A 112376-nucleotide genomic window follows, 5' to 3' on the forward strand; every position below is an offset into this window, starting at 1 on the left:
CCGGTTCTGGCATTCGCAGGCATCGGGCATCCGGAGAAGTTTTTTCGGACCCTGCGCCAGCAGGGCGCGCGCCTGCTTCGGGCCGAGGCACTGGATGATCACCAGCCTCTGACACCCGCCCTGATGACCCGTCTGGAAAACGAAGCCCGCTTGCTGGGCGCACAGATGGTCACAACCGAAAAAGACGCCGTGCGCCTGCCGCCCGCATTTCGTAGCAAGGTTATCACCCTGCCTGTCCGTCTCCAGGTGGACCAATTCGATCTGGTCCGGGACATGGTGCTTAAAGCGGCCCCATCGCCCTGATTAGTTATCCTCGCCCAGCTTCGGCGAAGGGCGGGTCAGGGCAAGCTCGGCATCGGAAAACACAAATGGCGTGCGCACGCCCGGCACACCGTCCAGTTCAATCTGCATTCCACGCGCAATGACCTGTGGGTCCGCCATCACCTCGTCCATCGTATTGATTGGACCGGCGGGAACGCCCCCGGCTTCGCAGGCTGCCAGCAGCTCAGCCTTGTTGCGCTGCGCCGTTGCGCCATTCAGAAGGGCGATCAGAACCCGACGGTTGGCCAGCCTGTCCTTGTTGTGCAGAAAATCCGGCGCGGTGGCCAGTTCTGCCAGCCCCAGGATTTGGCACAGGCTTTGGTACTGGCGGTCATTGCCGGTGGCGATGACGATATGGCCGTCGGCACAGTCGAACACCTGGTACGGAACCAGGTTGGGGTGCGCGTTGCCCATCCGCAAAGGCGCAACACCGGTTGTCAGGTAGTTCAGCGCCTGATTGGCGGTAACAGCCACGGCGACATCCAGCAGCGCCATGTCCACATGTTGCCCACGGCCTGTTGTCTGGCGCTGATACAGAGCGGCCAGTACGCCCGCGACTGCATATACCCCTGTGAACACGTCCGTTGTCGCAACGCCCGCCTTTTGCGGCTGCCCGTCCGCCTCACCGGTAATGGACATCAGTCCGGACATGCCCTGAATGATGAAATCATACCCGGCCCGCTTGGCGTAGGGACCGGTCTGACCGAACCCGGTGATCGAGCAATAGACCAGACGCGAATTGATCTGTTTCACGCTGTCATAGTCCAGCCCGTATTTCTTCAGGCCGCCGACTTTGAAGTTTTCGATCAGGACGTCTGCATCCGCAATCAGCGCGCGCACCTTTTCCTGACCCTCGGGGGTTCTGAAATCCGCCGTGACAGACGCCTTGCCCCGATTGGTCGCGTGAAAATACGCCGCCGATACATCGTCATCCCGCGTTACAAAGGGTGGTCCCCAAGCGCGGGTATCATCCCCGTCCGGAGATTCGACCTTGATGACCTCGGCCCCAAGGTCCGCAAAGGTCTGACCGGCCCAGGGGCCGGCCAGAACTCGTGCCAGTTCGACAACCTTCAGACCGGCCAGCGGGGCCGCCATCAGTTGCCCAACTCGTCTTCGATCAGTTGTTTGAACTCTTCGTAAGACTGGTTTGAGACCTTTTTGCCGTTAACGACAAATGACGGTGTCGCGGTGATGCCGTCGCGCTCGGCGTTTTCCTGATACCAGGCCACCAGCGTCTGTGCGCGCGTTCCGTCCTGCAGGCAGGCCTCAAGCTCATCGTTGCCGATACCGGCCAGACGACCGATCTTGCGCAGCTCGTCAACGATTTCGGCGGGACCACCCGCGCGGGACCAATCGGACTGGCCTTCATAGATCAGATCCGTGATGCCAAAGAACTTTTCCGGTCCGCCGCAACGGGACACCAGCGACGCCCACAGACCGTAGCGATCAAAATAAACCTCGCGGTAGATGAACTTCACCTTGCCTGTGTCGATGAATTCCTTTTTCAGCTGCTTGTACGGCCCCGTGTGAAAATTCGCGCAATGCGGACAGGTGTAGGACGCATATTCGATGATCTCGACCGGAGCATCTGCGGCCCCCTGCACCATCTCGACAATGGTCGAGGTGTCCAGGTCGGCTTCCTGCGCCTCGGCGCTGCTGATCAGCGGGTTGGCGGGGGTGGAATTTGACAGCGACAGCCAATAGCCGCCAGCGGCAACGGCGACCGCCGCGCAGATTACGGTTGCAATACGGCTCATTCTCAGCCCTTTCTCAGCGTTTTTGTCTGGATAAAACGTTGCGGCCCAGGCGTTCAAGGGCCGCGCGCAAATCACCATCATTTACGTCACGCGACACTTTGTCTGCCTCGGCAGCGATTTCGGGTTTGATTTCGGGTTTCACCGGTTTCGGCTTGTGGTCGAAACTGGCCTGCCCCTCGGCAAATCCTGTCGGCGCGGTCTGCGTGATGCGCACGCGACTGATCGCGTTATAGCCATAAACCGCATTCACCTTGCCGCGCAGCTGTTCTTTCTGCATTTCCAGCATCGGTGCCTGCGGGCCGGTGGTCAGCAGGGTCAGCGTCGCGCCTATCCCCCCTTTGCCATACCCAACCTTGACGGGCCGCGCGATGGCCGCAATATCCTGCCCCACGATCTCGGCCCAGTGGGTCAGTAGACGCGATACGGCAAACCCCCGGCTTTCACCGGCCTGACGGATCTGATTGTTCAGCAATGTTGCGGTCCGTTTGAACCCGCGGGTGGTCGAACGTCTCGGTCGCATCTGGTTTCCAACTCCTGCGCGGCTATTGTAATGGGCAGAACAACGGGCGCCAGCGAAACCCGACAGGGAGAGGCATAAAACTTGCGTGACATCACTGAATTTAACGTCTGCACGGCGTTGCTGGATTGGTACGACCGTCATGCACGCGAAATGCCGTGGCGTGTCGGCCCCGCAAACCGGGCTGCCGGGGTCCGTCCCGATCCCTATCATGTCTGGCTGTCCGAGGTGATGTTGCAACAGACCACCGTTGCCGCCGTGCGGGACTATTTCCTGCGCTTCACCGCGCGCTGGCCGACCGTTGGCGCCTTGGCAGCGGCGCCTGACGATCAGGTCATGGGGGAATGGGCCGGGCTGGGTTACTACGCCCGCGCCCGCAACCTGCTGAAATGCGCGCGCATCGTGACTGATGTGCATGCAGGCCAGTTCCCCGACACATATGACGGCCTGTTGAAACTGCCGGGTATCGGTCCCTATACCGCTGCGGCCATTTCTTCCATCGCCTTCGACCGCCCTGAAACGGTTCTGGACGGCAACGTCGAACGGGTCATGTCCCGGCTTTACGACATTCACGATCCTCTGCCCGGATCGAAACCACAGTTGAAGGACAAGGCGGCAGGCCTGACCCCGTTGGAACGGCCCGGCGATCATGCTCAGGCGGTCATGGATCTTGGCGCGACGATCTGCACCCCGAAATCTCCGGCCTGTGGCATTTGCCCCCTGCGCGCGCCCTGCCAGTCCCGCCTAGCGGGCACGCAGGCGGAATTGCCCCGGAAAACTGCCAAAAAGCCGAAACCCACTCGGTTCGGGCATGTCTATATCGCCCAGCGCGTGGATGGTGCGATGCTGCTGGAACGCCGACCGGACAAGGGATTGCTGGGGGGGATGCTGGGCTGGCCAGGTTCGGACTGGTCCGACACGCCGATCGAATCGCCACCTTTTGCGGGAAACTGGCAGGTCCTACCAGCGGAAGTGCGCCACACGTTCACCCATTTCCATCTGGTGCTGCGCATCTGGGCGGCGCCCCTGCCTGAAAACACGGCCCCGGCGGGGTTGACCATCATTGAAAAACACGCATTCCGACCCGGTGACCTGCCGACCGTCATGCGCAAGGCTTATGATCTGTGGCGCGACCATTGAGCCGTTGAATCACAGTTCAATGCCCGGCTAGTGTCGGGCCACACTTGCGGAGCCCGACCATGATCGCACAAGACACCCTGTCACGCTGGCAATCGGCCCTGCCCTTTTGGCTTTCTATCCTTCTGATCCCCGTGATCTGGGTAACGGCCGTTCTGGGCGGCGCATGGGTTCTGCTGGTTCCGTTGTCGACATGGTGGACCTTTGCCCTGCTCGACCGTTTGACGGGGATGGAGCTTGAAAATGGCGACCCGGATACGCCCGATTCCATGCTTGGCTGGTATATCTGGCTGACTAAAATCTGGGTCCCGCTGCAGTTCCTGACATTGTTCGGCCTGATCTGGTACGCCACGCACACGGACCACCTGAGCGTGGCTGCGAAGATCGGCCTTTTCTTCGGCATGGGTGTGCTCTCGGGCACAATCGGGATCAATTACAGCCATGAACTGATGCATCAGAAAGGCCGGCTTGAGCGCTGGCTGGGAGACATCCTGCTGTCCATGGTTCTGTATTCCCACTTCCGCTCTGAACATCTGCTGGTGCATCACCGCTACGTGGGCACGCCACGCGATCCGGTCACCGCGCGTTACAACGAAGGGTTTCACCGGTTTTATCCCCGTGTCCTGCGCGAATGTCTTGTCTCGGCGTTCCGTGCGGAAAAGGCCAAACTCGGCCGCAAGGACCGGCCCTGGACCGATCGGTCAAATCCGTTCTGGCGGTATTGGGCCCTGCAAGGAGGGATGCTGCTGCTGGCGGTTGCACTGGGCGGTTGGTCCGGACTGGGCCTGTTCCTGCTGCAGGCCGGAGTCGCGGTCTGGCAGCTTGAACTGGTGAACTACGTGGAACATTACGGTCTGACCCGGAAACATCTGGGCGACGGAAAATACGAACACGTCCACCCGCACCATTCGTGGAACGCATCGCAAAAGGCATCGAACTGGCTGCTGATCAACCTGCAACGCCATTCGGACCATCATTACAAGCCGAACCGCCGCTTCCCACTTCTGCAACACCATTCCGAGGACACCGCCCCCCAACTGCCACACGGCTATCCGGTCATGACCATTGCCGCGATGATCCCGCCTTTCTGGCGGCAAGTGATGAACCCGCGGGTTCGCGCATGGCGGCGTCAATATTACCCCGATATCACGGACTGGGGGCCCTACAACAAGGCGCAGAACCCGATGCCCAAAGCCTGACCGCAGCGCGCCCCGGCGTGCTGCCCGGCCCAACGATTTAGATTGCATCTGCGATGCAGGATAAATCGGCGGGAGCGTTTGCTGCTCAAAGTACCCAGACATCCACGGGCGTCTCAACACCGCGCACGGCCTGGTTTTCCCGTTTTGTGAACCCATCCAGAGATGAGAGCTGGTTTTCCTGCTTCGCCTGCCTGAACACTGCGTCACTCAGGACAACCCGCGCGCCCAGGGTTCGGGTCGTCGCCTCAAGTTTCGCCGCCACATTGACTGCGTCTCCGATCACCGCGAATTCCAGCCGGTTCGCCCCGATATCTCCCAGCACCACCGAACCATAGTGAACGCCGATCCCCACATGGATCTCGGGCTCACCCGCGCGCCGCCGTTCCAGATTCCATCTATCAATCACACCCACCATGTCGCGGGCGCAGGCCACCGCGTTGCTAGCGTCCAATGATGTGGGCACCGGGGTACCAAACGTGGCCATCAACCCGTCCCCAAGGTACTTGTCCAGCGTTCCGTGATGCCGAAACACCTCGGTCTCCATGCGCGCGTGAAACCCGCGCAGAACTTCGATCACCTCGTAAGGATCACGACCGGCCGCAAACTTGGTGAACCCGACAATGTCGATGAACAGGACAGCGATGTTTTCCTTACGGATTTGCTTGAGCGGTTCGTCATTCTGGCTCAACTCGTCGACTACATTTGGCGAGAAATACCGCGACAGATTGGCCCGCTCGCGCACAAGCCCCGCATTGCTCAGCAGCAGCCGGTTGAGACGCCGCATCGATACGCCAAGGGTCACTGCGACCATCAGAAAGACAATCACCTCCTGTACGCGCTGCGACACCATGAAGCTGTTGGGATCAAGCAGTTCAGCCACATCCGGATACCCTTTCAGGGCTTCTGCCACCCGCTCACTGATGCCTGGAATGGGCGTTGCCACCCACCAGGCGATGATCCAGCCGACTGTCCACATGGCCGCCGTCCAGGTGCCCAGCGCAACAACGGTACGCCAGGAATAGGCAAGCGTACCCGCAGCCAGAATAATGAAGAAATACTGGAAGTTATCGAACCGGTACTGCATGGCCAATGGTCGGACATCGTCGCTGAACGGGTTTGGGATGATCATCCCCAGGGTCATGATCATCAGATCAACAAAGATCAGCAACAGTTCGATTCGCGATTGCCCGACCCGTCCTGCGCGCCGGATCAGCCAGCCATTTGCGCAAATCAGCAGCAGGATGAAATGGTAGTACAAAACCTCAGGGTGCGGGTTCAGAAAGATCAGCAGAACTCCCGTCAATCCCATCGCGATCCACCGCGCGCGTACAGCCAGTTCCAGCCCCTCGCGCTTGTGCTGTTCCATCGCTGCCAGAGTATACTTGTTGTCCAGATCGTAACTGTCCGGTTTCGTGAAGAAAAATCGGTCAAATCGGGATGTGCTGGCCGTGGTGTCCGTCATGGTTGCTGCTCCGTTGTTGCACGGCTGGAAACCGGAATTGTTGCCATCCAAGCATCGTGCGGCGCAAAACAAAAGACCCCGCCGAAAACGGCGGGGCAAGGCTTAGTGCCTTGTGTCAGGCCACAGGCACCGGCGGTATTGGTAAATTCAGTTGTGCATCTCGGCCCGAATCTGCTGGCGCAGCACGTCGATCGGCACCGTCTTGCCGTCGCGCTTGAAGCACCAGTAGGTCCAGCCGTTGCAGGACGGCGCATTTTCCAGATGTGCACCGACCTGATGAATCGAGCCTTTGACGCTCTGGCCCACCAGCGTTCCGTCCGCACGAACCTTGGCCTTGTGGCGCTGGTTCATCGAATACAGCTCCTCGCCCGGGCGCAGCATACCGCGTTCGACCAGCTGGCCGAACGGCACACGAGGCTCGGCGCGTTTGCTGGCGCTGACCTCCAGCGCTTCACGGTCAAACTTGCGCACTTTGGCAATGCGTTTCTCGGCAACCTTGCGATAGCTTTCTTCGCGCTCGATCCCGATGAACTCGCGGCCCAGCATCTTGGCGACAGCTCCGGTCGTGCCGGTGCCAAAGAACGGGTCCAGAATGACATCGCCGGGATTGGTCGAGCCGATCAGAACGCGGTGCAGCAGCGATTCCGGTTTCTGCGTCGGATGCGCCTTGTCGCCGTTTTCATCCTTCAGGCGTTCATGCCCGGTGCAGATCGGCAGCACCCAATCGCTGCGCATCTGCACGCCTTCGTTCAGGGCCTTCAGCGCCTCGTAGTTGAACGTGTATTTCGCGCCTTCGCGCTTGGATGCCCAGATCATCGTCTCGTGTGCGTTGGTGAACCGCTTGCCCCGGAAATTCGGCATCGGGTTGGATTTGCGCCACACGACGTCATTCAGAATCCAGTACCCGGCATCCTGAAGGGCGGATCCCACGCGGAAGATGTTGTGGTAAGAGCCGATCACCCAGATCGCGCCATTCGGCTTCAGTAGGCGATGCGCCGCCTTCAGCCAGTCCCGCGTGAACTGGTCATAGGCACCAAAGCTGGAGAACTGATCCCAATGATCGTCGACAGCATCCACCTGGCTGTTGTCAGGGCGGTGAAGCTGGCCTTTCAGTTGCAGGTTATATGGCGGGTCTGCAAAGATCAGGTCCACCGACGTCTCAGGCAGACTGTTCATCACATCGATGCAGTCGCCGGATAGAATCGTGTTAATAGGGAGCGCCGCCGCGCCCTTTGTCTTGATTGTGGTCATTTCACTGCCTCGGTTCCACGGCGCTTTTGCGCTCATTTGGTTGAGACAAGGATGAGTCAAAGACGATTCGCCGTCAATTTCTTTTTTGAATCAGCGACTTACGATTTACTCTTGATACAAGATATTGTGGACCGGTTTAAACGAACGTCTATGATGTGGGGTGACACCAAGATTTCGCAGCGCGTCGCGGTGCTGTTTTGTCGGATATCCGGCGTTTGCCTCCCACCCATAGCCGGGATGCTGTTGCGCCAAATCCACCATCACCCGATCGCGCCAGTTTTTCGCGATGATCGAGGCCGCCGCAATCGACAGCGATCGGGCGTCCCCCTTGACCACCGCCTGGGACGGCAGTTTCAGCCCGCGCGGAATCATGTTGCCGTCGATCAGCAGAAAATCCGGGGCCGGGTCCAAAGCCTGAACCGCGCGCGTCATGGCCAGATGCGAGGCACGCAATATGTTGAGTTCATCTATTTCCGGCACCGAAGCCTCGCCCAACGCGATTTCGGCCCGTTCGCGCAGCGCAACGTCCAGCGCTTGGCGGCGCTTTGCGGTCAGTTTTTTGGAATCGTTCAGACCTTCGGGGATATCATCGGGGTTCAGGATGACCGCAGCGGCAACCACAGGTCCGGCCAGCGGGCCGCGCCCGACTTCGTCAACGCCGGCAACCCTGATATGCCCCCGCGCCAGAAGCGCCTGTTCCAGATCGAAATTCGGTTGTGTCATACGTCCGGCAAAGCGCTTTTCGGCCAATACCGCAAGAAAAAAGAGAGGGCAGCCTGCGCCACCCTCTCCTGCACGGCGCTTCTGTGGCGCCGCTCCTGCTCGAAACCCGTTACTGGTGAACCACACGGTATCCTTGCTGGCGCAGGCATGCGGGTTCGTATGCCCGCTTGACCTTTTTGCCATCCCAGAAACCAACTTCGCACTGGCGGGGCAGGCTATCGGAATATCGGTAATGCTTGCCGAGGCATTTCGGCGTCAGCAGGGGGCGCTTGTTCGAATACGACTTGAAGGTGCGCAGGCACCGCTGCGGCAGGTCATATCGTGCCAGCCGCTGCGGCCGCGGGCGCACCGGGTAGTGATCGACGACAGGGGGCTGGTAGACCGGCGCGTGCTGCCGTGTTGCCTGATCCGCGCGCCTTTCCTTGTTGTAGTAGTGAACACCTGCCCCAATCAGGGCCAGCGCCGCCAATCCGCCCAGCAGATCCCTGGTGTCGGCTGCGCGCGCCTGTGACACGGAAATGCCGGTTATCGTGATGGCGGTCGCAACGATCAGCGCAATGAATTTCCTGTGCATTATACCTGTCCTTTGTCTTTTTGCGGGCGGCCTGCTCACGGCCGGGAACTTGATGACCAGAACCTGGGGCCGACCATGCCGGACAAGCAATAACGGGCGGTTGTTATCCGATATCAGCGTCGCAAACCCCTTGAGATATTGAATATCCGGCCACCTCATGCGCAGGATGCGGCCTATGAAACAGATCCTCTCTTCTCTGGCCTTCATGGCCCTGATATCGCTGGGACCCACTGCGGCGGCAGCCCAATGTTATGCGGATTACAAGGCCAAACAGGACAACCCCCTGCGGCTGCATTACGGCGTCATGCAGGTTGCAGCCTGCGACAAGGGACAGGCCAAATCCGAGGTCGCCCAACGCCTCGGTGCTTCGGGCTGGACCTTGCTGAACGTCATATCCGTATTCGGACCCGAAGGATTGGATCAAAGGAAGGCAAATGCCGGAAAATTCTTTCTCCGTTTCTGAGGCCCGGCGATCCGGTACGCGGCTAGTTGGCGCGGGCATTACCGCGATTGTCCTGATTCTGGTTACGGCAGCCGTCTTCCTGTTCTGGACCCTGCCAGATGCAAACGCCTTCAACGCCCGTGTCGAGCGCCTGTTCATCGAGTCCGACCTGACTTCGCAAACCGAGATTCGCCTGTTGGAGATTCTGGCCCAATCCGGCACGGCATTTGCCGACACGCTGTCCAGCTACCGGATGGTGATCTTTGTCCTTTTGGTCTTTGCCAGCGCGATGCTGATCTCGGCCCTGGTGTTTCTGGTGATGCTCGTGCTGCTGAACCGGCGCATGGCGCAGATCGAACGGACGGGCATTCAGGTGACGTCGCTGCTGATCAGCCGCGAGGAAAACACCGTCTATCTCAACAACATGGATTTCAAACTGACCCCGGCGGCGATGGAAACCCTGTCGGTTCTGGCCGAGTCCCGGCTGGATGACGAGGTTCTGTCCGGCGCTCAGATCGAAGCGATGATTTCGGGCAGGGATGCCGCCGACTGCGACGAGGCCGCCGGTGCCACCCGGATCAAGCGGCTGCGTGATGCATTGGGCAATCAGATGGTCAGCGAATTGCTGGTCAAGAATATTGCCAAAAAGGGCTATATGCTTTCGATCGAAAAAGACGTCATTCAGATGGTCTGATCCGCAGGCATTGCCGCGCACAATTCTGCAAATCATCGTTAACGCCCTTGGAAAACCGGCGGTGAAGGCCCATCCTATAAAGACCTGCGCCAGCGGAGGTTGATGATGAACATCCACGCCACACCTGAAACCAAAGGATATGGAATCTCGGTCGAACGGCTGAAGGGGCGGATTGCGATATACCGCGATCAGATCCTTCTGGCGGAAAGCGCAAACGCCAAGGTCATGTATGAAACACGCCTTGCGCCGACGATCTACATACCCCGCGAGGATGTCTGCGTTGATCTGAGCGATGAAACCGAATTACAGACCTTCTGCCCGTTCAAAGGCACCGCGACTTATCATGATGTGATTCTGGCTGGCGAGCGCCTGGGAAATTCCGTCTGGGCGTATGAGGACGCCCTGCCCGAAAGCGCCGCCATACAAGGTCACATCGGGTTCATGCGCAATGCGTATACCGATCTGGACCTAGGGGAAAACACGCTTCGCGAACCGCAGGATGGCAACATCAGCGGCCCTCTGATCGATTGGCTGATGCGCGGCGCATCAGAGAACGAAACACCCGAAGCCTTTACCAAAGCCCTCGCGGAAAAGATGCTGGACCATGGCATTCACATTCAGCGCCTCAGCATTCTGGCCTGGTCCCTGCACCCGCTGATCGCGGGAAAACACTACATCTGGGAAAAAGGCGCGGCCGAGATTTCGACCAACGTCCCGACCTATGAAATTCACGATCACCCCGCCTATATCAACAGCCCGTTGCGCCACGTCTCAAACGGGCTGGGCGGGGTACGTCAGCGGCTGAACGACGATAACCCCCATAACAGCTTTCCGATCATGGAAGACCTGCGCGCAAAAGGCGCCACCGATTATGTTGCCATGCCGCTGCGCTTTTCGGACGGGCGCACCAATGTGCTGACCCTGACCTGCGATCACCCGGATGGGTTCACCACCGAAAACCTTGGGCTGGTCTTTGAATGCTCAGCCGTAATCGCGCGGTTTTACGAGGTGTTCATGCAGCGCGAAAACGCGCAGGTACTGCTGGAAACCTATGTCGGCAAACGCACGGGCGCACGGGTTCTGGGCGGCGAGATCCGACGCGGCGACGGCGATGAAATCGATGCCGCAATCATGTTCTGCGACCTTCGCAATTCTACCAGCCTTGAAGAGAAACTGGGCCGGTCAGCCTATATCAACCTGCTCAACGATTTCTTCGAAACGGTTTCGGGGATCGTGCACGAAAACGGTGGCGAGGTTCTGAAATTCATCGGCGATGCGGTTCTTGCGGTGTTTCCGGCAGGCGACGATGCCGCCGCCGCCCGCACCAATGCGCAGCGTTCGGCCATCGGGATCGTGGAAAAACTGGCCACCCTGCGCGGGGAGGGCTCGGATGCGCATTGCGACTGCTCGATCGGGTTGGCCTATGGCCGGGTGACGTATGGCAATGTCGGCTCTCGCGAGCGGCTGGATTTCACCGTCATCGGTCAGGCCGCCAATATAGCGGCCCGGCTTGGTGAATACGGGAAGTCGGCAAACCACAGGATCGTCGTGTCAAAGGACATTGAACCCGCCTGTTCGAACGCCGTTCCCCTGGGAGAGGTCAGGCTGCACAATGTATCGCAGCCCATAATCTCATTTGCTCTCAAAACGGCTGCGGACGCGGTGCTGGACGGCTGACATACGATGAGCTTGAGGGCGCGCCAGACTTATGCGTTTTTTGGGCATGACACGCCGCCTGCTTCAAGGGACTAACGCCATCATCTGCGCCACTGCAACCGCCGCATTGCAACCGATTGCAAGTTTCGTGCAAAGGTGCATAGTGCTACTATGAAATTACTTCCTAGCCTCCCCCCAATCCACAGACACCAATCATGAGTGTCACGCTCAAAGATGTTGCAGCCCTTGCCGGCGTCTCGCGCTCGGCGGTCTCGCGCACGTTTACCGAGGGCGCGTCGGTTTCGGCCAAGACCCGCAGCAAGGTCGAAAAAGCCGCGCAGGAACTGGGGTACAGCCCCAACGCGCTTGCATCCTCTCTGACGACAGGGCGGACCAAGCTGATCGGGCTGATTTCCAACAACTTTCACAACCCGATTTTCCTTGAAGTGTTCGACCAGTTCACCCGCGCCCTGCAGGAACGTGGGCTGCGCCCGCTGATTGTCAATCTGACGGACGAAACGGAGCCCGCGAATTCGGTCAGGATGCTGCGGCAGTATTCGGTTGATGCGGTGATTGTCGCCTCATCCACTCTGCCGCCGAGCTTTGCCAAGGCGTTTCACGATGCAGGCGTCCCTGTTGTGCATACGTTCGGTCGGTCTGCCACCTCGCCCGAAGTTCACGTCGTGGGGATCGACAACGTGGAATGCGGGCGCATGGCCGCGCGCGAGTTGATGGCACGCGGCTACAAGCGTGTCGGATATCTGGGTGGCCCCAAGGATGCGACTTCGGCCATGGACCGGTATCGCGGGTTTATGGAAGAGGTCGAAAAATACACCGACCTGGAAGTGTCCCATTCTTTCGCCGACAACTATTCGTTTGAAGCCGGGCGCGCCGAGATGTTGCGACTCCTGGAAGGGGCTCCGGCTGATGGGTATTTCTGCGGCGATGACATCCTTTCGATCGGGGCGTTGTCCGCCCTGTCGGATCACAGGCTGAAGCCGGGCATCGATATCGGCATCATCGGTCTGAACGATATGGAAATGTCGCGCTGGGAAAGCGTGAATCTGACGACCATTCACCAGCCGATCAAGCAGATCATCACCTCGTCCGTCGATCTGGTCGAGGAGATGTTGAAGGACCCCGCCCGGTATCCCGAAGCACGTATCTTCCCCTGCCGGGTGATTGAGCGGGGCACGTTGCGGCCCCGCTCATAATCAGCGGAACATCGGTGGACGGGCGTCTTTCCAGACGCCATCTTCTTTCGACGAAGCGACCGCGGCATGAACCGCCGCGATCGAGCGGACGCCGTCCGACGGCGTCGGCAGACCGTCGCGCAGCTCACCCCGGATGGCATCGGCCAGATCGCAATAGATGTTGGCCACGGCCAGTGGGAAACCCTCGGGGTGGGCGATGGCAACGCGTGACAGACGCTGAGTCTCTTCATGCAGACCGCCCTCGCCTTTTTCGATGATCTGGGTTCTGCCGCCCACGGGTGTATAGATCAGCTGGTTGGGCTGTTCCGAGGTCCAGCGCAACCCACCGGTTTCGCCAAACACCTGAATGTCGAACCCGTGCTGACGTCCGATGGCCACGGACGATGTCCAGAGCCGTCCAACCGTGCCTTTCTGCGTCCGGAAATTGATCATCGCATCGTCTTCAAGCACGCGGCTCGTAATGGTCGAGGCCAGATCGGCCGAGAGCTTTTCGACCTCGTCGTCGCAGATGAAGCTGGCCATGTGCAGGGCGTGAATGCCGCAATCAGCGAACTGGCCCGAAACGCCCGCCATCGCCGGGTCATAACGCCAGCGCACACGGGGGTTGTCGGCATCCGTGGCGTCGCCGTGATGTCCGTGACTGAAATTGGTCACCACCAGCCGCACATTGCCGATCTCGCCCGCCCGCACCATCGCTCGGGCCTGGCGCACCATCGGATAGGCGGAATAACAGTAGTTCACGGCGCAGATCTTGCCCGAGGCCTGCGCTATGCGGACGATCTCTTCGCCTTCTTCGACGGTCATGGTCATGGGCTTTTCGCACAGCACGTTGAACCCGGCCTCAAGAAAGGCTTTCGCGATCTCGAAATGCGTCGCATTGGGGGTGGCGATCGTGACCAGATCGATGCGGTCGGGGCGGTCCTTTTCGCCCGCCAGCATGTCCTGCCAGCCGCCATAGGCGCGATCGGCAGCAATGCCCAGACGCTGTGCATATTCACGACCCACATCGGGGCGGTGATCCAGCGCACCTGCCGCAAATTCAAACTGCCCGTCCGCCAAAGCGCCCAGACGGTGCGCGGGTCCGATCTGGCTGCCTTCGCCACCGCCAATCATGCCCCATTTCAGCTTTGCCATGGTTTTTCTCTCTGTAAAAACTTGGTGTATTTGCGATCAGAAATCGCGGATCTCTGTCCATTGCCGCTGCTCCGACGATGCCAGCGCAGCCGCCAGCACGCGGTTGACCTCATGCCCGTCGCGGAAAGTTGGCCAGATCGGCTCGCCAGTGTCGATGGCCTGCAGGAAGTCCTTGGCCTCGATGATGATCTGGTCCTGATAACCGGTGCCGTGACCCGGGCCCTGACAAAAAGGTTCATAGTCGGGGTGTGCGGGGCCTGTCAGGATTTTGGTAAATCCGCGATGCGCCTCGGGACCTTCACGGCGATAGAACCAAAGGGCGTTTTGGTCTTCCTGATCGAACCGAAGCGCGCCCTTGGTGCCCGAAATCTCATATGCGTAGCCCATCTTACGCCCGGTTGAGATGCGGCTGACATAGATATTGCCCATCGCGCCATTTGCGAACCGGCACATGATCTGGGCGTGGTCATCATTGGTGACTTTGCCGCCCGGGCGGTTTTCGTGGACGGTTTCAACCTCGGCCATCACCTCGGCAATCGGTCCCATCAAGGCAAGCGCGCCGTTGACCATATGGGGCGCAAGATCGCCAATGGTTCCGTTGGCCATGCCCGTCGTGCGCCACGTGGCCGGAGCGTCAGGATCGGCATAAAAGTCCTCGGTATGTTCGCCCCTGAACCAGGTGACATCACCCAATTCTCCGTCAGCAATCAGTTTCCGTGCAAATTGTGTCGCGGGCGTGCGGACATAGTTGAACCCGACCATGTTCGCGACACCGGCCGCTTCGGCTGCGGCAACCATTGCCTCGCCATCCTCCATCGATGCGCCCAGGGGTTTTTCGCACAGTACCGGCTTGCTCAGGGTAAAGGCCGCCTCGGCAATCTGGCGGTGGGTTTCCTGCGGCGAGGCGATGACCACGGCCTCGATCTCTGGATCGTTGACCAGCGCCCGCCAATCACCGGTCGCGCGCTTGAATCCATAGGCCGCCCGATACCGTTCTGCGCTTTCGGGGCTTGAGGCACAGATCATCTCGAGACGCGGACGCAGCGCGGTGTTGAACACCGCGCCCACCGCCGCCATGGCAACGGAATGGGCCTTGCCCATATAGCCGCCACCAACAATTCCAATTCCGATTTCAGGCATCTGTCACGGCTCCGAACATATCATTTGCAACCGGTTGCAAAATCAGTATCGTGTGAATCGATTCAACGCAAGGTCCAAACTTTGCCGACCCCATTTTGCCGGAGGACATGAATTGAGCGCTTTGATAGATGGTATCAAAGGAAACCGGTTTGCCGTTTTCGGGCGCGCAGGCATGGATTTGTTCGCGGACCCGATCGGTGTCAAAAGCGAGGATGCCGATACCTTCCACGCCGATCTGGGTGGCTCGTCCGCCAACATCTGTGCCGGCCTGGTCAAGCTGGGCAGCCGAGCATCGCTGGTCACGTCGGTTTCGGACGACGCCGTTGCGCGGTTTTGCCTGAACCGGTTGCGGCACTACGGCGTGGATACATCCTACATCCGCGTGATCGGCGGTGAATACCGCATGTCCATGGCGATCTATGAAAGCACGACCGAGAACTTTCAGAACGTGATCTATCGCAACGGCGCGGTCGATTTCCAGGTCACGGAAGAGGATGTGGACAAGGTTGACTACGGTGCCTTCTCAGCCGTCCTTTCCGCTGGAACGGTATTTGCTTCGGAACCCTCACGAAGCGCCACGTTCCGCGCCTTCGAGAACGCGCGCAACGCAGGGCTGCCAGTGATTTTCGACATCGACTATCGCCCCTATAGCTGGCCTTCGCCCGAAGTTGCCGCCGACGTCCTGTCCCGGGCAGGCGAGGCGAGCGACCTGATCGTGGGCAATGACGAAGAATTCGGGTTCATGGCGGGTGGCATCGACAAGGGGTTTGCCAAGGCCCGTGAACTGGCCGCAAAACCGGGCCGCGTCGTGATTTACAAGATGGGCGAAAAAGGTGCCGTGACCCTTGCTGACGGTCAGGAGATCACGACCGGAATCTACCCTGTCGATGCGATCAAGCCCGTCGGCGCCGGCGACAGTTTCATGGCCGGTCTGCTGGCCTCGATTGCGGCGGGGTATTCGCTGGAAGATGCCGTGATGCGTGGCTCGGCCTGTGCCTCGATTGTGGTGTCGCAACCCGGTTGCGCCCCCGCCATGCCGACGACGCCGGAACTGAACGCTTTTTTGGCCGCGCATCCCGGCCCCACCTCATAGGAGTTTGATATGCATATCGCGCCTTATGACAACCGGAACAACCCGATCGTCGACGCGGACGATCCGACCGTCCCGCTGAACTATTTCAACATCGTCAAGCTGAAGAAGGGCGAGGCGTTCGAATATCAGGTGCCCGGCTATGAGACCTGCATCGTGCCCGCCACCGGCAGTGTCGATGTCGATGTCGAAGGGGTTCAGTTCCCCCGGCTGGGCAACCGGGGCGAGGATGTCTGGGACGGCGAGCCGGAAGGTGTCTATGTGCCGGTGGGCGCAAAGGCGCAGATGGTCTGCGTGTCGGACGAGACCGAGGTGTTTGTTGCGGGTGCAAAATACGACAAGGTTCTGGATCCGTTCGATGTGCGCCAGCATGACCTTGTGCAATACGGCAGCGACGACACCAAAACGCACCGCAAGATCAAGCACATCCTCGGCCAGAAACAGCATGACAAGGTTGGTCGCCTGCTGGTCAGCGAGTTGTTCACCGTCGGTCAGGGCGGATGGTCGGGCTTCCCCAGCCACAAACACGACACCAATCGCTTTCCGGACGAATCCCGGCATGACGAGACCTACAATTTCCGTTTCAAACCCAACTGGGGGTCTGGCCTGCAAATGCTGCAGCGCGAAGACAACGAACCCGGCGATGCCTATCATATTGTCGACGGATCCACGATCTGCATCGACAACGGCTATCATCCCTGCTGCGTACTGCCTGGATATGAGATGTACTATTTCACCATCCTCGGCGGCCTCAGCCAGCGCTCGCTGGTGCAGTATTTCCAGCCGACACATGCCTACCAGATTGAGACGATTCCGGGCATCAAAGACATGATCGCGAAATTCAAATGACCCTTGTTACGCTTTCCGAAGTTCTGAGGCCCGCCTATGAACAGGGCTATGCCGTGGGGGGCCTTGTCACGCTGGGCTGGGAAGACATGCGCGCCTATGTAGCCGCGGCCGAGGCGGAAAACGCGCCGGTGATCCTGCAGGCGGGCCCCAGCTGCCGCGAGCACACGCCGTTGCCGATTCTTGGCAAGATGTTCCGGCATCTGGCCGAAAACGCCTCGGTTCCTGTCGTCGCGCATCTGGACCATGGCTACACGTTCGAGGAGTGCAAGATAGCGCTGGATAGCGGCTTTACCTCGTTGATGTTCGATGGGTCGCGCAAGCCGCTGCAGCAAAATATTGATGAAACGGCGGCGATTGCCGAAATGGCCCATGCGGCAGGGATTTCCTGCGAGGGCGAGATTGGTTTTGTCGGCTATTCGGGGGGCGAGGGATCAAACGGAACCGATCCGGAAGAAGCTGCAAAATTCGCCCGCGAAAGCGGTGTGGATGCGATGGCGATCTCGGTCGGAAATGTCCATTTGCAGGAAAACAAGGAAGGTGGTCTGGACGAGGACCGCATCGCGCGGATCGACGCGATGACAGACGTGCCATTGGTGATTCATGGCGGCTCCGGCGTACCGGTGGAACAGCGCAGTCGGCTGGCGCGCGACAGCTCGATCTGCAAATTCAACATCGGAACCGAGCTGCGCATGGCCTTTGGCGCCGCATTGCGCGACGCGGTCAACCGCGACCCCAACCGGTTCGATCGTGTTACCATTTTGAAAGAGACGCACGATCCGGTCGAAGCCGCCGCCCGTACGGTGATCCGCGCATTCGGCGCCCCACCGCAGCGATAATCGTCAGACCGTGAATGCCGCCCGGAACGCGGCCAGCGCAGTTTCGGGATCCTCCAGCGCGTAGGCTTCCATGCCCACCGGTCCCCGGTACTCGAGATCATATAGTGCACGCGCGACCGAGGCGTAGTTGACCTCGCCCGTTCCGGGCTCACACCGGCCGGGATTGTCGGCCACTTGAATCTCACCGATCCAGGGCAGGCATTTGTCGCACCAGCGGATCAGGTCGCCTTCGCCGATCTGCGTGTGATAGAGATCCAGATTGATGCGCAGCTGAGGGCGGTCAACGGACGACACCAGGGCCAGAACGTCTTCGGTCGATCCGAACGGACAACCGGGATGGTCCAGTTGGTTGAGGTTTTCCAGCGTGAAGACCACGCCTTCCTCCTCGGCCAGATCACAAATGCGGTTCAGCGTATCGCGCGCCTTCAGCCACATCTGGCCGGTCACGACCTCATGCTGCCAGATTGGTATTCCGTTTTCGCCCAGACCCGTTCCGTGCAAATTCAGGCGTTGTACACCCAGCCGCTTGCCGACCTGCGCCGACTCGCGTGCGGTCTTCAGCAACATCTCGGCGCCTTCTTCGTCGGCCAGTCGTCCTTCGACATAGCCGTCCATGATGGTGAATTCCGCGCCGGTGGCTTCAAGCTTTGGTATGTCCAGATCAGGCCAGCTCCAAAGGCCCACGCCGAACCCCATTTCCTTCAGCCGCGCCGCCCGCCAGTGCAGAGGTTTATCCAGCCAGAGCATCTCGGCGCAGGCCGCAAGTTGAAACGGATGGGACATGCTAGCTCTCCTAGAAAGTGCAGATCAGATCGAGCCGCCTTCGACCATGAAATTGCCAGCGCTGCACATCGCGGCATCGTCAGAGGCCAGAAACAGAACCATGCGGGCCACGTAGACGGGATCGATCGGGTCGGGCAGACATTGCCGGTCAACCTGTTTTGCCAGCGCTTCGGGCGTCACCCACAGGTCTTTCTGCCGGTCCGTCATGATCCAGCCGGGCACAACGGTGTTGACGCGAATCCGGTGGTCTCCAAGCTCGCGCGCCATGGTTCGGGTCAGGCCGTGAACGGCGGATTTTGCCGTGGCGTAGGCGGGGAAACCGGCCCCGGCCTCCCACCAGGAATTCGAGCCGAGATTGATGATTGAGCCGCCGCCTTTTGCAATCATGCCCGGGGCAACAGACTGAATGGCAAAGAACATGTGGCGAAGGTTGATCGCCATACGTTCATCCCAATACTCGGCCGTCACTTCGCGCCAGTCGTGGCGGTCATCATGGGCGGCATTGTTGACCAGTACATCGGCAGCACCCAATTCGTCGGCCAGTTCTCCGATTGCCGTCTGCAGGGCTTCGATATCGCGCAGATCGCATGGGGCAAAGGCGTGCTCGCCGTCCAGATCGGCCAGCAAGGCGAGCCCGGCATCCGCGTTGATGTCCAGAAACCCTACCTTCGCACCCTGTGCGGCAAAGGCCCGCACGGTTTCGGCCCCGATGCCGCCAGCGCCGCCTGTGACGAAGACGGTTTTGCCTGCAAGGCTGAGGTAACTGGCAAAGCTATCGGTCAACCGTCCCGCTCCATGATCCATTCAACTTCGGGGGCCGGAACAAAGCGCCACTTTCGCAGCGGTCCGGCCATGACATTCAGGTAATACATCTCAAAACCATATGGCGCACCGCAAGGGTGATGTCCGCGCGGGACGGTCACAACATCGCCATCCGAGACAGCCATCGTCTCATCCAGCTGCCCGTCATCGGTATAGACCCTTTGAATGCCAAATCCATTGGCGGGGTTCAGGCGGTGGTAATAGGTTTCCTCAAGATAGGTGATGCGCGGATAGTCATCCTCGTCATGGCGATGGCTGGGATAGCTGGACCAGTGCCCGTTCGGCGTGAACACTTCAGTTACCAGCAGGCTGTCTGCGTAGTCTTCATTCTCCATCGCGATGTTGTTGATGTAGCGTGTGTTCACACCCTTGCCCCGTTCGGTCAGGGTAATCCCATCGGGGCCGATGCGGCGGGCCTGATGTCCGCCCCTGCCCGGGGCCGAGCATACGGCGATGACGCAATCGGTTTCGGCGACGGCCTCCCACTCGGTTCCGTTTGGCAGGTAGAGGCAATGGGGCGGGGTTTTCTCAAAAACACTCATCCGGTCGCCCAGAACGCCCCAGTCCTGCTCCGCTCCACTGATCTGTGCCTTGCCTTCAACCATCACCAGAATGACCTCGCGGTCGCCGGTTGCCTCGGCTGCCCGGTCGCCCGCTTTCAGATGGTAAAGCCCGAAACCGACATAGCTCCACCCGGCACTTGCAGGCGTGATATCGTGCACCTTGCCCCGGGTTCCGAACGGCTTTTTCAGCAGGTCTGCCATGTGTTTTCTCCTTATTGGGCGGGCCTTAACGGCCCGCCAGTGTCTTAAATTCAGGCAGCTTGCCTTGTTTGCAGGGCTGCGTAAGCCTCGGACAGTTGCGCTTCGGTCCATCCCTCGGACACAGCCCGACGCAGGATGTCGGCCTGACTTTCGGGCGCGTTGCCACCGATGGGCGGATCGGTGTCCAGATTGGTTGGAAACGGATACCCCTCGGCCGTAGCGGCAATAGCTGCGTCCAACTCTGCCGTGCTGAGTTCACCGCGTTGTCTCAGTGCAATCAGCGCCGGAAACACAGCCTGAGACATGGAACGCCGGTCAATCGCCTCCATCGCGCGGCCAAAGGCGGATGAAATCTGCAGCAGGTTCGCCATCCGGTGAATATCCGCGCTGCTGTTTTCCCCTGCGGCATGAAACAGGGCCGGGTTGAAGAACACCGCATCCCCTTTTTCCAAAGGCAACTGAATACAGTTTTCCTCGAAATGCGCCCGATGCGCCGCGTCATGAAAGGCCAGATAGCCCGGCGGATAAAGCTGCGAGAACGGCAGCAGTTTGGTCGGGCCGCTTTCGACCGGCATGTCGCAATGGGCAACCGCCCCCTGCAAGGTCAAAGATGCGGTAACCAGATGGGCGTGCGCCGGATAGCGCGCGGCCGTGTCGGCGCTCTGGAACCCCAGATGGTAATCGCGGTGCGCCTGCTGGGCCTTTCCACCGGGACGTACCTGATTGATCTGGGCCGTGACCTGATAGTTCGGCCCCAACCACGCCTCACAAGCGGCGGCGATGACCGCATTTCCGAAATAAAGCGCAAAGCCTTCAGGGTCACGTAGGCACTGCTTTTGCAGCGCGTTCCAGACCCGGTCATTGGCGCCCGATGCGGCGAAGTGATCGCCCTCACCGGCGCCGCTTTGGCGTTCTTCCGCGATGATACGATGGAAGACATCGCTGGCCCGGTCGATCACGGACGTGTCCGCGAAGGCACCTTTCAGGGCAATCACGCCCGCCGATTTGTCCAGAACGCGACCCCATTCTGCCAACAGCGCCTTGCGCTGATCCGCTTGTTCCAGCGCAGGGCGCAAGGCCCGCATGTCGTAGATTGGAACGTTCTTCTCGACCGACGCGGCATGTGGCACCGCGCCAGCGTCGAGGTTCTGAGAGGTCAGCACCTTGAATTCATCCAGATCACAGGATTCCCGGTCGAAATAACCGACAAAACCAAGGTCCCGATCTACCATGACGTTCTCCTTTCTCATGGCCAAGGTGTTGCCCAATTGGGCGGATGTTACGCGACGATCTCCAATCCGGCCTGACCACAAACCTCGACGATGTGGTCGTAACCTTTCTTGGAGTATTCATAGGGCGGCGCTTTGGCCGGGTCCTGCTCGGCCTCGACCACGATCCAGCCGTCGTAATCCATCGCTTTCAGCGCATTGGACACGGCCTGAAAGTCGATGCAGCCATCGCCCGGAACCGTGAACGCGCCGGCAATCACTGCATCCAGAAAGCTGCGGTTGTTCTCGCGCACGTCCTGCACGACCGCCGGACGGATGTCCTTGAAATGGACATGGTGCACCCGGTCGCCCCAGCGGCTCAGGGTGGCCAGAACGTCCCCACCGCCAAACAGCAGGTGGCCGGTGTCGAAACATAGCTTTACCTCTGGGCCCGACCCTTCCATCAGCCAGTTCACATCATCTTCGGTTTCGATGATCGTGCCCATGTGGTGGTGGTAGGCCATCGGCATACCCTGATCCGCCATCCATTTCGCCAGCTCGGTGATCTTGGCGGCATAGGCCAAGACCTCGTCCCTGGACAGTTTCGGGCGGTTGTTGACCGGGGTGCCGATCTGACCCTGCACGGTGTTCGAGCATTCGGCATAGACGATGCACGGACTTTTCAGAGCCACGAATTGCTCGACCTGCTCGCGCACGGCCTCACGCTCTGTCGCGAAATCGTTGACCAGCGACGCGCCCGAGCACCAGCCACCGCATAGCGCGATATCATTGCCTTCCAGATAGGCGCGCAGCCCGTCAGTGTCGCCGGGCATCCGCTGGCCGCGTTCGACACCGGTGTAACCGATATCACGCGACTCCTTCAGCGCCTGCTCCATTGTATAGGCGGCGGTCAGATCCGGCAGGTCATCATTTTGCCAGGCGATCGGAGAGATCCCGATTTTCACGCTCATTTCGTGTTTCTTTCCTTGATGGCGGCTTCATAGGCCGCGCGCTTTTCATTCACTTCAGGGCGGATGCTGACCTCGGGAACCGCCACTTCCCACCAAGTGCCGCCATATTCGGTCGAGGGGTACGGATCGGTGTCGATCACCACCACGTAAGGCCCTGTGACCTCGCCACGTTTGGCAAGCGCATCTTCCAGTTCGGCAATGCTGCTGACCTTGACCGATGTCGCCCCCATCGCCGCCGCATGGGCTGCAAAATCAATGGCCGAGGGGTTCTCATGCACCGCATGATCCAGCAGGTTGTTAAACTCAGCCCCACCCGTACCCATCTGAAGACGGTTGATGCAGCCAAAGCCGCGGTTGTCGGTAATGACCACGGTGAAAGAGACACCCATCATCGCCGCCGTCGCCATTTCCGAGTTCGCCATCATATAGGTGCCGTCACCCGTGAAGCAGATCACGTCCCGATCGGGCTGGGCCATCTTGATGCCCATCGCCCCCGCGATCTCGTACCCCATGCAGCTGAAGCCGTATTCCATGTGATATGCACCGGGGCGCGGGGCTTTCCACAGCTTGTGCAACTCACCCGGCATGGTGCCCGCCGCGCACATGACCACTGTATCGTCATGCGCGGCGCGCTGAACCGCGCCCACCACCTGCATGTCCGTGGGCAGGGCATTGCCGTCGCCGGGCGCGTCGGTCAGTTTGTCGACCTTGCCGAACCATTCCGCCTTCAGCGTGTCAGCCACGGGATCCGCGCGGTAGCCCTGAAGAGCGACGCCCAACTCCTCCAACCCGACACGCGCATCAGATTGCAGGGGCATCGCGCCATGTTTCTCGGCGTCATAGGCAGCGATGTTCAGGCAGACCATCTCGCGTTCGGGGTTCGAGAACAGACCCCACGAGCCGGTAGTGAAATCCTGCAAACGCGTACCGATGCCCAAGACCAGATCGGCTTCGGCGCAGATATCATTGGCGGGTTGCCCGCCGGTCACACCAATGGGGCCCAGATTCAGCGGATGATCCCAGGCCAGCGCAGATTTGCCCGCCTGCGTCTCGGCAATCGGAATGTTGTGCGTTTCGACAAAGCTTTGCAGCGCATCGGTCGCGCCTGAATAGTGCACCCCGCCACCGGCAACGATGACCGGACGTTTTGCCGCCCTGATCGCGGCCACGGCGCGGGCCAGTTCACCCTCATCCGGGCGGATGCGGCGTTGATGCCAGACACGGGGTTCAAAGAAACTTTCGGGATAGTCGTAGGCCTCGGCCTGCACGTCCTGACAGAAGGCCAGCGTTACCGGCCCGCAATCGGCGGGGTCGGTCATGGTGCGGAAGGCGCGCGGCAGCGCCGTGAGCAGGTGCTCGGGGCGGGAAATACGGTCGAAATAGCGGCTGACCGGTTTGAAGCAGTCATTGGCGCTGACGGTACCGTCTCCGAAATCCTCGATCTGCTGCAGAACCGGATCGGGACCGCGCGTGGCGAACACGTCGCCGGGCAGCAGCAGAACCGGCAGCCGGTTCACATGGGCCAGCGCCGCTGCCGTCACCATGTTGGTGGCGCCGGGACCAATTGACGAGGTCACGGCCATGGCACGCGAGCGGCGCATCTGTTTGGAATATGCAATGGCCGCATGCGCCATGGTCTGCTCGTTATGACCGCGATAGGTTGGCAGGCTGTCCCTTACACCATGCAAAGCCTCGCCCAGACCGGCCACGTTGCCGTGACCGAAAATCGCCCAGACACCGGCGATGAAAGGCTCTCCGCCCTCGTTCATCTGTGCCCCCAGATAGCGCACCAGAGCTTGCGCGGCGGTCAGTCGGATTGTCTTGCTCATCTTGATCCCTTTCAACACATGCCGCTGCGGGCAATCTGTCGGGTTTCGCATTTTTGAAGGTTTCAGGCGCATGAACCGGCCTGATCAGGGTGCGGCCGTCTGGTGCCACGGGGTTTGGATGGCCCACCCGTTGCGGCGGAACATCCTGTAGTTCGTCGCTCAGACGGTCCCGCCGAGCGATCCTTCGAGTTGGGCCATCTCCTGACCGCCTGCCATCAGGTCCTGCAACTGTTCCGGCGTAATCTCGCCGCGCTTTGCCGTTCCCAGTGTCTTGCCGCGGTTCAGCACGGTAAAGCGGTCGCCCACCGCCAGCGCGTGGCGCACGTTGTGGCTGATGAACACAACGCCGACGCCCTGGCTGCGCACCTTGTCGATGGTGGCCAGCACGTTCGAGGTCTGGCGCACACCAAGCGCCGAAGTCGGTTCGTCCAGGATCAGAATCTTGGCACCGAAATAGACCGCGCGGGCGATGGCAACGGTCTGACGCTCGCCCCCGGACAGGGTGCCCACGGCCTGATCCGGCCCACGCAGGTTGATGCCCATCTTGCGCATCTCTTCCATGCAAACATCGTTTGCCTGATCGACGTCGAACCGCTTGAGCAGACCTTTGCCCTTGGTAGGCTCACGGCCCATGAAGAAATTGCGCGTCACGCTCATCAGCGGGATCATCGCCAAGTCCTGGAACACGGTCGCAATGCCCGCCTCCATCGCATCGCGCGGCGTGTCGAAATGCAGGGGCCGACCTTCGAAAAAGATCTCGCCCTTGGTGGGTTTGTGCACGCCGGACATGGTCTTGATGAAGGTGGATTTACCCGCACCGTTGTCGCCCAGCAGACAGTGGCATTCCCCGGGCTTGACGTCAAAGCTGACGCCGGCAAGGGCGATGATATTGCCAAAGTGCTTTTCGATATTTTTCATTTCCACGATCGGGGCGGCATCGGTCGCGTCGCCGTGGTGAAACTTGGTGTCTTCGGTCATATCAGCGCTCCCCGGTTACGCGTTTACGGATCGCGTTGTTGAACAGAACGGCGATCAGCAGCATGGCGCCCAGGAAGACCTGAAACCAGTCCTGATCGAAGTCGGTATAGGTGAGGCCGATGACAACCATGCCGAAGATGATCGAGCCAAAGAACGCCCCGATGGCCGAGCCATATCCGCCGGTCAGCAGACAGCCGCCGATCACTGCGGCGATAATCGCCTCAAATTCTTTCTGGAAGCCCCGGCGCGCATCGGTCGAACCAGCGTCCATCACCGTGATGATCGCAACCAATGCGGCGCAGCAGGCGGTCAGCATGAACAGCGAAACCTTGACGCGGTTGACCGGAACACCCGAGTTCGAAGCCGCAACCCTGTCCCCGCCCGAGGCGAAGATCCAGTTTCCGACCGGAGTGCGCAGCAGCACATAAGTCGCCGCCAGCGTGATGACGATGAACCACAGGATTTCGACTGGGATACCCGGCACCTTGGGCGCACCGCTTTTGAACGTGTCGATCATGCCGTTGGCCGCCAGCCAGGCGAACAGGCCTCCGAACGCTTCGCCGGAAAAGAATGGTGCCAGCCAGTCGTTTTCGACCGCATCGCGCACGCCGCGCAACTGGGTCGAGCCGCCTGTCGCCATTTTCAAACCAACCAGGGACAGGCCGCGCAGAATGAACAGAAACGCCAGCGTCACGATGAACGATGGCAGGCCCGAGCGGATCACGATATTGCCGTTGATCGCACCGACACAGGCCGCGAACAGGAATGTCATTGGGATGGCGAAGATCAGCGGCAATTGCCAGGTCACGACGCAGACGCCGAAAAACAGCCCCGAGAACGCGACCATCGACCCGATCGACAAGTCGAACTCTCCGCCGATCATCAGCAGCGCGGCCCCGATGGCCAGAATCCCCAGCTGCGCGGCGGGGGTCATGAAGTTCATGACGCCGGCAAGGGTAAACATCGACTCATCCGCAGTGATCGCAAAGAACACGAAAACCAGGACGGCACCTGCCATGGCGCCCAACTCAGGCCGTTTCATGAGTTTGGTTAGGAACGGTTCTTTCTTGACCCTTTCGTCCGATACGACGGGCGCTGACTCACTCATGGTTTCCTCCCAATTCGGTGAGATCGGCGCGCTGGCGCCGATCCTGTTGTTTGCCGGAACCTTCCGGGATTAGCGGATGCCCTGCGCGGACAGGTCGATCACCTGCGCCGCCTTTTCCTGCGTGATCAGGTTCGGACCCGAAGGCACGTTGCCGCCGGGCATCAGGCCGTATTTGGCGTGCAGACCCATGAAGTTCACCGACAAGTAGCCCTGCAGGTACTGCTGCTGGTCGATGGCAAAGGCCGCGTCGCCATCCGCGATCGACTGCAGGAAGTTTGCCGACAGGTCGAACGAGGCGACGTTCACATCGCGGCCAGACCCTTTGACGGCTGCAACCGCAGGCTCACCGGCCGAGCTGGCACCCAGCGCCATGACGGTGTCGATGGCTTCGTTGGCGGCCAGCGCAGCAGCCACCTTCGATTCGATTTCCGAAGGATCGTTCGAGGTCGGCAGAACTTCGACATTGCCGCCAAAACCTTCGGTGAAGCCCGCGCAACGCAAGTCAAGCGCGACGTTGCCCACCTCGTGGTTGACGCAGATCGCCGTGCTGCCGCCCATCGACGCCAGTTTTTCGCCAGCAGCCTTGCCCGCGTCGAACTCGTCCTGACCGACATGCAGTAGGGCGCCCAATTCCTTGGAAACGTCAGAACCCGAGTTGATCGAGATCACCGGGATACCGGCTGCAACTGCGCGTTCGATTGACGGGCCTAGCGCATCCGCATCCGGGATCGAAACGATAAGACCATCGGGTTCCTGGTTCACGGCAGCGTCGATCAGCTGCGACATGGCCACCATGTCGAAAGTTTCAGGCGCGCGATATTCGACGTTCACGCCCACGTCCTTGCCGGCCTGTTCGACACCGTTCTTGACGACGTTCCAGAAGGCATCATTGGCCTGGCCGTGCGAAACGACAACAATCTCCTGCGCGAATGCAGGTGTCGCCAGCGCCAGAGCCCCTGCTGCCAGTGCGCCCTTTACGAACTTATTCATTCTGTTTCCTCCCATTAGAACAGTCTATTTTCGTGTCGGGGTGTCAGCCCCAATCATTCGGCAGCGCCGAATCTCTGCGACTCCGGTCTGATACGGAGCTGATGTCAGTTTGAAGCATTCCGGTCATTTTGCAACCGGTTTCAAAATTTCAGACATGTCAACCGGCCTTCCGGACTGCGCCGACCGCGTCGCGGCCTCGGCCATTGCAAGCGCGGCAACCCCGTCTTCCAGCGTTACCGGCAGCGCGGCACCCGTCAGGGCCGCCTGTACAAACGCATCCCATTCCGCCTGATAGGCCGGCATGTAACGCTCCAGGAAGAAATAGGTTGGTTTCGCCCCGACAACGCCTTTGTCGGTGGATTTGACCACAGTGTTTTCCAGCATATTGTGAGCCTGCAACAACCCCTCAGAACCCAGCAGTTCGACGCGCTGATCATATCCGTAGGCCGCCCGGCGGGAATTCTTGATGACGGCAATCCGACCATCATTATAACTCATTGTAACAACAGCGGTATCCACGTCTCCGGCCTTGCCGATTTCGGGATCCACAACCGATGCCCCCACGGCGGAGATGGTTTTTGGCAGCTGACCCATTAGATAATTCGCCATGTCGAAATCGTGGATCATCATGTCCCGGAACAAGCCGCCGGACACCTTGATATAACTGACCGGCGGTGGAGCGGGGTCGAATGAGGTGATCGACAACATTTCGGATTTGCCGATTTCCCCTGCGTCCAACGCAGCCTTAAGCGCAGAAAAGTTGGGGTCGAACCGGCGGTTGAACCCGATCATGACAGGTTGGCCACTGTCCGCCGTGGCCTTTTGACAGGCGATGGCGCGTTCGAGGTTCAGATCAACAGGTTTTTCACACAGAACCGCCTTTCCGGCACGGGTTGCCGCTTCGATCAGGTCGGAATGAGTGTCCGTTGGCGTGGCGATCAGCACCGCATCGATTGCCGGGTCCGCGATGATGTCGTCAGAACTGCGGGCCTCGGCCCCGGTGTCCGAGGCAAGGCTTTCAGCCGCCTCTGCCACCGCGTCGGACACAGCACATAGCTGGCTTTTGGGGTGGGCGGTGATCGCCTGCGCATGCACGCGGCCGATACGTCCGGCCCCCAGCAATCCGATCCTCAGCATTCAATTCTCCCGAATCCTTTATTCGCGTGACAGAATGTTTCGCTTTGCAACCGGTTGCAAGATGTTTTTGCGCTGTGCTGAAAATTGGTGCAGAATCCGGCCGCATGAGCCTGTCAGACCCGATGTGGCAGGCCCGGCTTTGCCGTGTTCTTCGTTGCCGGATCTGCTGCCTGACTGCACTTGAAGCGTGCCTACGACACACCGTTTGCAACAACGGCTTCGGCGATTTTGGGGTCAACGACGACCACGTCGACAGTGGCGATATCCTCAAAAATCTCTGCATGCAGGGTATCACCCAGAACGTCCTGCATCTGCGCCTTGTGGCCATTGATGGATGCGTTCAGCACATCCGCGTATTCCGTTGGCGTCAGCTTTCCGGCAGCAAGCTTCGTGTAGGCTTCCAGCAGGTCATGACGCAACTGGACGATCATTTCCTGATGCGAATCCACGTGCGATTGCATCAGTCCCGGATGTTCGTTTGGAGATACCAAAAACTCTGTTTCTTCCGAACACCGCGGGTAGCGCTTAGTCAGGCAGCCGTCGCAGATGCTTTTCCACTTTTTGACACCCAGACCGTCAATGGCCAACAGACCCAACCGCCCGTAAAGCGTGTGCGTCAGATATCTCCAGCCCTTTGATTTATAACCTTTTGCGTCATTCACCTCGAGCCCGGCTGTACACATGATCCTGTTAGTCGCCTGATGGCAGACACCGTCGAGACCGTACCGGATTCCGGCCAGACCCTTTGTCAGCGGGTCGGTTCGCATTTGCGATAGGCAATCACATTCGGGTTGAAAGGCCATTCCATGACCAATGGACCGCTGATTTTCGTCGTGATCGCCCCCGCAAGGCCACAGGTAGTTCCGCTTACCGGCATCATCGTATCCAACCGCATATGTATGGTCGGCATTCGACTTGATCGGATCGATAAAAGCGCCCTGCGCGAACATCTCGACCTTTCGCTCTTTGTAAGGGTCATAGATGTCGAACTCATCCTGCCACAACCGGTGGCGCTTCCCCTTGACCGGGTGATAGACTTCGGCGCTGACAAATCTCGGCCTGTTCGGATCGATACTCAGCCGAACGACCACCTCGTAGTTTGCAAGCGTCCATTTGTGGCTGTCCTGACCGTCCCAATGACCTTTGGCGGGGTCCAGAGTGATGCGGTAGGTGTGGTCCTTGCAGCCTGTTACGCTCGTTGGAACCTCAATCCTGGCTTTTGGGAAATCCACATAGACTTTACCGTGAAACTTCACCGTGATTCCGGGCGCAACGCTCAGCTTTTGTGTCGGGATTTTGTATGTTCGCATAACAATGACCTTTCTAAAAATATTCGAAAGGTACATTGATCGGGCCAATCCGTCTGTGACGTATTCACGAAGCTCTCAGAACACAGCCCAAGTCCGGGCCGCATGTCCCCAGCCTAGCCCCCGACGTAAACGCCGCTTTTGGGCCGGTAGAATATCTTCTGGTCGTGAAGCCGCCCCAACAGTTCCTGAATGTCGCGAAGCGTTTCTTCCCGCTTCGATTTCTCGTCTTCATCCTCTTGCGCAGATGCGTGAGACTGCGATGCCAAAGCGATCCGGAGAGAGCTTTCGATCAGGTCGATGTCCTTGACCGACAGTTCGAACATGTCGTTGTAGCGGGGCATTTCGAAACCTCCTGGCTGGGCGCAGGTTTCCAGACTGCCCCACGTCGCGTTTGATTACCACTTTTTCGTTACGGTGCGGGAAATCGTTGGGCCTATTGGATGGCAGAGTATGGCCACTCTCCAAATTTCGAACAGCCCATTTATGAAGCTCTGTCGCCAATTTTCGCCCAAACGACAATGAAAGCCACAAGTTTTGCAAGCTCAGGATGTTAACCTGTTGTTGTAAAATGGCGATCCCTGAAGGACTCGAACCCTCAACCTGCTGATTAGAAGTCTTACTACTCTCCTTTCGATACAGTTCCAGGCACTTCTTTCAAACACCAAATCTCTTTATTTTTATGGAACTTATGGACTACCGCCTACGATCGAGCTCTTGTCAACTCTCTTTCTTGTGCTTACCTATTGCTTACCTAGCGTAGAATGCTCTTACGATGCCAAACATCCGACTGACAAAAACAAGCATTGATCGCCTTTCGCCCACAAATCGTGAGGCAATCTATTGGGACGAGAGTTTACCGGGCTTCGGACTGCGGGTGAAAACCACTGGCGTGAAGAGTTTTGTCATTCAATACCGAAGCAAGCAAACTGGTCGGTCGAAACGTAAGACTTTGGGCAAGTATGGGCCAACGCTTTCGCTTGGCACAGCACGTGAGATGGCGCGAAACCTTCTCGCCGAAGTTATCAGAGGTGGGGATCCGGTCTCAGACGGGCAGTTGCTGCGAAAATCGCCAACAGTCTCCTCACTTGCCGAGCAATACTTGACCGAACATGCGGTCCCAAAGAAAAGGCCCGGTAGCGTACGGAATGATCTTTCCATGCTGGAGAGGTACATTTTGCCTAAGCTGGGTGAATTGAAGGTCATTGAAGTGACACACCAGCATATCCAGAAATTGCACAACCAAATGCGCGACACTCCTTATCAGGCCAATCGAACGCTCGCGCTTGCTTCAAAAATGTTCCAACTGTCGGTACGCTGGGGGATGCGATCTGACAATCCCGCGCGTGGTGTTGAAAAATACTTAGAGGAAAAACGTGATCGCTGGCTTTCCGATGCGGAACTTCAACGGCTTCTATTGGCGCTATCCGAACACCCCAATCAGACTGCTGCCAATGCAATCCGCTTCCAGCTTCTGACAGGCGCGCGGATTGGAGAAGTTCTGACAGCCAAATGGGAAGACATTGATCTAGAACGTCGCGTGTGGACGAAACCATCGCATCACACCAAGCAAAAACGGCGAGAACACCTACCTTTGTCTTCGGCAACCACTGCCTTGCTGTCGGAAATGCAAGTGTCGAATACGCTAAACAGCTCATGGCTCTTTCCCGGACGCGATCCTGGGCAGCCGTACAAGGACTTGAAAGGGTTCTGGCGGTCAATAACGAAGTCCGCAGGTCTCGAAAACTACAGGGTACATGATAACCGGCATACACACGCTTCACATCTGGTTTCTAGTGGTTTGAGCTTACTGATAGTGGGCAGGCTTTTGGGACACACGAACCCGTCTACCACGCAACGCTACGCGCACCTCGCAGATGACCCGTTGCGGCAGGCAGCGGATGTGATGGGTAAGAAGATCAGCGGTGGCAGTTCCTGAAACCTGAGAATTTCCTGTGCTGAAGACACGCGAGCGGCAATTAGACTGCAGCTGTCGGCACAGTGTCGATGTTTGGGACGGAAGGGAATGGACGGAGATCTAAGATGTCCAAATCTCTACTTCCCGTTGTCACAACGCGTCGTCCGCCTTGGAACAAAGGCAGACTAGTCGGACAGAAGCGGCCATTGCAGTCAAAGCAAGTCTGGGCCATTCGCGCTCGGCTCGAACTTGCAAACAAGCTGAGAGACCTGGCATTGTTCAATCTTGCCATCGATAGCAAGTTGCGCGGGTGCGATCTCGTCCGCTTGAGGGTTAACGATCTCGCCGTCGGCGATTCTGTTCGCGATCGGGTATCCGTTGTTCAAAGCAAAACTGCAAAACCGGTGCAATTTGAAGTGACGGAGAATACACGTGAAGTCGTGTCGCAATGGGTCTCTTCTCAATACATGCTTGGACAACGGTATCTGTTTCCAAGTCGTATGCATGCTTTGCCGCATCTTTCGACCCGGCAATACGCTAGGCTTGTCCGGGAATGGGTGTCAGCGATTGGTCTCGATCCGTCCAGCTACGGCACGCATTCGCTTAGGCGTACCAAAGCGGCTTTGATATACAGAAAGACCGGAAACCTACGTGCCGTTCAACTTCTGCTCGGTCACAGCAAAGTGGACAGTACGGTGCGTTACCTTGGCGTCGAGCTTGAAGACGCGCTTAGTATTGCCGAACGTATCGATCTTTAATGCTTTGGCGGGCGGGATCGTCCGCTCGCCGCTCCCAAGCAGACTTTCGGAATCTCCCTTTAATCTTCCGCTTCGAGCCCATTTTGTCCGATGCCGCGCGGCGCATGAATGTCCGGTACTGTGAATTTAATCGATGGTCAGGCGACAAGTCCCAGCTCTTTGTCGGTGGCTGTCGCTGCATATTTTTCCCTTGGGGGCATGGGTCTCGATTGCCAAGGCGGTTCGAAGGCGAAACTTGAAACGCTGCGACCGTCAGGTAGGGCGCCGTTTCCGGCCCCGAGCGCGTAGTCGTAGTAGAGTTTGACGATCTCTTCTTCAGTCACCTGCGATGTTTCTGGATGCGCCATGCATGCATCACGCCACGCTCGTACCCGGTCATAGTCTTTGCCAACGGGTAGTTTGAACCCTTCGTAGTAGTCAAGAAACCAAAACCGCTTGAACATCGGGGTAAAAACAGCCTCTGCCAAACCGAAGTCCTCGAACAGGAATGTGCCAGTCGGATTATGATGAGCTAAGAAATCATCAAGGTCTCGATAGAGCGCGAGGAGTTTATTCAAATGCTCATCTCGGAGCGCCTGATCCTGATTCATGACAAAGAGATAGCCTGCCATTGTAAAGGGTCCTTCGCGGGCGATCAGCATCGACTCAATGGCGTGCTCGGCAGGATCACTGCGGCGCAATGGTGCCCCTGGCAGCGCCTCATCAAGATAGCGCAGGATCACGAGGCTTTCTTTTAATATGCGACCGTCGCTGGTTTCCAGCACGGGCAAGGCTGTCGTACCTCGGGTCTTGGCTAGCAATTCGGGATCGCGAGGCTTGGTGATGTCTATGACACGAAATTCCACGGCATCCGTCAGTCCGCGCAGCGCCAGTAGGATTTCCAGTCGCTGCGAGAAGGGACAGACGGGGATATGATAGACGATGTGTTTGCCAGTCATGGTATCAATCCAACGGCGGGCCAGTGAAGATCATGTTGTGCCGCTTGGCGCTCTCTTCAATAGCAGGCATGTCCTCGGGAATGCGGCACTGACCGGCTGCCATGTCGGAAAAGAAGCCTTCGAATCCGCCGGGTGTCAGGATCACGAGATGGCGGCAAGGTTCGTCGTCTGTTACCTTGAAGGTATGTTCCTTGCCTCGTGGGATGAATACGCTTTCGCCGGCCCCTGCGGTGAACTCCTCGCCTTCCAACCAGAACCTGCATGTGCCGGTCAGGATTACAAAGGTTTCGTCTTCGTTTTGATGCACATGGCGCGGAGGGCCGCTACCCGCAGGGGACCAGCTGTCCACGATGGACATTGCGCCGCCTGTCTGTTCTGGGCCGAGGATGGTTTTGTATTTTACGCCGAGCCATTCGATGGCTCCGTCGATTTGGGCCAGGTCCTTCATCGTTTCTCTCCATTAGCGTCGGATTGAAACGAAAGCGCTTCCGTTGACAGAAACTTATCCGAAGGCCAACCTATCAGGCAAACCGCAATATCTAATATAGGATATCGGCCAGGTGAATTTCGCTACACTGGACCTCAATCTTTTGCGCGTGTTGGACGCCCTCTTCAGTGAAGGCTCAACCGTAAAGGCGGCCGACAAGCTCGCCATGTCGCAATCCGCAGTCTCTGGTGCATTGTCGCGTCTTCGTCATGCCTTGGACGACCCCCTTTTTGTCCGGCAGGGAAACCGTTTGGTCGCTACCGATTACGCGTCCAGGATTGAATCCGGTTTGCGCGAAGAACTCGAACGTCTGGAAGCTTTGCTAGCGCCGCCAGCTACCTTTGATCCGCGAACCGCTGAAGGCACTTTCCGGATCGCCGCCAGCGATTTTTTCGCGGAACTCCTGATGCCACCCTTGGGTGATCTCCTGCAAAAGTCAGCGCCCAATCTACGAGCACAGCTGGTTGATCTGGTTCCGAATGACTATGTGGCCAGTCTTGAACGACGCAATGCTGACATTGCGCTGATCCCAGATTTGCTCCTGCCGGACTGGGTCAATCGAGAGCCACTCTTCCATTCGCCGTTCCACGTGATAGCTCGCAAGGAAAATCCAAAGCTTGAGGAGCTTCAGGAAGGAACGCAGATGCACATGGATACGTTCTGCGAACTCCACCACGTTTTGTTTTCCCCAGAAGGGAATCTGGCTGCAATGGGTGATGCTGCCCTTAATCGCGTCGGAAAACAGCGCCAAGTAGCTATGACAGTGCCCGTCTTTAGTGGCGTTTGCCGTGCGGTTAGCGAAAGCGACCTCATCGCGCTTGTACCCGCGCAACTTGCAAAGAAAGTGGCCAAGACATTCGAACTGAACGTGTTCGAACCTCCGATGCATATTGAACCGGCGTTGATCATCGGCATCTGGCACAAGCGTTTCGACAACGCCCCGATGGCGGCCTGGATGCGTAGCCAAGTCTTCGAATTAATGAAGGGTTTGGAATTTGACGATTAGTCAAACTGTTCTAAGCAGCGCCCGTATGGCAGATACAAGTTGACGTTTCGAATAACAGAATCGAAATAGGTTCTATCAACCAATGCAGACATTCGCGCAGCCGCAGCGAACGAACATTTTGGTCCGCAAAGTGGTCGTTAATGGCAAGTACGGCGGATGACCGCGTTGAGCCCAAAGCGACCCTGAGAAATGACGCAACTCGTCGCCCGCGGTGAATGTAGATAGCGAGCTTTAGGTTGGGTCGTGGTAGAATATCGAAAGGCGAGAACGTCTTACATATCTTCCATTCGATTATTAGCCTACGCTCTAGTAACCCATCTAAGCCTCTATGCTTGGATCGGTTCACCTGGCAACCCAATAGCCTCTCTGATGGGGTCAGGCAGATGAAGATTTTGTGCGAGGATATCCGCTTTTTCTGACAGCGCTTCCGCACGTTCTGCAGCAGTTTCTGCTTTGGGGTGCATTCCGGACTTCCTGAGTATCCACGCCTTCACTAACCAAAAGTGTCTGCAGTAGGGGCGCATTTCAGTAGCGTCTGAAATTGCTTCGATCGCGAGTTGCTTATCACCTGCCATCATGTGGGCAATCGAAAGGGGATAAAGCCGGTACGGAAGAAACGGATCCTCGGTGGAACGACTCACGGCCTTCGCTAAACTTTTCCGAGCAGCTTCCCAGTTGCCGGCAATAACTTCGGTGTAACCGCTCGCCTCCATACCCAAAACGTAGCTGGGATTCAGTCTGAAAATCCTATCAATGTCCTTCCGGGCGCCATGCAGATCACCCGCGAGGCGCGCGCGCACCTGCGCCCGCGTATACCAGCAGTAGTCAGAGCGAGGCGCAGCCTGAACGGCCTTGTTTGATGACTCTATGATCCGCATTCGCAAATCAGGATCAGCCTCGCGATAGCATGCTTCTAAGGGGTACAATTTGGCTTCACACCACATTGCAAGCCCGGACCCGTTCTCGGGATCAAGTCGAAGCGCTCGATCCAGCAATTTACCCGCATGCCTATAGTCCTCGACGGTGGCACGGTAAAACAGCATTGCCGCTCGGGATCTCAACTCACTTGGGCTCAATTGATCGTCTGGAATGTCATTAAGACGGTCACCGTCAAACGCATTGATCTGCAGACGTAAATCGTCTGACAGCTGTTCTGCAGCCCGGTCGCTTAGTTCAAACAAATCCTTTGAATCTCCGTTTAGGAAGCGCGACCAGGTTACCTGTCCATCTCCCAACCGAGTAAGGCTGGACGATATCCTTGCTTCAGTCTCCCGGCAGCGCAACCTGCACCTCAGGCTGTAGGTTGCTTTGGTCTCGGATGTTGAATCTGTTGCAATTACACGCACACCTGTGCGGCGCGAAAGACTGTGAACCAACTGCTCCTGCAGGTCAGCGCAAACCTCAAGAGTCTCTCTCGTTTCGGGAGCACTTGTGACCGGCTCGACCGCAATGGAAGGCAATTCGGTTAGTTCAATTTCACGCTGCGTGGCGGGCCGCCATTGAAACCCATTCACCGGATTAGCAAGATTCTTCAAATCGAACGTACCCGCATCGCTGAAACCCGCCGAGAACTTATCGTCCAACTGCCGCTTAAGGTCTTCGGAGATCATCACACCACCGGGTGGCGCTTCGGTTTGCAGGCGGGCGGTAATATTTATACCGGCGCCATAAATGTCGGCCTCGTCTTGAACGATCTCACCGAGATGCGCTGCCATCCTCAGCCTGATTTTCTTATGGTCGACCAGTGCCAATTGCACAATTTGAGCGGTTTCGATTGCCGCTGATACTGAAGTAAATGCAATAATCCATCCATCGCCCATACGCTTCAGTATTTCGCCGCCTCTTTGTACAGCCTCTGGTTCCAGTAGTTTATCCCGAAGTTCGTGGACCAGCCCGATTGCGAGCGACTGATCCGCCTCCATTGCGGACGTATAGCCGACCAGGTCGGCCATCAAGATTACGGCCAGGCGAGCTTTCATAAAGCAAGGTTAAGACAACGCTCAGGTATTGTCATCTTTTGAAGCGGGCGAAGCGGCTTCTGGGCATCACCAAAGCAATGCAATGAATGGCGGCTTCGTCCGCGAAGTAGACGTTCAAGCAAGTTGCAGCGAATGTCTGCTTCGAGCCCAATGCAGACATAGTGTTCGGGCGCAGCATTGGTCGCAAAAGGCGGTTTGCGCAGCCTTGCTATAGGTGGAAGTAAAGGTGGCTGAACGTAATTTTTAGGGTCTTAGCATTTAGGTATTCAACGGGGGCATTGGGCGCGTAAACGATTTTTCTGTCTATTGGTTGAAACCGGCTGCGTAGCCCAAATGTACTTTGATACTTCCCCGAAACATCAAGAGGCATCGGCCTTTAGTTTGATACAACTAGGATGGGCAGGCCAGAGATCATATTTTCAAGGGGATGATTTGACTTGCTCCCAAAGCGGCTGGAACTGTTCAGACCCTGGCCAATCAATTGTACGACTTCCGGTGATCCTGCGAATTTCGAATGGCTGCCAGATTTGGAGTCATCAATATTGCTCAGGTCGATCACAGTCACTCCAAGCTCGGCAAGTTCGGCTGAGTCGGACGCTCCCACCCTGCTAATCCCACCCGAAATCCTGCGAGAAAACCCAAGGGCGTTATCATCCTTGGATGTCAGGACAAACAATTTGGTGCGGTCTCCGTCTATCATGCCCAATTGAGACCGGAACACATCAATATCTATGTCCGGAGATGCCATCATGACGGATTTGAGGCGACCCGTGGAGTTGAACTTGCCCGCCCGTTCGGCAAAGACGATTGCTTCCATTAACAACATCGAGCCCATCGAGTGTGCGAATATGTCAGCGCCATTTGCCTTGGTTCTGACAAGTATGTCTGCGGCCTTCAGGAACTGCGGACGCGCGGCAAGAGCGCTGTTCAGATCATACACGTACTTGACCGGTTGTGCTGCAGACGCCCAGGAGAACAAGACAGGCACGCCTTTAAAGTCCGTGTCTTCTACAAACTGGGCCAGCCTAAGGATCGAATCGCTGATAGTGTTGTTGTAGCCATGCACAAAGAACAGAATGTCGCGATCACCGGGTGGCAACTTGGCGAGCGCTCCATTCAGGGACCTGATGAATGCATCGTCGGTTTGATAGACTGTCGGTTCGATGACCGCAAATTCAGTTCTTGGGTCCGGCGGCATCCTCTTGGAACGCTCTAACTCTCCTGAAACATGATTAGGTGGTATCGATACTACAACCGATGCTAATCCCAGTTCTGGAGCTCTTTGGCCAGAGTAGAATGCTCCAACAACCTCTGTCGCTTGCCTTGTGGTGGTGATGAAAATCTTTTGCCGCGTTGCCTCCGTGACAGAAACGGCAGGGATCTTGGAGTTGTCGATACCAACCAGTTCTGGGGAACGGGAACAAGACGTAAGCGCACCAGTTATCAAAAGAACAGTGAGAAAACCTCGAAACCAATCCACAACGACACCAAAATGATTCATAAACATAATCTTCCCAAATTCTAGTTATCACGGGCAAACAAGGCTTCACGAGCTGACACCCTATGTATAGCCCAATAGAAGCTTGAAGCTATTGATCTCGATCACAGCACTCAAATCCAATGAATCGATATTTGTTATTAAGTCCTTTTGTCGCTATTTTCAGGGATTTCGATACACGGTTGCCAACGCAAAATATTGGTCATCTAAGGCTCAAAAGTGTAAATTCACCGCGACCGGCAAAAAGGTCGGGTTCGGGCCAGAAGCCGCCGTCGGGCCAACCAGAACGAAGGTCTGGAAAGTCCGCACAGCAGACCTTGAGCGTTCTTCGCCAAATGTCCGCTATGCGGACGTAGCCGACAATCGTCTGAACAGTCTAGCTATTACAAACTGCCAATGCCGATAATTATCGTTCCAAATGGCACTGAAATCTAGCTTCCCGCAAACGGTCAGCCGTGCGTGGCGCGGTACTTGATTTGTAGTAACGTCCGCGTTGCGAACGAAACCGTATCTGGCCTCTATTCGAGATATGATGACAATCGGCCAAAACAGAATTTGCGATCCGTCAGAACTCTTTTGTTTATCCTGCTCAGATCAAAAACGAACAAGTAGCTCGTTTGATCCATTCGACTCAATGGTTAACGATTGATTTAGTACAAGTGAAAGTAGTAGATCAGACAAGGGTACTTGCGGGACTGTTCGGTGGATGAACTTGAAAAAATACTGAGCAACATCGGGTTTTCTCAATACCTCGATGCTTTTGTTCAAAACGACATTGATATGTCACTTATTGGCGATCTGACCCTCGATGAATTGAAGGAAATCGGCATCGTTTCTCTGGGGCACCGGAAGAAAATCCTGGCGGGTCTGAAAAAGGCCGCGGAAACATACGACCCAACTGTCACTGCACCCACATCTACAAACCTTGAAAGCTCCTCTGACGCTGAACGGCGAGACGTCACTACCATTTTTGCCGACCTCAGCAGCTATACTCAGTTATCGCGCGAACTGGACAAGGAAGATCTGCACGATGTGCTGTCTTGCTTGTATGATCGCTTCAATGAAATTGTGATCCGCATGGGTGGCACGGTTGACCGTCATATCGGCGATTGTGTGATGGCGGTTTTCGGCGCGCCGGTCTCATTTGGCAACGATAGTGAACGGGCGTTGCGGACAACCGTCGAGATGCACCGCGCCATGGAAGAGATATCTCGAAGATTTGGTCGTGAACTGACTGTTCATATTGGTGCTGCAGCTGGCAACGTTCTCTTCTCCAAGCGCGGTTACGGACAACGAAAAGACCAAGACTTTACTGTGACTGGAGATACTGTGAACCTAGCGTCCCGCCTTGCTGATCAGGCTGGCCCAAAAGAAACACTGATTGACGACAAGATATTTCTGTCTCTCAGTCAAAGCATTCATTGCGACGCTCCAGTCTCTTTACAGGTTAAAGGTTACGAAAGCCCCGTGCTGGCGCATCGGTTTGTCGGCTTCGGTAAGGCGGTCGCACAAAACAAAATTGTCGGACGTGATCGAGAAGTCGAGCTACTGGGTCGAGCACTTGACGGAACCATCTCGCGGCGTACTGGTGAAACGGTATACCTGCGCGGAGATGCGGGTATCGGCAAGACGAGGCTGGTTCAGGAAACTCTTTTAAAGGCAAAAGCGAAAGGTTTTGACAGGCATTCCGCACTGTTTCTTGACTTTGGTCTGGGAGATGCAGAGTCACCCGTGAACAAAATCATAAGCAGTATGTGTGGTCTGGGAGAGCATGCTCAACAATCAGCGGTCATGTCCGTGATCAAGCGATTGACCGAGGCAGACGTCCTGAATGAGATTTCCACACTTTTCATGGTTCAGATTCTGGGCGTGAAACCTGATCTTGAGATGTCGGTGATGCTTGGTGCCATGAGTGACACCGCTCGGGTGGAAGGGTTGCATGAAACCATCAGACGCGTCGTGCGTCATTTCTCAGCGCAAACACCGCAACTGATTGTTTTGGAGGATGTCCATTGGGCAGATCCCAAAATGCTGCCCTTGATAAATATTCTGGTCGATGAAAGTCAGGCCAATCCGGTCTTTCTTTTGCTTACATCACGTATGGAAGGATACGTGATGGACATGGATATTGCTCCGATCGAAAGTTCAGCGCGTGTAAGAAGAATGACCCTGGGCGCTCTGAAATCGGCTGATGCGATGGAACTTGCACAGATGACCATTCGCGTCACGAACCAAATGGTCGATGACTGTATCGAGAAGGCGCAGGGTAACCCGCTTTTTCTGGTTCAGATGTTGGCCCACGCGAACGATGTAGATGGGCTGGTTCCCAGTTCGATCCAAAGCTTGATTCAGGCCCGCTTTGACCGACTTGCGCCGCAAGACAAGAAAATACTGCATGCGGCAGCCGTGTTGGGGCAGCGTTTTACGATGAGCGCCGTGACGCAAATTGCAGAGGTGAACGTTTACGACGAGCGCCCATTGCTGGACGCAGCCCTGATAAAACCCATCGACGACGGATATCTTTTTGCCCATGCTCTGATACGGGATGCCATTCTCAGTACTATTCTGCGGAAAGACTTGCGCGCATTGCATTTGGCAGCCGCAAATTGGTTTGAGAAGCGCGGCGTCGTACTTTATGCGCAACATCTTTCGTTCGCCGAAGACCCACGCGCCGCTGAGGCGTTTCTCTCGGCGGCGCGTGACGCAAGAGATGCATTCCAATCAGATGATGCTCTGGATTTTGCACAAAAGGGGTTGAACTGCGATCCCGATCTAGACACGCGTGGTGCACTTTTGCGGGTCAAAGGCGATGTTCTGCGGGAGTCAGGTGACAGTGAGAAATCCATCACATGCTTCCGCGAGGCACAAGACTGCGCAGCGCATGCGTTGGACAAATGCCGTTCGTTGATCGGCATCGCTGCCGCCATGCGTATCCTGGACCGGATCGATGAAGCGTACGCGGTTCTCGACGAAGCCCAGACTATTGCCGAAGGCGGCACGCTTTTGTCTGAGTTGAGCAATATACACTATCTGCGTGGGAGCCTGCATTTCCCACGTGGTGATCTAGACGGTTGCCAGGAAGAACATTTCAAATCGCTTGAATATGCGCAGAGAGCCGATTTGCCGGAAAGGCAAGCCCTGGCGCTCAGCGGGTTGGGCGACGCCGCTTATGCGCGTGGCAGGATGTTTACCGCTCATGAGGTCATAGAAAACTGCCTGCAGCTTTGTGAACAACATGGTCTGGGTGCAGTACAAAGTGCTAATCTGTTCATGTTGGCCACAACAAAAATTTACATGAACCAGACCGAGCAGGCGCTGGCCTGCGCCTTGCAGTCAGCCGAATTGGCGCAAAAACTCGGAACACATCGTCCGGAAATCGTGTCTCGACTGACAGCGGGCTGGATCCTCACTTCGATGGCGCGGTATGCCGAAGCACGCTCGGAGATCGACAGGGGCAGCAAACTAGCCGAACGCATCGGCGCGAAACGGTTCATTCCCTTTTTGGAAGAGACACTTGCACGCATAGAGTTAGAACAGGGCAACGACATTGAAGCAGAGAGGCTTGCCGAGGCCGCGCTAACGAAAGTGCGCGAAATGGCGCTCGATACTTTTATAGGCCCTTGGGTGATGTCCACGGTTGCCCTAACGACATCAAATGCCGCGCGACGCATTGAAGTTCTGCGGGAAGGAGAAGCATTGCTTGCAAAGGGTTGTGTTGGTCACAACTACTTTCGGTTTTACCGAAATGCCATACAAGCTTGCCTGAACGCAGAGGCTTTCGAGGACGCAGAGCGTTTGGCGACAGCCCTCGAAGACTACACCGCGGACGAACCGACACCATGGTCGCAATATCATATTCAACGGACCAGAGCGCTGACAAACAAAGCGCGCGGGATGCCAGATAACGACGCATTGACATCACTTCGAACGACGGCAGAGGCGGCGAGCCTGTTCAACGCAATGCCCGTCATACGCAAAAAACCCTATCAAACGGCGGCGACCTAAAACTGATCGCACCTGCAGGAAAGGATACAACCCATGACCGAGACACAATCCTTGGGGACCGGAACAACGCAGGTTGTAAGCGACGATCAATGGGCTATCGTTCTTGAGGCGTTGCCGGATGCGGTGACGTTAAGCGAACCCCTCGAGTTGCGAGCATCATTCGATGTCTTAAACGTCGCCAAAGGAGATATCCTGCCGCCAAGCGGGATGTATGTTGTGCTCGAGGGCAATATCGCCCTTTTGCAAACTGACGAGAAGCTCGCGCGCGCCGAAACGGGAGATTATTTTTACGAGGCGCACCTTGCATATACGGAACTGCCGGTTGGCCTGACCGCCCAAGCAGAGCAAAACACAACTCTGGCTTACTTGTCGCGCAACAAATGGAGCGATCTGAAGAACGAAACACGCGAAGTATTTGTCTCAACGCTCTTTGGCGACCTGGTGAATGTCTACATGCAGGACTTCCAGCAATCCATCAATTGCTGCAGCGTTACTGCTGCGGCGTTGAGTATGACCGCACTTGGCTTCTCTTGCGAGGTCAATGACATCTTCCGGAAGGTCAACTTGCCGAGTTCCTATGTCGTCAACACGGGTATCGCGCTGGGTGAGCTTTTCGATATCGCTTGCAACTACATCCACACGGTTGGTCTTCGGGATCGGGTCAAAGTGACGCCTTTCTTCATGGACCCTGAAACAACCAGCGCGGAAACGTTGATGGAAGCCATTCTCGAATCCGAGCGTGTTGCGGGCAAAGACGATATCATTGTTGCCAATTTTCAGGTCGGCATTGCACACGGTCGTCCGATGCCCGGGGGGCATTTTGCCGTGATCGCCAAATGCAACCCGAGCACCGGCTTGCTGCATATGATGGATGTTCACCCGGAAAAGTATGGCAAGCTGTGGGTGACAACGGTCGGCCGGCTTTACGAAGCGATGTCCGATCGCGACGGAAGCTCGCACCGCGCACGGGGAATCTTGCGGTTCTCAGCCCGCGGTGCGGTCGCAACCGAACTCGAAGCGATCAAACGTGAGATCCGTTACGTGGACAGCACCATTCATCTAAGCATCTCGAATGACAAACGGCATGAGATGTTCAGGCGCTCCACACCCAACTTGAACGGTTTGAGTGTTCTTGCGGAAAGCTTCGAGATTTTCGGAGATCACGGTGCCAGCGAAGACAAGCTGATGCGGGTGGCAGAACTTTCCTACACGGAGTCGCTCGGCAAGGTCAGATCGGCCGCAGAGCTCAGCAAAATTGCTCGGAAGTATCTTGCTAAAATGGAAGATCTGCACGTCAAAGCCGAGTTTCATTCGTTCAACACGAGAACAAAAGAAAGCCCGGACACGGCGGAGGCTTGGTTCGAGGCGCAGTTGCGGACCCTTAAATCTCCTGAGACGCATAAGCCGGACCAGAGTTTTGATTCTCCCGATAGAGACGAACCGCACCAGAAAAAGCGTCACTTGCAGATCAACATCGATCTGAACAAGGTACTCGGACACAATGCCGTGGCTCTGCCCAGCAGCGATTTCACAGAAACAGCGCTCTTGCAGGAGTTCTGGTGCCTTTGTATCGCATACAATGAGGACACCGATTACGTCACCCTCGTGGATATGAGCCCTGCAACTTCGCAAGTCTGGCAGATAACCCGCACAGCTCTCTTTCATGGGCTGCGCGACAACAATGATCCCGAGATGGTCGTACTTCAAGAAAAAGAAATGCCGCGTGACCCGGGCGATGTCCAGCAGCTGTTAAAAGACCATAAACTGATCCTCTTTTATGACGACGAAGATCCGTGGTCCTACATGCTGCATAGTGTCTTGAACAACATCGGCGCCGAGGATCTGGTTGAGGTTGATGTGTCCGGCGACAGTACGCTTGCGACACGCATGCGGCGGCAGCTTGAAAAAATAACAAGCAAACCCACGGTGCCGTATTTGTTCCTCGAAGGCGAGTACCTCGGCAAAAGAAAAGACATTATGGATGCCTATATCGCCGGGCGACTTCAGGAAGACATCAAGAAGGCCGGCTTGCGCGTGTTGTTAAAAACCGAGACACCGAGCCTGGAGCACAATGACTACGGATATCCCAAGGGCGGTTTGACGGACCCACGCGACGGGAAGCGCAATGTGTTGCTTTGCGCTTGCGGCTCTTCTGCGGCGGATAAAGTGCCGGAACTTGTGCAGAAGCTCACCGACCTTGGTCACAACGTGAAACTGATCCCTTCACCCCACGCAGAGCACTTTTTCAGAGATGTGAAAGAACGAGACGAAAAGGCATACGACATTTACGACCACATCACCCCCAAAGATGTATACCGCGACAGCGATGAATGGAACTTCCGGTATACGCAGTTTGATATGGCGGTGCGCGCCTCTCACCTCGCATTGTGCGATTGGGCGGATTGCGTGGTTGTGGCACCAATTACATGTAACACTATGGGGAAAATTGCGCATGGGATCGGAGATACGCTGCTGACGTCGGTTTTTGTCGCCTGGCAGTATCACACCAAACCCGTCATATTTTGCCCTGCCTGCAATACGAATATGTGGAACAACATCACGACGCAGAACAATGTCGCTATCCTAAAACGTCTTGGAGGAACATTTGCGGGGCCGCGCCGCTCCAAACTCTCGAATGGCACAATGGGTATCGGTGCCATGGCCACTCCTAGCGAAATCGTCACGGCTCTGAACATTGCATTTGATGATCTGGACCATCAACCGGACCGCATTATCAAATGGGCGAAAGAAGCGTCCATGTCGCGCGATCACCTACTGTGGGATCGTATTTTCAGAATGATACGGGAAGATGTGGTTGGTGTGAATGTACTCGATCACGAAACAAAAGACACATTGCTGCATTTTGCTTGCGGTGGCCCCGGCGAGACACTGGGCACAGGAACCACCCACGGCATTGAACATGTCGCCGCTGTCGAAGAATTGTTGAAACTCGGTATCGACGTGAACAGCGTCAACATTGCTGGCTACTCTGCCATGCACGTTGCCATCAAGAACGGCGCAGAAGATATCATCAGGCTGATCCTCGACACTGGCGATTTCAAGGTTCTGAGTTGCATGCGGATGTTGTTGGACCCTGACGTCGAACTTTCAGACGAAACCCGGAAGTTGCTCAACGAGTGGGCCGAGAACGTGCGTAGTGATCTGCCGCAGGAGGAGGATTTAGATGAAGACGACGCGCTGGACGACGACAATGACACAACATACCTCTACTTTACGTATGGGTCGCTGAAGCGCGGATTCCCGAATTATGAGAAAAACGCAAAGCTGCTGAGCGATTTTGTCGGCGCGGCGACAACTACGCAGACCATGCCGTTGATCGTGCAGAAAGAACCGGCCTGCGACAATCCTAATTGTGGTTTCCTACATCGCATGGCGACGTTGGTGGATAAGAAAGGTTCGGGCAAACATGTCCGCGGCGAGGTGTACCGCGTGACGGCGCAGGGATTGAAAGAGCTTGATAACCTTGAGGGTTACGACCCCATCAACCGCGAAGGCAACACTTATGTTCGCAAAACAATTGCGGTCGATTTAGCGGGCAAAACTGAAAAAGCCTTTTGCTATTTCATTGTCAATCCGGAGAAGTACCAAGCAGCAGTTGCTGCAGGAACGTCTGAAATCGTTTCCGAGTACACGCAGGAGATGGCCATCGCGACACCGAAAACAGAGAGCGTTTAGGAGATGATATAGCCGTTGGAGTATCACAGTGTCTTTTGCAGTCAACGTTCAGTGCCAGGCCCGTAGAGCGAATGCGCCTGATCGGTTACCCGTGTTTAGAGACTTTAGACCACATCGTTATCGGATCCAACTGATGACGAGCGGCATTCGAAGATGATAATTTGGTCCGCTACTTGGCTGCACCGCATTTGCAAAATTGCCAATTTGGACCCCGATATATCCTCGGATGTGCCGACAATTTTATGTCGTCGCCAGACGAGCTATGTAAGTAACTGATATTCAAAAAAGTTGGTTCAAAAATGCTTCATTCGAACCGCGTCATCTGCGCTGTAGCATTCACCATTCTAACGCTACTTTCTTCGGTGGCTTTAGCGCAGTCTGTGGAACACCCCCTTCGGCCACCAAAGACCGGAAGCCCGCAGGCGACCTTGCAAGCTTTTGTTGCCGCGATGGCCGATGTTTACAAGATCGCAACGCAGCCTGATGCTAAAGGATCGGATACAATACTGCCTCTACGTCGAGCAGCGGCGACGATTGACATGTCGCTGTTTCCGCCTGAAATCCGGCGCAGCCAGTCCATTGAAGTTGCTTTACTGTTGGATGAAATTTTTGATCGTATAGGGCTACCGGACATCACTCAGGCGCCATCCGTTGACGATGAAACGCCAAACAAATGGCGCGTCCCGAATACCCCAATAACAATTGCTCTTGTCGAAAGCGGGCCGCGCACAGGCGAATACCTTTTTTCCGCCAGCACCGCTCAGAATATCCGCGAATATTATGATGCGATACGCGAACTGCCTTACATCGACACTTCGTCACCGGGCCTGTACACGGCCTATCTGACGACGCCCGGACCCGGGATCGCGCTCAGGTGGAGCGAAGGCTTGCCGGACTGGAGCAAGTTGGTCGTTTTTGAGCAAACATATTGGCAATGGATCGCGCTGGCCGGGGTTACAATACTGCTCACCGTGCAGTTTATTCCTATTTTGCGCACTTCGCGCTCGGTAGGCACCGCGGAAACGCAGGAGCAGGAGCGCGCGAAAAGGCTAAACCAGTTTGTAACTCTGCTTGCTGCGCTCGCACTCACGATAGCAGCAGCATGGTTTGTGGATGAAATCGTCAATCTCACGGGCGATACTCAGATCACCGTTGCCTATATTCTGGCCGTCCTGCGGTTTGTTCTATTGGGTTGGATTATCGTTGTTGCCGGAAATGTCTTTGTGGATGTTGTCAGTTGGGCGCGAGGTTTGGAGCCAAACTCGGCAGGGGTACTTTTGTTAACTGTTGCGAGTTGGATCGTTGTAGGGCTCTTTCTTTTTGCGCTCATAGTCGCGGCCGCACAAAGGTTCGGTTTCCCGGCTTATTCAGTAGTAACTGGTCTCGGCGTCGGCGGTATTGCTATCGGACTTGGCGCACAAGCATTGGTTCGGGATATCTTGTCCGGCGTATTTTTCCTGATGGACGATGCCTTTCGCAAAGGAGAATACGTGCAGGTGGGTGACGCTATGGGGAACGTCGAAAAGATCTCAATCCGGTCAATGCAACTTCGCCACCATCTCGGCGCCATTCATACAATCCCGTACGGGCAGATTGCTCAACTTACAAATTTCAGTCGCGATTGGGTCATTGTAAAACTCAGCTTCACGGTACCCTATGACACTGATCCGAAAGTCATTAAACGGAAGTTTAAGGAGATCGGCGAAGATATGGTGAACGACCCGGCTTTCGCGGGTAGTTTTATCGAACCCTTTAAGAGCCAGGGAGTTTTTGATTTCGACGATGTCGGTATGGTTGTCAGAGGCAAGTTCATGACTAAGCCTGGTGAACAATTTACTATCCGCGCGGAACTGCAGGCCCGTGTAAAGGCTGCTTTCGACGATGCAGGTATAAATTTTGCCCGTAAAGAGGTGCGGGTCGCGATGCCAGAAGTTGAAGGAACTGGCGATCGACCGAGCGCTGAGCAATTTGCGGCAGTTGCAGCGGCAAGTACCAGCGAATTTCCGAAAGAATAAACGACTACTTTGGGCTCCAAGCCGTCTTACAAGCATTTTTGATTAACGTCAGCTTTCGGGTCATTTGCAGCCGCTGACTCCCTGCGATTTGGATGGCAAGGTCACGCATTTTGCGGATGGGTCACACCTTTCTGATTCAAGTCTCATAATATCAATGATTTAGCCCTGGCATGTGTCACGCCTTTATTGGCGGCGGCCACAGATTTTAGAGATCCGAACCCTCACTTTGTTCAACAGAAGCGGACCGAACTTCCTCGTGCCGCAGTGAGCAATTGAGGTTGATATGCCAAAGATGACGCAAGATCAGCTGGCGGAGCGCTGGCACATGTCGCCGCGGACGCTGGAGCAGTGGCGCTGGCTCGGAAAGGGCCCCAGGTTTTTGAAGATCGGCGCGCGCGTTTTGTACGATGAAAGCGTGATCGAAGCCTATGAAGAGGCCCAGATCTGCCAGAACACATGCGGACCGGTTTCCGGGGAAGGTGTGTAATGGCAAAGTCCTTCCCCGCTCATAAAATCAAATCGCACCTTGTCTACACGGCCTGGGAGGTGGCGGACGTTTTGGGCTGTCATCGCCAGACCGTCATTCGCTGGATTGGGAACAACGGACTTTCGGCTGATACCAGCAGCAAGCCCTGGTTGATCGAAGGACATGTGCTCAAGGACTTCCTCGGACAAAGACAACGCAAGGCGCGGTGCAAGTTGGCATTGCATCACTGCTACTGCCTCAGCTGCAGAGGTCCGCGCGAACCCGACGGCAAGATCGCGGACTATGCTCAGGAAACAGCTTCCAGCGGCCGCCTAACAGCCCTCTGTCCGACGTGTGGTGCGGTCATGAACAAGATCATTCGCCGTTCAGATCTGGAAGCCATTCAGGCCAAACTGGAGGTCACACTTCAACAAGCCTCCCCAAGATTAGTGTCCTGTACCGAACCCCATTCAAAAGTGACCTTGAAGGAGGAGCCCGAGACCCATGCCAAAACACACCTCGGATAACCTGCGCATCAAGCGCAAACACCTCGTCTGGCTGAAGGACGCAAAGGGGCTGTCGCAATCTTCGATCGACAAGGCTGCAGCGTCGATTGCCATCTATGACAGATGGCTCAAAGGTAAGGACTACAGGGCGTTCCATTCAGAAAGGGCGCGCGCGTTCAAACGCCATCTGCAAGGTCTGCGCAATGAACGAACGGGCGCGCCACTGTCAGCAGCTACGATCAACGGTGTGTTGCGCGACGTCTTGAAGCTTTTGGACTGGATGGCGGACCAACCGGGGTACAAGTCCAGGATCTCGCGCGCAGACGTTGCTTATCTCACGCCGGATCGCAAATCGGAACAGGCCCGTCGCAGCACCCTGTGGAAGCCGCATCCGTCCCATGAACAACTAAATCACCTTTTGTCCATCGCGCCTGCAGAAACAGTGGTCCAGCGCCGTGACCGCGCCCTGATCGCCTTCCTTTTCTTGACCGGATCACGTGAAGGTGCCGCCATCACCGTGCAACTGCGTCATGTCGATCTAGCCAATAAATGCGTGCAGTTTGACGGCCGTTCCGTGGATACAAAGTTTGGAAAGTCCTTCACGACCAGTTTCTTTCCCTTCGGTGATGATGTCGAAAGGATTCTGCGAGACTGGATCACAGAGCTTCGTCAGGACCATCTTTTCTCGGACACGGATCCTCTGTTCCCAAAGACGCGCGTCGCTGTTGGCCCGTCCAGACGCTTTGAGGCATTAGGTATCGCGCGCGAGCCGTGGGCCGGCCCGTCGTCAGCGGCCAGGATCTTCAAGCAAGCTTTCGTCAACGCCGGGCTGCCACCGTTTTCGCCGCACCGCGTGCGAGATACGATCGCAGAGCTGGCAAAACTTCACTGCAGGACACCAGAGGATTACAAAGCCTGGTCGCAGAACATGGGACACAACGACGTGATGACGACGTTCAGCTCCTATGGTTCCGTTTCACCTGGTCGTCAGGTCGAACTGATGGGGCGGTATCGCCGCCGTGGACCGTTGCCAGACGAGGACGCGGTAATTGATGAATGATCAGCTCCGGTGGCGCACCCGAACGACCACGCGTTCGGGTGCAAGCCGGTATCCGTTCCAAGAGAGATTTTCGATCAACTCTTCGGGCTTATCAACTGACAGACCAGCGGATTCGAATCTCTTTGCAATCGTTCTTCGCGCGGTCAGTATTCTCCGCCTAACGACTTCGTCGGATTCAACGCCTAATTTTTCGACGAGGTCGCCAGACTTCAAGCAGGGAAATTCCAAAGGTTCGCGACCTTTGCCTGCCGCACGGAGCCACTCTTCAGCCAAAACGATCAACAGATCCGCTGTGGCGTTTTTCTTAAGCTCAATATGTTCGCCGATCAAAACCAAACGTGAGGTTCTTTCGATTTCTATGGTCAGCGGTGGTTTCTCATTCTCGCTTTTATCAACTGAGGCAGCTGGCACGAAAGGCAAGGACAAGGCGCTCTGCATCTCGCCATATAGTCTTGGCAAACTCTGTTCTGGGAACTCGCCGGGTGACTTGCTTTCGAGAGTTCTGCGCATGACAGATGTGACCGCCTTGCCGTGGCGGTTCAGCAAATCTGCGATCATCGACATTGCTGTGTCTGGTGGACTGTCGAGATGATTGACCGCGTCCAGAACAACCGGGAAACTCCGGGCCAGCGCATCTGGTGTGGCGTTCCCGAAGAACACTGCATTGCGTACGTAGGACAACGCCATCTCCCGGTCGGTCCCGTTCGGTCGAGCGTCCGACACAAGGTCCACTCGATAGGCATCTTCCGGGTCAAATCGCTCCAACCCCTTTGAAAGCATCGCGAACCGCCGATCGATACACTGCGAACAGCGCCCACAATGGAAGTATTGATGGGTTTGATTATGCACATCAGCGCAACTGCGCGTCTCAACGATCTGGTCTGCCATCCCAAGTTGGGAGATGCGCTCCACGACTTCAGCTTTAGTGCGCGCGAAGTGGGGATTGTCGACCCGCATATCGTTCTCGAAAACAAGCCGCAGAAGACCGGTGAACAGCTTCAGTGTCTTTGGATGCGTGGTTCGCGTCGCTCGTGTTCCAAGGACGTTGCCAACCGGCGGTAGGTTGAGGCTCACGACCCCGTTTTCATGGAACGACACGCGGTCCAGTCCGAAGGCCGTTGCAGTGATCGACCCAAGTACCGCGAACAAGAATGAGCGTGTGCGATGCGTTCTTTCGGCGGTCGATCGGCTCTTCAACTGGGCGGTCATGGGAATGTGACGGCACGTTTCCGGTCCGTACCGTTTGCTCAACGCTGAGATCAGCCGTTTCTGGACCGGCGCTATTTTCGTGGACGAGGCATGACTGACCAAAGCAACCCGATGCTTCTGTTCTACGATTTCTTCCACAGCGCCCGCAAAGGAATCGAGCCCGCCGGAAAACATCAGGACGCGGTGGGGCGTCCATGAACTATTTCGGCCGAATTTGAAAAAGCGCGATCGCTCTGCATCCGGTTCGTCTTTGGTCGAAAAAGAAAATTCAAAGCGGTCGCCGGATAGAAACATCAACGTTTCTTCCAGAGCCTGTATTACGCTCTCACGTTGCCAGAAATCCAGATCGCGTACCGGCATGGTGGCTACGAACCGTCTGTGCCACTTCTCACCCATCTTCTGATCCGCCGGGCCACCACGGCTGACTGCCGCGTCCGCGCAATAGACAAGCGCGGCAATCTCCAGCAAATCGAGTGCACGATCCTGCAGGCCCTCGACCAATTGACGGTTCAATTGTCCAATCCGCAGCGTCATTGCGACTTCGCGGCCAGCAATATCGAGACGCAGGACTTCATCACCGCCGCTTTTTGTCAGGGGCGGCAACCATCTGACTTCAACTTCAGGCAACGGCGCGACGGCGCCCAAACTCCGAGCGCATCTTTTTGAACGCGTAAGCTGTGAACTTGTCTATTGCATCGCGATCAAGCGCCTGCTTCTGCCAGACGGTATTGCCATACCAGCCGCACGCATATTCTTCGACAATTCTAGACACTTCAAATGTGTGCTGGGCGAGGGCTTGTTGAAATGCCACTCGCTGTGCATCGGTGGAAAAGCGTCTATCCTCGCCAGTGTGATTGGCGAGTTCCCGGCTCAGATAGTAGTCTAGAGAGCGGTATGTCAGCCGGGCAAAGAAATCCCGCGCGAGTCTTGCAAAAGCATCGCCCGAGGCGAAACTCGCGAGTGCTTGGCGAATTTCCTGCGGTGTCGGTTCAAACAGGGATGGCAACCGGTCGTGCAGCTGAACGGAAAGGCTTTCCAAGAGCGCGGCCTTCGCCAATTCTCCTGCATCTGAGGAACTTCGGAGATCGAAGCTCCTGCCATCAACGGCACGATCCAAACCGGCCAGCAAGCCGGTCACTGAACCGAGTTCCGAGGTCGTAATGCCCAAGTCAGCCAAAGCGTCTTCGAAGCCCGGAGCCCTTGCAAGCAAAGGCAGCCTCACGAGGAGATCACTTACAAACTGAAACCTGGGGTCACGACTCGCCCGTGCGAGATCGCTCTCAGATGCATCCGCTGCGACCTCGGCGATCTCTTCGACTGACGCATCGGTTGCGATCAGATCAACGACCTCGCGCCACTTCCTGGACCGAGGCAACGTGCCAAGCCTGATGTGTCCCATCAGCTCCTCCCTCTCTTGCAGGGTCATGCAACCATCAGGCGAATGTAAAGGGAAAAATCGGCACCTACGCTTACCCTACGCTTACCTATCAAGCAAGATACGCACGAGGTTAATGCATAAACATTTGAAATTATTGGCGATCCCTGAAGGACTCGAACCCTCAACCTGCTGATTAGAAGTCAGCTGCTCTATCCAGTTGAGCTAAGGGACCGCTGCGCCCTTCTTGCGGTTTTTACGGGCGGGGTTCAAGGGCCAAGCGCATGAAGGCGCTGTTGAGGTCGTCTTCGTAACCGTAGATTGGCCCGCAATAGGCATATCCCAGCGCCTCATACAGCTTACGGGCCGCGTCATATTCGGGCAGGTGGTCGGCACCGGTTTCCAGAACCAGGGCGGAAACCCCTTCGCTCTGCGCCAGATTTGCCAGGTGGTTCATCATGGTGCGTGCCAGCCCGCGCCCGCGCACTTCTGAGATGATATGCACGGATTTCACCTCGGCCGTGCCGTCCGGCAGGGTCTTAAGCGCACCGCACCCGACCGGCTTGCCGGCCTCATACATCGCCCAGAACCGAATGCCCGGCCCTGCCAGCGACTCGGCGTCCATGGTGTGGTTGCTTTCTGCAGGCCCTGCCGTTTCGCTATGGGCAAAATGCGCCTCGACCACCGGGCGCAATGCGTCCGAGGTTGGGTCGGCCTCGCGGATTTCGATCATTCAATGAGTCCAGGGACCGCGCCGGTCGGTGGCGAAATTCTCGCCATAGCCACGGGCGCGCAGGTTCGGTTTGCGCTTGTGCGGTTCGCTGACAACCGCATCAATCCCATTGCTCTTGGCATAGTCCAGCGCTTCTTCCTTGGTGTCGAACTTGAGACGCACTTGGGTCTGTGTGTCACTGGATGAGGTCCAGCCCATCAACGGATCAACCTCACGCGCGGATGCAGGGGCATATTCCAGAACCCACTTGCGGGTCTTGGCCATCCCCGAGGTCATTGCATTCCTTGCAGGCTGGTAAATCCGTGCGCGCATGTCGCCTCTCCGTACTCATTTGGCTTTGGATGTTATGCGTCAGAGCGCGTACGGGGACAAGTCCGCAATTGTCGCGGCGCGCCCGCAGGCTTTCGGCATCGCACCGCTCTGCTGATGCCAGAAACTGTCATCATGGTCATCTAAATATTGTTGAACCCCATGACGAGGATAGACAGATGATCCATCACGAAAGAACCCTGGAAATCGATGCCCGGCCCGAGGCCATCTGGTCTGTACTGAGCCGGTTCACGAATATCGACGAATTCGCTCCTCAGGTAAAATCCGTGGATGCCTTGACACGAGGCCAGAATGGCGTGGGATCAAAACGGCGCTGCCACTTTGAAAACGGCACCTCATTGGTAGAAGAAGTCACGGACTGGCAAATCAACCGGGGCTATCGTGTTCAACTGTCGGACATGTCTGCCATGCCTTTGACCGAAGCGCACGCAGCGATTGCTGTCGAACCACTTGCGAACAACCGCTCAAGGGTGGTCTGGAGCATGGATTTTCAAATGAAATATGGGCCTCTGGGTTGGCTGTTGGGGCAGATGCTACTGAAGCCGATGATCGGGCGGGTTTTGGACCGCAACCTGAAAGCGCTCGCTGAGAAAGTGCAGTCGGACCACATTCCTTACCTGCAGTTTGCCTATTATTAGAACTGCGCATTCCAATCCGGATCAGCCCTTGCAGTTGGACAAAATAAGAACAAATGTAGGGGTCTGACCCGGAGCCTGCCTATGCCCTATGCCCATTCCGACAAGACCCAACTGACCGCAGAGGACGTGCGCGCGCGCCTGAAACTCGAGGGCGGCAAGCAGTTTGTCATGCACACCGAATTTGCGCCGGCGGGTGACCAACCCACGGCCATCAAGGAACTGGCCGGGGGTGTTCTGGACGGCGAACGCGATCAGGTGTTGTTGGGCGCGACCGGGACGGGCAAGACCTTCACCATGGCCAAGGTCATCGAGGAAACCCAGCGACCTGCCATCATTCTTGCGCCGAACAAGACGCTGGCGGCGCAGCTTTATGGAGAGTTCAAAGGGTTCTTTCCCGAAAACTCGGTCGAGTATTTCGTGTCCTACTACGACTATTACCAGCCCGAGGCCTATGTGCCGCGGTCGGACACGTACATTGAAAAAGAATCGCAGATCAACGAACAGATCGACCGGATGCGCCACTCGGCCACGCGGGCGCTGTTGGAGCGCGATGACGTGATCATTGTAGCCTCGGTCTCCTGCATCTACGGTATCGGGTCCGTTGAGACATACGGGGCGATGACGCAGGACCTGAAGGTCGGCAACGAATACGACCAACGGCAGGTAATGGCCGATCTGGTGGCCCAGCAATACCGGCGCAACGATCAGGCGTTTCAGCGCGGGTCGTTCCGGGTGCGCGGTGACAGTCTGGAAATCTGGCCTGCCCACCTTGAGGATCGCGCGTGGAAGCTCTCGTTCTTCGGTGAGGAACTGGAACAGATCACCGAATTCGATCCTTTGACCGGCGAGCGCGCCGCGACGATGGAACAGGTGCGCGTCTATGCGAACTCTCACTACGTGACGCCGAAACCGACGATGCAGCAGGCGATTGTTGGGATTAAGAAAGAACTCCGCATCCGGCTGGACCAACTGGTCGGCGAAGGCAAACTGCTGGAAGCCCAACGTCTGGAACAGCGCACCAACTTTGACCTTGAGATGCTCGAGGCCACGGGCGTCTGCAACGGGATCGAGAACTACTCACGTTACTTGACGGGTCGCGCACCGGGCGAGCCTCCCCCGACCCTGTTCGAATTCATCCCTGACAATGCCATCGTCTTCGCCGATGAAAGCCACGTCAGCGTGCCGCAGATCGGCGGCATGTACCGGGGCGACTATCGGCGCAAATTCACGCTGGCCGAGCACGGCTTCCGCCTGCCGTCGTGCATGGACAACCGCCCCCTCAAGTTTGAGGAATGGGACGCCATGCGCCCGCAGTCCGTCTTCGTCTCGGCCACTCCGGCGAAATGGGAGATAGAACAGACCGGCGGCGTCTTCACCGAACAAGTGATCCGCCCCACGGGCCTCTTGGACCCGGAGGTCGAAATCCGCCCCGTCTCGATGCAGGTAGACGATCTACTGGACGAGGTACGCAAGGTCGCCGCCAATGGCTACCGCACGCTGGTCACCACGCTGACCAAGCGCATGGCCGAGGACCTGACCGAATACCTGCACGAACAGGGCATCAAGGTCCGCTACATGCACTCGGACATCGACACGCTGGAACGCATCGAAATCCTTCGCGACCTGCGGCTGGGGGCGTTTGACGTACTGGTCGGCATCAACCTGCTGCGCGAAGGGCTCGACATCCCCGAATGCGGGCTGGTCGCCATTCTGGATGCAGACAAAGAGGGGTTCCTGCGCTCGGAAACCTCGCTGATCCAGACCATCGGCCGCGCCGCGCGGAACGCCGATGGCCGCGTGATCATGTATGCCGACAAGATCACTGGTTCAATGGAACGCGCGCTGGGCGAGACCAACCGCCGCCGTGCCAAGCAGCTTGCCTATAATCAGGAACACGGCATCACCCCCGAGACGGTGAAAAAGAATGTCGAGGACGTTCTGGCCGGTCTCTACGAAGGCGACGTCGACATGAACCGCGTCACCGCCACCATCGACAAACCGATGCACGGCGCGAACCTCGAGGCCCATCTGGACGGTCTGCGTGACCAGATGCGCAAAGCCGCTGAGAATCTGGAATTCGAAGAGGCCGCCAATATCCGCGATGAGATCAAACGTCTGGAAGCGGTCGATCTGGCCATCGCCGACGACCCCATGGCCCGCCAATGGGCGGTCGAGAAAGCCTCGGAAGACGCGGTGAAATCACGCGGACGGTCAACGGCTGGCAGGCCGGGGCAGCGGGGCGGAAATGTGAAGCGGCGGAAACGTTAGCACACATCGGCATTTTGTTTTGAGAATACGTTCATGAACCACCACTCTCACGTCACAATAAAGAACTTAACGACACCGATTATTCTAGAAGCGGATGCGGCGAACTGGCCCACACTAGAAATTAATGGAAAACAGTTAGTTCGAGTTTTTCAACCAATAATCAGCGGCCCGGTAAATAGGTCCACAAACCCTACAATCGATCTGCTAAAAATTTTCAGTATCAGCAACTCCAAGGGGAACTCGACAGACCTTAGTGGGCTAAGATTGCTTCCAAATTTGGACGCGGAAGGTGAACAGCCAACAGCTACATTTTTTGGAACGGAAATCTTTGACGGAACTGCGAGTATATTCCCAGCCAACACGGTAGTTTTTGAAACTCGGTCACAAACAGATGAGAGCAACGTAATTGCTGGTTTCGTGCGCAATTTTCGGCGCGCAACTCGCCAGGTTTGGTTAAACCGCATCGGGAACGTTTTGGAGTTACCAGACACGGTCCGCTTTGGACTTGATGTCGAAAGAAACGCTGAGTCACCGGTTAGAAGTATCGAGGTAAAATTCGGTTTCAGTGGGATATACCGTGCAAGTTTTGGGCAATGGGAGGATGCTTGGAAAAATGCCGAAGCCTCGTCTGCGCCTGTACCTTTTGACTTTGTTCAAGATGCTCATTTTACCATGTACATGGGTGACTTTAGTGATTTTGTTTTGAGAGCGGCCATCGCGGTCGAAGTCTTAAAGTATCACCTCTGGGACACCCTTTACGCTGCTCATCGCTGCCAAGCAAAGGATCAAAAATCCGCAAGCAATGACACCAAGAAAATTCATAGGTATTTCAGCGAAGTCCTCAAGGATATCACCGGCAAGTCTCTCTTAGTTAGCGATCCCAAAACGCACTACACGATTAAGAAATGTTGGGAGTTGAGAGGGCTAATAGCTCACGGGAAGCATCACAAATGCGCAGCCCTAATCAAAGAAGACGAAAAAGATAATTTTCAGCTAGAGTTGGTGGAGGCTCTGTATTCTTTGTCAGAATTTGTCCAGACTACTATTTCAGAGTGATCGTGGAATGGCTGTTCTAGCTCATCTCTTTCGCATCACCCCACACTGCAAACTTGCAGCCCAGCGCTCCCTCCTCCACGTTTGAAATCACAAATTGTGAGTCCAAACGGCTGCCGTGACGAACTCCAACACCCTGCCCGGCACGCATGAGGTCCAAAGCGCCGTTCTCTCCGACAAAATAGAAGGGCGGGTAACCCCGCCCAAACCTTTACCCCTTGTCCCAATGCGCAATCACATCGTATCCCACCGGTGAGGGCGGGCCTTCCATGAATTCGGCGAAATGGCCCCACAGTTCGGCCACTTTGGGCGCGTTTGCGTTCGAGGTCGCCTCGCTCTCGACGACCGAGATCACATAGCCCGAACCGTCCTCGTTCATCACGTTGGTAAAGCTGTGTATGCCGGGCATACCCATAATCTCGGACTTCAATGCGTTCATCTTCGCCGTCGCCGCCTCCCGCGTGCCGGGCTTCATTTTGTATTGAGTAATTCGCGCAAACATCACTTTCCTCCCTCGTCTGGCGAAATTGCCATGTGGCGGCGCCGGAGCGGCCTCGCCGGGCGCACCCTAGCACGACAGCGCGAAATCTCGCATTGATACGAGGGATTTGTGGGCGTTTTCAACTATACGCCTGACCGTATCCGGGCAGCTGACACTTCAAGGTTGCAGCCCAGCGCCCACTGCTTCACGTTTGAAATCACTAATTGTGATTCCAAACGGTTGCCATGACGAGCCCAAACACTCTGCCCTCAACGCATGAAGTCCAAAGCGCCATTCATCGGGTACGCGGTGCCCGTGTGGTGCTGGCCGAGGATCTGGCGCAGTTCTACGGAAAATCCGTCAGCGCCTTCAATCAGGCCGTGTCGCGCAACAAGGATCTGTTCGAAGGCTACCGCTTTCAACTGACCTATGCCGAGGTCGCCGATTTGCAATCACAGAATGTGATCTCAAAACCAGTGGGCCGCGGCGGGCGGCGGGTCAATCCGTGGGTCTATACCGATTACGGCGTGGCCATCGCCTCGGCCCTGTTCAAGGACCCACGCGCGATCAGGATCACCCGGATGATTACTGAGGCTTTTGTCGACGGCGCAAATGCTCTGGCCGAGACCCCGCGCAGCGTGCCGGAAATCCTGCCGCCCGAGGGCACCCCCGCCCCGCTGCTGCCGAATGGCGATCAGTTGAGGGCTCTTGCCGAAAACATCCTCGATTCCGGGCAGCAGAGCCTAGTCGATTATATCGCCAACCCTACCACCAAGCGGCAACAGGCAGTGGCGGTGATCATGAAGACGCTGGCCGAAACCGCTGGCGAAGAGGTACGCACCCAGCGGGAACGTTTGCGCCTGAGCATCGCGGAACGCCTGGCCACCGGCGACTACGCGGATGACGATGATCGGAAACGGTTGCTGGACCTGCTGAACGCGATGAAGGGATAGCCGCACTTGCCTCAACGCCGTCAACGGCTAGTTACCAAAGGATGCGCTTAGTTATTTTACCTCTTATCCTGGCCACGCCAGCCTCCGCATGGGAGGCCACGGTCGGGTCGATTTGCACCTTGTCGCATGACACGAGCACGGCCGAAATCTTTCTGACCTATGACCCGGCGCAACCGCTTTATACGCTGACCATCACCCGCAAGACCGAGGGTTGGACGCAGGCGCCGTGGTTCGCCATGCGCTTTGACGGCCCGAACCCGATCGAAATCGCGACGCCGCGCCATGTACTGTCCGAAAACGCCGAATCTCTGACCGTCACGGATACCGGGTTTGGCAATGTTCTGGATGGGTTGGAATACAATCAGACCGCCTATGCCTTTACGCAGGACAAGCTGACCGAGTTTCCATTGGACGGCGCGGCACCGCAAGTTCGTATCTTTCGAGACTGCGCTGGGGCCCAGCTGTCCTGATCGGTCGGCGGGCGGGATGAGTCATCGCCGCCCCTACAGCCCCAACTCCGCCCTTACCTTCTTGGTCAGCTTGGCCACGACCATTTCGTAAGAGGTGATGATATGCTCGCGCAGGGTCGCATCGCTCATACCGCGCGGCTCATAGACCTGCAGCCATTTCATCCCGCGCGACGCCAGATAGGGCGCGGGGCGGATGCCGGGTTCGTCGCCCAGCACCTCGAAAGCCAGATCGGTAGCCTTGAAGGTGAACGCATCGCGCCCTTCGTTCCAGCCGCAGAGCGCGAACACCTTGCCGCCCACTTTCCACACATCCGCATTGCCCCACTGCACTACATGGCTGGTGGCTGCGAGCGAGGCGCAGAAGGTGTTGAATTCATCGCGGGTCATCCCGATGACAGTGCCGGTCCGGGTGAGACGTGGCAATATGCGGCGCGTGTTAATTTTGAAATAGCCGTGACCGGCCGCTCTGGTTTCACGCTTGCCCGAAATTCTCAGCTTTCCTGAAAGAAAACGACCCCGAAATCCTGTCAGGATTTCGGGGCCCAATCACGCGGCGCGGCGCAATCGCGTCAGGATGCCGCCTTCATCAGCCCCTGCTTGATGATCTCGGCCTGCGCCTCATCCAGTGACTTGTAGATGCGCACGAACATCTCATCGATGTCCGCCGGGGTCAGGATCAGCGGCGGCGAAATGATCATGCGGTCACCCACGTGGCGCATTATCAAATTGTTGGCAAAGCAGCGGTCGCGGCAGATATAGCCGATCGTGCCGGGTTCGGACGCGAACTTGGCACGGCTGGCCTTGTCCGGGGTCAGCGCGATTGATGCCATCATGCCGACGATCTTCGCCTCACCCACCAATGGGTGATCGGCCAGAGCCTCCCACTTCTCTTTCAGATAAGGCGCGGCCACATCGCGGACATGCTCAACGATCTTTTCCTCTTCGAGAATACGCAGGTTTTCCAGCGCCACGGCCGCGGCGACCGGATGACCAGAATAGGTGTAGCCGTGGTTGAATTCGGTGCCGCCAATAACTTCGGCAATCTCATCGTTCACAATCGAGCCGCCGATGGGCGCATAACCCGAGCTGAGGCCCTTTGCGATGGTCATGATATGCGGTTTGATGCCAACGGTTTGCGATCCGAACCAGTTTCCGGTTCTGCCAAAACCACAGATCACCTCATCGGCGATGAGCAGGATATCGTATTTGTCGCAGATCCTCTGGATCTCGGGCCAGTATGTGTCGGGCGCGACGATAACGCCGCCTGCACCCTGAACCGGTTCGGCAATAAATGCCGCGACCCGGTCTTCGCCCAGTTCCTGAATGGCTTCTTCCAGCTCGCGCGCACGGGCCAGGCCGAACTCCTCCGGCGACATGTCGCCGCCTTCGGCCCACCAGTTGGGCTGGTTAATGTGGTGGATGTTCGGGATCGGGATGCCGCCCTGCGCATGCATGCCTGCCATACCGCCCAGCGAAGCCGAACCCACGGACGAGCCGTGATAGGCGTTATGGCGGCTGATGATGATGTTCTTGTCGGGCTGGCCTTTTTCGGCCCAATAGGTCCGCACGAGGCGGATATTGGTGTCGTTGGCCTCGGACCCGCCGGCGGCGAAGAAGACGTGGTTCAGGTCGCCCGGGGCCAGTTCGGCGATCTTGGCGGCCAGTGCAATGGCGGGCACGTGGGTCGTTTTGAAGAAGGTGTTGTAATAAGGCAGTTCACGCATCTGACGCGCGGCCACGTCGGCCAGTTCATCACGGCCATAGCCGATATTGACGCACCACAGTCCGGCCATGGCGTCCAGAATTTCTTCGCCTTCGCTGTCGGTCAGGTAAACGCCGCTGGCGCGGGTGATGACGCGGGCCCCTTCCTTTCCGAGTGAGCCGTTTGCGGAAAACGGGTGTATGTGATGGGCCGCATCCAGGGCCTGAAGTTCGGCGGTGGGCATGTGATTGGTTATGATGGACATCCGAGAATCCCCTGCAACGATGGTTGCTTCACACAATATGATCAAATTCTACGCTGTCAATCGAATCACTTCACATTATGCGTCAGTCAGCGTGTCAGCCATCAGTGCCATGCCTTGCTCGATGTCCTGCGCGGCCGCCTTTCCGGCACTTTCCGCATCCCCACGGCGAAGCGCGCCAATAATGTCTTTGTGCCGGTCGGGCAGGCTCTGTGTGCCGAACCGACCGCAGACAACCCGCAGGGACGGACCGAATCGCAACCACAGACGCTCGGCCAGATCGCTGAGAATCGGGGCGTCTGCATGGGAATAAAGCGTCTCGTGAAATTCATGGTTCAGACGCAGGTAACCACTTACGTCACCATCCGCGATGGTGCGGTCCAGTCGCTGGTCGATCTCCTCCAGTCGATCAATCTCCACAGGTTCTATACGCGCGGCAGCACGGCGGGAAAGCTCTGATTCTATTGATATTCTGGCAAATATCACCTGCTCGACATCCTCGTTCGACAAGAGAGGCACACTGACACGGCGGTTGCCCTGAAACACCAGCGCGCCGTCTGAGATCAGCCGGCGGATTGCCTCGCGCACCGGGGTCATGCCGACACCGAGAGATTCGGTCAGACCCTGGATCGTCACGGGTTGACCGGGGACCAGCTCACCGAACAGGATCTGCGACTTCAGCCTGTGATAGACCTGCGCATGTGCCGGGCTTTTTTCATTGTCCGCCGAAGTTCCAGATGGTTTATTTTTGATCAAATCCAATTGCTTCACCCTGTTTGTCTGGACCTGAACCAGCAGCTTTTGGTTCGGGGTGAACCTTAGTCTGTCTTGCAAGAAAATACAAAACTTGATCAAATCTCAAAAAAAGTGAAAATACGCGTGAATAAGCAGGGAGAAGAAAATGAACATCAAAACGCTGACACTGACAGCGGTGGTCGCACTGGGGACTTCGGCAGCATTTGCCGAAGAGGTGCGTGTCTACAACTGGTCAGACTATATCGACGAAGAACTGCTGAATAAGTTCGAGGAAGAAACGGGCCTGACCCTGATCTACGACGTCTTCGACAGCAACGAGGTTCTGGAAACCAAAATGCTGGCGGGCGGCTCGGGCTATGACGTGGTGGTGCCATCCGGCACATTCCTTCAGCGTCAGATCCAGGCCGGTGCGTTCCAGAAGCTGGATACTTCAAAGCTGTCCAACGCGGGCAACCTTTGGGATGTCATTCAGAACCGTACCGCAGGGTATGACCCGGACAATGCCTATTCGATCAACTATATGTGGGGCACCACAGGTATCGGCGTGAATGTCGGCAAGGTCAAAGAAGTGCTGGGCGAGGATGTTGCCCTGAACAGTATGGATCTGGTTCTCAAGCCGGAGAACATGGAGAAGCTGGCCTCATGCGGTGTGCACTTCCTGGATGCACCTGCCGAAATCATCCCGATGGCGCTGCAGTATATCGGTGAGGACCCGGACAGCCACGACAAGGATGTAATCGGCAAGACCGAGGAAGTTCTGATGGGTGTACGTCCGTATATTCAGAAATTCCACAGCTCTGAGTACATCAACGCGCTGGCAAACGGTGACATCTGTGTGGCCGTTGGATGGTCCGGCGACATCCTGCAGGCGCGGGATCGCGCGGCCGAGGCCGAAAACGGTGTGGAAATCGAATACCACCCGTTTGCCGAAGGTTCGCTGATGTGGTTCGACCAGATGGCGGTTCCTGCGGATGCTCCGAACCCGGAAGGCGCGCACAAGTTCCTGAACTTCATTCTGGATGCCAACAACATGGCCGCCGCCTCGAACTATGTCTACTACGCCAACGGCAACAAGGCGTCGCAGGAGTTCCTCGAGGAAGACGTGATCGGTGATCCGGCGATCTATCCGGATGAGGCGACCATGCAGAACCTGTACATCACGACACCCTATCCGTCGAAGACCCAGCGGGTTGTGACCCGTCTTTGGACCAAGATCAAATCGGGCACCTGACCGATTTATCGGCGCAGGGCGGCCTTGGCTGCCCTGCGCCTGTTTCCAGTCCGGCAACACGGGGGCCACAGTGACTTCTGACGTCTTTGCGCCATGGGATGACCCACAGGCGAAACCGCTGATCCAGTTTCAGAACGTAACCAAACGTTTTGGGGCCTTTACCGCCATCGACAATCTGTCTCTGGATATCTTCGAGAAGGAGTTCTTTGCTCTGCTCGGGCCGTCCGGATGTGGCAAGACCACCATGATGCGGATGCTGGCGGGGTTCGAAACCCCGACCGAAGGGCACATCATGCTTGGCGGTCAGGACATCGATCCGATCCCGCCCAACAAAAGGGCGGTGAACATGATGTTCCAGTCCTATGCCCTGTTTCCTCACCTGAGCATCTGGGACAACATCGCCTTTGGCCTGCGTCGGGACAATATGCCCATGCGTGATCTAGAAGACCGGGTCGAAGAAATGTTGCGTCTGACCCGGCTGGAGCAGTTTGCCCGCCGCAAGCCGCATCAGATCTCGGGTGGTCAGCGACAGCGGGTCGCGCTTGCACGCTCGCTGGCAAAAGCGCCCAAACTGTTGCTGCTGGACGAGCCGCTGGGCGCGCTGGACAAGAAACTGCGGCAGGACACGCAGTTCGAACTGATGGATATTCAGGAAAAGACGGGCACCACTTTCGTAATCGTGACACACGACCAGGAAGAAGCGATGACCGTCGCCAGCCGCGTCGCCGTCATGGATCAGGGGCAGCTCAAGCAGGTGGCCACCCCAGACCGGATATACGAGACGCCAAACTCGGTCTACGTGGCGGACTTCATCGGGGATGTGAACATCATCGAGGGCCGGGCGACCGCGAATGGCGAAGAGACGTACAAGATCGACTGGGCCGAAGGGCAAGCACCGCTGACGGCACAGTCAAGAAGCGGATTTTCAAATGGTCAGACTTGTCATCTGGCGATCCGCCCCGAAAAAGTGACAATTTCGGCCGAACGCCCCGCCGACGCGATCAACGCGGTGCAGGGCAAGGTGCATGACATTGCCTATCTGGGCAATCTGTCCACCTATCACGTGGAACTGCCGAACGGCACGATCATCAAGGCGCAAACGGCCAATACGCGCCGCATCTCGCGCCGATCCTTCACATGGGAAGACCCGGTCTGGCTGTCCTGGACAGCGACCGCCGCGGTTCTGCTGGATCGCTGATGCGCCGGGCCCTGCTGATCGCGCTTCCCTATGTCTGGCTGCTGGCGCTGTTCATGGTGCCATTCTTCATTGTCCTGAAGATTTCGCTGTCGGACACGGCCCTTGCCATCCCGCCCTATACGCCGACGCTGGACCTGTCCGAAGGGTGGGCCGGCATCAAGGCCTTCTTCAGTGAACTGGATCTGGAGAATTTCGTCTGGCTGACCGAGGATGACCTTTACTGGAAGGCTTACCTGTCCAGCGTCAAAATCGCCCTGATCTCGACCATTCTGACGCTGATCGTGGGCTACCCCATTGCCTACGGCATGGCCCGCGCGCCCGAGGAATGGCGCCCGACGCTGATGATGCTGGTGATCCTGCCGTTCTGGACCTCGTTCTTGATCCGGGTCTACGCCTGGATGGGCATCCTGAGCAACGAAGGCTATCTGAACCAGTTTCTGCTGTGGACCGGGATCATTTCGACCCCGCTGACCATCCTGAACACCAACACGGCGGTCTATATCGGCATCGTCTATACATATCTGCCCTTCATGATCCTGCCGGTCTATTCGGCGCTGGAACGGATGGACGGATCGCTGATCGAAGCCGCCGAAGATCTGGGGTGCTCGCGTCTGCAGGCGTTCTGGCTGGTGACAATCCCGCTGTCGCGGCCAGGCATCATCGCCGGATGCTTCCTTGTGATGATCCCTGTGATTGGTGAATTCGTGATCCCGTCGCTTCTGGGCGGCTCCGGGACACTGATGATCGGAAAGGTGTTGTGGGAAGAGTTCTTCTCGAACCGCGACTGGCCTGTGGCAAGCGCCGTGGCGGTGGTTCTGCTGCTGATCCTGATCATTCCGATCGTGCTGTTCCAGCGCAATCAGCAGAAACAGACGGAGGCCGAGAAATGAACAGGCTAAGCTGGTTCAACGCGGTTTCCCTGACACTGGGCTTCGCTTTCCTTTACATCCCGATGATCATTCTGATCATCTTCAGCTTCAACGAAAGCAAACTGGTCACGGTCTGGGCCGGGTTCTCGACCAAATGGTATGGGGAACTGGTCCAGAACGAAGCGTTTCTGGACGCGGCCTGGGTCACGATCCGGGTTGCGGTATTCTCATCAACGCTGGCCACCATTCTGGGCACGGCGGCGGCTTATGTGCTGGTGCGCGGCGGGCGGTTCTTTGGCCGTACGCTGTTTTCCGGCATGATCTACGCGCCGCTGGTCATGCCCGAAGTGATTACCGGCCTGTCCCTGCTGCTGCTGTTCATCGGCATCGGTCTGGACCGGGGCATCCTGACCATCGTTCTGGCCCACACAACCTTTTCGATGTGCTTCGTTTCGGTCGTGGTCTCCTCGCGGCTGGTGACGTTCGATCAGTCTCTGGAAGAAGCGGCGCTTGATCTGGGCTGCTCTCCGGCGCAGGCGTTCCGGCTGGTCACGTTGCCGATCATCGCGCCTGCGGTGATCTCCGGCTGGCTGCTGGCTTTCACCCTGTCACTGGACGATCTGGTGATCGCATCCTTCACCTCGGGGCCGTCGGCCACGACCTTGCCGATCAAGATATTCTCGGCCGTCAGGCTGGGCGTCAGCCCTGAGATCAATGCGCTGTCCACGCTCATGATTGCGGCGGTGACGGTCGGGGTGATCACCGCGTCACTGGTGACAAAGCGGGCCATGGTACGGCAACGTCAGGACGAGACGGCGGCGGCGCGCACTGAATGAAGCGCCTGTTTCCTGATTATACCTACGGCCCCGCCCCCCGGCAGGGGTGCTGGTGGGACGAAACCATCGCAGCACCGGACTGGCCCACGTTTCCTGGCGGGTCGCAGGTTGACGTCGCCATCATCGGGGGCGGCTTCACAGGTGTTTCCGCCGCCTTGCACCTGGCCCGGAAAGGCGTTTCGGTCGCCGTGCTCGAAGCGGCAACGCCCGGTTGGGGCGCCTCGGGGCGCAATGGCGGGTTTTGCTGTCTGGGGGGATCGAAACTGACCCGAAAGGGATTGGCCCGCCGTTTTGGGGAACCCGCAGCCGAGCGTTATGAACAGGCCGAACAGGACGCCGTGGCGCTTGTTGCCGACCTGCTCTCGGCCCACGGCATTGAGGCCGATACCCATTCGGGTGGTGAGACACAGCTTGCCCATTCAAAACGCGCGATGGATGCACTGCGCAAAAAGGCGGACGCGACCGGTGTCTTGCACGAGCGGGAAGAATTGTTGCACTTGGGGTTCGGCGGTCCGTTTTACGGCGGCTACACAACTCCCGTTGGTTTTGCCCTGAATCCCCGGAAATACCTGTTCGGTCTGGCAGCAACCGCCGGATCGTCCGGTGCACAGTTCTTTCAGTCCAGTCCGGTTTCAAGCATAGAAAAGACCCGCAGCGGCTTCGAACTCAAAACACCGAACGGCAACTTGCGTGCGGATAATGTGCTGATCTGCACCAACGGCTATTCCAGTGAAAATATCCCGCCCTGGATGGCGGGCCGGTACATGCCCGCCCAGTCGACGGTTCTGGTCACCCGGCCCATGTCCGAAGCCGAATTGCAGGCGCAGGGCTGGACCACGGATCAGATGTCATATGATAGCCGGAACCTGTTGCACTATTTCCGGCTGATGCCCGACCGGCGGTTTTTGTTCGGAATGCGCGGCGGGTTGCTGTCCTCGGCCCGGGCCGAGGCGGCCATTCGCCGGAAAGTGGAACAGGATTTCCGGCGCATGTTCCCGGGCTGGACCGGAGTGGATGTAACCCACACATGGTCCGGAATGGTGTGCCTGGCCCGCGATCTGGTTCCATTTGTCGGGGCTGTTCCCGGGCAGACCGGGATGTTCGCCGGCTTTGCCTACCATGGCAACGGGGTCGCCATGGGGACCTATAGCGGCCGCGCCTTGGCCCGGCTTGTCCTGGGACAGCCTGACGATCTTCCACCACCAATGACCCGCGTGCCGCGTCGTTTCCCACTAGGGCCATGGCGGCGTGCCCTGATGCCCCCCGCCTATGCGCTGCTCGCGCTGGACGATCTCTGAGCACGGATCAAAGCGCGGCCAGTTCCAGTTCGAACCCTTTTGCGTAATCCGGTGCGCCATTTTCCTTGCGCCACAGGCAATAGGCCGCCATGCGCCACGTGTACCAGCGGCGCAGGCTCCGGTACCGATCCGTAACCGCTGCGTTTTGGTAGGCTGACAGGAACCGGTCTTCTTCATCCCGCGTCAAAGCTGCTCCGCGATACAGAACCTGCATTGCGGGCGAAAGAAACAGGGCAAGGTCTTCGCACGGATCCCCCAAAGCCGGGCATTGCCAGTCGATCAGGGTCAAGCCCGATGATGCAACAAGGATATTGCCCGGAACCGGGTCCCCGTGGATCAGGCAGCGATGGGGCAAAGCAGCGACTTGCCCGACCGGCCTCAAACCCTCAAGCCGGGACCGGTCTGCGGACGTACAGGCTTCAAGGATTTGCTGGCCATGACGGGCCAGATCGGCGCTGCCGTTGCAACCTTCCGGGGCCTCGACCGCCGGAGGGAGGCAATGCAGCCTGTTCAGCAGCGATGCGACCTCTTCCGGCCCGGATTGCCAGGGCGATCCGGGGGCGTGGTCATAAAAAACCCATCGATCCGTTCCGTACTGCCCCGAACCACGCAGGCGCGGTACGAACCCGGTATGCGCCAGCGCTTGCAGACAACCAGCTTCCAGACCCGCGTCGTTGCGGAACAGAGGGTTTCGTAGTGCCGTGCGATATAGCTTAAGCACCCTGTCGTACTCCTCGCCCAGCACCTTCCACACCTGATTGGTGCGACCACCATAAAGCGTCTCAAACTGTGCATCGGTCGCGATCAGCTTCTGACGGCAGAGGTGATCGACAAGGTCGGTCGGAGGAAGAAGCGGACGGGACAGGGGCTTTACCGGGATTAGTAACGAGTCGGGCTTTGCCAACCTTTGGCCTGTACGGCCCGGCAGATCAAGCGCCGGTTCGGATACCGGTGACATCGCCGGCGGGAACCGCCGCACCGCTTTCCAGAATCAAAAGAACCGTTCCTTCCGCGACCTGAGCCTCGACAACGCACGTATAGGCCGAGGCCAGCTTGTGCGATATCAACTCGCCGCTTTTGTAGCTTTCCAGTGTAGCGGAATAGCTGCCCGACGGCAGAGGATTGCCGGACGGATCCACCCCGGCCCAGTCCAGTTCGGTTTCGGTGACGGGCAGGGTTTTCCGCTCCAGGACAGCGCCTTCGGCATTCTGAATGACCAGCACGGTTTGGTCTGCAGCCGGCTCCGGTTCGACAAACAGGGTGACAGGCTGGCCATCAAACTGAAACGCCGAAGCAGACCGGACGTCCATTCCGATCCAGTTGGCAAGCTGCTCGGGATTGGCTCCTGTCATCGCCATGGCTAGGCTGGTCAGCAAATCATTGGTCTGGACCTGTTGTTCGACCATTGAAAACTGCGCCAACTGGGATGCGTATTCGGACGAATCCAGGGGTTCCAAAGGATCCTGATTGCGGGCCTGTGCTGTCAGCATCAAAAGGAAGGTTTCAAAATCCGAGATCAGGGCAGATGCCCGGGATTGTGCCGCAGTAGGCGGCTGAGTCGTAGACTGCGTGACGGATTGGGCCGGTGTGATCATGCGTCAAAGCCTTATGTCGATGCCCCTTGAAGGGCCTGTTTTTGGAACGGACGGGTCAAGGATCTGGTCGGCCTCGGCCAAACCGGTGTCCGCGCTTGCAGGGCGATGGGCGTCCGACCCGCCGTGTCCTGTATCGGGGGATGTGCCGAACTCGAAGGACAGCCCCCCAAAACCCAGTTTCTGAAATTCGCTTTCCAGAACCGAGATATGCCGGCGCATCAGGTCCAGCGTTTCCGGACGCTCAGCAGCGATGCTCATGTGCAATCCGTCCTCGCGCCCGTTCAACACGATCGAGACCCGCCCCAACTCTTCCGGGTTCAGGGCGACCTCAACGGCTCCGGTGCCGGGCCTTGACGAGATGACGGCAGCCATCTGTCCTGCGATGGCATGTGCGATATCTGCGCGGGGCGTGGGCGGCGGACTGCTCATAAGTGATGCTTCGCGCGACGCGACAGGCGAACGGGTGTCACCCGGTGATTGTGAAATGTCGAGTTCCTGAACCGCTGACTGCTCGGTCTTGAAATCCGATTTGGCTGACGCGAGCAATTGCATCTGAGCAAAGCCCGGTGCAGCTGCCACACCGGTGGTACGGGCGGGTGCGGGCCTGAATTCTGAAGCGACCGAACTATCCCCCTGAGGTATCTCCGCAAGGTTGGCACTGACCCCCTGCTGTTTCGGTTCAGACCCGGTAGTGGCAGTCACCACCACGTGCTTGTCTATCAGGGAAGACATAGCCGCTTGGATCGGCGCAGCTTCAGGGTTTGCGGCCATGGGAGAGTATGACGGTTTGCGCCCGACCTGATCAGCCATTTCCACCCTCTGCACGGGGTGACTCAAAGCCTGAGCGGTTTCCGCCCGAGGTTCAACAGTTGCGCTGAAATATGCCTCCTCGACCGGCGGCACGGATGCCCCCGGCCCGTCATCCGCTCGCCCACCAACTACTGGAGCGTCGGCCGCCAACATATCTGAAGGTACCGGGCGTGCGGACTGTTCGGGCGCCGCAGGCAGTTCGGCCTGCTCCATCGGCAATTGATTTTCGAGCTCTGGCACCGCGTCCGTCACCTCAGGGGCTTCGGGATCAACCCCGGTCTCGGTTGTGTCGATCTCCCCTGCCAGAATGTCCTGGAAGGTCGCCTCCTTTTTGACGTCACCACGCGGGTGCGGGTTCGCGTCCGCTTTGGCGAGCACAGGTTTTGACGAGGCGGACATCAGAATCGGGTTGGGCATTTTGCTCAGGGCTCCGTTTGCGTAGCCGGAAACATGCCTTGCGGAAGTTACGCTTATTTTAACCGCTTTCCCCTTTGATCAGGAAAGTTCGATCCAATTTTCGGAGAAAGCCATGAAGATAGCCGCCCCTTCCGCCTCACCTCAGCCGCCTTCGCCTCTGACCAGGTTGCAGGCCGCCGCGATCGAGCTCGAGGCCACGTTTCTGTCCGAGATGCTGAAATCCGCCGGGTTCGGCGAAACACGCAAGGCCTTTGGTGGCGGAGCGGGGGAAGATCAGTTTTCGACCTTTCTGGTCCAGCATCAGGCGAAGCAACTGGCCCTGTCGGGCGGTGTGGGCCTGTCCGAGATCCTGTTGAAAGCCATGATGGAGAACACCGATGCCGACGGAACGAAACGCTGACCTGCTGAAGTCACTGGAAAGCATCCTGGAGCTTGAGCGCATCGCGCTCACCGAAGGTGATCTGGATCGTGTGGCTTATCTGGAGCCCGAGAAGGAAAAACTGATTAACGCGATCAATGACCTGCAGGTTTTTCGCCGAGATGAACTGATGCGGGTTCAAGGCAACGTTTCGCGGAATCAGGATCTGCTGAAAAGCGCGGCCGAAGGTATCCGCTCGGTGGCTGACCGCATCGCCGAGCTGCGCCGTGTTCAGCAGGAGTTCAGCACCTATGGGGCAGACGGGCAACGCAGCGGCTTTTCCGTTCGGCGCAGTGCAAAGCTGGAAAAACGGGCATAGCCGCAGGTTTGATTCAAATCGGAATTTTAGCGGCATTTCACTTTAGCACTCCGTTAGGGGATCGGCACCAATAGTGAGCCTGCATCTGGAAACAGCAGGTGGCGCGAACGACCAAACGGCGCATCGCATCCGTCAGAAAGACATCAAAGCCCGTCCTATTTGGCGGGACAGCATGGGCCCGAAATGCCCGAACGGAGAAGGATGAATGACATGTCCAGTATTCTGACAAACAACGGCGCAATGGTGGCGCTGCAAACCCTGAAGTCGGTCAACAAGAACCTGGCGCAGACCCAGAACGCGATCTCGACAGGCAAAGACGTTGCGACTGCCAAGGACAACTCTGCCGTCTGGGCAATTTCCAAGGTGATGGAGTCGGACGTCAAGGGGTTCAACGCCATCAAGGACAGCCTCGCACTGGGTGAATCGACGGTCGCCGTGGCGCGCAATGCGTCCGAGACGGTGACGGATCTGCTGACCCAAATGAAGGCCAAGATCGTTGCGGCGCAGGAAGACAACGTTGATCGCAGCAAGATCAATGACGACGTGACCGCATTGAAGGACCAGATCGCGTCCGTGGTCAGCGCGGCCCAGTTCAACGGCCTGAATCTGGTGGACGGCTCTGCCGGGTCGGCGTCAATCCTGGCCTCTCTGGATCGCGACAATACCGGTGCGGTAACGGCGTCGTCCATCACGGTTGCAGGCCAGAACCTTTCGACGGGCGGCTATGTGGCGGCGCAGGTGTTCGATGGCTCGACCGGCGCGTCGACCGGCAACGACCGCGTGGGGGCCACAATTGACAATGGCGCCACGTCCGCCACCGCCTTGGTGACGGATGAATCCAGCGGCGCCTTCGCCGCCGGTGACAAGGTTGTCGTCGCGATTGACGATCAGATTGTATCCTACACGGTGTCGGCAGCGGATGCCGCTGCGACCACTACCGGCGATCTGGTCGCCGTAGGTCTGAAAGCAAAGATTGAGGAATTGGGCATTACCGGCCTGACCGTCGATTACGATTCAGGCACGGCGGGGACACTGTCCGTGACCAATGGCACCGGCGAGGATATCTCGTTCTCGGCCCAGTACGTGAACGCCGGATCCGGCGGCCTGGGCGCGCTGGCGGGGATCGATGTCTCCACCGGAGCAGGAGCGACCGCGGCTCTGGCAGCGGTCGAATCGCTGATCGACACCTCGATTGACGCATCTGCGGCATTTGGCTCATCGCAGGGTCGAATCGAAACCCAAAAAGCGTTCATTTCGAACCTTGCGGACTCGTTCAAATCGGGGATCGGCTCGCTGGTCGACGCCGACATGGAAGAGACCTCGGCGCGCCTGCAGGCGCTACAGGTACAGCAGCAGTTGGCCACCCAGTCGCTTTCGATCGCCAACCAGGCACCGCAGTCGATCCTGTCGCTGTTCCGGTAATATCCAAACCTTGTCGGGGCGGGCGCGATCCGCCCCGGCGATGACAGCCTGAAGACGACCTGCTGGAAGGATTTCATTTGACCCCTCTCACTCTAGCCCAACGCGCTTATGCTCAAACCGCTGCGCCGACACGGACGCCGCGCGACACGGAATACGAGGCGATTTCCAAGATCACTCACAGGCTGAAGGCCGCATCCGCACGCCGAAATGCGGATTATGGCGGGTTTGTTCGTGCGCTGCACGAAAACCGGCGGTTGTGGTCGGTGCTTGCCAGCGGTGTTTCAGATTCCGAAAACGCATTACCCAACGAACTGCGTGCCCGGATATTCTATCTGGCCGAGTTCACGGAACAGCACAGCAGCAAAGTGCTAAGCAGCGACGCAATGGTGGACCCTCTGCTTGAGATCAACATGGCCGTCCTGCGCGGTCTTCGCCAAAACGGAGACCCAAGATGAGCGGGCTGGTTCTGAAGCTTGCCCCAAAGGAACGGGTGCTGATCAACGGGGTGGTGATCGAAAACGGAGACCGGCGCAGCCGGTTCTCGATCATGACGCCGGAGGCAAATGTATTGCGGTTGCGGGACGCCATTCATCCGGACGAGGTCAATACACCTGTCCGACGGGTGTGCTACGCGGCTCAGCTTGTTTTGTCCGGAGAAATGGATCCGGATCAGGCCCGCCAACAATTGCTGCGCCGGGTCGAGGAGTTGAGCCAGGTGTTCACCGACGCCGACAGCCGACGGGTTCTGGCCGAGGCAACGCAGGCCCTTGTCGCCGGACAGCACTATAAATGCCTGAAAGCGCTCAGATCCCTGCTGCCGCGGGAAGCGCGGCTGATGGCGTATCAGTGATGAGCTTTCAGCCGGTCATACCATCGGGCGGACTGGTCGGTTGGCGCTTCCTGCAGCGTACCTATGACGCGCAGTTGCAAAGCTTCGGCACGTCCAACGTCAATGACCGAGAGGCCCGATATTTTCTGGACAACATCGGCAAAGTGAAAGCGGCAGAAGATCTGGTGTCTGACCGCCGCCTGTTACAGGTTGCGCTGGGGGCGTTTGGGCTGGAGAACGACCTGAACAATCGGTTTTTCATTCAGAAGATCCTGTCAGACGGCACCCAGGCCGATGATGCGCTGTCCAATCGCTTGTCCGACAAAAGGTATCGCGCGTTCTCCGAAGCCTTTGGCCTGGGGCCAGGAGAAATCAGAAAAACCGGCCTAATCGCGAACATGGAAGAAATAGCACGCAACAACGTGGTTTCCCGGTTCGAGATTGCGGTGGGCGAAAGCGACGAGACGTTGCGAATCTCGCTTTATGCGCAGCACGCGCTGGCCGATCTGGCGGCAAGCGGCGGGAGCGCGGACACAATGTGGTTTGATCTGATGAGCCTGCCGCCCTTGCGCAAGATGATGGAAACGGCGCTGGGCCTGCCACCAAGTTTCGCACAGCTTGATATCGACAAACAGCTTGAGGTTTTCAAAGACAAGTTGTCCCGCCTGACCGGTTCCGACAATCTGTCTCAGTTCTCAGATTCGGATGTCGTGAGCCTTTTGACCGACAGGTATCTGGCCCGCAGTCAAGTCGCACAGATACAAAGTACAATTTCTCCGGCGCAAACAGCTTTGGTCCTGTTGGGCGGTGGTTTCTGACGGGATTGCGGGCAGGGCGCGATAGCCCAACAATCCCAAGATGCGTTCCCAAAGAGCGCCTTCCGAATTTCTTTCGGCTTTTGTCAGACTTGCCAGCGAAAGGCCAATTCAGAAATTTTCGCTTCAGCCAGATCCAAGCCGGTATTTGGTTGGTGTCGCTCCAGTCTGGCCTCGAAAAAACCGCGTGAAATGGGACTTGTCCGAGTAACCCAGCAAGAGACCAATCTCTGCGATTGTCTTTTTGTCGTCCTTCAGGTGCTCCTTTGCTACATCGATACGCAGCCGTTTGATTTCGCGCGGCAGCGTTGTGCGTTGTTGCTGAAGTGCCTTCAGAAACCGATCCGGCTGTATGCCCAGCAACCCGGCCACCACCTCTGGTCCCAAATCCGTTTCATCCAGTTTGTCGCGCAAGACGGATCGCAAAGCGGCAACCACGGTCACTTCTTCGTCTTGTCGCGCCGAGACTTTAGGGGCGACAGAACCCCCTGAAACATGGTGCAAAAACAACCAATCGACGGGAAAACTCAGCTGCATTCCGGGGTCGGCCCCAAGACCAACCTCGATCCCCTTGTAGGCGATCGGCAAGCCATTGATGTATCGGCTTTCCCATCGCACGACAGTTGGATCCCACGAGTTACCAACAACGGTTTGCAGAAGCCTCACATAGATTGCGGCGCCGAAACCGGTGACTTGGATCGGTGGAACCGCGGGCTCTTGTTGCCGCTCGACCCGATAGGTCGCTTTGTCCGCATCCACGATCAGCCTGTGCCGAACCGAGCTGGATTCCTGCGGCACGAGCCGCACGAAATGGGCGAAAAACTCGAAAAGCGTCTTTGAGGATTGCTGCGCCTGCGCAAAAGGCGGCCAGCCTTGCAGATCGAAGGTTTCGCCAACATGAAGCCCGAGATACCGATCGCCCGCCAATTCCGAAAACGCATTCAGAAGTCCGAAAACCAGCTCGGAATGCACATATACGGATGGATCGGACAACAATTCGGCCTTGAGGCCCACCTGATCCAGGGCCGGCCGCGGGTCGATCCTGCGGTCGGTGAGGTACCGTAGAAACGGCGCGGCCAATGCCAGCCGAATAAAGCCCTCGCTATGGTCCCCGGCGGTAGAATTGACAGGCACGATCGTCCCCTTCGGCTCAAGCAGCAAGTTTGGGCGAGTAGCCACTTTTCCTGCCACATTCGAACATCCTACTGAAAAAGTGGCAACCGATCCAAGCCCTTTCGGGCTAGTCTAAAAGGATCTGAATATGACGAGGTTTCTCATGTCCGGCTTACAAAACTTCCTTCTTTCAGCGGCCGTTGTCACGGTAACGTTTTCCTCTTCTCTGGCCGCACAGGCGCAAGACGAAAAAGCGCCCCAGACGCTGTTTACCAATGTCCATGTCTTCGATGGTGTGAATGAGCAGCGCGTCGAGAATGCCAACGTTCTGGTCGAGGGAAACCTCATTAAATCCGTTTCGACCGATGCGATCGAGGCAGCGGATGCCACCGTGATCGATGGCGGAGGACGAACTCTAACCCCCGGCTTTATCGAGCTGCATGCGCATCTCATGCTGATGGGCCCAACGCTTCCGGCGATGGAGGCCAACACGACGTGGGAAGACTTCGCCATTCACGGCGCCCGGATGGCCGAGATGTACCTGATGCAGGGCTTCACCACTGTCAGGGATGCGGGCGGGGCCAATGGGGGACTTCGCAGGGCAATCGACTCAGGTCAAATCGAGGGCCCGCGTTACTATCCGTCCGGTGCGTTCATCGGAACCCGGGGTGGCCACGCCGACTTTGCCAATTTCACCGCGCCGCCGGGATCGGAAACCAATATGAGCCGCCTGAACCTGGCGCAGGAGGTCAGCGGAGTTGACGATGTTTACAAATTCGCGCGCAACAATTTTCGCATGGGTGCAACGCAACTTAAGTTCATGCAGTCCGGTGGTGTGGTTTCGGCATTCGACCCCTGGCAATTGCTGGCGGGGTCCCCTGAAGAGATCAAAGCCGCAGTGCAGGTGGCAAATGAGTACGGCAGCTACGTCATGGCGCATTCCTATCGCAAGGAAGCGATCCTGGGTGCGCTCGACGCAGGTGTGATGTCGATAGAACATGGCTTCTCGTTTGACTGCGAAATTGCCCAGGTCATGAACCAGAAAGGGGCCTACATCACCACGAACCTGACAGCCTTCGACCCCGGCCTGCTGGATATTCCGGCGGTTGCCAATGTGCCCTCCAGCCTCGCCAAGGCGAAATCGGCCTCGGCCACTTTCGCTGGCTACATCGACAACATGAAAGAATGCCCGGTCAAGCGCGGGTTCCAGACAGATTGCGTCGGCTCGGTCGAAGCGTGCAACATCCAGATCGCCTACGAGAAGCACCTCAATAACGAATTCTTTGGCCCTTACACGTCGATGGTGACGCTGACCTCGACCGGCGGCGAGGTAGTAGCGCTGTCGGGCGATTTCATGAACCCGTATACCGCCGGCAAGCTGGGTGTGATCGAAGAAGGCGCCTATGCCGACATTCTGCTGATCGATGGCAACCCGCTCGAGGATTTCTCGGTGGTTGGTACCGGGGATCAATGGTTCGGTGCTGATCCCAGACCCGATAGCCCGGAAACCATTCGCGTGATCATGAAAGACGGTGTAATTTACAAAAACACGCTGGATTGACCGCAGAAATCACCCGGAGGTTCTTAATGCGTCACTGGTTTTTCCTCGCTGTCGTCGTAGCCATGTCCTGGTGCGCTCAATCTGCGGTGGCGATGTCAGGCACAGCGCTGGACTGGGCTGATTTGCCCGACCCGTCCGTGCAGGAATTCGAGGACCCGTACCGGGACCTCAGCCCCGAACAATTCGACGACGTTCTGTTTGTTGTGCGGTTGCGCGGTAGGCTGCAGCAGGACAAAGGCAGCGCCGAAGAACGGCAGAACTGGCAAGAGCTTCTGACCGAGACCGAGGATGCCTTGCTGGCCGGTGGTGTGGATGTCGACTGGCTGCTGGATCAGCGGGAAGTCGTGACTGAACGCCGAAGAAAGGCGGGGACTGCCGGAAACCCGCAATTCGACGGTCAGACAATTACACTGGCGGGTTTTGCAATTCCTGCACCCAGCGACCCGGACGGCCAGCCCGTGGCCTATTTGGTGCCGGAACGCGGGATGTGCAGCCACATGCCCCCACCCGTGCCGAACCAGATGATCCGGGTGCGGCTGAACGGCGATTGGACGCCCAGCTATGTTCATGAACCTGTGCGACTGACTGGAAAGCTGACAATTGACCCTTCGGATCAGGAACTGATGGTCGTAGATGGACTTGTGCCCATGCGCGCAACCTTCCAGTTGCAGACGGACAGCGTCGAAACTTTGGAAACAGAGGCAGACAGGCTGGAGTGGAAAAAGCAGGCAGCAGATCGTCTCCGCGCGGCGGGTGACCGCAAGACCGGAGGGGCAAGGATTTCCGAATGATCAGGCACCTGATTGCCGCCGTTTTTGTCATCGCGACCGCTGCTGTAGCCAATGCGCAGGGGCTGTCAGGACCTTCATCTGTTGAGGCCGATCTTGAACCCGGGGACGGGCTGACCGACCCGCAATACCGTTCGGATTTTCCGCGCAACATCGCGCCGGGTTGGTTCAATTGGAAAGATCGGCTGGCCGAAAACGGGGTTCGGTTCAACCTGGATTATCTGGCGTTGGGCCAAACCACGAATGCAGACTTGGGAACCGGAGAAGCAGCCAGCGGCATCGCGCGCTTTTACGGAAACTGGCAAGCGACCGAGCGTGGCTCTCTGACATTCAAGATCGAGCACCGGCACAGCTATACGGATGTTGCGCCGCAGTTTCTTGGACTGGACGGCGGCGCCCTATCGATCACCGGGACGGCTTTCAACGACACCGGGCTGCTGCTGACCAATCTGTTCTGGACGCAAAGGGCCGACGACGGGGCGTGGACCTTACAGTTTGGTCAGATCGATGTGACCGACTTTGTTGATATCTACGGTCTGGTCAGCCCCTATAGCGGTTTTCAGAACCTGGCGTTCAACACCAATCCAACCATCAATGCCCCAAATCCCGGATTGGGCATCGCCGGGGGCCTCAAGCTCAACAGCAACCTTTATTTGGTCGCCAGTGTCGCCGATGCCAATGCCGACCCGTCCGACCCGGATTTTGATGTTTTCAGCGATGGCAATCTCTTCAAATCGCTCGAACTTGGTTACACATCCGGCTTCGACCGCATCTATTTTGACAATGTCCATCTTACCCTCTGGCACGCGGATGCCGCCGACGACGGCAGCCGCCCCGAAGACTATGGCGGTGCGTTCTCTGCCGCTTGGTTTGTGGACAACAAATGGATGCCGTTCCTGCGTGCCGGGGCCGCGAAAGGGACGGCCGCGCTGTACAAGCGGTCGGTCTCGGCTGGCATGGGATATTACGGCCGAAACACCGATCTGGCCGGGTTGGGCCTCAATTGGGCCGAAGCCCGCGGCATCGACGGAGACCAGTTCACAGTCGAGGCGTTTTATCGCTTTTCGATTTCGCCCGGCCTGCAAATCACGCCATCGGTGCAGTTCATTTCCAATCCACTGCTGAACCCAAATCAGGATAATATCACGCTGTTCAGTCTGCGAACCCGGATCGTTTTCTGAGGCTCGCCCAACGTCCTGAACAACAAAAAACAAGGGAGTTTCCGTAATGAAGACCCTGTTGGCCGCAAGCGCCCTGGCAATAATCTTTGGTGGCGCGTTGCTTGCCAGTGAAGAAAGCAAGACATGGGACGCGTCAGATGAAGCCAGGCAGTTCGTGAAGGACACAATCGTTCTGGGTATGCTGGCCAGCCCCTACGGCACCGGCTGGACCGAGTACGACCAGTTGCACACCTACTTTGAACGTGCTCGGGACAATGGCATCACAGGTCATGAGATGACACTGGCCGCAGCGGACATGTCCTTCGAAACCCTTCTGGAACAGCATTATCACTTCCGCGCCGCCATGGCGCAGCAGCCCGAGAACTACCTTGTCGTGAATGAAACCCGGGATATCGAAGCCGCCCACCTACAAGGCAAAACCACCGTCATTTGGAACAGCCAGACCGCCACAATCCTGAATGGTGACCTTAGGAAGATGGCATTGCTCAAGGACATGGGCATCAAGAGCATGATCCTGGCCTACAACGATATTTTCCGAACGGGTTCGGGACAATTAGCAGCCTACAACGGACGTGACATCGGCCTTACGCCTTGGGGCAAATCCGTCATCGATGAAATGGTGCGGTTCGGCATCCTGCTGGACCTCAGCCATACTGGTTCCAAGACCGCCAACGACGCCATGAACTATATGGACGAGAATTACCCCAGCGTGCCTTATGTCTACACACATTCTGTGCCTGCGGGGCTTTACAAGAACGAACCCAACGCAACCGCGCGCGGATGTTATCGCGCCATTCCCGACGACGAGGCGCTGCGGGCCGCCAAGTCAGGCGGCTATATCTCGCCCACGTTTACGGAATGGATGATGGACGGCATCTGGCCCGAGGATATCTCGCCCAAACAGGCCGCAGATATGATCGATTATTACGTCCAGCTTGTGGGTGTCGACCATGTCGGGATCGCAACGGATGACATGTTCTCGACCGAACTTGTCGTGCAGTTCGCAACTGCAAACGCAAGCATGTACGATGACGGCGGATACATGATCGACGCCTTCAACAAAGGAGCCACCGGCAACGGTGAACTCGCCAAGATCCTGGCGGCCATCACGGATGATCTTTGGGCGCGCGGCTATTCCAACGAGGATCTCGAAAAGATCTATGGCGGCAACAAGATGAGGGTCTACGCGCAGGTCTGGGAAGGCAAGCCGCCCGAACAGTTTCTGAAAGAATACCCCGAGCGTCTGCGCTTGCGACAAGAGCTTCGTGACGGGTTCTATTCACGTTAGACCAACAACAAACACCCGCGATGAACGCAAAGTGGCGTTGTCGCGTCTTTATTTGAAATGACGCCAGAACATCAGGGCTGAAGAATGGTGGGTGATGAGAGACTCGAACTCCCGACATCTTCGGTGTAAACGAAGCGCTCTACCAACTGAGCTAATCACCCGTGACGGTGCATGTAGCCAAGCCTGCGCGCGGGCGCAAGAGGGTCTGGAACAAATTCTTGCGCCAAGGGACAGGAACGGGCCGGATCAGATCAGCGATTTCGTCAGACCACTGGCCCACAAATTCCTTCGCCGCAGGGAAAGGCGCTTGCGTGTTCCCTGCTGCCTCCGATATTCCCGAAAGGACTGAAACCACAGGAATGCGCATGATCCTGACCCGCGCCTGCCGTTTTCTCATTGCGGCCCTGGTCCTTGGCACCCTGACGCTGGCTCCGGTCCGGGCCACGGCCGAGGGTGTTCTCGTCTTTGCGGCCGCCAGCCTCAAGACGGCACTGGATGAAATCGTCCCTGTTTTTGAAGACCGGACCGGGCATCAGGTGACGGTGTCTTATGCCGCATCCTCAGTTCTGGCGCGGCAAATTCAGCAGGGCGCACCGGCGGATCTTTTCATCTCGGCCAATCAGGACTGGATGGATCAGTTGCAGGACATGGGGCTGATTGCGCCCGATTCCCGTATCGATCTTCTGGGCAACGGTCTTGTGCTGATAGGCCCTTCCCGTCAGGCACCCTTGCAGGACCTATCCGCTGAATTCGATCTGGTGACCGCGCTAGCCGGCGGGTATCTGGCCACGGCGCTGGTCGATGCCGTCCCTGCGGGCGTCTATGCCAAGGCCGCGTTACAAAGCCTGGGCTTGTGGGACGATGTGCAGGAACAGGTTGCACAGACCGACAATGTGCGCGCCGCACTTGCGCTGGTTGCAAGCGGCGCTGCCCCGTTGGGCATTGTCTACCGATCGGATGCGCAGGCCGAAACCCGGGTCAGCGTGGTCGCTGCGATACCGGGTGACCTGCACCCCCCAATCGTTTATCCCGCCGCCCTGACCGCAACCGCCAATCCGGCAGGTCGGGCCTTTCTCGAACACTTGCAATCTACGCCATCTCAGGGCGTTTTTGCCGCGCAGGGTTTTTCCCTGCCGGACGGGTAATGCCGATGGGCTGGTTGGGACCAGAAGAGCTTGAGGCGCTGAAACTGTCCCTGCGGGTGTCGTTCTGGGCCACACTGGCCACGCTGCCGTTTGGCATTTTTGTGGCCTACGCCTTGGCGCGCTGGCGCTTTCCGGGGCGGCAGGTGCTGAACGGGCTGGTGCATCTGCCCCTGATCCTGCCACCTGTCGTGACCGGATATCTGTTGTTGCTGACCTTCGGCATTCAGGGGCCGCTGGGCAGCTTCCTGGCCGAGTTCGGCATGGTGTTTGCCTTTCGCTGGACCGGCGCGGCGCTGGCCGCCGGTATCATGGCCTTTCCCCTGATGGTTCGCGCCATCCGACTGTCGATTGAGGCGGTGGACCCGAAACTGGAACAGGCAGGTGCGACCTTGGGGGCCTCACGGCCCATGGTTTTTGCCACCGTTACCTTGCCGATGATCCTTCCGGGCGTCATCGCCGGTGCCATTCTGGCCTTTGCCAAGGCAATGGGCGAGTTTGGGGCCACCATAACATTCGTGTCCAACATCCCCGGCCAGACACAGACCCTGCCATCCGCAGTCTATGCGTTTCTGCAGGTTCCCGGCGGTGAGGCCGCCGCAACCCGGCTGGTCATCGTGTCCATCATCATTGCCATGGGCGCGCTGCTTCTGTCCGAATATGTCGGCCGCCGCGCGGCGGAACGGGTGGCCGGGTCATGAGCCTTTCTGTCCGCTTGCAACAGGAACTGCCGGGGATCGATCTGGACCTCAGCTTTGACGCACCGCCCGGTGTGACCGTCCTGTTCGGGCGATCGGGTTCCGGCAAGACCACCGTTGTGAATGCGGTGGCCGGTCTGCTGCGTCCCCGAGCGGGGCGGGTGGCCGTGGATGACTGGGTTCTGTTCGACACGGATCAGGGACTGTGGCTGCCACCTCACCGGCGACGTCTTGGCTATATCTTTCAGGAAGGCCGACTGTTTCCGCATCTGACCGTCCGCCAGAATTTGGCTTACGGCCGCTGGTTTGCGCCCCGCAGGGCGCACCGTGAAGATCCCGGCAAAGTAATCGAAATGCTGGGCGTCGGTCATCTGCTGGATCGCCGCCCCTCGGGCCTGTCGGGTGGCGAAAAGCAGCGTGTTGCCATCGGCAGAGCCCTGTTGGCCAGCCCCCGCCTGATACTGGCCGACGAACCGCTCGCCGCGCTGGATGACGCCCGTAAGGCGGAAATCCTGCCCTACTTCGAGCGGCTGCGGGACGAGGTATCGGTGCCTATCCTCTATGTCACACACTCCGCCGCCGAGGTGGCCCGGCTTGCGACCTCGGTTGTGGCCTTGCAGGACGGCAAGGTCGTGCGGCACGGTCCCGCCCCGGACGTGCTGGCAGACCCTTCCGTTGCACCTGCCGGTGTGCGCGCGGTCGGCGCGGTGCTGCGGGTTCGGGTCCACGATCACCACGCCGACGGGCTGAGCGAGCTGGACGCGGGCGGTGCACGCCTGTTCCTGCCGCGCATCCCGCACCGGGTCGGAGAAAACCTGCGCATTCGCATCCCGGCGCAGGAAGTCATCCTGTCAGACCGAAAACCCGAAGGTCTGTCGGCCCTGAACGTCCTGGAAGGCACGGTCGATACGATCCGCGCCGGTGACGGTCCGGGGGCAATCGTATCGGTGCAAACCCCCGCGGGCCCGGTTCTGGCCCGCGTCACTCGCCGGTCGGTGTCGGCCCTGGGCCTGGCCCCGGGACGCACCTGTTACGCCGTAATCAAAACCGTGGCTCTGGCACCTCAGGATGTCGGCGGCCGGGTGAACACAAGCTGATCCGTCCGGAGCGGCATTCCGGATACAAACCGCGGGCATTCCCCGACCAAGTCACAGAAAACAAGGTGTTGAACCTGCCTGCGCGCCCTCCTATCGTGCCCACTCAGAAAAACCAGTCAGGAACAGGCCATGACCGACCAAATTGCACATCCGATGTCCCCGCAGGATTGCCTCGTGGCGATCATGGTCGCGGTCTCGGCCTCGGACGAAAACATTCGCACCGCCGAACTGGTCAAGATAGAAACAGCCGTCAACATGCTGCCGGTTTTTGCCGATTACGACATCGACCGTACCCGCCGGGTGTCACAGATCGTGTTTGACCTGTTCGAACAGGAAGACGGTCTGGACGCCCTGTTTGGCCTGATCCGGGAAAACCTGCCCGAGCGGCTGAACGAAACCGCCTACGCGCTGGCCTGCGACGTTGCAGCCGCCGATGGCACCCTCGCGGAAACCGAACTGCGCCTGCTCGAGGAAATCCGGTACGAACTGGACGTAGACCGCCTGCACGCCGCCGCGATCGAGCGCGGCGCCCGCGCCCGCCACACCGTCTGAGTTCAACTGCCGTAAAGTGACCCCCAGCGCTCGATCAGCGTGCGCTGCAGCTTGCGCGAGCGCCTGTTCCAGTTGCGCGCACCCTCGGGGCGTTCGCGCAGCGCACGTGGAATTGTGGCGCGCCGGTCCACGTCGGCGGTAAAGATGGCAAAGGCCAGATCGGTTCCGTCAACCGTGGTCAAAAACCCGCCCAGGCCGGAAACGAAATTCAGCGTTCCGGTTTTGGCGGCTACCTTGACGGGGTGATCCCGCACGGCGCGTCCTTTGCTGTCGGTCAGGGTGAAGGGCTTCAACAACGGGCGCAGCACATTTGTCTTGCGTGCCGCAACCAGCGCTTTGACCAGATCGCCGGGCGCCATGCGCGAGGCATCGCCCAGACCCGAATGATCCACCATGGCGATCCGCTCGACACCATAGGTTTCAGCCGCCCATCGGTTCATCTCGGACGCGGACTCGGCCAGGGTCTGCGGTCGCGCGCCCCGCGCCCGTGAGGCCGCCAACCCGACCATCTCGGCCGTCAGGTTGGTCGAATATTTCAGCATTCCCCGCAGGATGCTCTCCAGCGAGTCACTCTGGTGCACCACCAGAATCGTGCCCTCAGGCGCCTGCCGTGTGACCTGAACCCGGCCCAGAACGATGCCGTTGACCCGCGCCAGCGTGCGGAACACATCGCCCGCATATAGCGCCGGCTTTCGAACGGGCAGCCACCGCGCGCCGCCATTGCCCAACGCCGCCTTGGCAACAGTCCACCGGTCCTGCCGCGCACTGGGCTGGTAGGTGTAAATCGGCAAACTGCGGGCTTCGACCTGCATCGTCGCCATGTCGACGGCCGGGTTATACCGTGCACTGCGCGCATCCATGGCCACATTATAGCCCTTGCCGTCGCGCTTCCATTCGAAATGAACCCGGTTGAAATTCAGCGATATGCCACTTATCGCCGGGCTGTAGCCCAGATGATCCGGCTGGCCCGGGTCGATGCTGTTCACGTAGGGCAGCGCGCCATCATACACTTTGAACGCGCCGCGCACCTCGGTGATCCCGGCCTCGCGCAGATTGGCCGCCATGCTGGCAAGTGCATCCGTATCCAGCAGCGGATCGCCGCCACCTACAAGGATCAGGTCGCCCTTCAGAATACCGTTCTCAACCGGTCCGTCCGCCATCAATCTGGTTTCAAACCGATGCTCTGGCCCCAGCACATCCAGCGCATACAATGCCGTCAGCGCCTTGGCCACGCTGGCTGGCGGCAATCCGTCCTGCGCGCCATATCCTTCCAGCTGCGCCCCGGATTCCGCATCGGCGACGGCAAAGACGACCTCACCCTGCAGTCCGGCTGCGCGGACAACCCGCTCGACACCGTTCAGCTCCGGCCCGCGCATCTGCGGGCGCAGTGACACCAGCGGCGCCCCAGCCAGTCCGGTAGCGGGGATCAGCGCGGCCCCAAGCCCGCCAAGAATGAATCGACGCGAATAACGATCAACCATAGGTCAATTAAAATCCCAGAGTTTTCGCCCAAACAACCGCCCGCACTGGATTATGTGGCCATGGGGGCTATTCCGGCAACACCTGATTTGCCCATTCACCGCGCCCGCGTATTTCGGTCGAGCTGACATCGACCATCGGCACATTCACGAAACACCAAGCGGGGGCGCTGGCCCGCCCCAGCAAATGCCGCGCCTGCCCGTCAATCCGATAGCTTGCGTAAGCCCGCGCTGCCGGAGACATCCGCGCCGAAATCCGGTCGCCGGGCCGCGCGACCACACCCACAGGTACACTGTCCATGATCTTCCGCCAGTCTTTCCAGCGGTGAAACTGCGCCAGATTATCCGCACCCATCAGCCAGACAAACCTGACCTGCGGATAGAGCCTCTGCAACGCCGCCAGAGTATCGGCCGTCGCCCGCGTTCCCGTCTGCGCCTCGATACCCGTGACTTCGACCCTTGGGTGCCGCATGACTGCCCTTGCCGCCCGAACCCGCCGTTCCAGCGGCGCGGGGCCGCGCTCTTTCAGCGGATTGCCCGGCGAAACCAGCCACCACACACGATCCAACCCGAACGCCTTCATCGCCTCAAGCGTCACATGCACATGACCGCGATGCGGCGGATCAAAGGATCCACCGAACAGCCCCACGACCTGCCCGGGCCGCGCAAAAGGGATCGAATGCCGCTTCATTCTTTGCTGATGTTCAAATTCGGTCGGGCTTGTCAATCAACTGGTTGCACCGCGTCGCCCAGGCGGACCTGCCCGGATCGCACCACTTCGGCACACCAGCCGCCATGTCCGCGCACGGCTGAGTAGCCACCTTTGCCCAGCGCCTCCTCCATTCGGCTGCAGGGCGCACAAATCACGGTGAACCGCAAAATGGCCTCACCCACCTGCACTTCGCGCCCCTTGAGCGCGGCCAAATTGATCCCCGACACCACCAGGTTGCGCCGCAGAATGTCCGGCGAAACAGGCCCCTGCCTCAGATACGCACCAATCGCCGCCAGATGCTCCTGCTGGATCAGCGACACCGCGCGTTTACCTGCGCGGCTCCGATCGCCCTCGGGTCCGGCCTCGGATACCAGAACCTGTTTAACAGGGATCATCGCGGCCCGCCGGTCAGGGCGCAAGCCGATCCAATCAACATGCCCGGGCTGCGCCCATCCAGCTATCAAACCTGCCAGTTCCGACAAAACACTCTCCCATTCGATCATGGCCACAATACCCGTCGCGATCCGTGAACGAAATTCACGAAACCACCAGCTTGCCCCGCCCGTCCCGCTTGGATATCTAGCGTTCCAACCCAATTTCCCGACCCAGAGGACGCGACATGGCCGCCTATCAATATGTCTACCACATGCAGGGTGTCTCCAAGACCTATCCCGGTGGCAAGAAGTGCTTTGAAAACATCCACCTGAGTTTTCTGCCCGGCGTGAAAATCGGTGTCGTCGGCGTCAACGGCGCAGGTAAATCGACGCTGATGAAGATCATGGCCGGTCTCGACACCGACTTCACCGGTGAGGCCTGGGCCGCCGAAGGTGCCAAGGTCGGCTATCTGCCGCAGGAACCGCAGCTGGACGAATCCCTGACTGTCCGCGAAAACGTCATGCTGGGCGTGGCCGCGAAAAAGGCCAAGGTCGACCGCTTCAACGAGATCGCCATGGAGATCGCCGAGAACTATTCGGACGAGCTGATGGAGGAAATGACCACCCTGCAGGACGCCATCGACGCGGAAAACCTGTGGGACCTCGACAGCCAGATCGACGTCTCGATGGAGGCGCTGCGCTGCCCGCCGGACGATGCCAACATCGCCAACCTCTCGGGTGGTGAGAAACGCCGTGTGGCGCTGTGCAAGCTGCTGCTGGAAGCGCCCGACATGCTGCTCTTGGACGAACCGACCAACCACCTGGACGCCGAGACGATCGCCTGGCTGCAACAGCACCTGATCGACTACAAAGGCACCATCCTGATCGTCACCCACGACCGGTATTTCCTGGATGACATTACTGGCTGGATTCTGGAGCTCGACCGCGGCCGTGGCATTCCGTACGAGGGCAACTACTCCGCATGGCTGGAACAAAAGGCCAAGCGACTGGAGCAGGAAGCGCGCGAGGACAAGTCCAAGCAGAAAACCCTGCAGCGCGAACTGGAGTGGATGCGTCAGGGTCAGAAGGCGCGTCAGGCCAAATCCAAGGCTCGGATCAACGCCTATAACGAGCTGGCCGAGCAGTCCGAACGCGAAAAGCTGACCCGCGCCCAGATTGTCATCCCCAACGGCCAGCGCCTTGGCGGCAAGGTGATCGAGGTTGAGGGCCTGTCGAAACACATGGGTGACAAGCAACTGATCGAAGGGCTGGACTTTGCCCTGCCACCCGGCGGCATTGTCGGCGTCATCGGCCCCAACGGTGCCGGTAAGTCGACGCTGTTCAAGATGCTCACCGGTCAGGAACAGCCCGACAGTGGTACCATCACGCTGGGCGACACGGTCGAGCTGTCTTATGTCGACCAGTCCCGCGATGACCTGAAAGATAACGACACTGTATGGGAAGCGATCACCGGCGGTGCCGAGATCATTCAGTTGGGCGACGCGCAGGTCAATTCCCGCGCCTATTGCTCGTCTTTCAACTTCAAGGGTGGTGACCAGCAGAAGAAGGTCTCGCTGCTGTCAGGGGGTGAGCGCAATCGCGTCCACATGGCCCGCCTGCTGAAAGAGGGCGGCAACGTCCTGCTGCTCGACGAACCCACAAACGACCTTGACGTCGAAACCCTGCGCGCACTGGAAGACGCGCTGGTCGATTTCGCCGGCTGCGCCGTTGTCATCTCACACGACCGCTTCTTCCTCGACCGGATTTGCACGCATATCCTAGCGTTCGAAGGCGATGCCCACGTGGAGTGGTTCGAGGGCAACTTCGAGGATTACGAAGAGGACAAAAAGCGCCGTCTGGGACCGGACGCGCTGGAGCCCAAGCGATTGAAGCATAAGAAGTTTGTCCGATGAGAGGCCTTTCGTGTATATTATCTTTATCGTTTTGATGGAGATTTGATATGCGCATTGTTTTCGCATTGGCGATTTGTTTGCCGACAGCAAGCATGGCACTTGACTGCACCCCTTTGAATCCTGTGGCCGATAAAACAATCTCAAAAGACGTTCAAGGAAAGATCGACGGCGAGGTCACAGGCCTACTTTCCAAACTGGGTGGGGCGAGCGCGGAAGTAGATGGTGTATACAAAGAGATAGTGAAAGGAGATACGCTTTCCGGTTACCCAGAAGGTGCTAAACTATACCTTTGGGAAAAGATTATTTATTTTAAGTGCGAGTTGCTTGATGATTCCGATTTTTCCGACAAGGAAAAGAACGAAGAACTTGATAAGCTTATGGAAAAGATTTTATTCCCACCAGTCGCCAGTTGTAATTTCCCAATTGACCCTAGGGCAGCAGGCTTCACGCCACCCAAAGTTAAAAACGCTCTTGGAAAAGCACCTGCTGGATTTAAACCTGCAGGATTTAACCTTTCTAGCCTTGTCGATTCGGGGCAAACAGAAAAAGCAATAAAATACAGCAAATTGTTGTATGAACAACAATCCCTTGTGTATGGGCCTTATTCTCAGGAAACATACAAGGCAGCAGATATTCTTGCTGAATTATTGAGAGATTTCGGAACAACAGGTGAGGACGGAGCCATGCTGGTCAATCTGCAAAACAATTTTGGTTCCGACATCGGAACTCATGGCTGCTTAGCAGCTTAGTTGGTGGACTAACTTAGGAGCTGTGGGATTGGTGCGAACATACTTCCTCCCGCGTCCCAGTCTTTCCATCCATTTGGGTGCCAATCCATTCCGGGTTTCTCAAGCCTCCGAAAATACACCTCGGCGCAAAGCGAACAGCAAGCGTAGGATGGGTGCTTGCACCCATCGCTACTCAATCCCCATCTACCTCATCAAATGATGGGTGAAATCACCCATCCTACGGTTCCCCAAACGCCTCTTGGGTGATGCCACCACTCCATTCCGGACCAACTCGACCCGCCCGAATGTCGCGATGGATTGACGAATACGGCCAATCGGTCGGGCGCTCCACCAACCCATGTTTGATCGGGGCTCCGCCCGTTCGCGCCTCGAAACGTCCACTGGACGTTTCGCCACCTGCGGTGGATCGGCACTCACCCCCAACAATACGCCATATGATTGCGGTAATCCCGTTCGTCCCGGATGCAATGTTCCCAAAACCGGCGTTGCCATACAGGCGCTTCGCGTTTATCGGCTCGTAGGCCGGGCTTCAGCCCGGCATACCTGCCGGATGTCACGACGGGTAATTCCCTGGGCACGAGTGCCGGGCTGAAGCCCGGCCTACAACTTGCCTTATTCACACGCATGGTAAACCGTGCCTTGATCGCGCCCCACCGCGTCGAATAATCCGCATCCCCAGGTGGCAGGGTCCATACTGCATGCAAATGATCCGGCAACACAACAAACGCATCGCACCAGAATGGCCGCTCCCTCTGCGTCATCGCAAAGGCCGCCCGCGGATGCGCCACTTCGCGCGTCAACAGGTCCGACGATCGATCGGCCAAAGAAACGGTGAAGAAATAACTGGCGCCGGGAATGCGGACACGCCGATAGTTGGACATGCATCCAGTTTACGGCAGCTATGACTACCAACTCGTAAAGGGGTGGACTGAAACGGTAAGGGACCGGAAGGACGGGCGGTTCCACCCATCCAGCGACTGGTTGCATACGCGATGGCGAGACGCCAAAGCACCGCGCCATCGGATTACATAATTCACTTTCGAAATACCAAGGGGTCGTTCGTTGCCGCGCCTACCCGGACCGGCTGCCACCCATCCGTCTGAACCCGAACAGTCCCGCCAAAGCACCGATCAGCAACAACCCAGTGGCCGGAATTGGGACGGCAGAGACATTCACTTCTGTCACGGTACCTTCCGACCCGGGCTCTTCGCACCACAATTCACAGAAGTCGGGCTCTGTAACTTCCGTCAGTTCCTCATCCTGTTCGATTGGATCCTGCTCCCGATCTTGAAGATGTCGAAGCTCTTCAAGGTAACGATTAGAAATTTTCGCCGACTGGATGATCTGGAACATTGCCCATTCCACACCCTCGCGAGATTTTTTGTTCGAATAAGCTGACAACCGGCTGGTTTGTCTTTCCACACCATTCGACAACTGGTTTTGCCAATCAATTTTTATAGTCAGAGCATCTGATGTTCCAGCCCAGCAAAGGACCGCAAATGTACAAACAAGTCTCATATCCGCCCCCACGGTTGTGTGCGTCACCATAGCACCAAAAGCCTGCTTTTCAAAACATCGTAATATCTGAATAAAATCTGAGGTTTGTGGGCAACCCTGCTTCTCTACCCTATAGTTTTTCGGGTGCTCTGCGACTCGGGACACAACTGACGATTGCCCGGGCACGGTCCATGGTGGTAGGCGCTTCTGTCAATTCTGCTCAGGTTGTTGAAATCGCGGTCCCCGTATCAGGTTCGACATGCGCGGGATTCGGGCCGAACCCTTCGGCGGGAAACCGTTCAAAACGCGCTGCAGGCCCTTAAACCGTTGTACAAAGCACACAAACTCCCTTGTCACACGCCCTGCGCGGTGCCATATCCCGGTTGCTTACGTTTTTCTATTTCGACCTACTGTCTCCGTTTCCGGCGCTCAGTCTATCGATCCAGACCGACGACGCCAGGCTGCCGCAACCCCGTGGGCAGCATCAAAACAGGAGACAACGGACATGCCAGCAGGCACCGTAAAATGGTTCAACACCACCAAAGGCTACGGCTTTATCGCACCCGAAGATGGCGGCAAAGACATCTTCGTACACATCTCGGCCGTGGAACGTTCCGGCTTGACCGGTCTGGCCGACAACCAGAAAGTCACGTACGAGCTGCGCTCGGGTCGTGACGGCCGCGAAAGCGCGGACAATATCGAACTGGCCTGACCAGTTAAAAAGGGCGGAGAATCTCTCCGCCCTTTTTCTTGCCGCGCCCTTGAACTGTGGCGCGCAAAATACATCACAATCCCTTTATCAGTGCGCAGCGATTGACCGGATCGTGTATCCTTCCGAGACTGAATTCATGTTTTTCATGAAGGATAGGTGAGCCCACCATGTTCACGCGCCGTGTATTTCTTGCATCGACAGCAGCAGCCAGCCTCACACCGGGAATGAGCCTGGCCAAGAAGAAAGCCGTCGAATACGACCCCACGCCGCAGGTGGTCCGGATCAAGAAACAGTTTCAGCCTGGTCAGTTGCTGGTCGTGCCACGCTCGTTCTATCTGTATTTCGTGACCGAGCCGCGCAAGGCGATCCGCTATGGCTGCGGGGTCGGCAAAGCCGGGTTGGAATTCACCGGCACCGCGACAATCGACGTGAAGAAGGAATGGCCGACGTGGCGGCCAACGGACGAAATGATCGAGCGGGAACCGGTGACTTACGCCAAATTCAAGGACAACGATTATGTCCAGCCCGGCGGAGGAGACAATCCACTGGGGGCCCGGGCGCTCTATCTGTTCCAAAACGGCGTCGACACCTATTTCCGCATTCATGGTACAACACAGCCGCAGACCATTGGGCGGGCGGTGTCAAACGGCTGCATCCGAATGCTGAACGAGCATGTGATCGACCTTTACCAGCGCGTACCATTGGGCACGGTGGTCAGTGTGGTTTAATCCGATCACGGCGCTGACCAATCCACATCAATAGCCTGCTCGATCCTTAACCGCCCTTCTGGCCACGGGCGTGCAAGGCTTTGCGCTTCGGCATCGGTTCCGGTCAGCCATCCCTGCACATCGGACAGGTTCAGCAAAACCCCCATGCGATGATGGATCGGCCGGACATCCGCGTTCGGTTCGCAGGTCACTGCGGCAACCTGATTGACGCATAGTCCGCCGGGGGCCTGCCAGGTGTCCGTAATCGCCGCAAATATCAGCGGCGCGCCGTCAACCGAGGAAATGCGCCACGCTGTCTTGCGCCGTTTCTCTCCGGTCCATTCGTACCAGCCGTCGACAGGAATAACAGCCCTGCCCACACCCTGAAACGCCGTCTTGTCAAACACCGTTTCGGATCTTGCGTTGATGATAGTCTCCATAACCGGGCGGCCCCGCGCGTTGACCCGCCCCACCGGGATCATGCCCCAGCGCATCGGCGCCAGCCCCGCGCTTGTCAGGGTCATCACCTCCTGCCCCGGCTGAATGTTATGACGCGGCAGCTGAGCGGCCACCTCAGCGGGAACACCCAGAAACCGGGCAATCTCGGAAATGGACCGCGTCAGAAAAAACCGCCCCGGCATGATGCGCTCCTATCGGTTTGCGTTCCCGACCAGCTTCAGAACATCTGGCCCAAGCGCCTCGACAATCAGGGCCACGCCCTGTGCATTGGGATGAATGCCGTCAGCCTGCATGAACCCAAGCGCGGCAGTCGGATCGCCACCAGCATCAAGACCGGCGAAAAAGCTTTCTGCATAAAGCGTTCCGTGTTTCTGCGCCAATTCAGGATAGATGGCGTCAAAGGCCTGTCTGTAGTCAGGGCCAAAGTTTCCCGGCGCTTCCATCCCGATCAGCAAGACCTCGACATCGGCCGCTTTGGCGGTCTGCAGGATGGTATCGAGGTTCTCACGCGACACCGCAGGATCAACACCGCGCAACAGATCATTGGCCCCGAGGGCAACGATTACGCCATCGACTTCCGGTGTCAGCGTCCATTCGATACGCGCCGCGCCACCGGCTGTTGTGTCCCCCGACACACCTGCGTTGATCAGCGTCACCTCGGCGCCGCGATCTTCAAGCCAGCGGCCGAGCTGAGGGACAAATCCCTCCTGTTCGGGCAAGCCATAGCCATGCGTCAGAGAATCCCCTACCGCCGCGATGACCACCGGTTCGGCTGTGGCCGCAAAGCCGCAAAAGACAAACAGGCCCGACATCAAGGTCTTGCGCAAGGTCCCAACCGCTCCATATCCCAAATGACCGCTCCTTTTCGGAAAGACTGATGACATCACCAGTTCTCACGCTCCAAGATGCCTCATTGTCGCTGGATGGCAATGCCGGTCGGGTGAATATCCTGCATGGTATCAACCTGACTGTGCGGCAGGGTGAAACGATAGGCCTGGTCGGACCGTCCGGGTCAGGCAAATCCTCACTTCTGATGCTGATGGGTGGGCTTGAACAGGCGACCCGTGGGACCGTCTCGGCGCTTGGGCGCGATCTGACAGGGCTGGACGAAGACACTTTGGCGCGTTTCAGGCGCGACTACATGGGTGTTGTGTTTCAGAACTTTCACCTGATCCCGACAATGACCGCGCTTGAAAACGTCGCCACGCCACTGGAACTGGCTGGTCACAAGGATGCGTTCACCCGCGCCGAGGCCGAGCTTGAAGCCGTTGGACTGTCGCACCGGCGCAATCACTACCCGGCGCAGTTGTCGGGCGGGGAACAGCAGCGCGTTGCCCTTGCCCGCGCATCGGCCCCCCGGCCGCAGATCCTGCTGGCGGATGAACCGACCGGCAATCTGGACGAAAGCAATGGCGCCGCCATTGTCGAGCTGTTGTTTGGGTTGCGGGACAAACACGGTGCCACCCTTGTTCTGGTAACGCACAGCCACGCACTGGCCCGGAAATGCGACCGAGTCGTGCGCTTGCGGGATGGCCGCATTGCCGGGGATGCCCAACAGGAGGCCGCTGAATGAGCCTGCGGCTGGCCGGACGGTTGGCGCGCCGTGAACTGCGCGGCGGATTGCAGGGATTTCGCGTGTTTCTGGCCTGCCTTGCGCTGGGTGTCGCCGCGATCGCCGCAGTGGGTTCAGTCCGGCACGCGATTCAGGCTGGCTTGGCCCAAGAGGGCGCCGCCCTTTTGGGCGGGGACGCGCAGCTGGAATTCACCTACCGCTATGCCAGCGACGAAGAACGCAGCTGGATGAACGCGTCAGCCCGGCAGGTATCCGAAATCGTCGACTTCCGGTCCATGGCTGTCACGCAACACGATGACGGTCCGGATCGCGCATTGACACAGGTGAAGGCGGTCGATGACGCGTACCCATTGCTTGGCTCTGTCACGCTGGAGCCCGCGATGCCCCTGCCAGTTGCGTTGAACGGTCAGGATGATCTGCCCGGAGCGGTGATGGACCCCGCCCTGATGGATCGGCTGAACCTGGAGGCAGGGGACACCGTCACGCTCGGGACGCAGGAGTTTGTCGTAATGGCCGCGCTGGTGTTCGAGCCGGACGGGGCCGCTGACGGATTCGGATTGGGGCCGCGTACCTTGGTGCGCACTCAAGACCTGAGCAAATCGGGTTTGCTGGAACCCGGCACGCTGTTCTCCACGAAATACCGGCTGGACCTGCCGCCCGCCACAGATCTTGCCACCCTGTCGACTGAAGCAAAAGAAGCCTTTGACGGCACCGGCATGCGCTGGACAGATGCTCGCAACGGTGCCCCTGGCATCGCTGAGTTCGTCGCAAGGCTCAGCGCCTTTCTGGTGCTTGTAGGTTTGTCGGGTCTGGCCGTAGGCGGCATCGGCATCTCGGCAGCGGTGCGGGCGTACCTGTCGCAAAAGACGGAAACGGTTGCCACATTGCGCACCCTTGGTGCCGACCGTGCCACGATTTTTCAGACATACATGATCCAGATCGGCATTTTGTCTGTCATCGGCATCGCGCTGGGCCTAGCCCTGGGCGGCGCGGCCCCCCTGATGCTGTCACCGCTGATCGAAAACCGGTTGCCGGTTCCCGCTGTATTCTCGATCTATCCCCAGCCATTGGCCGAGGCTGCCCTCTACGGCGTTCTGACGGCGTTCCTGTTCACTCTCTGGCCGCTGGCCAGAACCGAAGAGGTCCGCGCCGCAACCTTGTTTCGCGACGCCCTGACATCGGCGCGGTTCTTTCCCCGTCCTGCTTACGTGATCGCCACCGCAGTGGGCCTTGCTCTCCTGATCTCAGCCGCCGCATGGTTCAGCGGCTCCGCCCGCCTGACCCTGTGGACCAGCGGCGGTTTGGCCGGAGCGATGGCTTTGCTGGCCGCAACCGCGTGGATCATAAGACGGGTTGCCCGAGCCGGCGCCTCGGCAACACGCGGGCGGCCCGCCTTGCGCTGGGCCCTGTCGGCCATCTCTGACCCGCGCGAAGGTGCTGGTCCCGTCGTGCTGTCGCTTGGGCTGGGCCTCTCGGTGCTGGCGGCCGTCGGGCAAATTGACGGAACATTGCGCAACGCAATCTCGGGCAATCTGCCGGACGTGGCGCCGTCATACTTCTTTGTCGACATCCAGAAAGACCAGATGCCCGGGTTCATGGAACGGCTGGAAACCGACCCGGCGGTCAGCCGCATCGAAAGTGCGCCAATGCTGCGCGGAATCATAACCGGGATCAACGGACAGCCTGCACGCGAGGTGGCTGGCGATCACTGGGTGCTGGACGGAGACCGGGGGATCACCTATTCCGAACGTCCCCCAAAGAACGCGCGCATCACCAAAGGGGAATGGTGGTCAGATGACTATTCCGGCGCGCCGCAGGTCAGTTTTGCCGCGGAAGAAGCTGCTGAGATGGGTCTCAAGCTGGGCGATGAGTTGACGGTTAACATTCTCGGCCGGGACATCACGGCCCGGCTGACCTCTCTGCGTGAGGTCAATTTCTCAACCGCCGGAATGGGGTTTGTCATGTCCATGAACCCCGGCGCGCTGGCCGGGGCACCTCACAGTTTCATCGCAACGGTCTATGCCGAAGAACAGGCCGAGGCCGCCATACTACGCGATCTGGCAGGGCAATTTCCCAACATCACCGCGATCCGTGTGCGGGACGCGATCGACCGGGTTTCCGGCCTGCTTGCCGGGTTGGCATCGGCCACGTCTTACGGGGCCGGGGTATCTTTGCTGACCGGGTTTCTCGTGCTGATCGGCGCGGCCGCCGCCGGAGAGCCCGCGCGCCGCTACGAGGCCGCGATCCTGAAAACGCTCGGGGCTGGCCGCCGCCGCATTCTTCTCAGCTTTGCATTGCGCGCCGTACTTCTTGGCACGGCAGCCGGAGGCGTGGCCCTGTTGGCCGGCATCACCAGCGGTTGGGCCGTGGCAACGTTCATTTTTGACACCGGCTTCACGATCATCTGGCCATCCGCCCTTGCCATCGTTCTGGCCGGAATCGCGGTGACCACAGGAGCCGGCCTGGTCTTTGCCATGCGCCCTCTGGCTGTCAGACCGGCGCGCATCCTGCGCGCCGCCGGTTAGGTCTCAGCGAACACAGGCCACCGGCTGCAAAATCTGCAACAAGCGATCATTATCACAGACCAGCGCGTCCAGTGTGATTTCATCCAGCGACGCATAAAACACTTCGGCTGCATCGCGCAGGGCCAACCGCAATCGACAGGCATCGGTCAGCGGGCACGTGTTGTCCGCATCGGCAAAGCACTCGGTAATCGGCAGGTTGCCTTCCACATGGCGAAACACCGACCCGATCCGGATCTGTTCCGCCGGACGGGCCAGCATCATGCCGCCGTTGCGCCCGCGTTGCGTGTTCAGATAGTTCAGCTGGCTGAGCTGGTTGATCACCTGCGCCAGATGGTTTTCCGAGATGTTGCACACTTCGGCAATCTCGGCCTTTGTCACCAGCCGATCCTGATGCGCCGCGCAATACATCAGCAGGCGCACTGCAATATTCGTCCGTTTGGTAATCCGCATCACAGGCCTCCCAAATATCAAGATGCAGTCTTATTGCATGTTCCGCAAAAAAGCGGTTTGACATACATCAATCGAGATCCAGGACGGCACAGCGTATGAAAGACCCGTATTTCTTCGGTTATGGCAGCCTGGTCAATCTGGCCACCCATGACTTTCCCGATCCGCATCTGGCCCGGCTGAAGGGCTGGCGGCGCGCATGGCGACATACCGACCTGCGCGAAGTGGCGTTTCTGACAGCCGTACCTGACCCCGATGCCGAAATCGAAGGCATGATCGCGCATGTTCCAAAGAACGACTGGGCAGCGCTGGATCAGCGCGAATGGGCCTACGATCGCGTGACTGCGACGCAATCAGTGACCCACCCCCTGGCGCATGAGGTTGAAATCGCCGTCTATGCCGTTCCGCAGGATCGGCACAATGCGCCAAGCAACAAACATCCGCTGCTGCTCAGCTATATCGACGTGGTGGTACAGGGTTATCTGCGCGCTTTCGGTCTGGACGGAGCAGATCGTTTCTTCGCCACCACGGACGGGTGGGACGCCCCGATCCTGAATGACCGCTCCGAACCCCGCTATCCGCGCCATCAACAGCTCCGCCCCGACGAAACAGACTTCGTCGACGACCGCCTGCGCAGTATCTCGGCAAACATCGTTCAAAACGCATAAAAAAGGGGCCGGATTCAACCAGCCCTCTTCATCTTTTTCAAAATACTCTCGCCGAAGGCACGCGCCGCAAGGCGCGTTTCATCACCCCCGCGCGCGGATCACCTGCAACAGGGGCAACAGGGCCGCCATCTCGGGCCCGCGTTCCATCCCCGTCAGCGCCTTGCGCAACGGCATGAACAGACCTTTGCCCTTGCGGCCGGTCGCTTCTTTCACGGCGCTGGTCCATTTACCCCAGGTTTCGCCGTCAAACGGGCCCTCCGGCAGCAGCGCCATCGCCTCAACGATGAACGCGCGATCCTCATCGGCGATCAGTGGTTCCGCGCCTACGCGGCACAGCTCCCACCAGGCTTTCAAATCGCCCAGCGTGGTGATGTTCTCGCGCGCCATGGCCCAGAACGGCTCGGCCAGATCTGCCGGAACACCGGCATCGGCAACAGCATCAGCCACATCGGCAAGCGGCAGTGATTGCAAATACTTCGCGGTCAGCGGGAACAGGTCCTGCACGTCAAACTTGGTGGGCGCGGCACCAAAGCGGCTTACGTCGAACCCGTCAATCAATTCGGCCATATCCGCGCGCAGTTCGACCGGGTCGGACGATCCCAGACGTGCCATCAGGCTCAGCAAGGCCATCGGCTGCACGCCCTGTTCACGCAGATCCCGCAGCGCCAACGTGCCCAGACGTTTTGACAGCGCCTCGCCCTGCGGACCGGTCAGCAAAGAATGGTGGGCAAAGCGCGGGCAGGTGCCGCCGAGTGCCTTGATGATCTGAATCTGAGTCGCCGTGTTGGTTACATGGTCCGAGCCGCGTACCACGTCGGTCACGCCCATCTCAGTGTCATCCACAACGGAAGCGATCGTATAAAGAACCTGACCGTCACCACGGATCAGCACCGGATCGGAAACCGAGGCTGCGTCGATCGAGATGTCGCCCAGAATACCGTCGGTCCACTCGATCCGCTCGTGATCCAGCTTGAAGCGCCAGACCCCGTTGCCACGTTCGGCGCGCAGCGCGTCTTTCTCGGCCTCGCTGAGGTTCAGCGCGGCGCGGTCATAGACCGGCGGTTTGCCCATGTTCAGTTGCTTCTTACGCTTCAGGTCCAGTTCGGTCGGCGTCTCGAAAGCCTCGTAGAACCGTCCCATCTCGCGCAGCTTGTCGGCGGCCTCGGCATAACGGTCCAGACGCTCGGATTGACGTTCGACCCGATCCCAGTGCAGGCCCAGCCATTCAAGGTCCTGCTTGATGGCATCGACATATTCTTCCTTCGACCGCTCAGGATCGGTGTCGTCGATGCGCAGGATGAACGTACCGCCGTTTTTGCGGGCAATCAGATAGTTCATCAGGGCAGTGCGCAGGTTGCCCACGTGGATGTAACCGGTGGGCGACGGGGCGAAGCGGGTGGTGGTCATGGATATCTCCTGTTGGCGCGGCTCTTGTCACATGAAGGGCGTTTTGTCCAGCAAGCGAATGAGGCACCGGACAGGATTGAGCGTGCCAGTAATGCTCAAGTCGGCTCGACTTGCCAATGCCGGCCCAGATCTTCAAGACCCGCGACGATCAGCTCGGACAAAACCGAAGGATCGATATCCGCCAGCTTGTTCACGTAAAGACAGGATTTCCCAAGTTTGTGTTTTCCCAGCCGGGACAGGATGTCACCGAAATCCGCATAGCCGGGCATGATGTAGATGGAATGCGCCGCCTTGCGCGGGGAAAACCCGGTTGCCAGAAAGTCTCCTTCGCGCCCGGATTTGTAGCGATAATGATAGTGGCCATACCCGATGATCGAAGGCCCCCACATCACCGGTTCAAATCCGGTTGCTTCGCGAAACAGCGCATCCAGCACCCGGGCCTCGTCTGCCTTTCGCGGTGGCAGGACGGATGACAAAAACCCGTTAACGGCCTGCCCTGTCGGCTGTGTTTTGTTTTCGGATCGGGACACGAGCAAAAATTAACACGTAATGTTTATCCATGCAGCCCATGTCAGGCGGGTAAAATATGGCAAACGACCCACAGCGGGCTAGTTCCCGGGCTGGTGTCCTGACAGGGAGAAACATAATGACCATCAATTTGACGAGAAGAGCAGCGCTCGGCGCTGCCGCAGCATTGCCATTTGCATCAGCTGCAACTCCGGTTCTGGCCAATGATGCTGAAACCGGCGCAAACCCGACAACCGCCAGATCGTTCGCGCTTGGTGATTTCACTGTTACAACATTGCTGGATGGCAGTCTGCCGCGCGACGGCGCCAAGGAAATTTTCGGCGGCGGTGCATCGGACGAGGAATTCGCGAGGGTTTCCGCCGAGAACTTTATTCCAGACGACATGGCCCAGTTCTTCTTCACGCCAACGCTGGTCAATACCGGGTCCGAAATGGTGCTGTTCGACACAGGCCTCGGAAAAGGTGGTATTCAGGCGGCACTGGCCGATGCTGGTGTGACACCTGATCAGATCGACGTGGTGGTCATAACCCACATGCACCCCGATCACATCGGCGGTATGACAACCAATGACGCACCGACCTTTCCGAATGCACGCTATGTGACCGCCTCGAACGAATACGATTTCTGGGCCGCGCAGGAGTCCGGTAACCGAGTCGGCGATCTGGTCGCGGCCAAGGTGACACCACTGGCCGACAAGATGACCTTTATCGAAGACGGCGGTGATGTTGCGTCCGGCATCACGGCCATGTCTGCCTTTGGCCACACGCCCGGCCATACTGTCTATCACCTGGAAAGCAACGGCCGGCGTCTGATCCAGACGGCAGATCTGGCGAACCACTATGTCTGGTCATTCGCCCATCCGGAATGGGAAGTCCGGTTTGACATGGACAAGGCTGTAGCCACCGCAGCACGGCGCAATGTGCTTGGGCTTCTGGCCGCCGACAAGGTGCCGATGATCGGTTATCACATGCCATTTCCCGCAGCGGGATATGTCGAAACACGAGGTGAAGGGTTCCGGTTTGTCCCCGTCAGTTATCAGATGATGGGCTGACCCCAAAGACACAGGATTTTATAGCGGACCCGGCCCGCCCTTGAACTAGGGCGGGTTTTTTTGCGCGTGTATTTCCACCTGTCGCAACCTACGGCGGCCTTGCCAGCAAAAGTTCAGATCGTGCAATACCCAACAAGACCGGAGGCCTGTTCGACTGGGCATCGCAGGCCAACGAGCCATAGCGCTACACCTCATCGAGCGTCACTAGTTCTGTCTGTGCGACATTGCCCGGCCAGTCAGAAAGTTTGAAACCGTCCCTGGAACTCCGCGGCAGTTCACCGGCTGGGCGAATCGTATCCACACCTGAAAAGTGTCGTGCTCGATGGTGAATCGCTACTCGATTGTATCTGGCGTCAAATCAAGCTGCAACCATCCGCGCAGAGTCACGCGGATAACCGCTTATCAGAATGAGACAGGGTCAAGCCGTTTCGAAGCCGTCAACCCTATCAATAGAATGACGTCACTGCATACTTAATTTCATCAAAAGTGAAAACAAATGAGCATTTTGTCCAAACTGCTGTCGACCACTGCAAGTGTTCTTATATTATCAATGACCCCAGCGGCGGCTGTTCTGACCGGCTTTGTCGCTACCTCTTCTTATGCCCAGGAAGGCGAAGGCGAGACTGAGGGTGGTGGTGAAACTGAAGGTGGTGGCGAGACCGAAGGCGGTGGTGAGACCGAAGACGATGGTGACACCGAAGGCAATTCGGGAGATGACGAAGGGTCCACCGAGAATGACGTAGAACGGCCGGGCGAAGATCGCTAACCAAACATGGTTGGTATTACCGGAAATGCCGAATGATCAGAGCTTTCAAAGCTCAGGATCAAAATCCTTTGGGAAAGTTCAATAAAAAAGGCCGGTGCTGTCCCGCACCGGCCTTTCAACTCTGATCGATATCTTCAGTCGCGCAGCAGCTCGTTGATGCTGGTTTTCGAACGGGTTCTTTCGTCCACACGCTTCACGATTACAGCGCAATAGAGGCTGATATTGTTCTTCGACGGCATCGAACCCGCAACAACCACCGAATAGGGCGGAACCTCGCCATACATGACCTCGCCGGTTTCGCGATCCACGATCTTTGTGGATTTACCGATGAATACCCCCATCCCCAGAACCGAACCTTCGCGGACGATGCAGCCTTCGACCACTTCCGAGCGGGCACCAATAAAGCAGTTGTCTTCGATGATGGTCGGACCGGCCTGCATGGGTTCAAGCACGCCGCCGATTCCGACGCCACCTGACAGGTGCACATTCTTGCCGATCTGCGCGCAGGATCCGACGGTGGCCCAGGTGTCGACCATGGTACCTTCGTCAACATAGGCGCCAAGGTTCACAAAGGACGGCATCAGAACCGCACCCGGTGCGATATAGGCTGATTTGCGGACAACACAGTTGGGCACGGCGCGGAAGCCGGCAGCGCGCCACTGGCTCTCACCCCAACCGGCAAACTTGCTGTCGACCTTGTCCCACCAGCCGCCGGCCTGTGGTCCGCCAGCGTGGATTTCCATATCTTTGATGCGAAAGCCCAGCAGAACTGCCTTTTTGGCCCACTGGTTCACATGCCAATCGCCGTTTTCCAGCTTCTCGGCAACCCGCAGCGATCCGCTGTCCAGCGCGTTCAGTGTTTCCTCAATCGCCTCTCTCTGCTCGCCGGTGCTGGCGGGCGAGATCGTGTCGCGAACCTCCCAGGCGGCTTCGATTGCGGCTTCCAGTTGCGCATTGGACATGAGATCACTCCCTGCTGAATCTGTTCACGTTGTTTTTGCCTATAAGCAAGCCACACACAGGGCGCAATGCGGCGTAGGCGGGCGGTTTTGCGTCACTGGTGGGACAAAGACCATCGCCCGGGTGATTATCCGTAGCCTTTCGCGGCTTTTGTCAGCTGGCCCGGCGTATGTGCCGAACCAGTATCGAGACAGCGGCGGCTGCGTCCCTGCCTTTCATCGCGCGCACGATGGCGGCGTGATCAGTGTCTGCGCGTTGCTTCCACCGGGGACGCCAATAGGCAAACAGATGGCGCGCGCTGGCGATATGCAGATCGTCAATCGTGTGAAGCAGGCGCGGCAACCCGCAGGGCGTCAGGATGGCCCTGTGAAAAGCACGGTTTCCCGCCTCCCACTCCGGCATGGTCCGGGCGGCGTCGCAGGTCAGGCGGGCTTCATCAATTTTCCGCAAGGCGGCTGGCGTCAGGTTCTGAACCGCGTGCTGCATCGCCAGCGATTCCAGCGCTACGCGCATTTCGATGACCTCGCGCACTTCGGAAGGGTCCAGCGCGGTGACCCGCATCCCGCGCCGCGGCTCGCTTTTGGCCAGCCCATGCGCCTCCAGCCTCAGCAGCGCTTCGCGCACCGGAACATGGCTGGTCTCGAATGCGCGGGCGATATGGTCCTGACGCAGTTTTTCGCCGGCGATCAGGTCGCCGGTGACGATTTGCTGGCTGAGTTTCTGATAGATCGTATCGGCAATGGTCGCGGTCATAGATTGTAGATAAAAATGAAGCCCGCCTTCCACAAGCAGATAATTCAGCCCGCGAACGGGTCCGGGGCAATATTGCCGCCGCAAATCAGAACGGCCACTTTCTCGCCCGGTTCCGGCTGATAGGCACCCGACATCAAGGCCGCCAAAGCCGTTGCCCCTGCCGGTTCTACCAGAAGCCTATGGGCCTGCCACAATGCGCGCTGCGCCTTGGTGATGGCCGCATCCGGGACCAGAACCGATGACATGCCGCGCGCCAGATCGAAACAGATCGATCCGATCCGCCGCGCGCCCAATGCGTTTGCCGCAACCCCTGATACGGACACGTCCACCGGTTCCCCGGCCTGCAACGCGGCGTGCAGCGCGCAGGAGGTTTCCGGTTCGACCGCCACAACCTTTCGCGCACCCTGAAACCAGGCCAAAGCCCCGGCGATCAGACCACCGCCACCCACCGCGACCAGAACGGTATCCGCCTGAAGGCCCTGCGCCTCCCACTCGGCGAAACAGGTACCCTGCCCGGCCACCGTGGCCGGTGCGTCGTAAGCATGGATCTGCATCGCCCCGGTTTCTTCTTCATGAGAACGGGCCTGGGTCAGCGCATTGGCGTATTCGCCGGAAACAACGCTCAGGTCGGCGCCGGTCTGCTCGATCAGCGCAATTTTGGACGGACCCGCCAGTTCCGGCACAAAAATCTTGGCCGGGTGGCCCAGCGACTGCGCCGCATAGGCCGCCGCCGCACCGTGGTTGCCGCCTGATGCCGCAACAACGCCCGCCTCGGGCACATCCAGGCTGAGCAGCGTGTTGAATGCCCCGCGTGCCTTGAAACTGCCGGTGTGCTGCAAATGCTCCAGCTTCATTTCAACCGGAAACCCCGGAATGCGGCTTTCCATCACCGGCGTGACCTGCGCATAGCCGGCAATGCGATCCCGCGCCGCCGATATTTCACTCTTCCAGTTCATTCTTGTCTTTCCGTGGCTGGCACTCTGTCCGCGAACCCTATAGCTGTTTGAAAAACACGCAAGCAGGGATCGTTCACCCATGAGAGAAGACCGACTCAGCCCCTTCCGCGACGCGCAGACCGACCGGTCGACCGCAAGCGAGGTGCCGGACACGCCACAGACACGGTCGCCCGCCTATCGTCTGGCCTTTGCCGACGAGGACTTCATGTGCCGGGAAGAACTGCGACCGGTGCGCCTGCAACTGGAATTGCTGAAACCCGAGATGATCATGACCGAGCGCGAGATCACCTCGACCATCGTGATGTTCGGAGGGGCCCGCATTCCCGAACCGTCACAAAAGCACACCGCCCGGACCGAAACGCTAGCCGGTCTGTCGCAGTATTACGACGAAGCGCGGGAATTTGCCCGGCTGATGACCCTGAAGTCGAAGGAAACCGGCTGCCGCGAAAACGTGATCGTCACCGGCGGCGGTCCCGGCGTGATGGAGGCCGGAAACCGCGGCGCACAGGATGCCGAAGGTTACTCGATCGGCCTGAACATCGTGCTGCCGCACGAACAGGCGCCAAACCTTTACGTGACACCGGACCTGAGCTTCAATTTCCACTATTTCGCGATCCGCAAGATGCATTTCCTGATGCGCGCCCGCGCCATCACCATCTTCCCGGGCGGCTTCGGCACGATGGATGAACTGTTCGAGTCGCTGACCCTGATCCAGACCGGTCGTATGGAGCGCGTCCCCTTCCTGCTGTTTGGCCGCGCATTCTGGGAAAAGGTCATCAACTGGGAAGCTTTGGCGGACGCTGGCACCATTTCGGACGAAGACCTGGACCTTTTCCGCTTTGTTGACACGGCACAAGAGGCGGTCGGGATTATCGAGAACTGGGAACCCGCCCCGCCCCGCGACGAAATTCCGGGGCGCTGACGGATGACGGCGCCAAAGACCGGGGAAATGCTTCACCTGCGCGGGAATGCCCTGAAAATGGGCGACCCGGTGGCGCTGCCGCTGACGCAAAGCAGCATGTTCCACTTGCCGGGCCCGCCTGATGGTCACGCGACCTACGGACGCGTCGACAATCCAACATGGGTGCATCTTGAGCACGTGCTGTCACATCTTGAAGACGCGCCCTGCCTCAGCTTCCCGTCGGGCATGGCGGCGATTTCGGCAGCGTTGTTTGCATCCGTGCAAGCCGGATCGCGACTGCTGATCCCTTCGGACGGATATTACGTCACGCGCCTGCTGGCGGACAGGTTCCTCTCACGCCTTGGCGTGAAGATCGAGGAACGTCCCACCACCGCCTTTGCCGAGGGCGGCTTTGACGGGTTCGACGTGGTCTTTGTCGAAAGCCCTTCGAACCCCGGGCTGGACATAATCGATCTGGCAGCCGTGGCGGGGCAAGTGCGCGCCGCCGGTGGGCTGACCATTGCCGACAATACGACCCTGACACCATTGGGCCAGCGCCCACTGGATCTGGGCATCGATGTCGTCGTGTCTTCGGACACCAAGGCGATGGGTGGGCATTCCGACATGCTGATGGGCCATGTGGCCAGCCGCGACGCCAAGATCATGGAGCGGGTCGAGGAATGGCGGAAGATCTCCGGTTCGATCCCAGGACCTCATGAGGCATGGCTGTTGCACCGCGGGCTGGAAACGCTGGACGTCCGGTTCGACCGCATGTGCGCGTCGGCACAGGTTCTGGCAGAACGGCTGGCGGCGCACCCGGCCGTGAAAAAAGTTCGTTACCCCGGTCTGTCCAATGACCCGTCACACGCATTGGCACAGGCCCAAACAGCGCGGTTCGGCTTTCTGCTGTCTCTGACACTGGACAGCGAGGCCAACGCCGAATCCTTCATCAATGCCTGCCCATTGCTGCGCCCGGCCACCTCGTTCGGAGGCATCCACAGTTCGGCCGAGCGTCGCGCACGGTGGGGCGACGCCGTCGATCCTGCCTTCATCCGCTTGTCGGTCGGATGCGAGCCGGTGGAGGAACTGTGGCAGGCCATCGAGGCAAGCCTGAATGCGCTGTGATTACTTCTTGGGCTCACGCAGTTCTGTGAACACGTAGATCGGCAGCACCACGCTGGCGATCAAAGCCCCCAACCAGACCAGCAAAGTTGCAGCCAGCAGATTGGAGATGCCGCCGACGGTCAGGCCCGTCGTCACCAGATCAGTTACCAAAAGGCCTACAAAGGTCACGATCAGCGCAATCCCGCCTTTCAGCGCGGGCGCTTTCTTCTCTCCCAGCTTCAGGATCAGCGGTTCGGCCACGACCTGAACCAGGGTGAATACGATCACCACGACAATGAAAGAGATTGGCCGGATCGCGAAACCGGACAACAGAAGTGAGGCGATCAACAACCCGATGGCATTCCCCGCCAGAAGGGCCAGTGCGGATTTAATTCTGCGTGTCATGGGGGCTCCGTCAGAAAACAAGCTGAAATATGCATATGTTATCAGACCTGCGGGAATTTGCGAGCGGTTTCAAAAGCCTCTTCCAATCGGGGCATTGAAATCGCATGATAAAAAACATGCCCAACGATCAGACGTGACCCGCGAGAGTGAGATGAGCGACGATCCATATTCGGTCCTTGGCGTCCAGAAAGACGCCAGCGCCGCTGATATCAAGAAAGCCTACCGGCGCATTGCCAAGGATTGCCACCCGGACCTGAAACCGGGTGATGCCAAAGCCGAGGCAAAGTTCAAAGCTGCCGCAGCAGCCTATGATCTGCTGAAAGACCCCGAAACGCGGGCGCGCTATGACAATGGAGAAATTGATGCATCGGGTCAGGAGAGACCCCAACAGCAATATTACCGCGACTATGCCGAGGCGGCAGGAAATCCCTATCGTTCGGGTGCGTCTTATGGCGACCCCGAGGATATGTCCGACATCTTTGCCGAGTTCATGCGTGGACGCGGCGGGCGCGGCCAGCGCCGCAGCCATGAATTTCACGCGCCCGGTCACAACCTGAACTATTCGCTTCAGGTCAGCTTTCTGGACGCGGTGTTCGGGGCCAGTCAGAAGTTGACCCTGCCCGATGGTGATCGAATCGAGGTCAAAATCCCCGCTGGCATCACCGATGGTCAGACCATCAGGCTGCGCGGCAAGGGTGCACCCGGATATGGACAGGGGCCTGCGGGCGATGCGCTTGTCACCATCTCGGTCGCCAAGCATCCGGTCTTTGACCGGCAGGGCGACGACATCCACATCACTCTGCCGATCTCGATCGACGAGGCGATTCTGGGCGGCAAGGTTCCCGCCCCCACCATAGACGGTGGCGTGAACGTCAGCGTCCCGGCGGGGACCAGCAGCGGCAAGACCCTGCGCCTGCGCGGCAAGGGTGTCAAAAAGCGGGGTGCGTCCGAGCGCGGGGATCAGCTGATCGAACTGATCGTGACCCTGCCGGACAAGGTCGATGATGACCTCAGGGCCTTTATGGAAACCTGGCGGGAATCACATCGCTACGATCCACGCGAGGGGATGCCGTCATGACCCGACACCTGACAGAAGACGAGGTGCTCGCAACTATTGCCCGCCTGACACCGGACCGGCTGTCCGTTTATCTGGCCGCTGAAATTGTGATCCCCGAGCAAACCGAGCAAGGGCTTGTCTACCAGAGCATCGACGTCGCCCGTCTGGAACTGGCCTGCGAACTGCATGATCAATACGAGATGGAGCCCGACGCGCTGTCGATGATGATTTCCCTGATCGACCAGATGCATTGTCTGCGCGCCGAACTGCGCGAGGTCCTGAATGCCGTCGATACCCAACCCGAACCGGTGCGCCAATCCCTGATCGAGGTCATCGGGTCCGCCCGGTTTGGCCGCAGGTAATCGGCGATCAGTTGTTCACAAGGTAGTCTTCCGGCACGAAAAACGTGTAATCCCGATCCGCCACGGCTTCGTGGCAGTCATGGCAATAGGAAACAGCTTCTGACCGTGCGCCCATTGTGTCCCCAAAGAGCGATCCGTCCGGCATAACCATAATATAGCGCCAGTCACCGGTTTCAGGGCTGGCGCCTTTGGCCAGCTTTTCCATTACGAACATGGCACCCGGGTGCAGATTGCCGGTATCGGTCACCGTCATGCTGTCTTTGGCCAGAACCGACCCCATCGGCAACTCTTCGCCCTCTTGCAGGGTTCCGTAATTATGCGCCATGCGATTGGCGTAGCTGTTCACGTAACGCTGACCGTGTGTGGCCGAGATATAGGGCGCATCGTTGAACAGCGGCCAGCTTTGATAGTTCCGGATCAAATCCATCTGCGCAGCCGCATACCCGCGCGCCAGACGCTTTTGCAGTGACTTATAGAACTTGCGCGCATCCTTTTTCGACAAATCCGCCGGGTTCTCGATGGCCAGATGCGCGTCTTCATCACTGGACTGAGCCGCAGAGAAGGACGGCAGGGCCGTTGCCATGATCAGGAAAACGAGGGGTTTCAAAAGCTGAATCTGGTAACGTGCAATCATACTGGATGACCCACCTGAGTTGAAAAAGGCTTGCCTTGTTTCAGCGCACCTGCGTCAGATTCGATCATAACAGGCGCAAAAAAACCTGCCACAACCGGTCCATGGCTTTCACCGCTTTGTGCACACGTGTGAACCCCCCCGGGCGCTGACAAGATGAAACATAACAAATCGCGCATATAAAAAACAGGCGCGGGAACATTAATTCTCGCGACCAGCGGGGTTGCAAGGGTAAGGGTCAGGTTCCAAGACCGGCCTCGGCCTCGATCTGCTTGCGGGACTTCCGCGCGCGTTCGGTCGCCGATTTGAGCTGCCCGCAGGCCGCCATGATGTCCTCACCCCGCGTCTTGCGGATGGGTGAGGCATAGCCCGCCTGATAGATGATATTCGCAAACGCCCGGATACGGTTGTTCGAGCTGCGCTTGTACGGCGCGCCGGGCCATTCGTTGAACGGGATCAGGTTGATCTTTGCCGGAATGTTATGGCGCTTGATGTGGTCGATCAGGCGGTGCGCGTCTTCGTCACTATCATTCACACCATCCAGCATGACGTATTCAAAGGTGATCCGCTCGGAATTCGACGCGTTCGGATAGCTGGACAGCGCTGCCAACAGTTCCTCGATGTTCCAGCGCTTGTTGATCGGCACCAGCACATCGCGCGTTTCATCCGTGGTCGCGTGGAAAGAGATCGCAAGCAGACACCCGATTTCTTCGGCAGTCCGTGCAATTTCCGGCACCACGCCGGATGTGGACAGCGTGATGCGACGGCGCGACAGGGAAATCCCTTCGGGATCCATGGCAATCTTCATCGCATCGCGGACGTTGTCGAAGTTATACAGCGGCTCACCCATGCCCATCAGAACGATATTCGACAGCAGACGGGTTTCGTCCTTGGGCGCGCCGGGGACGGGCCATTCCTCAAGGTCGTCGCGGGCCATCATTACCTGACCTACAACCTCGGCCGCGGTCAGGTTGCGCACAAGTTTCTGAGTGCCCGTATGACAGAACGAACAGGTCAGAGTGCAGCCGACCTGAGACGAGATGCACAGCGTCCCCCTGTCTTCTTCGGGGATATAGACCACTTCGACCTCATGCCCGCCGGCGATGCGACACAAGTACTTGCGGGTGCCGTCTTCGGACACCTGACGGGTCACAACCTCGGGAACCTCGATGACGAAATGCTCGGCCAGTTGCGCGCGATAGGCTTTGGCGAGATTTGTCATCTCGGCAAAGTCGCGCACGCCCCATTGATAGATCCACTGCCAGATCTGGCCGGTGCGCATCTTGGCCTGCTTTTCCGGTGTACCGTGTTCGATCAGAACCTCGCGCAAGCGGTCACGGGTCAGACCAACAAGGTTTACCTTCCCTTCGGGCAATTTGCGGGGGATGGTCATGACATCCTGAGTGATCGGCGCTTTGGGCGACATGTGGCTATCTCGAAGAATTCTGGCTTGGGATGCGCCTCTATATAGGATTGCGCGCAAAGATCAAAAGGAATCGTGCGACTTAATTTGCCATGCGCAGCAATTCGTCCACGCGCGCCCGACCCAGATCAATGCGGCAGGACGCGATGGCAATCCCGGTTCCAGACCCCCCGCCATACGACGCACCTACGGCGTCACACTGCATATCGCGATACGTGGTCCAAGCTTTTTGTGCGGCCTCAAGTGCGGGTTGCGCGGCCACGCGGCCTGTCACCTCATCCAACTCTGCCGCTGTCTGCATGGCAAAATCGTAACTGGCCTTCACTGCCATGTTTACGCGTTCTTCCATTTTCCCGACGCAAGACCCGATCTCAACCTGCGAACCTGCATCAGAGCATTCCAGGCTGGGGTCGGCCAACGCTGCGGATGAGAATAGCACTGCTATCAAGACGTAACGCATCATCGTTTCCACATGTGAACCCTTACATCAGGGCACAGTAGCACGTGTTTTCCCGGCGTCCCAATCGCAGTTCGGTCGCAAAGACCATGTCGATGCGACCGAAACAAGTACATTTCGCTTTCAGGGTTTCAGATCAGGCGAATACGTCAAACGCCCGGGGGAAGGATATCGCAATCCGCAGCGTCCAAGGTTTGTACGGGATCTTCCGGGCCACATTGTTCACCGGTCACAGGGTATGTTTCGGCGGTCTTTTCACACGCGCTCAGCAACATCGCGGCCATCATCAGCGCGGCAAGTGATTTGTTCAGCATTGGCAGGTTCCTTCTCAATTCCTGAACCGATTAGTTCAGAAAAAGCGGGTAGCCTGCCTTGATGCGGATCAAGTTCAGGATCGAACGTTGCGTCAAGGAAAAGACTGCATTGCACCTTTTCACGAAAAAGCCCCGCCGGATGACGGGGCCGCATGAACGTGAAGTGAGCGCTTAGTTGGTGCAGCGCTTCTCGGCGTCTTCGATCGCTGCGGTGAACCCCAGCAGCGAGAACGTGTCTTTGGTCTGAGTTCCGCGTTCCGAGCGGGCTGTCAGAACCGCCTCGGTGCCGCGCTTCATGGCTGCAACCACCTTAAGGTCTTCGCCTTCAGTTGCTGGCCAGGCCCATTCGCCCTCGGTGATCAGTTCAAACTCGGTCCCGTCGACGTTCAGATTGACCGTCGATCCAGGCGCAAAGGGATAGCCGCCGGTAAACGTGACCTGCCCTTTAACCTCGGCATTGGGGCGGAAGAACACAAACAGCAGAATATCGCTGCGGCGCACCGAAACCACTCGGCCGCCACGTGTGTTGACCGTTTCCCTTGGCGCAGAAACGCTCCAGCATTCCGTCGGATCGCTTTCGACAAAAACGCTCCAGTCGGTTTTTGCCGCAACCCTGTTGGTGCTGCTTGCCTGTTGGGCCGTTGCGGTTGTTGCCATCCCGGCCATGCACAAGCCCGCAACTGCGCGGACTAGTCTTGATCCCATTTGTCCAGCCTCCTAGCCCGACCCATACCCCAAACCGATCGGACGCGCCCGCGAACCCTTATGGTCCGTCTCTCGTATGTTGCGCATTCCGATAATTGCCGACATACACACACTAACGCAGGTTTCGCCACAGGCGAAAGGGCGATTGGCAGAAATTTGCGCATAATTTCGGAGGATAACATGACGCAGCCCGTGGCAATGACAGAACTGTGGCGCGGCTCGCTGCTGGAAAGCCTGCATCTGGGCCATGCAGTGATCTGTGACGACAGTGGCCAGATCGTAAAAAGCTGGGGCGATCCGCAGGCGGTTATCTATCCGCGGTCGTCTGCCAAGATGATCCAGGCTCTGCCGCTGCTCACCTCGGGTGCTTCAGCCAGATATGGGTTGAACAGCGAACATCTGGCGTTGGCCTGCGCGTCACATAGCGGTGCCGCGATTCACACTGAACGTGTGTCGGCGTGGCTGGATCATCTGGGTCTGGCCGAGCCTGACCTGCGCTGCGGCCCGCAAGAGCCGCAGGACATGGCCGCGCGGGATGGGTTGATCCTGGCCGATGATACGCCCTGCCAGATCCACAACAACTGCTCGGGCAAACATTGCGGGTTCCTTTCGGTGGCGCAGCATATGGGCGCCGGGCCGGAATACCTTGAAATCGATCACCCGGTTCAGCAGGCCTGCTTGGCGGCCTTCGAAGAAACCACGGGTGAAACCAGCCCGACCTATGGAATTGACGGGTGTTCCGCCCCGAATTTCGCAACAACACTTTCGGGTCTGGCGCGGTCGATGGCCTGGTTCGCCTCGGCGGCGGACCGATCTGACCGGGCCAGCGATGCCGCGCGCCAACTGACCG

General features: G+C 58.0%; 113 protein-coding genes and 2 tRNA genes (2 of these 115 cut by a window edge). 57 read left to right on the forward strand and 58 right to left on the reverse strand.

What is annotated here, in order from left to right; genetic code table 11:
* Positions 1–303 carry the end of a tetraacyldisaccharide 4'-kinase gene (lpxK, locus tag ACR0J8_RS03040; RefSeq protein WP_480522745.1) on the forward strand. Its footprint begins 696 nt before the window's first position, so 303 of the gene's 999 nt are visible here — the last part of the coding sequence; its start codon lies off the left edge, out of view; its stop codon occupies positions 301–303.
* Here the strand turns inward: lpxK and ACR0J8_RS03045 are convergent, their stop codons facing one another.
* From ACR0J8_RS03045 to ACR0J8_RS03055, 3 genes are read right to left on the reverse strand one after another with little or no spacing between them, the layout of a single operon-like run.
* A complete protein-coding gene (locus tag ACR0J8_RS03045) occupies positions 304–1416 on the reverse strand; it encodes a CaiB/BaiF CoA transferase family protein (RefSeq protein ID WP_480522744.1) in 1113 nt (370 codons plus the stop codon). It abuts the gene before it with no gap.
* A complete protein-coding gene (locus ACR0J8_RS03050; protein WP_480522743.1) occupies positions 1416–2078 on the reverse strand; it encodes a DsbA family protein in 663 nt (220 codons plus the stop codon). Before ACR0J8_RS03050 ends, ACR0J8_RS03045 begins: the two co-directional genes overlap by 1 nt.
* A 13-nt stretch (positions 2079–2091) precedes the next feature.
* Positions 2092–2598: a DUF721 domain-containing protein gene (locus ACR0J8_RS03055; RefSeq protein WP_480522742.1), complete on the reverse strand. Its 507-nt coding sequence runs from the start codon at positions 2596–2598 to the stop codon at positions 2092–2094.
* An 81-nt stretch (positions 2599–2679) separates the two neighbouring features.
* Here ACR0J8_RS03055 and mutY point away from each other — a divergent pair, with 81 nt between their 5' ends.
* Both mutY and ACR0J8_RS03065 read left to right on the forward strand, forming a co-directional pair.
* A complete protein-coding gene (mutY, locus tag ACR0J8_RS03060; RefSeq protein ID WP_480888860.1) occupies positions 2680–3735 on the forward strand; it encodes an A/G-specific adenine glycosylase in 1056 nt (351 codons plus the stop codon).
* A 59-nt stretch (positions 3736–3794) separates the two neighbouring features.
* Positions 3795–4931 (forward strand): alkane 1-monooxygenase, encoded by a 1137-nt coding sequence (locus tag ACR0J8_RS03065; protein WP_170614224.1) that lies wholly within the window; start codon positions 3795–3797, stop codon positions 4929–4931.
* A gap of 85 nt (positions 4932–5016) precedes the next feature.
* Here the strand turns inward: ACR0J8_RS03065 and ACR0J8_RS03070 are convergent, their stop codons facing one another.
* The 4 genes from ACR0J8_RS03070 to ACR0J8_RS03085 form a co-directional block, all read right to left on the reverse strand.
* On the reverse strand, positions 5017–6393 hold the full coding sequence (locus ACR0J8_RS03070) for an adenylate/guanylate cyclase domain-containing protein (RefSeq protein ID WP_170807291.1): 1377 nt from the start codon (positions 6391–6393) through the stop codon (positions 5017–5019).
* A 147-nt stretch (positions 6394–6540) separates the two neighbouring features.
* The gene (locus tag ACR0J8_RS03075) at positions 6541–7644 is read right to left on the reverse strand and encodes a DNA methyltransferase (protein WP_480888861.1); all 1104 of its coding nucleotides are present in this window, start codon (positions 7642–7644) and stop codon (positions 6541–6543) included.
* A 105-nt stretch (positions 7645–7749) separates the two neighbouring features.
* Complete coding sequence (locus ACR0J8_RS03080) at positions 7750–8367, reverse strand: ribonuclease HII (protein ID WP_480522740.1); 618 nt, start codon at positions 8365–8367, stop codon at positions 7750–7752.
* A 109-nt stretch (positions 8368–8476) separates the two neighbouring features.
* Complete coding sequence (locus ACR0J8_RS03085) at positions 8477–8941, reverse strand: hypothetical protein (protein ID WP_321249627.1); 465 nt, start codon at positions 8939–8941, stop codon at positions 8477–8479.
* Between the two features lie 175 nt (positions 8942–9116).
* Between ACR0J8_RS03085 and ACR0J8_RS03090 the strand changes: the two genes are divergently transcribed.
* The 4 genes from ACR0J8_RS03090 to ACR0J8_RS03105 all read left to right on the forward strand — a co-directional run bounded on the left by ACR0J8_RS03090 (position 9117) and on the right by ACR0J8_RS03105 (position 12947).
* The gene (locus ACR0J8_RS03090; RefSeq protein ID WP_480522739.1) at positions 9117–9404 is read left to right on the forward strand and encodes a hypothetical protein; all 288 of its coding nucleotides are present in this window, start codon (positions 9117–9119) and stop codon (positions 9402–9404) included.
* Positions 9376–10077, forward strand: a complete 702-nt coding sequence (locus ACR0J8_RS03095; RefSeq protein ID WP_480522738.1) for a winged helix-turn-helix domain-containing protein — start codon at positions 9376–9378, stop codon at positions 10075–10077. The genes ACR0J8_RS03090 and ACR0J8_RS03095 overlap by 29 nt, the downstream gene beginning before the upstream one ends.
* Before the next feature lie 105 nt (positions 10078–10182).
* The gene (locus ACR0J8_RS03100) at positions 10183–11754 is read left to right on the forward strand and encodes a DUF427 domain-containing protein (RefSeq protein WP_480522910.1); all 1572 of its coding nucleotides are present in this window, start codon (positions 10183–10185) and stop codon (positions 11752–11754) included.
* A gap of 194 nt (positions 11755–11948) precedes the next feature.
* Positions 11949–12947 (forward strand): LacI family DNA-binding transcriptional regulator, encoded by a 999-nt coding sequence (locus ACR0J8_RS03105; protein WP_480522737.1) that lies wholly within the window; start codon positions 11949–11951, stop codon positions 12945–12947.
* On the opposite strand, the gene ACR0J8_RS03110 is transcribed toward ACR0J8_RS03105, so the two are convergent.
* Positions 12948–14081 carry a Gfo/Idh/MocA family protein gene (locus ACR0J8_RS03110; protein ID WP_480522736.1) on the reverse strand — a complete coding sequence of 378 codons (1134 nt, stop codon included), beginning with the start codon at positions 14079–14081 and terminating at the stop codon, positions 12948–12950.
* Positions 14082–14117: 36 nt separating this feature from the next.
* The gene (locus tag ACR0J8_RS03115; RefSeq protein ID WP_480522735.1) at positions 14118–15221 is read right to left on the reverse strand and encodes a Gfo/Idh/MocA family protein; all 1104 of its coding nucleotides are present in this window, start codon (positions 15219–15221) and stop codon (positions 14118–14120) included.
* Between the two features lie 112 nt (positions 15222–15333).
* Here ACR0J8_RS03115 and iolC point away from each other — a divergent pair, with 112 nt between their 5' ends.
* From iolC to ACR0J8_RS03130, 3 genes are read left to right on the forward strand one after another with little or no spacing between them, the layout of a single operon-like run.
* Entirely contained in the window at positions 15334–16314 is a 981-nt protein-coding gene (gene iolC, locus ACR0J8_RS03120; RefSeq protein ID WP_480888862.1) for a 5-dehydro-2-deoxygluconokinase, read from the forward strand.
* A gap of 9 nt (positions 16315–16323) precedes the next feature.
* Positions 16324–17160 carry a 5-deoxy-glucuronate isomerase gene (locus ACR0J8_RS03125; RefSeq protein ID WP_480888863.1) on the forward strand — a complete coding sequence of 279 codons (837 nt, stop codon included), beginning with the start codon at positions 16324–16326 and terminating at the stop codon, positions 17158–17160.
* Positions 17157–17996 (forward strand): class II fructose-bisphosphate aldolase, encoded by an 840-nt coding sequence (locus ACR0J8_RS03130; protein WP_170679375.1) that lies wholly within the window; start codon positions 17157–17159, stop codon positions 17994–17996. The genes ACR0J8_RS03125 and ACR0J8_RS03130 overlap by 4 nt, the downstream gene beginning before the upstream one ends.
* 3 nt (positions 17997–17999) lie before the next feature.
* Here ACR0J8_RS03130 and ACR0J8_RS03135 read toward each other — a convergent pair whose 3' ends face one another.
* The 12 genes from ACR0J8_RS03135 to ACR0J8_RS03190 form a co-directional block, all read right to left on the reverse strand.
* Positions 18000–18779 (reverse strand): TIM barrel protein, encoded by a 780-nt coding sequence (locus tag ACR0J8_RS03135; protein ID WP_480522732.1) that lies wholly within the window; start codon positions 18777–18779, stop codon positions 18000–18002.
* Between the two features lie 24 nt (positions 18780–18803).
* Positions 18804–19562, reverse strand: a complete 759-nt coding sequence (locus ACR0J8_RS03140) for an SDR family NAD(P)-dependent oxidoreductase (RefSeq protein WP_480888865.1) — start codon at positions 19560–19562, stop codon at positions 18804–18806.
* On the reverse strand, positions 19559–20365 hold the full coding sequence (iolB, locus tag ACR0J8_RS03145) for a 5-deoxy-glucuronate isomerase (protein WP_480522730.1): 807 nt from the start codon (positions 20363–20365) through the stop codon (positions 19559–19561). The genes ACR0J8_RS03140 and iolB overlap by 4 nt, the downstream gene beginning before the upstream one ends.
* 50 nt (positions 20366–20415) lie before the next feature.
* Positions 20416–21597: a phytanoyl-CoA dioxygenase family protein gene (locus tag ACR0J8_RS03150; RefSeq protein WP_480522729.1), complete on the reverse strand. Its 1182-nt coding sequence runs from the start codon at positions 21595–21597 to the stop codon at positions 20416–20418.
* A 47-nt stretch (positions 21598–21644) separates the two neighbouring features.
* Positions 21645–22544: a myo-inosose-2 dehydratase gene (gene iolE, locus ACR0J8_RS03155; RefSeq protein ID WP_480888866.1), complete on the reverse strand. Its 900-nt coding sequence runs from the start codon at positions 22542–22544 to the stop codon at positions 21645–21647.
* Entirely contained in the window at positions 22541–24373 is a 1833-nt protein-coding gene (gene iolD, locus ACR0J8_RS03160) for a 3D-(3,5/4)-trihydroxycyclohexane-1,2-dione acylhydrolase (decyclizing) (RefSeq protein WP_480888867.1), read from the reverse strand. Before iolD ends, iolE begins: the two co-directional genes overlap by 4 nt.
* Before the next feature lie 159 nt (positions 24374–24532).
* Entirely contained in the window at positions 24533–25351 is an 819-nt protein-coding gene (locus ACR0J8_RS03165; protein WP_170679361.1) for an ATP-binding cassette domain-containing protein, read from the reverse strand.
* Between the two features lies 1 nt (position 25352).
* Complete coding sequence (locus ACR0J8_RS03170) at positions 25353–26459, reverse strand: ABC transporter permease (RefSeq protein WP_170614203.1); 1107 nt, start codon at positions 26457–26459, stop codon at positions 25353–25355.
* Positions 26460–26528: 69 nt separating this feature from the next.
* Positions 26529–27449 (reverse strand): sugar ABC transporter substrate-binding protein, encoded by a 921-nt coding sequence (locus ACR0J8_RS03175; protein ID WP_170614202.1) that lies wholly within the window; start codon positions 27447–27449, stop codon positions 26529–26531.
* Positions 27450–27572: 123 nt separating this feature from the next.
* Positions 27573–28586 (reverse strand): inositol 2-dehydrogenase, encoded by a 1014-nt coding sequence (gene iolG, locus ACR0J8_RS03180; protein WP_480522726.1) that lies wholly within the window; start codon positions 28584–28586, stop codon positions 27573–27575.
* 191 nt (positions 28587–28777) lie between these two features.
* On the reverse strand, positions 28778–29896 hold the full coding sequence (locus ACR0J8_RS03185) for a hypothetical protein (RefSeq protein WP_480522725.1): 1119 nt from the start codon (positions 29894–29896) through the stop codon (positions 28778–28780).
* Positions 29897–30009: 113 nt separating this feature from the next.
* Entirely contained in the window at positions 30010–30237 is a 228-nt protein-coding gene (locus tag ACR0J8_RS03190; RefSeq protein ID WP_170614199.1) for a hypothetical protein, read from the reverse strand.
* A 431-nt stretch (positions 30238–30668) separates the two neighbouring features.
* On the opposite strand from ACR0J8_RS03190, the gene ACR0J8_RS03195 reads away from it, so the two are divergent.
* A complete protein-coding gene (locus ACR0J8_RS03195; protein ID WP_480522724.1) occupies positions 30669–31832 on the forward strand; it encodes a tyrosine-type recombinase/integrase in 1164 nt (387 codons plus the stop codon).
* A 104-nt stretch (positions 31833–31936) separates the two neighbouring features.
* Positions 31937–32569 (forward strand): tyrosine-type recombinase/integrase, encoded by a 633-nt coding sequence (locus ACR0J8_RS03200; protein ID WP_480522723.1) that lies wholly within the window; start codon positions 31937–31939, stop codon positions 32567–32569.
* A 137-nt stretch (positions 32570–32706) separates the two neighbouring features.
* On the opposite strand, the gene ACR0J8_RS03205 is transcribed toward ACR0J8_RS03200, so the two are convergent.
* Together ACR0J8_RS03205 and ACR0J8_RS03210 are read right to left on the reverse strand one after the other, a co-directional pair.
* On the reverse strand, positions 32707–33507 hold the full coding sequence (locus ACR0J8_RS03205; protein ID WP_480888868.1) for a glutathione S-transferase family protein: 801 nt from the start codon (positions 33505–33507) through the stop codon (positions 32707–32709).
* A gap of 4 nt (positions 33508–33511) precedes the next feature.
* Positions 33512–33955 (reverse strand): cupin domain-containing protein, encoded by a 444-nt coding sequence (locus ACR0J8_RS03210; RefSeq protein ID WP_480527971.1) that lies wholly within the window; start codon positions 33953–33955, stop codon positions 33512–33514.
* A gap of 112 nt (positions 33956–34067) precedes the next feature.
* Between ACR0J8_RS03210 and ACR0J8_RS03215 the strand changes: the two genes are divergently transcribed.
* Positions 34068–35000, forward strand: a complete 933-nt coding sequence (locus ACR0J8_RS03215; RefSeq protein ID WP_480888869.1) for a LysR family transcriptional regulator — start codon at positions 34068–34070, stop codon at positions 34998–35000.
* A gap of 326 nt (positions 35001–35326) precedes the next feature.
* Here the strand turns inward: ACR0J8_RS03215 and ACR0J8_RS03220 are convergent, their stop codons facing one another.
* Both ACR0J8_RS03220 and ACR0J8_RS03225 read right to left on the reverse strand, forming a co-directional pair.
* Positions 35327–36952, reverse strand: a complete 1626-nt coding sequence (locus tag ACR0J8_RS03220; protein WP_480888870.1) for an adenylate/guanylate cyclase domain-containing protein — start codon at positions 36950–36952, stop codon at positions 35327–35329.
* A 403-nt stretch (positions 36953–37355) separates the two neighbouring features.
* The gene (locus ACR0J8_RS03225; protein WP_480888871.1) at positions 37356–38486 is read right to left on the reverse strand and encodes an alpha/beta hydrolase; all 1131 of its coding nucleotides are present in this window, start codon (positions 38484–38486) and stop codon (positions 37356–37358) included.
* Between the two features lie 693 nt (positions 38487–39179).
* On the opposite strand from ACR0J8_RS03225, the gene ACR0J8_RS03230 reads away from it, so the two are divergent.
* From ACR0J8_RS03230 to ACR0J8_RS03255, 6 genes are all read left to right on the forward strand, one after another.
* The gene (locus ACR0J8_RS03230; RefSeq protein WP_480522722.1) at positions 39180–42482 is read left to right on the forward strand and encodes an adenylate/guanylate cyclase domain-containing protein; all 3303 of its coding nucleotides are present in this window, start codon (positions 39180–39182) and stop codon (positions 42480–42482) included.
* Positions 42483–42515: 33 nt separating this feature from the next.
* Entirely contained in the window at positions 42516–46178 is a 3663-nt protein-coding gene (locus ACR0J8_RS03235) for a flavoprotein (protein ID WP_480522721.1), read from the forward strand.
* Between the two features lie 299 nt (positions 46179–46477).
* A complete protein-coding gene (locus ACR0J8_RS03240) occupies positions 46478–48193 on the forward strand; it encodes a mechanosensitive ion channel family protein (RefSeq protein ID WP_480888872.1) in 1716 nt (571 codons plus the stop codon).
* Positions 48194–48485: 292 nt separating this feature from the next.
* Positions 48486–48680, forward strand: a complete 195-nt coding sequence (locus tag ACR0J8_RS03245; protein ID WP_480888873.1) for a helix-turn-helix domain-containing protein — start codon at positions 48486–48488, stop codon at positions 48678–48680.
* Positions 48680–49186 (forward strand): helix-turn-helix domain-containing protein, encoded by a 507-nt coding sequence (locus ACR0J8_RS03250; protein WP_480522718.1) that lies wholly within the window; start codon positions 48680–48682, stop codon positions 49184–49186. Before ACR0J8_RS03245 ends, ACR0J8_RS03250 begins: the two co-directional genes overlap by 1 nt.
* Complete coding sequence (locus ACR0J8_RS03255; RefSeq protein WP_480888874.1) at positions 49164–50225, forward strand: tyrosine-type recombinase/integrase; 1062 nt, start codon at positions 49164–49166, stop codon at positions 50223–50225. The genes ACR0J8_RS03250 and ACR0J8_RS03255 overlap by 23 nt, the downstream gene beginning before the upstream one ends.
* Here the strand turns inward: ACR0J8_RS03255 and ACR0J8_RS03260 are convergent, their stop codons facing one another.
* The 5 genes from ACR0J8_RS03260 to ACR0J8_RS03280 all read right to left on the reverse strand — a co-directional run bounded on the left by ACR0J8_RS03260 (position 50226) and on the right by ACR0J8_RS03280 (position 53854).
* Positions 50226–52079 (reverse strand): 7-cyano-7-deazaguanine synthase, encoded by a 1854-nt coding sequence (locus tag ACR0J8_RS03260; protein WP_480888875.1) that lies wholly within the window; start codon positions 52077–52079, stop codon positions 50226–50228.
* Positions 52054–52860, reverse strand: coding sequence for a hypothetical protein (locus ACR0J8_RS03265; protein ID WP_480522714.1), 807 nt, complete (start codon positions 52858–52860; stop codon positions 52054–52056). The genes ACR0J8_RS03260 and ACR0J8_RS03265 overlap by 26 nt, the downstream gene beginning before the upstream one ends.
* A gap of 107 nt (positions 52861–52967) precedes the next feature.
* Positions 52968–53044, reverse strand: a tRNA-Arg gene (locus tag ACR0J8_RS03270).
* A gap of 21 nt (positions 53045–53065) precedes the next feature.
* Positions 53066–53542 carry a GNAT family N-acetyltransferase gene (locus ACR0J8_RS03275; RefSeq protein ID WP_321249695.1) on the reverse strand — a complete coding sequence of 159 codons (477 nt, stop codon included), beginning with the start codon at positions 53540–53542 and terminating at the stop codon, positions 53066–53068.
* Positions 53543–53854, reverse strand: coding sequence for an ETC complex I subunit (locus ACR0J8_RS03280; protein ID WP_170614197.1), 312 nt, complete (start codon positions 53852–53854; stop codon positions 53543–53545).
* A 176-nt stretch (positions 53855–54030) separates the two neighbouring features.
* On the opposite strand from ACR0J8_RS03280, the gene ACR0J8_RS03285 reads away from it, so the two are divergent.
* From ACR0J8_RS03285 to ACR0J8_RS03295, 3 genes are all read left to right on the forward strand, one after another.
* On the forward strand, positions 54031–54510 hold the full coding sequence (locus ACR0J8_RS03285) for an SRPBCC family protein (RefSeq protein ID WP_480522713.1): 480 nt from the start codon (positions 54031–54033) through the stop codon (positions 54508–54510).
* Between the two features lie 81 nt (positions 54511–54591).
* Positions 54592–56778, forward strand: coding sequence for an excinuclease ABC subunit UvrB (gene uvrB, locus ACR0J8_RS03290; RefSeq protein ID WP_480522712.1), 2187 nt, complete (start codon positions 54592–54594; stop codon positions 56776–56778).
* A gap of 33 nt (positions 56779–56811) precedes the next feature.
* On the forward strand, positions 56812–57834 hold the full coding sequence (locus ACR0J8_RS03295; protein WP_480888876.1) for a hypothetical protein: 1023 nt from the start codon (positions 56812–56814) through the stop codon (positions 57832–57834).
* Positions 57835–58042: 208 nt separating this feature from the next.
* On the opposite strand, the gene ACR0J8_RS03300 is transcribed toward ACR0J8_RS03295, so the two are convergent.
* On the reverse strand, positions 58043–58333 hold the full coding sequence (locus ACR0J8_RS03300) for a hypothetical protein (RefSeq protein WP_321249700.1): 291 nt from the start codon (positions 58331–58333) through the stop codon (positions 58043–58045).
* Positions 58334–58557: 224 nt separating this feature from the next.
* Between ACR0J8_RS03300 and ACR0J8_RS03305 the strand changes: the two genes are divergently transcribed.
* Together ACR0J8_RS03305 and ACR0J8_RS03310 are read left to right on the forward strand one after the other, a co-directional pair.
* Positions 58558–59265 (forward strand): ORF6N domain-containing protein, encoded by a 708-nt coding sequence (locus ACR0J8_RS03305; RefSeq protein ID WP_480522710.1) that lies wholly within the window; start codon positions 58558–58560, stop codon positions 59263–59265.
* 41 nt (positions 59266–59306) lie between these two features.
* On the forward strand, positions 59307–59735 hold the full coding sequence (locus ACR0J8_RS03310; protein ID WP_480888877.1) for a hypothetical protein: 429 nt from the start codon (positions 59307–59309) through the stop codon (positions 59733–59735).
* 33 nt (positions 59736–59768) lie between these two features.
* On the opposite strand, the gene ACR0J8_RS03315 is transcribed toward ACR0J8_RS03310, so the two are convergent.
* From ACR0J8_RS03315 to ACR0J8_RS03325, 3 genes are all read right to left on the reverse strand, one after another.
* Positions 59769–60122 carry an MmcQ/YjbR family DNA-binding protein gene (locus tag ACR0J8_RS03315; RefSeq protein WP_480522909.1) on the reverse strand — a complete coding sequence of 118 codons (354 nt, stop codon included), beginning with the start codon at positions 60120–60122 and terminating at the stop codon, positions 59769–59771.
* Positions 60123–60304: 182 nt separating this feature from the next.
* Complete coding sequence (locus ACR0J8_RS03320; RefSeq protein WP_480440817.1) at positions 60305–61702, reverse strand: aspartate aminotransferase family protein; 1398 nt, start codon at positions 61700–61702, stop codon at positions 60305–60307.
* A 75-nt stretch (positions 61703–61777) separates the two neighbouring features.
* The gene (locus tag ACR0J8_RS03325; protein ID WP_170807263.1) at positions 61778–62461 is read right to left on the reverse strand and encodes a GntR family transcriptional regulator; all 684 of its coding nucleotides are present in this window, start codon (positions 62459–62461) and stop codon (positions 61778–61780) included.
* Positions 62462–62600: 139 nt separating this feature from the next.
* On the opposite strand from ACR0J8_RS03325, the gene ACR0J8_RS03330 reads away from it, so the two are divergent.
* The 5 genes from ACR0J8_RS03330 (at position 62601) to ACR0J8_RS03350 (ending at position 67887) form a co-directional block, all read left to right on the forward strand.
* On the forward strand, positions 62601–63686 hold the full coding sequence (locus tag ACR0J8_RS03330; RefSeq protein ID WP_170679340.1) for a polyamine ABC transporter substrate-binding protein: 1086 nt from the start codon (positions 62601–62603) through the stop codon (positions 63684–63686).
* Between the two features lie 70 nt (positions 63687–63756).
* A complete protein-coding gene (locus ACR0J8_RS03335) occupies positions 63757–64884 on the forward strand; it encodes an ABC transporter ATP-binding protein (protein WP_480522707.1) in 1128 nt (375 codons plus the stop codon).
* Positions 64884–65774 carry an ABC transporter permease subunit gene (locus ACR0J8_RS03340; RefSeq protein ID WP_480522706.1) on the forward strand — a complete coding sequence of 297 codons (891 nt, stop codon included), beginning with the start codon at positions 64884–64886 and terminating at the stop codon, positions 65772–65774. Before ACR0J8_RS03335 ends, ACR0J8_RS03340 begins: the two co-directional genes overlap by 1 nt.
* Positions 65771–66589, forward strand: a complete 819-nt coding sequence (locus tag ACR0J8_RS03345) for an ABC transporter permease (protein ID WP_170614186.1) — start codon at positions 65771–65773, stop codon at positions 66587–66589. Before ACR0J8_RS03340 ends, ACR0J8_RS03345 begins: the two co-directional genes overlap by 4 nt.
* A complete protein-coding gene (locus ACR0J8_RS03350) occupies positions 66586–67887 on the forward strand; it encodes an NAD(P)/FAD-dependent oxidoreductase (RefSeq protein WP_480888878.1) in 1302 nt (433 codons plus the stop codon). The genes ACR0J8_RS03345 and ACR0J8_RS03350 overlap by 4 nt, the downstream gene beginning before the upstream one ends.
* A gap of 7 nt (positions 67888–67894) precedes the next feature.
* Here the strand turns inward: ACR0J8_RS03350 and ACR0J8_RS03355 are convergent, their stop codons facing one another.
* Genes ACR0J8_RS03355 through ACR0J8_RS03365 form a run of 3 tightly spaced genes read right to left on the reverse strand, consistent with a single transcriptional unit; the run spans position 67895 to position 70709 of the window.
* On the reverse strand, positions 67895–68845 hold the full coding sequence (locus ACR0J8_RS03355) for a phosphotransferase family protein (protein ID WP_480522704.1): 951 nt from the start codon (positions 68843–68845) through the stop codon (positions 67895–67897).
* Positions 68817–69482, reverse strand: coding sequence for a flagellar hook capping FlgD N-terminal domain-containing protein (locus ACR0J8_RS03360; RefSeq protein ID WP_480522703.1), 666 nt, complete (start codon positions 69480–69482; stop codon positions 68817–68819). The genes ACR0J8_RS03355 and ACR0J8_RS03360 overlap by 29 nt, the downstream gene beginning before the upstream one ends.
* Before the next feature lie 3 nt (positions 69483–69485).
* Positions 69486–70709 (reverse strand): flagellar hook-length control protein FliK, encoded by a 1224-nt coding sequence (locus tag ACR0J8_RS03365; protein ID WP_480522702.1) that lies wholly within the window; start codon positions 70707–70709, stop codon positions 69486–69488.
* Positions 70710–70821: 112 nt separating this feature from the next.
* Here ACR0J8_RS03365 and ACR0J8_RS03370 point away from each other — a divergent pair, with 112 nt between their 5' ends.
* From ACR0J8_RS03370 to ACR0J8_RS03395, 6 genes are all read left to right on the forward strand, one after another.
* On the forward strand, positions 70822–71109 hold the full coding sequence (locus ACR0J8_RS03370; RefSeq protein WP_480522701.1) for a rod-binding protein: 288 nt from the start codon (positions 70822–70824) through the stop codon (positions 71107–71109).
* Complete coding sequence (locus tag ACR0J8_RS03375; protein WP_480888879.1) at positions 71087–71446, forward strand: flagellar biosynthesis protein FlgN; 360 nt, start codon at positions 71087–71089, stop codon at positions 71444–71446. Before ACR0J8_RS03370 ends, ACR0J8_RS03375 begins: the two co-directional genes overlap by 23 nt.
* Positions 71447–71656: 210 nt before the next feature.
* On the forward strand, positions 71657–72868 hold the full coding sequence (locus ACR0J8_RS03380) for a flagellin N-terminal helical domain-containing protein (protein ID WP_170807256.1): 1212 nt from the start codon (positions 71657–71659) through the stop codon (positions 72866–72868).
* 77 nt (positions 72869–72945) lie between these two features.
* Positions 72946–73323 carry a flagellar biosynthesis regulator FlaF gene (flaF, locus tag ACR0J8_RS03385; protein WP_480522698.1) on the forward strand — a complete coding sequence of 126 codons (378 nt, stop codon included), beginning with the start codon at positions 72946–72948 and terminating at the stop codon, positions 73321–73323.
* Entirely contained in the window at positions 73320–73718 is a 399-nt protein-coding gene (gene flbT / locus ACR0J8_RS03390; RefSeq protein WP_480522697.1) for a flagellar biosynthesis repressor FlbT, read from the forward strand. Before flaF ends, flbT begins: the two co-directional genes overlap by 4 nt.
* On the forward strand, positions 73718–74515 hold the full coding sequence (locus ACR0J8_RS03395) for a DUF1217 domain-containing protein (RefSeq protein ID WP_480522696.1): 798 nt from the start codon (positions 73718–73720) through the stop codon (positions 74513–74515). Before flbT ends, ACR0J8_RS03395 begins: the two co-directional genes overlap by 1 nt.
* Positions 74516–74638: 123 nt before the next feature.
* Here the strand turns inward: ACR0J8_RS03395 and ACR0J8_RS03400 are convergent, their stop codons facing one another.
* Positions 74639–75646, reverse strand: a complete 1008-nt coding sequence (locus ACR0J8_RS03400; RefSeq protein WP_480522695.1) for a helix-turn-helix domain-containing protein — start codon at positions 75644–75646, stop codon at positions 74639–74641.
* Between the two features lie 142 nt (positions 75647–75788).
* Between ACR0J8_RS03400 and ACR0J8_RS03405 the strand changes: the two genes are divergently transcribed.
* The 4 genes from ACR0J8_RS03405 to ACR0J8_RS03420 are packed head-to-tail and all read left to right on the forward strand — an operon-like array spanning position 75789 to position 80443.
* Positions 75789–77186 carry an amidohydrolase family protein gene (locus tag ACR0J8_RS03405; RefSeq protein ID WP_480888880.1) on the forward strand — a complete coding sequence of 466 codons (1398 nt, stop codon included), beginning with the start codon at positions 75789–75791 and terminating at the stop codon, positions 77184–77186.
* 26 nt (positions 77187–77212) lie between these two features.
* Positions 77213–77977 carry a DUF3299 domain-containing protein gene (locus tag ACR0J8_RS03410; RefSeq protein WP_480522693.1) on the forward strand — a complete coding sequence of 255 codons (765 nt, stop codon included), beginning with the start codon at positions 77213–77215 and terminating at the stop codon, positions 77975–77977.
* Entirely contained in the window at positions 77974–79155 is a 1182-nt protein-coding gene (locus ACR0J8_RS03415) for a carbohydrate porin (protein WP_480522692.1), read from the forward strand. The genes ACR0J8_RS03410 and ACR0J8_RS03415 overlap by 4 nt, the downstream gene beginning before the upstream one ends.
* A 46-nt stretch (positions 79156–79201) precedes the next feature.
* Complete coding sequence (locus tag ACR0J8_RS03420; protein ID WP_480888881.1) at positions 79202–80443, forward strand: dipeptidase; 1242 nt, start codon at positions 79202–79204, stop codon at positions 80441–80443.
* Between the two features lie 85 nt (positions 80444–80528).
* On the opposite strand, the gene ACR0J8_RS03425 is transcribed toward ACR0J8_RS03420, so the two are convergent.
* Positions 80529–80604 (reverse strand) — tRNA-Val (locus ACR0J8_RS03425).
* Positions 80605–80808: 204 nt separating this feature from the next.
* Between ACR0J8_RS03425 and modA the strand changes: the two genes are divergently transcribed.
* The 4 genes from modA to ACR0J8_RS03445 all read left to right on the forward strand — a co-directional run bounded on the left by modA (position 80809) and on the right by ACR0J8_RS03445 (position 83932).
* Positions 80809–81588 carry a molybdate ABC transporter substrate-binding protein gene (modA, locus tag ACR0J8_RS03430; protein ID WP_480522690.1) on the forward strand — a complete coding sequence of 260 codons (780 nt, stop codon included), beginning with the start codon at positions 80809–80811 and terminating at the stop codon, positions 81586–81588.
* 5 nt (positions 81589–81593) lie between these two features.
* Positions 81594–82286 carry a molybdate ABC transporter permease subunit gene (gene modB / locus ACR0J8_RS03435; RefSeq protein WP_480522689.1) on the forward strand — a complete coding sequence of 231 codons (693 nt, stop codon included), beginning with the start codon at positions 81594–81596 and terminating at the stop codon, positions 82284–82286.
* Positions 82283–83380 (forward strand): molybdenum ABC transporter ATP-binding protein, encoded by a 1098-nt coding sequence (gene modC, locus ACR0J8_RS03440; protein ID WP_321249719.1) that lies wholly within the window; start codon positions 82283–82285, stop codon positions 83378–83380. The genes modB and modC overlap by 4 nt, the downstream gene beginning before the upstream one ends.
* Before the next feature lie 129 nt (positions 83381–83509).
* Complete coding sequence (locus tag ACR0J8_RS03445; RefSeq protein WP_170614169.1) at positions 83510–83932, forward strand: tellurite resistance TerB family protein; 423 nt, start codon at positions 83510–83512, stop codon at positions 83930–83932.
* A 2-nt stretch (positions 83933–83934) separates the two neighbouring features.
* On the opposite strand, the gene dacB is transcribed toward ACR0J8_RS03445, so the two are convergent.
* The 3 genes from dacB to ACR0J8_RS03460 all read right to left on the reverse strand — a co-directional run bounded on the left by dacB (position 83935) and on the right by ACR0J8_RS03460 (position 86625).
* Positions 83935–85413 carry a D-alanyl-D-alanine carboxypeptidase/D-alanyl-D-alanine endopeptidase gene (gene dacB, locus ACR0J8_RS03450; RefSeq protein WP_480522688.1) on the reverse strand — a complete coding sequence of 493 codons (1479 nt, stop codon included), beginning with the start codon at positions 85411–85413 and terminating at the stop codon, positions 83935–83937.
* Positions 85414–85480: 67 nt separating this feature from the next.
* Positions 85481–86101 (reverse strand): nicotinate-nucleotide adenylyltransferase, encoded by a 621-nt coding sequence (locus tag ACR0J8_RS03455; RefSeq protein WP_480522687.1) that lies wholly within the window; start codon positions 86099–86101, stop codon positions 85481–85483.
* 32 nt (positions 86102–86133) lie between these two features.
* Positions 86134–86625 carry an MOSC domain-containing protein gene (locus tag ACR0J8_RS03460; protein WP_480888882.1) on the reverse strand — a complete coding sequence of 164 codons (492 nt, stop codon included), beginning with the start codon at positions 86623–86625 and terminating at the stop codon, positions 86134–86136.
* A gap of 116 nt (positions 86626–86741) precedes the next feature.
* Here ACR0J8_RS03460 and ettA point away from each other — a divergent pair, with 116 nt between their 5' ends.
* Positions 86742–88409 (forward strand): energy-dependent translational throttle protein EttA, encoded by a 1668-nt coding sequence (gene ettA / locus ACR0J8_RS03465; RefSeq protein ID WP_480486725.1) that lies wholly within the window; start codon positions 86742–86744, stop codon positions 88407–88409.
* Between the two features lie 47 nt (positions 88410–88456).
* A complete protein-coding gene (locus ACR0J8_RS03470) occupies positions 88457–89158 on the forward strand; it encodes a hypothetical protein (RefSeq protein ID WP_480888883.1) in 702 nt (233 codons plus the stop codon).
* A 413-nt stretch (positions 89159–89571) separates the two neighbouring features.
* On the opposite strand, the gene ACR0J8_RS03475 is transcribed toward ACR0J8_RS03470, so the two are convergent.
* Both ACR0J8_RS03475 and ACR0J8_RS03480 read right to left on the reverse strand, forming a co-directional pair.
* On the reverse strand, positions 89572–90039 hold the full coding sequence (locus tag ACR0J8_RS03475; protein ID WP_480888884.1) for an REP-associated tyrosine transposase: 468 nt from the start codon (positions 90037–90039) through the stop codon (positions 89572–89574).
* Positions 90040–90229: 190 nt separating this feature from the next.
* A complete protein-coding gene (locus ACR0J8_RS03480) occupies positions 90230–90706 on the reverse strand; it encodes a hypothetical protein (RefSeq protein ID WP_480888885.1) in 477 nt (158 codons plus the stop codon).
* Positions 90707–91160: 454 nt separating this feature from the next.
* On the opposite strand from ACR0J8_RS03480, the gene ACR0J8_RS03485 reads away from it, so the two are divergent.
* Positions 91161–91367, forward strand: coding sequence for a cold-shock protein (locus ACR0J8_RS03485; RefSeq protein WP_170378838.1), 207 nt, complete (start codon positions 91161–91163; stop codon positions 91365–91367).
* A 167-nt stretch (positions 91368–91534) separates the two neighbouring features.
* A complete protein-coding gene (locus ACR0J8_RS03490) occupies positions 91535–92095 on the forward strand; it encodes a L,D-transpeptidase (RefSeq protein WP_170679301.1) in 561 nt (186 codons plus the stop codon).
* Between the two features lie 5 nt (positions 92096–92100).
* Here the strand turns inward: ACR0J8_RS03490 and ACR0J8_RS03495 are convergent, their stop codons facing one another.
* Positions 92101–92715, reverse strand: coding sequence for an SOS response-associated peptidase (locus ACR0J8_RS03495; RefSeq protein ID WP_480522682.1), 615 nt, complete (start codon positions 92713–92715; stop codon positions 92101–92103).
* Positions 92716–92724: 9 nt separating this feature from the next.
* Positions 92725–93417: an arylesterase gene (locus ACR0J8_RS03500; protein ID WP_480522680.1), complete on the reverse strand. Its 693-nt coding sequence runs from the start codon at positions 93415–93417 to the stop codon at positions 92725–92727.
* On the opposite strand from ACR0J8_RS03500, the gene ACR0J8_RS03505 reads away from it, so the two are divergent.
* Together ACR0J8_RS03505 and ACR0J8_RS03510 are read left to right on the forward strand one after the other, a co-directional pair.
* The gene (locus ACR0J8_RS03505; protein WP_170619298.1) at positions 93411–94106 is read left to right on the forward strand and encodes an ABC transporter ATP-binding protein; all 696 of its coding nucleotides are present in this window, start codon (positions 93411–93413) and stop codon (positions 94104–94106) included. The genes ACR0J8_RS03500 and ACR0J8_RS03505 overlap by 7 nt on opposite strands.
* A complete protein-coding gene (locus ACR0J8_RS03510; protein ID WP_480522679.1) occupies positions 94103–96631 on the forward strand; it encodes an ABC transporter permease in 2529 nt (842 codons plus the stop codon). Before ACR0J8_RS03505 ends, ACR0J8_RS03510 begins: the two co-directional genes overlap by 4 nt.
* Positions 96632–96634: 3 nt before the next feature.
* On the opposite strand, the gene ACR0J8_RS03515 is transcribed toward ACR0J8_RS03510, so the two are convergent.
* Positions 96635–97081 (reverse strand): RrF2 family transcriptional regulator, encoded by a 447-nt coding sequence (locus ACR0J8_RS03515; RefSeq protein WP_170614159.1) that lies wholly within the window; start codon positions 97079–97081, stop codon positions 96635–96637.
* A gap of 95 nt (positions 97082–97176) precedes the next feature.
* Here ACR0J8_RS03515 and ACR0J8_RS03520 point away from each other — a divergent pair, with 95 nt between their 5' ends.
* Complete coding sequence (locus ACR0J8_RS03520) at positions 97177–97746, forward strand: gamma-glutamylcyclotransferase family protein (RefSeq protein ID WP_480522678.1); 570 nt, start codon at positions 97177–97179, stop codon at positions 97744–97746.
* 81 nt (positions 97747–97827) lie between these two features.
* Here ACR0J8_RS03520 and gltX read toward each other — a convergent pair whose 3' ends face one another.
* Positions 97828–99153: a glutamate--tRNA ligase gene (gltX, locus tag ACR0J8_RS03525; RefSeq protein WP_480522676.1), complete on the reverse strand. Its 1326-nt coding sequence runs from the start codon at positions 99151–99153 to the stop codon at positions 97828–97830.
* Positions 99154–99248: 95 nt separating this feature from the next.
* Positions 99249–99683 (reverse strand): DUF1801 domain-containing protein, encoded by a 435-nt coding sequence (locus ACR0J8_RS03530; RefSeq protein ID WP_480522675.1) that lies wholly within the window; start codon positions 99681–99683, stop codon positions 99249–99251.
* Between the two features lie 116 nt (positions 99684–99799).
* Here ACR0J8_RS03530 and ACR0J8_RS03535 point away from each other — a divergent pair, with 116 nt between their 5' ends.
* Together ACR0J8_RS03535 and ACR0J8_RS03540 are read left to right on the forward strand one after the other, a co-directional pair.
* On the forward strand, positions 99800–100732 hold the full coding sequence (locus tag ACR0J8_RS03535; RefSeq protein WP_480888886.1) for an MBL fold metallo-hydrolase: 933 nt from the start codon (positions 99800–99802) through the stop codon (positions 100730–100732).
* Positions 100733–101282: 550 nt separating this feature from the next.
* A complete protein-coding gene (locus tag ACR0J8_RS03540) occupies positions 101283–101498 on the forward strand; it encodes a hypothetical protein (protein WP_480888887.1) in 216 nt (71 codons plus the stop codon).
* A gap of 134 nt (positions 101499–101632) precedes the next feature.
* On the opposite strand, the gene dapD is transcribed toward ACR0J8_RS03540, so the two are convergent.
* From dapD to ACR0J8_RS03555, 3 genes are all read right to left on the reverse strand, one after another.
* Positions 101633–102460, reverse strand: a complete 828-nt coding sequence (gene dapD / locus ACR0J8_RS03545) for a 2,3,4,5-tetrahydropyridine-2,6-dicarboxylate N-succinyltransferase (RefSeq protein WP_480522671.1) — start codon at positions 102458–102460, stop codon at positions 101633–101635.
* A gap of 151 nt (positions 102461–102611) precedes the next feature.
* Positions 102612–103211, reverse strand: coding sequence for a GntR family transcriptional regulator (locus tag ACR0J8_RS03550; RefSeq protein WP_480522670.1), 600 nt, complete (start codon positions 103209–103211; stop codon positions 102612–102614).
* A 44-nt stretch (positions 103212–103255) separates the two neighbouring features.
* Positions 103256–104167, reverse strand: a complete 912-nt coding sequence (locus ACR0J8_RS03555) for a threonine/serine dehydratase (RefSeq protein WP_480522669.1) — start codon at positions 104165–104167, stop codon at positions 103256–103258.
* A gap of 79 nt (positions 104168–104246) precedes the next feature.
* On the opposite strand from ACR0J8_RS03555, the gene ACR0J8_RS03560 reads away from it, so the two are divergent.
* Together ACR0J8_RS03560 and ACR0J8_RS03565 are read left to right on the forward strand one after the other, a co-directional pair.
* Positions 104247–105089, forward strand: coding sequence for an LOG family protein (locus tag ACR0J8_RS03560; protein WP_170614151.1), 843 nt, complete (start codon positions 104247–104249; stop codon positions 105087–105089).
* 3 nt (positions 105090–105092) lie between these two features.
* Positions 105093–106193: a cystathionine gamma-lyase gene (locus tag ACR0J8_RS03565; RefSeq protein WP_480522668.1), complete on the forward strand. Its 1101-nt coding sequence runs from the start codon at positions 105093–105095 to the stop codon at positions 106191–106193.
* Here ACR0J8_RS03565 and ACR0J8_RS03570 read toward each other — a convergent pair whose 3' ends face one another.
* Positions 106194–106577 (reverse strand): hypothetical protein, encoded by a 384-nt coding sequence (locus ACR0J8_RS03570; protein WP_170679273.1) that lies wholly within the window; start codon positions 106575–106577, stop codon positions 106194–106196.
* A gap of 151 nt (positions 106578–106728) precedes the next feature.
* Between ACR0J8_RS03570 and ACR0J8_RS03575 the strand changes: the two genes are divergently transcribed.
* Complete coding sequence (locus ACR0J8_RS03575; protein WP_480888888.1) at positions 106729–107655, forward strand: DnaJ C-terminal domain-containing protein; 927 nt, start codon at positions 106729–106731, stop codon at positions 107653–107655.
* Entirely contained in the window at positions 107652–107996 is a 345-nt protein-coding gene (locus tag ACR0J8_RS03580) for a hypothetical protein (RefSeq protein ID WP_480522664.1), read from the forward strand. Before ACR0J8_RS03575 ends, ACR0J8_RS03580 begins: the two co-directional genes overlap by 4 nt.
* A gap of 7 nt (positions 107997–108003) precedes the next feature.
* Here ACR0J8_RS03580 and ACR0J8_RS03585 read toward each other — a convergent pair whose 3' ends face one another.
* The 5 genes from ACR0J8_RS03585 to ACR0J8_RS03605 all read right to left on the reverse strand — a co-directional run bounded on the left by ACR0J8_RS03585 (position 108004) and on the right by ACR0J8_RS03605 (position 111526).
* Complete coding sequence (locus ACR0J8_RS03585) at positions 108004–108630, reverse strand: cytochrome P460 family protein (RefSeq protein WP_480522663.1); 627 nt, start codon at positions 108628–108630, stop codon at positions 108004–108006.
* A gap of 235 nt (positions 108631–108865) precedes the next feature.
* Positions 108866–110053 carry a dual-specificity RNA methyltransferase RlmN gene (gene rlmN, locus ACR0J8_RS03590; RefSeq protein ID WP_480522661.1) on the reverse strand — a complete coding sequence of 396 codons (1188 nt, stop codon included), beginning with the start codon at positions 110051–110053 and terminating at the stop codon, positions 108866–108868.
* Between the two features lie 79 nt (positions 110054–110132).
* Positions 110133–110510, reverse strand: coding sequence for a lysozyme inhibitor LprI family protein (locus tag ACR0J8_RS03595; RefSeq protein WP_170808390.1), 378 nt, complete (start codon positions 110508–110510; stop codon positions 110133–110135).
* 146 nt (positions 110511–110656) lie between these two features.
* Positions 110657–110821 carry a hypothetical protein gene (locus ACR0J8_RS03600; protein ID WP_170679265.1) on the reverse strand — a complete coding sequence of 55 codons (165 nt, stop codon included), beginning with the start codon at positions 110819–110821 and terminating at the stop codon, positions 110657–110659.
* Between the two features lie 171 nt (positions 110822–110992).
* Positions 110993–111526 carry an invasion associated locus B family protein gene (locus ACR0J8_RS03605; RefSeq protein WP_170614143.1) on the reverse strand — a complete coding sequence of 178 codons (534 nt, stop codon included), beginning with the start codon at positions 111524–111526 and terminating at the stop codon, positions 110993–110995.
* 180 nt (positions 111527–111706) lie between these two features.
* Between ACR0J8_RS03605 and ACR0J8_RS03610 the strand changes: the two genes are divergently transcribed.
* A protein-coding gene (locus ACR0J8_RS03610) for an asparaginase (RefSeq protein WP_480522659.1) crosses the window boundary here: on the forward strand, positions 111707–112376 show its 5' portion. The gene runs 329 nt beyond the window's last position; the window shows 670 of its 999 coding nt (coding positions 1–670); it begins with the start codon at positions 111707–111709; the stop codon falls past the right edge of the window.

Source organism: Ruegeria sp. N11 (genome assembly GCF_056531525.1).

Coding starts and splice junctions, on each gene's coding strand:
- ACR0J8_RS03045 (WP_480522744.1), bottom strand. CDS start 1,416: ATGGCGGCCCCGCTGGCCGGTCTGAAGGTTGTCGAACTGGCACGAGTT.
- ACR0J8_RS03050 (WP_480522743.1), bottom strand. CDS start 2,078: ATGAGCCGTATTGCAACCGTAATCTGCGCGGCGGTCGCCGTTGCCGCT.
- ACR0J8_RS03055 (WP_480522742.1), bottom strand. CDS start 2,598: ATGCGACCGAGACGTTCGACCACCCGCGGGTTCAAACGGACCGCAACA.
- ACR0J8_RS03065 (WP_170614224.1), top strand. CDS start 3,795: ATGATCGCACAAGACACCCTGTCACGCTGGCAATCGGCCCTGCCCTTT.
- ACR0J8_RS03070 (WP_170807291.1), bottom strand. CDS start 6,393: ATGACGGACACCACGGCCAGCACATCCCGATTTGACCGATTTTTCTTC.
- ACR0J8_RS03075 (WP_480888861.1), bottom strand. CDS start 7,644: ATGACCACAATCAAGACAAAGGGCGCGGCGGCGCTCCCTATTAACACG.
- ACR0J8_RS03080 (WP_480522740.1), bottom strand. CDS start 8,367: ATGACACAACCGAATTTCGATCTGGAACAGGCGCTTCTGGCGCGGGGG.
- ACR0J8_RS03085 (WP_321249627.1), bottom strand. CDS start 8,941: ATGCACAGGAAATTCATTGCGCTGATCGTTGCGACCGCCATCACGATA.
- ACR0J8_RS03090 (WP_480522739.1), top strand. CDS start 9,117: ATGAAACAGATCCTCTCTTCTCTGGCCTTCATGGCCCTGATATCGCTG.
- ACR0J8_RS03095 (WP_480522738.1), top strand. CDS start 9,376: ATGCCGGAAAATTCTTTCTCCGTTTCTGAGGCCCGGCGATCCGGTACG.
- ACR0J8_RS03100 (WP_480522910.1), top strand. CDS start 10,183: ATGAACATCCACGCCACACCTGAAACCAAAGGATATGGAATCTCGGTC.
- ACR0J8_RS03105 (WP_480522737.1), top strand. CDS start 11,949: ATGAGTGTCACGCTCAAAGATGTTGCAGCCCTTGCCGGCGTCTCGCGC.
- ACR0J8_RS03110 (WP_480522736.1), bottom strand. CDS start 14,081: ATGGCAAAGCTGAAATGGGGCATGATTGGCGGTGGCGAAGGCAGCCAG.
- ACR0J8_RS03115 (WP_480522735.1), bottom strand. CDS start 15,221: ATGCCTGAAATCGGAATTGGAATTGTTGGTGGCGGCTATATGGGCAAG.
- ACR0J8_RS03125 (WP_480888863.1), top strand. CDS start 16,324: ATGCATATCGCGCCTTATGACAACCGGAACAACCCGATCGTCGACGCG.
- ACR0J8_RS03130 (WP_170679375.1), top strand. CDS start 17,157: ATGACCCTTGTTACGCTTTCCGAAGTTCTGAGGCCCGCCTATGAACAG.
- ACR0J8_RS03135 (WP_480522732.1), bottom strand. CDS start 18,779: ATGTCCCATCCGTTTCAACTTGCGGCCTGCGCCGAGATGCTCTGGCTG.
- iolB (WP_480522730.1), bottom strand. CDS start 20,365: ATGGCAGACCTGCTGAAAAAGCCGTTCGGAACCCGGGGCAAGGTGCAC.
- ACR0J8_RS03150 (WP_480522729.1), bottom strand. CDS start 21,597: ATGGTAGATCGGGACCTTGGTTTTGTCGGTTATTTCGACCGGGAATCC.
- iolE (WP_480888866.1), bottom strand. CDS start 22,544: ATGAGCGTGAAAATCGGGATCTCTCCGATCGCCTGGCAAAATGATGAC.
- iolD (WP_480888867.1), bottom strand. CDS start 24,373: ATGAGCAAGACAATCCGACTGACCGCCGCGCAAGCTCTGGTGCGCTAT.
- ACR0J8_RS03165 (WP_170679361.1), bottom strand. CDS start 25,351: ATGACCGAAGACACCAAGTTTCACCACGGCGACGCGACCGATGCCGCC.
- ACR0J8_RS03170 (WP_170614203.1), bottom strand. CDS start 26,459: ATGAGTGAGTCAGCGCCCGTCGTATCGGACGAAAGGGTCAAGAAAGAA.
- ACR0J8_RS03175 (WP_170614202.1), bottom strand. CDS start 27,449: ATGAATAAGTTCGTAAAGGGCGCACTGGCAGCAGGGGCTCTGGCGCTG.
- iolG (WP_480522726.1), bottom strand. CDS start 28,586: ATGCTGAGGATCGGATTGCTGGGGGCCGGACGTATCGGCCGCGTGCAT.
- ACR0J8_RS03185 (WP_480522725.1), bottom strand. CDS start 29,896: ATGCGAACATACAAAATCCCGACACAAAAGCTGAGCGTTGCGCCCGGA.
- ACR0J8_RS03190 (WP_170614199.1), bottom strand. CDS start 30,237: ATGCCCCGCTACAACGACATGTTCGAACTGTCGGTCAAGGACATCGAC.
- ACR0J8_RS03195 (WP_480522724.1), top strand. CDS start 30,669: ATGCCAAACATCCGACTGACAAAAACAAGCATTGATCGCCTTTCGCCC.
- ACR0J8_RS03200 (WP_480522723.1), top strand. CDS start 31,937: ATGTCCAAATCTCTACTTCCCGTTGTCACAACGCGTCGTCCGCCTTGG.
- ACR0J8_RS03205 (WP_480888868.1), bottom strand. CDS start 33,507: ATGACTGGCAAACACATCGTCTATCATATCCCCGTCTGTCCCTTCTCG.
- ACR0J8_RS03210 (WP_480527971.1), bottom strand. CDS start 33,955: ATGAAGGACCTGGCCCAAATCGACGGAGCCATCGAATGGCTCGGCGTA.
- ACR0J8_RS03220 (WP_480888870.1), bottom strand. CDS start 36,952: ATGGCCGACCTGGTCGGCTATACGTCCGCAATGGAGGCGGATCAGTCG.
- ACR0J8_RS03225 (WP_480888871.1), bottom strand. CDS start 38,486: ATGTTTATGAATCATTTTGGTGTCGTTGTGGATTGGTTTCGAGGTTTT.
- ACR0J8_RS03235 (WP_480522721.1), top strand. CDS start 42,516: ATGACCGAGACACAATCCTTGGGGACCGGAACAACGCAGGTTGTAAGC.
- ACR0J8_RS03240 (WP_480888872.1), top strand. CDS start 46,478: ATGCTTCATTCGAACCGCGTCATCTGCGCTGTAGCATTCACCATTCTA.
- ACR0J8_RS03245 (WP_480888873.1), top strand. CDS start 48,486: ATGACGCAAGATCAGCTGGCGGAGCGCTGGCACATGTCGCCGCGGACG.
- ACR0J8_RS03250 (WP_480522718.1), top strand. CDS start 48,680: ATGGCAAAGTCCTTCCCCGCTCATAAAATCAAATCGCACCTTGTCTAC.
- ACR0J8_RS03255 (WP_480888874.1), top strand. CDS start 49,164: ATGCCAAAACACACCTCGGATAACCTGCGCATCAAGCGCAAACACCTC.
- ACR0J8_RS03265 (WP_480522714.1), bottom strand. CDS start 52,860: ATGACCCTGCAAGAGAGGGAGGAGCTGATGGGACACATCAGGCTTGGC.
- ACR0J8_RS03275 (WP_321249695.1), bottom strand. CDS start 53,542: ATGATCGAAATCCGCGAGGCCGACCCAACCTCGGACGCATTGCGCCCG.
- ACR0J8_RS03280 (WP_170614197.1), bottom strand. CDS start 53,854: ATGCGCGCACGGATTTACCAGCCTGCAAGGAATGCAATGACCTCGGGG.
- ACR0J8_RS03285 (WP_480522713.1), top strand. CDS start 54,031: ATGATCCATCACGAAAGAACCCTGGAAATCGATGCCCGGCCCGAGGCC.
- uvrB (WP_480522712.1), top strand. CDS start 54,592: ATGCCCTATGCCCATTCCGACAAGACCCAACTGACCGCAGAGGACGTG.
- ACR0J8_RS03295 (WP_480888876.1), top strand. CDS start 56,812: ATGAACCACCACTCTCACGTCACAATAAAGAACTTAACGACACCGATT.
- ACR0J8_RS03300 (WP_321249700.1), bottom strand. CDS start 58,333: ATGTTTGCGCGAATTACTCAATACAAAATGAAGCCCGGCACGCGGGAG.
- ACR0J8_RS03305 (WP_480522710.1), top strand. CDS start 58,558: ATGACGAGCCCAAACACTCTGCCCTCAACGCATGAAGTCCAAAGCGCC.
- ACR0J8_RS03310 (WP_480888877.1), top strand. CDS start 59,307: ATGCGCTTAGTTATTTTACCTCTTATCCTGGCCACGCCAGCCTCCGCA.
- ACR0J8_RS03315 (WP_480522909.1), bottom strand. CDS start 60,122: ATGACCCGCGATGAATTCAACACCTTCTGCGCCTCGCTCGCAGCCACC.
- ACR0J8_RS03320 (WP_480440817.1), bottom strand. CDS start 61,702: ATGTCCATCATAACCAATCACATGCCCACCGCCGAACTTCAGGCCCTG.
- ACR0J8_RS03330 (WP_170679340.1), top strand. CDS start 62,601: ATGAACATCAAAACGCTGACACTGACAGCGGTGGTCGCACTGGGGACT.
- ACR0J8_RS03340 (WP_480522706.1), top strand. CDS start 64,884: ATGCGCCGGGCCCTGCTGATCGCGCTTCCCTATGTCTGGCTGCTGGCG.
- ACR0J8_RS03345 (WP_170614186.1), top strand. CDS start 65,771: ATGAACAGGCTAAGCTGGTTCAACGCGGTTTCCCTGACACTGGGCTTC.
- ACR0J8_RS03350 (WP_480888878.1), top strand. CDS start 66,586: ATGAAGCGCCTGTTTCCTGATTATACCTACGGCCCCGCCCCCCGGCAG.
- ACR0J8_RS03355 (WP_480522704.1), bottom strand. CDS start 68,845: ATGTCACCGGTATCCGAACCGGCGCTTGATCTGCCGGGCCGTACAGGC.
- ACR0J8_RS03360 (WP_480522703.1), bottom strand. CDS start 69,482: ATGATCACACCGGCCCAATCCGTCACGCAGTCTACGACTCAGCCGCCT.
- ACR0J8_RS03365 (WP_480522702.1), bottom strand. CDS start 70,709: ATGCCCAACCCGATTCTGATGTCCGCCTCGTCAAAACCTGTGCTCGCC.
- ACR0J8_RS03370 (WP_480522701.1), top strand. CDS start 70,822: ATGAAGATAGCCGCCCCTTCCGCCTCACCTCAGCCGCCTTCGCCTCTG.
- ACR0J8_RS03375 (WP_480888879.1), top strand. CDS start 71,087: ATGCCGACGGAACGAAACGCTGACCTGCTGAAGTCACTGGAAAGCATC.
- ACR0J8_RS03380 (WP_170807256.1), top strand. CDS start 71,657: ATGTCCAGTATTCTGACAAACAACGGCGCAATGGTGGCGCTGCAAACC.
- flbT (WP_480522697.1), top strand. CDS start 73,320: ATGAGCGGGCTGGTTCTGAAGCTTGCCCCAAAGGAACGGGTGCTGATC.
- ACR0J8_RS03395 (WP_480522696.1), top strand. CDS start 73,718: ATGAGCTTTCAGCCGGTCATACCATCGGGCGGACTGGTCGGTTGGCGC.
- ACR0J8_RS03405 (WP_480888880.1), top strand. CDS start 75,789: ATGTCCGGCTTACAAAACTTCCTTCTTTCAGCGGCCGTTGTCACGGTA.
- ACR0J8_RS03410 (WP_480522693.1), top strand. CDS start 77,213: ATGCGTCACTGGTTTTTCCTCGCTGTCGTCGTAGCCATGTCCTGGTGC.
- ACR0J8_RS03415 (WP_480522692.1), top strand. CDS start 77,974: ATGATCAGGCACCTGATTGCCGCCGTTTTTGTCATCGCGACCGCTGCT.
- ACR0J8_RS03420 (WP_480888881.1), top strand. CDS start 79,202: ATGAAGACCCTGTTGGCCGCAAGCGCCCTGGCAATAATCTTTGGTGGC.
- modA (WP_480522690.1), top strand. CDS start 80,809: ATGATCCTGACCCGCGCCTGCCGTTTTCTCATTGCGGCCCTGGTCCTT.
- modB (WP_480522689.1), top strand. CDS start 81,594: ATGGGCTGGTTGGGACCAGAAGAGCTTGAGGCGCTGAAACTGTCCCTG.
- modC (WP_321249719.1), top strand. CDS start 82,283: ATGAGCCTTTCTGTCCGCTTGCAACAGGAACTGCCGGGGATCGATCTG.
- ACR0J8_RS03445 (WP_170614169.1), top strand. CDS start 83,510: ATGACCGACCAAATTGCACATCCGATGTCCCCGCAGGATTGCCTCGTG.
- dacB (WP_480522688.1), bottom strand. CDS start 85,413: ATGGTTGATCGTTATTCGCGTCGATTCATTCTTGGCGGGCTTGGGGCC.
- ACR0J8_RS03455 (WP_480522687.1), bottom strand. CDS start 86,101: ATGAAGCGGCATTCGATCCCTTTTGCGCGGCCCGGGCAGGTCGTGGGG.
- ACR0J8_RS03460 (WP_480888882.1), bottom strand. CDS start 86,625: ATGATCGAATGGGAGAGTGTTTTGTCGGAACTGGCAGGTTTGATAGCT.
- ettA (WP_480486725.1), top strand. CDS start 86,742: ATGGCCGCCTATCAATATGTCTACCACATGCAGGGTGTCTCCAAGACC.
- ACR0J8_RS03470 (WP_480888883.1), top strand. CDS start 88,457: ATGCGCATTGTTTTCGCATTGGCGATTTGTTTGCCGACAGCAAGCATG.
- ACR0J8_RS03475 (WP_480888884.1), bottom strand. CDS start 90,039: ATGTCCAACTATCGGCGTGTCCGCATTCCCGGCGCCAGTTATTTCTTC.
- ACR0J8_RS03480 (WP_480888885.1), bottom strand. CDS start 90,706: ATGGTGACGCACACAACCGTGGGGGCGGATATGAGACTTGTTTGTACA.
- ACR0J8_RS03485 (WP_170378838.1), top strand. CDS start 91,161: ATGCCAGCAGGCACCGTAAAATGGTTCAACACCACCAAAGGCTACGGC.
- ACR0J8_RS03490 (WP_170679301.1), top strand. CDS start 91,535: ATGTTCACGCGCCGTGTATTTCTTGCATCGACAGCAGCAGCCAGCCTC.
- ACR0J8_RS03495 (WP_480522682.1), bottom strand. CDS start 92,715: ATGCCGGGGCGGTTTTTTCTGACGCGGTCCATTTCCGAGATTGCCCGG.
- ACR0J8_RS03505 (WP_170619298.1), top strand. CDS start 93,411: ATGACATCACCAGTTCTCACGCTCCAAGATGCCTCATTGTCGCTGGAT.
- ACR0J8_RS03500 (WP_480522680.1), bottom strand. CDS start 93,417: ATGTCATCAGTCTTTCCGAAAAGGAGCGGTCATTTGGGATATGGAGCG.
- ACR0J8_RS03510 (WP_480522679.1), top strand. CDS start 94,103: ATGAGCCTGCGGCTGGCCGGACGGTTGGCGCGCCGTGAACTGCGCGGC.
- ACR0J8_RS03515 (WP_170614159.1), bottom strand. CDS start 97,081: ATGCGGATTACCAAACGGACGAATATTGCAGTGCGCCTGCTGATGTAT.
- ACR0J8_RS03520 (WP_480522678.1), top strand. CDS start 97,177: ATGAAAGACCCGTATTTCTTCGGTTATGGCAGCCTGGTCAATCTGGCC.
- gltX (WP_480522676.1), bottom strand. CDS start 99,153: ATGACCACCACCCGCTTCGCCCCGTCGCCCACCGGTTACATCCACGTG.
- ACR0J8_RS03535 (WP_480888886.1), top strand. CDS start 99,800: ATGACCATCAATTTGACGAGAAGAGCAGCGCTCGGCGCTGCCGCAGCA.
- ACR0J8_RS03540 (WP_480888887.1), top strand. CDS start 101,283: ATGACCCCAGCGGCGGCTGTTCTGACCGGCTTTGTCGCTACCTCTTCT.
- dapD (WP_480522671.1), bottom strand. CDS start 102,460: ATGTCCAATGCGCAACTGGAAGCCGCAATCGAAGCCGCCTGGGAGGTT.
- ACR0J8_RS03550 (WP_480522670.1), bottom strand. CDS start 103,211: ATGACCGCGACCATTGCCGATACGATCTATCAGAAACTCAGCCAGCAA.
- ACR0J8_RS03555 (WP_480522669.1), bottom strand. CDS start 104,167: ATGAACTGGAAGAGTGAAATATCGGCGGCGCGGGATCGCATTGCCGGC.
- ACR0J8_RS03560 (WP_170614151.1), top strand. CDS start 104,247: ATGAGAGAAGACCGACTCAGCCCCTTCCGCGACGCGCAGACCGACCGG.
- ACR0J8_RS03565 (WP_480522668.1), top strand. CDS start 105,093: ATGACGGCGCCAAAGACCGGGGAAATGCTTCACCTGCGCGGGAATGCC.
- ACR0J8_RS03570 (WP_170679273.1), bottom strand. CDS start 106,577: ATGACACGCAGAATTAAATCCGCACTGGCCCTTCTGGCGGGGAATGCC.
- ACR0J8_RS03575 (WP_480888888.1), top strand. CDS start 106,729: ATGAGCGACGATCCATATTCGGTCCTTGGCGTCCAGAAAGACGCCAGC.
- ACR0J8_RS03580 (WP_480522664.1), top strand. CDS start 107,652: ATGACCCGACACCTGACAGAAGACGAGGTGCTCGCAACTATTGCCCGC.
- ACR0J8_RS03585 (WP_480522663.1), bottom strand. CDS start 108,630: ATGATTGCACGTTACCAGATTCAGCTTTTGAAACCCCTCGTTTTCCTG.
- rlmN (WP_480522661.1), bottom strand. CDS start 110,053: ATGTCGCCCAAAGCGCCGATCACTCAGGATGTCATGACCATCCCCCGC.
- ACR0J8_RS03595 (WP_170808390.1), bottom strand. CDS start 110,510: ATGCGTTACGTCTTGATAGCAGTGCTATTCTCATCCGCAGCGTTGGCC.
- ACR0J8_RS03600 (WP_170679265.1), bottom strand. CDS start 110,821: ATGCTGAACAAATCACTTGCCGCGCTGATGATGGCCGCGATGTTGCTG.
- ACR0J8_RS03605 (WP_170614143.1), bottom strand. CDS start 111,526: ATGGGATCAAGACTAGTCCGCGCAGTTGCGGGCTTGTGCATGGCCGGG.